The following is a 114,950-nucleotide window of genomic DNA, read 5'->3' as shown; positions in this document are numbered from 1 at the left end:
CGGAACCAGCGGCGAGCAGACTTCGCTGTTCCTGGCGCCGCCGCTTGTCATCTCCGCGCGCGAGGCCGAACTGCTGCTCGACGCGCTCGACCACGGCCTCGATATTGCCGACAAGGAGCACGGGTGAGCGCGGATCACGCGAGGCACGCACTGCCGCCCCGAAGGGGGCGACTGGCAATGCCCGGCGGGGCTGCGCTAAGCTGCCGGCGCCGGACAATCACTGAAGCCGTGGCTTCCCCCAAGAAATCACCAAGAGATCACCAGGAATTCGCTGATGCGCATCGTTAATGTTGCCGCCGCCCAGATGGGCCCGATCCAGAAGGCCGACAGCCGCGAGGCCGTGGTCAAGCGCATGATTGCGTTGATGGACGAAGCCAAGGCGAAGGGCGCCGACCTGATCGTCTATCCGGAGCTTGCGCTCACGACTTTCTTCCCGCGCTGGTATGCGGAGGACCGGGCTGAATTCGACATCTGGTTCGAGCGCGAGATGCCGAGCGCTGCGACGAAGCCGTTGTTCGAACGAGCCGCGCGCCACCAGATGGCGATGAATTTCGGCTATGCGGAGCTGACGCCGGACGGCCATCATTTCAACACCGCGATCCTGACCGACAAGTCGGGCAATATCGTCGGCAAATATCGCAAGGTCCATCTGCCGGGTCATGTGGGGTACGACACCAAGCGCTCGCACCAGCATCTGGAGAAGCGTTATTTCGAGCCGGGCGACCTCGGCTTCAAAGTCTGGCGCGAACTCGGCGGCATCATCGGCATGGCCATCTGCAACGACCGGCGCTGGCCCGAGACCTACCGTGTGATGGGCCTGCAGGGCGTCGAGATGGTGCTGATCGGTTACAACACGCCGTCCGTCAACGCGGAGAAGAGCGAAGAGGGCGTCGAGAAGCGCCTGTTTCACAACCGCCTGTCGGTACAGGCCGGTGCTTACCAGAACGCGACCTGGGTCGTCGCGGTGGGTAAGGCCGGTGTCGAGGATGGGCACCCGCTGTTCGGCGGCAGTCTGATTGTCGATCCCAACGGCGAGATCGTCGCGGAGGCCAAGACCGAGGGCGACGAGGTTCTGGTTCACGCTTGCGACCTCGACGCCACCGCCTTCGGCAAGACCACGATCTTCGATTTCGCCCGGCATCGCCGCATCGAGCATTACGGCCTGATCACCAGCCAGACCGGCGCAGTGCCGCCGCCGGAGAAGTGACACTGATGGCTGGCCATACCGCACCGGGCATATCCTTGCACGAGCTCGATCCGCGCGACCGCTACAAGCTGCTTTGCGGCGTGGTGGTGCCGCGGCCGATCGCGCTGGTGACGACGCTGGACGAGAACGGGGCGGTCAACGCCGCGCCGTTCAGCTTCTTCAATGTCTTCTCGGAGAGCCCGGCGCTGATCGTGCTCGGGCTCCAGCACAAGCCGGATCACAGCCCGAAGGACACGACCCGCAACATCCATCGCGACGGCGAGTTCGTGGTGCACATGGTGGACGAGGCGCTGTCAGCGTCGATGAACGACTGCGCGATCGATTTTCCCTCCGGCGACAGCGAGGTCGTAGCGACGGGGCTGGCCACGCTTCCCTCCGTCGACGTGAAAGTGCCGCGTCTGGCCGCAGCACCGTTCGCGCTGGAATGCCGGCGGCATGTCGTGCTGAATTTTTCGCCCGACCGCGAGCTGCTGGTCGGTGAGGTGCTCAGGGTTCACGCCCGCGAGGGCCTCGTCGATGAAGCCAACATGTATGTCGATCTAGACGCCTACCGGCCGATCGGCCGCATGTTCGGCAATCTCTACACGACGCAGCGGGACACGTTTGCGCTTGTCCGCGAGAGCCATGCGCAATGGCTCGCGCGGCAGGACGCCAAAGAGCTGAAGGACGCCTAGTGAGCCGAGAACTGCACCGTACCCAGCGCCATGGTAACGGCCGCCTGTGTCGGGTCGATCACGGGAATGCCAAGGGCGTCTTCCAGCGGCCGGCGATGGCGTGCCATGCCGGCGCAGCCCATCACGATGGCGCGGGCGCCGTCCTCGTCGCGCAGCGCACGGCCGATGTCGATCATCCTGGCGAGTGTACCTTCGCCCGAGGCGCTTTCCGCAACGCTCATGTTGAGCGGCCGTTCGCCGGCGAGGCGGTCGGTCAGCCCCATCTGCCTGAGGTAGCGCATGTGACGCGGGATCGAGCGCTGCGCAATCGCGATGACGCCAAATGTCTCGGCGCGGGCGAGCGCCGTCAGCACGCCGCACTCGGCGATCCCGAACACGGGCCTATCGGTGCCTTCGCGGCAGACCTGCAGCCCGGGATCGCTGTAGCAGGCGATGACGAAGGCGGCCGAGCTGTTGTCGCCTTCGACCAGCCGGCGCAGCGGCATCGCGACGCCGTCGACATCCGCCTGGCTTTCAATGCCGAACGGACCCTCGGCCAGCGTCTGGCAGACCAGTTCCGGACCGCCCTCAAAACCGAGCGGCTTCAGCGCGTCCTCCAGCCCTTGGGTCACGGCAGGGTTGGAGTTCGGATTGATGACGAGAATGCGCGGCCGGGGCATGACGGTCTTCCTGCAAAATTTCGATTACTTGCCTCGAGCCTATCATGGAGTGCCTCATGACTAAACCCGCTTACGACCTGATCATTCGCGGTGGGCGCGTCGCGACGACGACCGACGTGTTCGAAGCCGACGTCGCCATCTCCGGCGAGACCATCGCGGCGATCGGCCGCGGGCTTCCAGAAGCCAAGCGTGAGATCGACGCCCGGGGCAAGCTGGTGCTGCCCGGCGGCGTCGACAGCCACGCCCATATCGAGCAATTGTCCGCGGCCGGCATCATGAATGCCGACACATTCGAGAGCGCGACCGTCTCTGCCGCTTTCGGCGGCACGACCACGGTGATCCCCTTCGCGGCCCAGCATGTCGGCATGAAGCTGCCGCAAGTGGTCGAGGATTATCACGCGCTGGCCAAGAAGGGCGCGGTGATCGACTACGCCTTACACATGATCATTGCTGATGCGACCAGGGAGACGGTCGAGGAGCACATTCCGGCGCTAGTGAAGCAGGGTCATGCGTCGATCAAGATTTTCATGACTTACGACCGGCTCAAGGTCGATGACGAGCCGCTGCTCGACATCCTGCTTGCCGCGCGGCAGTCCGGCGCGATGTTGTGCGCCCATGCCGAGAACCACGGCATCATCGCCTGGATGGTGAAACGCCTGCTCGCGCGCGGCTACACGATGCCGAAGTACCATGCCGTCAGCCACGCCCGCGTGTCGGAGGCGGAAGCCTTCACCCGGCTGATCGGCATGGCAGCGCTGATCGACCAGCCCATCATGATCTTCCACGTCTCGACCGCCGAAGGCGCCAAGGTGATCCGCGACTCGCGCGGGCAGGGATTGAAGGTCTTCGCCGAGACCTGTCCGCAATATCTGTTCCTCACCGCAAATGATCTCGACAAGCCCGGCGCGGAGGGCGCCAAGTGGATGTGCAGCCCGCCGCCGCGGACACATTCCGACCAGGAGGCGCTGTGGCAGGCGCTGTCGCTCGGCGATCTCCAGACCATCTCGTCGGATCACGCGCCGTATCGTTTCGACGAGACCGGCAAGCTGCGCGCCGGGCCAAACCCGAACTTCAAGCAGGTCGCCAACGGCCTGCCGGGACTGGAGTTGCGGCTGCCGCTGCTGTTCGATGCCATGGTGTCGAAGGGACGGCTCGGCCTCGAAAAGTTCGTCGAGCTGACGTCGACGGCGCCGGCCAAGATCTACAATCTGCATCCGCGCAAGGGTTCGATCGCGGTGGGCGCCGATGCCGATATCGCGATCTGGGATCCCAACCGCGAGGTCGTGATCGCCGACGAGATGATGCACGATCTCGCCGGCTACACGCCGTTCGCAGGCCGCAAGCTGAAGGGCTGGCCGGTGTCGGTACTCTCGCGCGGCCGGGTGATCATCGACGGCAACAAGTGCCTCGCGGATGCCGGCAGCGGCAAGTTCCTCGCGCGCAGCGGCGGCGAGGCGGCCAGGCCGACCGGACGGCTCGTCGCCGATATGGATCCCGAGCGGAATTTTGGAGCGAAACTGCTGTGACTGTGGATCGCTCGCGATGAAGATCGTCATCTTCGGCGGCACCGGGTTTGTCGGCCTCAATGTTGCGGAGGCGCTGCTCGCGCGCGGCCACGACGTGACGCTGCATGACCGCGCGGAGTTGCCGCCATCCGTGCGGCGATCTCTTGCCGACTACGGTGCGCGGCTTAAAGCCGTGCAAGGTGATATCACCGATGCGGCAACCATCGATGCTCTCATCGCCGAAGGCGTCGATGCGATCGTGCTCGGCGCGGCGATCACCGCCGGCGATGACCTGGAGAGAGCGTCGACCGCCCGCGTTCTCGAAATCAATGTGATGGCGCAGATCCCCATCCTGCTCTCCGCGATCCGCCATGGCGTGCGCCGCGTCGTCAATCTGTCGTCGGCATCGGCCTACGGCGCTGCGGGCGCACGGGTCGATGTTCTGTACGAGGAAACGCCCTGCGATCCGGTCTCGTTCTACGCCATCAGCAAGTTCACCTCGGAGCGATCCGTCGCGCGCCATGCCGAACTCTTTGGCGGCGATTTCCTGAGCGTGCGCTTAAGCGCCTTGTTCGGTCCGTGGGAGCGACCGAGCTCCGTACGGGACACGCCAAGCCTCCAGTTCCAGATTCTGGTCGCGTTCGCGCGTGGCGGGCCGGCGGTGATGCCTGAACCGGGCATGAGAGACTGGATCTACGCTCCGGATGCCGCGGAAGCCGTGGCGATGCTGATCGAAGCCGAACGGCCGCGCCATCGGCTCTATAACATCTCCAGTGGCGAACTATGGCCGGCCCTGCAATGGGGCGAGGCCTTTGCAGCGCTCCATCCCGGCCTGGAGTGCCGGCTCGCGGCGCCCGGAGAGAAGACGGTCATCAAGCCGCATGGACCATATCGCGCGCCGCTGTCGGTGAAGCGGATGGCGGATGAGTTCGGCTGGCGCTCGCGGTCCGGCTGCGCCGAGTCCGCGGCGGCGATGAGCGCCTGGCTGAAGCAGCATAAGGAGTGGATCTGACATGCGGCTGCAAGGGCGCACGGCCGTCATCACCGGAGCGGGCTCGGGCATCGGCCGCGCCAGCGCAAAGCTGTTCGCGGAGGAGGGCGCGCGTCTTGCCCTGGTCGATCGCGATGCCGAGGGCTTGCAGGACACGCTGCGCCTCGTCGGCGAGGCGACGACGCATGTCGGCGACGTCGGCGATGCCGGTTTCGCCGGGAGCGTTGTCGGCGATGTCGTGGCCCGGCATGCACGGCTCGATATCCTCATGACCGCGGCAGGCTTCTCCTGTGGCGGCACGGTGCTGACGACGAGCGTGGAGGACTGGGACGCGGTGTTTCGCACCAATGTCGGCGGCACCTGGCTGTGGGCGCGCGCCGCCGTGCCGCAGATGCAGCGGCAGAAGAGCGGCTCGATCATCACTCTGGCGTCGCAACTGGCCTTGGCCGGCGGCAAGGGCAACAGCGCCTACATCGCCGCCAAGGGCGCGATCGTCAGCCTCACGCGCACGATGGCGGTGGACTTCGCCACCGACGGCATCCGCGTCAATGCGATCGCACCCGGCGCGATCGATACGCCGATGCTTCGCCGCAGCTTTGCCCGTCACGCCGATCCGGACGCGGTGCGCGAGGCCTCGCGCACCCGCCACGCCATGAAGCGGTTTGGCGAGGCTGAAGAGATCGCGCAGACGGCGCTGCATCTCGCCAGCGATGCGTCCTCGTTCACGACCGGCACCGTGATGGTGGTCGACGGAGGCTGGCTCGCGGCATGAGTGACGGGCTGACAGATCTCGAGGCGGATGTTCGCGCCGATCTCGCCAGGATCGCGCATCCCGGTGCTGCCTGGCTCGAACCGAAGATAGGACCGGACGGCAAGCCGGCGCTGGACGTGCTCGTCGTCGGCGCCGGCCAGTCGGGTATCGCCATCGGCTTCGGCCTGATGCGCTCTCGCGTCAGCAACATCCTGCTGCTGGACAAGGCCGAGGAAGGGAAGGAGGGTCCGTGGCTCACCTATGCCCGCATGCCGACGCTGCGCAGCCCGAAGGATTACACCGGGCCGGACCTCGATATTCCGAGTCTCACCTACCAGTCCTGGCACGAGGCCCGCTTCGGCAAGGAGAGCTGGCAGGCGCTGAACCTGATCCTGAGGGAGCATTGGGCGGAGTATCTGCTATGGCTGCGGCGGACGATTGGCTTGCCCGTGCGCAATGGAAGCGAGCTTCTCGAGATTGCACCCGCATCCGACGGCCTGCTCGCCGCGCGCGTGAAACGTGGCGATGCCATCGAGACACTCTACGCCCGCAAGATCGTGCTGGCGACAGGGCAGGAGGGCATGGGCGACTGGATGATTCCGGATCCGCTCCGCCATCTGCCGGCCGGTTTGGTCGCAACCGTGGCAGACGACATCGATTTCGAAAACCTCCGCGGCAAGCGCGTTGCCGTCATCGGCGCCGGCGCATCGGCGTTCGACAATGCGGCGACTGCGCTCGAAGCCGGCGCTGCGGAAGTGCACCTGCTGTGCCGCCGCGCGCAGATCCAGGTGATCCAGCCCTATCGCTGGCTGACCTTTCGCGGCTTTCTGCGTCATCTCAGCGATCTCGATGATGCCTGGCGCTGGCGTTTCATGCGCACCATCCTCGAGATGCGCGAAGGCTTTCCGCAGCCGACATATGATCGCTGCGCCCGTCATGCCAATTTCACATTGCATGAAGGCGCGCCGCTGGAATCCGCGCGTCAGATGGCTGGCGGCATCGAATTGCAGACGCCGCGGAGCGCCATCACGGCGGATTTCGTCATCTGCGGCACCGGCATCGACATGAACTTTGCCGGGCGCGGCGAGCTACGTGCATTCGCAGCCAATATCGCGACCTGGGCCGATCGTTACCAGCCGCCGGAGCGCGAGCGCAACGCGCGGCTCGGCCGCTTTCCCTATCTCGCCGACGATTACGCCTTCACCGAGCGCGTGCCGGGCCAAACGCCGTGGATTGCCGACATCCATCTTTTCGCCATCGCCTCCACCATGAGCTTCGGCCCGTCGGGATCGTCGATCAACGCGATGACGACGGCTGTACCAAAGCTCGTCAATGGCCTGACGCGTGGCCTGTTCCGCGGCGATATCGCGCGTCACTGGGCCTCGCTCTGCGCCTATGACGTGCCGCAGGCCGTGGTCACGCGGCCGGCGCGAAAAATGGGGGAATCCACATGATTGTCCATGCTCCACCGCGACGAAGCGTCCTTTCGGGACTGGCGCGCAACTTGCTTGTTTCTAAACCTGCCTTGCGGGCGTTCTTGTCGAAATTCAGGGAAAAACCAATGCGTCTAGTGTCTTTCAGGCCGGCGGCCTGCCTTGCCGCCACCGCAGCACTGCTGCTCGTTGCTAACGCGCCAGCGCAGGCTCAAACCAGGGCGGAGACTTTGCGCTACGTCACCGGTGCATCGGTCAACACGCTCGATCCCAACATCCCCGGCTCGACCCGCGAGTCCTTTGCGCTGAGCATGAGCACCTACGACCGGCTGGTGGCGTTCGGCCGCAAGGAGCTCAACGGCAAATGGGTGTTCGATCTCGACAAGATCACCGGCGAGCTCGCCGAATCCTACGACGTCAGCCCCGACGGACTTAAGCTGACGTTCCGCCTGCGCAAGGACGCCAAGTTCCAGGATGGCTCGCCGGTCACGGCCGACGACGTGAAATGGTCGCTCGATCGCTGTGTCACCGCGCCTATTCTCGGCAAGGCGCAGCTCCTGACGGGTTCGCTGACGTCGGCCGACCAGTTCAAGGTGATCGATCCCCTCACCATCGAGGTGACGCTGCCCAAGCCGGACAAGCTCGCGCTGCCGAATCTGGCCACCGTCTATCCCATGATCATCAACTCGAAGCTGGCGAAGGAGCACGCGACCGCGGATGATCCCTGGGCGACCGCCTGGCTCAAGGAGCACACCGCAGGCAGCGGCGCCTATGTGATCGAGACCTTCAAGCCGGGCGAGCAGGTGATCGTCAAGCGCAACGAGGACTGGAATCGCGGCTCGCCCGGCAAGCCGGCGTTCTTCAAGCGCGTGATCATACAATCGGTGCCGGAGCCCGCGACCCGCGCCAATCTGGTCGAGCGCGGCGATGCCGACCTCGTCGTCGATCTCCAGGCCAGCGATGTGCAGTCGCTCGAGGCCAAGGGCAAGCTCAAGGTGATCTCGACGCCGCAATACAATTCGATCACCTTCGTCTCGATGAACAACCAGATGCCGCCCTTCGACAACGTCAATGTCCGCCGCGCAATCGCTTTCGCGCTGCCCTATGACGACATGTTCAAGGCCGCGCTGTTCGGCCGCGGCGCGCCGCTGTTCGGCGCGAGCTGGCCGGACGGCAAGCCGGCGAACGGCATCTATCCGTTCCAGGCGCCGCTGAAGACAGATCTCGACAAGGCCCGCGAATATCTCAAGGCCGCCGGTCTTCCCGAAGGTTTTTCGACCACCTTCAGCTTCAATGTCGGCCAGGCCTCGACCGCGGAGCCAATGGCTTCGCTGGTGAAGGAATCGCTCGCCAAGATCGGGATCAAGGTCGACATCCAGAAGCTGCCGGACGCGCAGATGTCGACGCAGATCAACGAGAAGAAGCTGCCCTTCTTTACCGAGGGCATCGTCGCCTGGCTGCCGTCGACCGACTATTTCTACCGCAACTTCTACACCGGCAATCAGCGCTGGAACTACAGCTCGATCAACAATCCCGAGCTGGCCGCGATCGCGCAGGAGGCCCGCTTCGAGCCGGACAAGGCCAAGTACGAGGAGGATGGCCGCAAGCTCAATGCCATCCACTTCAGCGAGATGCCGCAGATCCCGCTCTGGCAGCCCAACCAGGATGCGGTCATGGCTTCGTCGATCGAAGGCTACACCTACGAATTCCATCGTCAGGTCGACTACCGCGATGTCAGCCGCAAGTGACATCCGCAAAAAGGGACGCTGAAAGGTCATGACCGGTCTTGGCGCAACGATGGTGCGGGCGGGCAGGCGGCTTCTGTCGTCGCTGCCGGCGCTGTTCGGAGTGCTGGTCTTCACCTTTCTGTTGATGCGTGTCCTGCCCGGGGACCCCGCGGTGTTCTTCGCCTCGGGGCCCAACGCCGGCAAGGAAGAGATCGAGCAGATCCGCAAGCAGATGGGGCTCGACAAGTCGGTTCCGGAGCAGCTCGTGTTCTATCTCTCCGATATCGGCCACGGCAATCTCGGTCGCTCCATGATGACGGGGCAGCCGGTGCTGAAGGATCTGCGCGAGCGGCTGCCGGCCTCGCTCGAACTTACCTTCACAGCGCTCCTGATCGCGCTGATCGCAGCGGTGCCCCTCGGCGTGGTCGCGGCGCTGAAGCCGGGGTCGCCGGTCGATCACGGCGTGCGGCTGTTCTGCGCGCTCGGCGTCTGCGTACCGACCTTCGTCTCGGGTCTGCTGCTGATCTATGTCTTCTACTATCTGCTAGGGCTTGCGCCAGATCCGACCGGGCGGATCGACGTCTTCACCTCGCTGCCGCCGCAGCGCACCGGCTTCCTGTCGGTCGATTTCCTGCTTGCCGGAGATGTCGAGGGCTGGTGGGCGGCCTGCAAGCAGTTGATCCTGCCGGCGGTTAGCATGGCGCTGTTCGTGATCGCGCCGCTGGCGCGGATCACGCGCGCCTCGATGCTGGTCTCGCTGGGCAGCGATTTCGTCCGCACCGCGCGCTCGGTCGGATTGTCCTGGCGCAAGGTCGTCATCACCTATGCGCTGAGAAACGCCATCCTTCCCGTCATCACCATCGCCGGCATTGTGTTTTCGACCATGCTTGGCGCCAATGTGCTGGTGGAGAAGGTGTTCTCCTGGCCGGGCGTTGCCTCCTACGCGCTCGATGCGCTGCTCTCCTCCGACTATGCGCCGGTGCAGGGGTTTGTGTTGCTGATGGCCAGCCTGTTCGTGCTGGTCAATCTCGTGGTCGATATCTGCTACGGCATCGCCGATCCCAGGGTGTCGATTGGATGACCAGCGCAACGCTTCGCCATTCGGTCTGGATTCTGCGCGGCAACCCGCTCACCGCGGTCGCGGCGACCGGTGTTCTGCTGTTCGTCCTGGTTGCGATTTTCGGCCCCTGGATCGTGCCTTATGATCCTGTGGTCTCCAATGTTTCGGAAGCGCTGCAACCGCCGAGCGCGGCGCATCTCGCCGGCACCGATCAGCTCGGTCGCGACGTGTTCAGCCGCCTCGTCATTGCGGCGCGCCTCGATCTTGCCATCGCGGTCTCCGCGGTCGGCATCTCCTTCCTGATCGGAGCTGTCGTCGGTTCGTTCTGCGGCTATGCCGGCGGCAGGCTCGACCGCGCGGTCGGCCGCTTCGTGGACGTGATGATGGCTTTTCCGCTGTTCGTGCTGGCGATGGCGATGGTCGCCGCGCTGGGCAACCGGATCGAGAACATCGTGATCGCGACCGCGATCATCAATCTGCCTTTCTACATCCGCTTCGCGAGGGCGGAGGTCAACGTCCGGCGCAATGTCGGCTGGGTGGAGGCGGCGCGCGCCTGCGGCGAGAGTCATTTCTCGGTGGTGCTGCGCTTCCTGCTGCCGAACATCCTGCCGGCGATGGCCGTGCAGATCTCGCTCAACCTCGGCTGGGCCATCCTCAATGCCGCGGGCCTGTCGTTCATCGGCCTCGGCGTCAAGCCGCCGACGCCGGAATGGGGCATCATGGTCGCGGAAGGCGCGCGCTTCATCTCGACCGGACGGTGGTGGCTGGTGGCCTTTCCGGGCCTCGCGCTGATGATGGCCGTGCTGTGCTTCAATCTCCTCGGTGACGGTATGCGGGACATTCTCGACCCGCGGATGCGCACATGAGCGAAGAGCTGCTCAGGATCGAAGATCTCCACGTTTCGTTCTCGACGCGGCGCGGCATGGTCGAGGCCGTGCGCGGCGTGACGCTCGACGTCGAAGCCGGCGAGATGCTCGGCCTCGTCGGCGAGAGTGGATCGGGCAAGTCGGTGACCGGTTTTGCGACGACGCGGCTGCTCGATACGGCCGGCCGCGTCACCGCAGGCAAGATCCTGTTTCGCGGCCAGGACGTCACAAAACTCAGGGGCGACGACCTCCGGCATCTCCAGGGCGCTGCGATGTCGATGATCTTTCAGAACCCGCGAGCGGCGCTCAATCCGATCCGCGCGATCGGCTCGCAGATCGCGGACGCGATCCTGACCCACAAGCGGATATCGAAGGGCGCCGCCCGCGCCGAGGCGCTGGATTTGCTGCGCGCGGTTCAGATCCGCGAACCCGAGGCGCGGATGAACGCTTATCCGCACGAGCTTTCCGGGGGCATGTGCCAGCGCGTCATGATCGCGATCGCGATCTCCTGCAATCCCGCGCTCTTGATCGCCGACGAGCCGACCACCGGCCTCGATGTCACGACTCAGAAGGTGGTGATGGATCTGCTGGCGGACATCGCCGCCGCGCGCGGCATGGCGACGATCCTGATCACGCACGATCTCGGGCTCGCTGCGCGCTATTGCCGCCGTATCGCCGTGATGGAGCGGGGACGCATCGTCGAGGAGGCGAATCCTAAAACGCTCTTCTCCACGCCGCAGCACGCCTATACGAAGCGCCTCGTAGCTGCATCGCCGACCGCGACGTCCCGGATCGAGGATCTCGTGACGGAGGAGGAGCGGGAGCGCCAGGCGACTTTTGTCAGCAAGCCAAGACCCGAACTCGCGCATGGTACGCCGCCGCTCCTGGAAGTGCGCAAGCTTGCAAAGCGGTTCGACCAGGGCGCTGCGGCGGTCGCGGACTTCTCGATGACGATGGCTGGCGGCGAGAGCGTCGGTCTCGTCGGCGAATCCGGCTCCGGCAAGAGCACGACATCGCGGATGATCTGCCGGCTGATCGACCCGAGCGAAGGCGAGATCGTGTTCGACGGACAGTCGATCGGACATGTGGCGTCGCGTGACTTCCATCGCTCGCGTTTCCGCAAAGACATCCAGATGGTGTTCCAGGACCCGAACGAAAGTCTCAATCCGCGCTTCACGGCGTTCGATTGCATCGCCCATCCCCTGACGCGGCTCGATGGCATGCGTGGGGGCGATGCACTGCGCAAGCGAGTGGAGGAATGCGCGGAACGGGTGGGTTTGCCGCTGGATCTCTTGCCGCGCTTTCCACACCAGCTTTCCGGCGGGCAGAAGGCCCGCGTCGGCATCGCCCGGGCGATCGCCTGCAGGCCGCGGCTGCTGGTGCTGGACGAGCCGACTGCGGCGCTCGACGTCTCCGTGCAGGCGGTGGTGTTGCAACTGCTTGACCGGCTGCGGCGCGAGAACGACATCGCGCTGCTGTTCGTCAGCCACGATCTCAACGTGGTGCGCATGCTCTGCGACCGCACCATCGTGCTGCGCAATGGCGGCATCGTGGAGCAGGGGGAGAGCCGGGCGCTGTTCGATAATCCGAAGACCGACTACACCCGCAAGCTGGTCGAGGCGATCCCGCATATCGAGACCGGGCCGTTGCTGGCGGCCGCGCTTTGAGGTCTGGACCGGCCAAACTGATGACGAGATTCCACTGGCGAAGGCCCGTCAGTGGCACACCATTTGCACGCCAATGAGCTCTGGTTTCACCTGCTCTTGGCCAATGATGGCCGGCATAACGGCACTATTGGGAGGATTTCATGGATCGCAGGACCGTATTGAAGGGACTGGCCGGCGCGGGCAGTCTGGCGTTGACCGGCATCTCGGCCCCGGCGATCGCACAAGGCGCCGCCGCGCGCACGCTGCGCTTCGTTCCGCAAGCAAACCTTGCAAATTTTGACCCGATCTGGGGTACGCAATATGTCGTGCGCAATGCTGCGGCGCTGGTCTGGGACACGCTTTACGGCATCGATTCTTCGCTCCAGCCGCAGCGCCAGATGGTCGAGTCCGAGCAAGTCAGTGACGACGGCACCATCTGGACGTTCAAGCTGCGGCCGGGCCTCAAATTCCATGACGGCGAGCCGGTGCTGAGCAAGGACGTCGTCGCAAGCCTTGCGCGCTGGGCGGTGCGCGATCCGATGGGCCTGATGATCACGGCGCTCCAGCAGGAGCTCACCGCCGTCGACGACCGCACCTTCAAATGGGTGCTGAAGCAACCTTTTCCGAAAATGCTTTACGCACTCGGCAAGAACAACTCGCCGTGTGCGTTCATCATGCCCGAGCGCATTGCGCAGACGGACCCTTTCAAGCAGATCGGCGATTATGTCGGCTCCGGCCCGATGAAGTTCGCCAAGGCCGAGTGGGTTCCGGGCGCGAAAGCCGTGTTCGAGAAATTCGCCGACTACGCACCGCGGCAGGAGAAGTCGTCATGGCTCGCCGGCGGCAAGCAGATGCTGGTCGATCGCATCGAATGGATCGTGATGCCGGATGCGGCCACTGCGGCTGCGGCGTTGCAAAACGGCGAGATCGACTGGTGGGAGAACCCGATCGCAGACCTCGTCCCGGTCCTGAAGAAGAACAAGAACATCAGCGTCGACATTGGCGATCCCCTCGGCAATATCGGCTCGTTCCGCATGAACTTCCTGTATCCGCCCTTCAATGACGTGCGGGCGCGTCGTGCGGTGCTGATGGCGATGAGCCAGGAAGACTATATGCGCGCAATCGTCGGCGACGATAACTCGCTCTGGAAGCCGCTGCCCGGTTTCTTCACGCCGGACACGCCGCTCTATTCCGAGGCGGGCGGCGAGATACTGAAGGGCAAGCGCGATCTCGACGCGGCCAAGAAGCTGCTCGCCGAGAGCGGTTATTCCGGCCAGCCCGTGACGTGCCTCGTGGCGCAGGACCAGCCGATCACGAAGGCGATGGGCGATGTGACCGCGGACCTGCTGAAGAAGCTCGGCATGAATGTCGACTTCGTCGCGACCGATTGGGGCACGGTCGGCTCGCGCCGTGCGCTGAAGACCCCTCCGGGGCAGGGCGGCTGGAACATGTTCCACACCTGGCACGCGGGCGCGGACTGCACCAACCCCGCGCCCTACACCGCCATTCGCGCCAATGGCGACAAGGCGTGGTTCGGCTGGCCTACCAGCCCGGCCACGGAAAAGGAGGTCACGTCGTGGTTCGAGGCCAAGAGCCTCGACGAGGAAAAGGCCGCCATCGGTCGCCTCAACAAGGCGGCGATGGACGACGTCGTCTATGCGCCGACCGGCTTCTTCCTGAGCTACACGGCGTGGCGCAAGAACGTCTCCGGCATCGCCAAGGGGCCGTTGCCGTTCTTCTGGGGCGTGTCGAAATCCGCATGATGGTGCACTGAAGCCAGATGCTCTCCTACATCCTCCGTCGCATCGTCGCGACCTTGCCGGTGATGGCAATCGTCGCGCTGTTCGTGTTCAGCCTGCTTTACATCGCGCCGGGTGATCCGGCCGTGGTGATCGCGGGCGACCAGGCGAGCCCGGAGGATGTGGAGCGCATCCGCCAGAGCCTCGGCCTCGACCGGCCGTTCCTGATCCAGTTCGGAAGCTGGGTCTGGCGCATCCTGCACGGCGATCTCGGCACCTCGATCTTCACCAATCTGCCGGTCTCGACGATGATCGGGCAGCGTCTCGGACCGACGCTGTCGCTCATGGTCGTCACCCTGCTGCTCACGATCGTGATCGCGGTGCCGCTTGGGGTGCTGGCGGCGTGGAAAGCCGGGAGCCTGATCGACCGCGTCATCATGGGCTTCGCGGTGTTCGGCTTCTCGCTGCCCGTCTTCGTGGTCGGCTACATGCTCGCCTACGTCTTCGCGCTCCAGCTGGAATGGCTTCCGGTGCAGGGCTATACGCCGCTTGCGGCAGGCTTCTGGCCTTGGCTGGAGAATTTGATCCTGCCGGCTGTCGCGCTCGGCTGCGTCTATATTGCGCTGATCGCGCGCATCACCCGCGCCACCATGCTCGAAGTGCTGCAGCAGGATTATATCCGCACTGCGCGCGCCAAGGGCCTCGGGCAGGGCGGCATCCTGTTCATCCACGCGCTCAAGAACGCGGCGGTGCCGATTGTCACGGTGATTGGGATCGGCATCGCGCTTCTGATCGGCGGCGCGGTCGTCACGGAGAGCGTGTTCGCGATCCCTGGCCTCGGCCGGCTCACGATCGATGCGATCCTGCGCCGCGACTATCCCGTGATCCAGGGCATCGTGCTGCTGTTCAGCTTCGTCTACGTCCTCGTCAATCTGATGATCGACGTCACCTATACGATCGTTGACCCGAGGATCCGCTATTGACCGACACGACTTTCAATCCACAAGCGCTGCCGGCCGGCCTCGTCCTCGCGCCGCAACTGCCCGAAATCCTGCGGCCGGTCAAAATCCGGCGCGGCTTCATCGGGCTCTTGCGCGGCCATCCGACCGTTGCGATCGGCGGCGCGCTGCTGCTGACGCTGGTCCTGATCGCGATCTTCGCGCCAATTCTCGGAACGGTCGATCCGACCGCGCTCGCGCCCGCCAAACGCACCCGTGCGCCCAATGCCGATTTCTGGTTCGGCAGCGATGTGCTCGGCCGCGACATCTATTCGCGCGTGCTGTTCGGCGCGCGGGTGTCGCTCACGGTCGGGCTGTCAGTCGCGATATGTGCGTCCGCGGTGGGTCTTGCCATCGGCATCGTCTCCGGCTTCATCCGCTGGGCCGACGGCATCCTGATGCGCTTCATGGACGGCCTGATGTCGATCCCGCCGATCCTGCTGGCGATCGCGCTGATGGCGCTGACGCGCGGCAGCGTCGGCAACGTCATCCTGGCCATCACGATCGCCGAGATCCCGCGCGTCTCGCGCCTTGTCCGCAGCGTGGTCCTGTCGCTGCGCGAGCAGCCCTACGTGGATGCGGCGGTGGCGTGCGGCACGCGGACGCCGATGATCATCGTGCGCCACATCCTGCCCAACACGCTGGCGCCGATGCTGGTGCAGGCGACCTACATCTGCGCCAGCGCCATGATCACGGAGGCGATCCTGTCCTTCATCGGCGCGGGCACGCCGCCCACCATTCCGTCCTGGGGCAACATCATGGCCGAAGGCCGCGCGCTGTGGCAGGTCAAGCCCTACATCGTGTTTTTTCCGGCGGCGTTTCTCTCCGTCACCGTGCTTGCCGTGAACCTGCTTGGCGACGGCCTTCGCGATGCGCTCGATCCGCGCATGGCCAAGAGCCTCTGATGCACCGAGGCTGAACGCGATGGCTTTGCTAGAAGTCGAGGACCTCCAGACCCACTTCCGGACGCCGAGCGGCATCAACCGCGCGGTCGACGGTGTGTCCTTCCATGTCAACGAGGGTGAGACGCTCGCCATCGTCGGCGAGTCCGGCTGCGGCAAGTCGGTGACCTCGATGTCGCTGATGCGGCTGATTCCGGAGCCGCCCGGCAGGATCGCCGGCACCATCCGCTTCGCGGGCAGGGATCTTCTGCAGCTTTCCGACCGCGAGATGCGCGCCATCCGCGGCAACGACATCTCGATGATCTTTCAGGAGCCGATGACGAGCCTGAACCCGGTGTTGACCGTCGGCCGCCAGATCCGCGAGACGCTCATGATCCATCAGGGCCTCGACAAGGCGGCGGCCGAGGCGCACGCGATCGAGATGCTGACCCTCGTCGGCATTCCCGAACCGGCGCGGCGCGTGCGCGAATATCCGCACCAGCTCTCGGGCGGCATGCGCCAGCGCGTGATGATCGCGATCGCGCTCGCCTGCAATCCGAAGCTCTTGATCGCGGACGAGCCGACCACCGCGCTCGACGTGACCATCCAGGCGCAGATCCTGAAACTGATGCTGGACCTGAAGCACCGCGTCGGTGCGGCAATTATCCTGATCACTCACGATCTCGGCGTCGTCGCCGAGATCGCCGAGCGCGTCATGGTGATGTATGCCGGCCGCAAGGTCGAGGAGGCGCCGGTCGCCGAGCTGTTCCGCTCGCCGCGCCATCCCTATACGCAAGGCCTGCTCGGCGCGGTACCGCGGCTCGGCTCGTCGCTGACCGGCACCGCGCGACGGCTGGCCGAGATTCCCGGCCAGGTGCCTGACCTCCGCAAGCCCATCATCGGCTGCGTCTTTGCCGGCCGCTGTGCGCTTGCGACCGATCTCTGTCGCCAGTATGCGCCCGGGCTCGAGGAAAAGGGGCCGCGCCACGTCGCCGCCTGCCACTACGCTGCCAAGGGAGCCGTTGCGGCATGAGTCCCCCGCTGCTCCAGGTTAACGACCTCAAGAAGCACTTTCCGGTCAAGACCGGGCTGTTCGGGCGCAAGTCCGAATGGGTCTATGCGGTCGACGGCGTCTCGTTCGAGGTCGCGCGCGGCGAGACGCTGTCGCTGGTCGGCGAATCCGGCTGCGGCAAGTCGACGGTCGGCCGTGCCATCCTGCGGCTGTTCGACATCACCGCGGGCCAGGTCATTCTCGACGGCCAGCGTATCGACGACGCACATCCGAGCACGATGCGCCAGATGCGCCGCCGCGTGCAGGTGGTGTTCCAGGATCCGTTCTCGAGCCTCAATCCGCGGATGCGCGTGCGCGACATCCTGGCCGAGCCGATCCGCAATTTCGGCCTCGCCAAATCCGCAAGCGATCTCGAAACGCGCGTGACGGCGCTGATGGACACGGTGCGCCTGCCGCGCGAGGCGCTGAACCGCAGGCCGCACGAATTCTCCGGCGGCCAGCGCCAGCGCATCGGCATTGCGCGCGCACTCGCGGCCGAGCCCGAGCTGATCGTCTGCGACGAGGCGGTCTCGGCGCTCGACGTTTCGGTCAAGGCGCAGATCGTCAATCTGCTCCAGGATCTCCAGAACGAGTTCGGCCTGGCGCTGTTGTTCATCAGCCACGACCTCGCGATCGTCGAGCACATGACCCACCGCGTGGCGGTGATGTATCTTGGCAAGATCGTCGAAGTGGCGCCGCGCCGCGAGATATTTGCCGCGCCGAAGCATCCCTACACGAAGGCGCTGCTCTCGGCCGTGCCACTGCCCGAGCCGGGGGCTCAGCGCAATCCCATCATCCTCAAGGGCGACGTGCCGAGCCCGATCAACCCTCCGCGCGGATGCCGCTTCCACACCCGGTGTCCGCTGGTCTTCGACCGCTGCCGGACCGAGGAGCCGGTGCTTCGCGCAGCCGGAAGCGAGCAGTGGGTGGCGTGCCATCTCGACGCATTGCCGCAGGGTTAGACTGTCATCGCGAGCGGGTCCGGGCCGCGTGGTTCAGTCATGTTCCGCAACATATCTCAACATCTTCGCCAAATTTTGATCGGTTGATCGCGGCTAGGGTCGGTTCAAACCCAACGAATCGGAGCCGCCGCGGTGTCTTTGAAATCATCCCTTAAGCGAGGGAGTGCCGGCCTCGCCTGCCTCGCGCTGGTGGCCCTGAACGCGTCCTATGCGGAAGCGACCCTGGACGGTTTGGCCGGCACTTGGTCAGGGACGGGTTCGATGAAGCCTGCCGATGGTCCCCGCGAGAAGGTGCGCTGCAGGGTCGCCTACAACGTCACGAGGCTGGGCCGATCGCTCACTCTGGATTTGCGATGCGCGAGCGATGCCTACAAAATGGTCTTGTCCGCCAACATGGAGCAGAACGGCAAGGAGTTTTCGGGGAATTGGTTCGAGAGCGAATACCGCCAGGGTGGCAAGATCTACGGAACGAGTTCGGAGGACGGATTGATAGAGGCAAGAATTGAAGGCAACACCGTTGCGGCGTTGGTGACGATCCGGACCGCGGGCAATCACCAGTCGTTCGTCATGGATGCGCCTGGTGCCTGGGTCTCGCAGGTCGCCATAGAGCTGAACAAAGATCCGAAGTAACGGCCGCGCGAACGCCCTTGCCGGGTGCCAGGCGATGGCCCGTCGCAACTTTCAACCTTGTCGGCGCAGGAAGCCCGTGATCGTGACCTTGTCCCAGATGCCGGCCTCGGCAAAGGGATCGGCGTGGTTGAAGGCTTCGACTTCGCTGCGGCCGGGCGCCTCGATCAGGAACAGGCTGCCGATCATGGTCTGGCCATCATCGGAGACGAGCGGCCCCGACATCACGATCTTGACGCCGAAGCGCGAGGTGTCGCTCAGAAAGGCCTTGTGCGCGTCGTAATTGGCCAGCCGGGTCGGCAGTGCGCCGGCGCGGTCGAGGGCGTGAATAGCGAACAGCATGGTGTCTCCTTTTATGTCTCGTTTTCTTGGGACGGCCGCAAAGGCGGCCGTCCGTGCTTGTCTTGATCGGCTGGCCTATTTGGCGCCGAGCTTGCTGGCGTCCTCGAAGGTCGGGCAGGTCCGCTGCTCCAGCGGCACGTCGAACGGCTGGTAATTGTCCTTGGTGATGACGGTCGGCTTTAGCACGATCTCATTGATAACCGGCTGGTTGCGCAAGCTGCGGATCGCCATCATGGTGCCGAGGCATCCTTGAAAAAATCCGTTGTAGTCGCCGCTCGCCAGCAGCTTGCCGGACTTGATGGCATCGATCGCCTCCTTGGTGCCGTTGATGCCGATCACCTGGGCCTTGCGGTTGGCACCGTCGAGCGCCTCGATCGCGCCGACCGCCATGGCGTCGTTGGCGGCGAGCACGCCGTCGATCTGCGAGTTCGACTGCATCAAATTCTCCATCACCTGGAGCGCCTGCAGCCGCTGGTAGTTGCCGGGCTGCGAGGCCAGCAGCTTGGCACCCGCGTTTTCCTTCAGCGCGTCGTTGAAGCCGCGGACGCGGTCGACGTTGGTCAACGAGCCCTTGACGCCCTCGATGATGACGATGTTGCCTTTGCCGCCGAGCGTCTTGAGCAGGAAACGCGCAGTCTCCAGCCCAAGGCTGTAATCGTCGGCGCCGACGAAGGAGAGGAACTTGCCGCCCGCGGAGCGGTCGGTGATGTTGACGACCGGGATCTTTGCCTCGTTGATCTTCTCGACGCCCGGCACCATCGCCTTGTAGTCGACCGGCGTGAAGACGATCGCGCTCGGCTTCTTAACCACGACGTCCTCGATCTGGCTGAGCTGCTCGGGGATGGAGTCCGGCTTGGTCGGGATGTACTGGAGCGTCTTCGCGTTCAGCGCCTTCGCCATGCTGTCGGCGCCAACCCGCACCGTCTGGAAGAACGGGTTTGTCTGGTTCTTGGTGAAGACGGCGATCGTCTCGCCGTCGGCGCGCGCCTGCGTCGTGAACGCGGCCGCCATCAGCAGCGGCAACGCCAAATAGGACGTCAAGTAGCCCAGTTTCTGTTTCATGTTGTCTCCATCCCTCGTTTTGCTTGTTGGTAGTCCAGGAACTCATTGCGCGCGGCGGCGGGTCTTCATGTCGAGCCAGACCGCGAGAATGACGATGATGCCGGTGACCAGCGGCTGCCAGTTGGCGCTGACCGACAAGAGATTCATGCCGTTCAGCACCAGCGTCAGGATCAGCGCGCCGATGAAGGTGCCGAACACGGTGCCGACGCCGCCGAACAGCGAGGTGCCGCCGATCAGCACGGCCGCGATCGCGGGCAGCGTCAGGCTTTCGCCGATGTCGGCCTCGGCCGAATTGAGCCGCGACAGGAAGATGATCGAGGCGAGCCCCGCCATGGTGCCGGAGACGGCGTAGACCAGCAGCAGGCGGCGTGCGACGGGAATGCCGGACAGCCGGGCCGCGACCGGGTTGGCACCGATCGCATAGATCTCCTGGCCCCAGATCGTGCGCTGCGCAAACAGCGTCCCGATCCCGAGGAACACCAGCAGCAGATAGACCGGGATCGGCAGGCCGAACAGATAGCCGCTGCCGATCTGGCGGAAGCCCGCCGGAAAGCCGTGCAGGGTCTCGCCCGCCATGTACCAATAGGTCAGGCCGTTCAGCACCCAGAGCATGCCGTAGGTGGCGATGAAGGAGGGGATGCGCAGGGCAGTGACCATGACCCCGTTGAGAAGCCCGACGATGCCGCCGCAGGCGATTCCGGTCAGGATGCCGAGCGCCGGCGAGCCTGTCTTGTGGATCACGGTCCCGGCGATACAGGCGGACAGCGCGACGTTGGCGCCGACGGAGAGGTCGAGGCCGGCGGTGAGCACCACCAGCGTGAGACCGGAGGCGATGAAGAAGGTCAGGCTGGCCTGCCGGAGCACATTGAGGATGTTGCCGAGGCTCAGGAAGGAATCGCTGAGCACCGCGAGCACCGCACAGATCAGCAGCGCCGCGAGCAGGCGATAGAATACCTGGACCGCATCCTGCGACAGCAAGGAACGGGACGGCACGATGGCCTCCTTGGTGATGTCGGTCATGCGCGGCTCCTGAGACCATCGAGGAACAGCGCGACGATGACGAGGACACCGACGCTCGCGACCTGCACCGAGGATGGCATCGAGATCAGGTTCAGCCCGTTGCGCAGCACACCGACCGCGATCACGCCAAGCAACGTGCCGAGCAGCCAGCCATTGCCGCGCTCGAAGGAGGTGCCGCCGACCGCGACGGCCGCAATCGCATCGAATTCGAGGCCGAGGCCGGCGGTGGGGTGGCCGGAATTCATCCGCGCGGTCATCAGCAGGCCCGCGATGCCGGCCATGGCGCCGCCGATCGCATAGACCGCGATCAGAAGCCGGTTCGGCGAGAGGCCGGCATAGCGCAGCGCCTCACGGTTGCCGCCGAGCGCGAAGATGTAGGTGCCGAAGCGGGTGTGATAGAGCAAGCCGTGAAACGCGGCGTAAGTCACCAGCGCCATCACGATCGGCACGGGGATGCCCAGTAGCGTCGCCGAGTAGATGTCGCGCACGCTGTGGGGGATGCCGACCACGCTCTGGCCGTCGCTGACGATCAGCGACAGGCCTTGCGCCATGCCGAGCGTGCCGAGCGTCGCGACGAAAGGCGGGATGCCGAGGATCGCGACCAGCCAGCCGTTGACGGTGCCGAAGGCGGCTCCCACGAGCAGGCCGGCACCGAGGCCGAGCAGCATCGATTGGGTCGCGAGCGAGACGATGGCGACGCAGAGCGAGGTCAGCGTCAGCACCGCGCCCATCGACAGGTCCAGCCCCTCGGTCATGATGATCAGGGTTATCGGCAGCGCCAGCATGGTCAGGATGGTCGACTGCACCAGCACGTTGGAAAGGTTGGCGACCGACAGGAAGCCGGGCGCGATCGCGCTGAACAGCGCGATCAGCAGCACCAGCACGATGGCAACGCCGGGAATGCGTTGCAGCGGATGGGGCTCGGAAACGACCGCGGCCTCACGCATGATGCATCCCCAGTCGCACGATGTTCTCCTCGGTCAGTTCGTTGCGCGTCAAATGCCCGGCGATGCGGCCCTCGCGCATCACATAGGCGCGATCGCAGACATGGCAGATCTCGACCTGCTCGGACGAGATCATCAGCGCAGCGGCGCCTTCCGCGACCAGCCGGTCGATCAGCGCAAAGATCTCGGATTTGGCTCCGACGTCGATTCCCCGCGTCGGCTCGTCGAAGATGAAGAGTTTTGAACCGGCCGCCAGCCATTTTCCGATCACGACCTTCTGCTGGTTGCCGCCTGAAAGCAGGCCGACGGTCTGCCGCGCGCTTGGCGTCGCGATCCTCAACTGCCGGATCAGGTCGTCGGAGGTGCGCTGTGCGCTGCGCTGGTTGAACAGGCCGCTCGGGAACAGCTTGCGCAGCGCCGACACCACCAGATTGTCGCTCACCGACCGCAGCAGCGCGAGACCCTCGCTCTTGCGGCTCTCCGGGATCAGCGCGATGCCGCGGCGGGCGGCGAGATCAGGCTCGCCGGAAATGCTCTTGCCGTCGAACACGATCTCACCTGACGTCACGGGATCGGCGCCGAAGATCGCGCGCGCGACTTCGCTGCGGCCGGAACCGACCAGACCGCAGAGGCCCACGATCTCGCCCCGCCGGACCTCGATGTTGATGTCCGAAATCCCTGTCGAGGCGGTCAGTCCCCTGACCTCCAGCAGCAGCTCGCCGGGCTTGTCGGCAAAGTTGCGCGGGTAGGTCATGTCGACGTTGCGGCCGACCATCATGCGGACGAGCTGGTCCGGCGTTACGTCTTCGGGCCGGACGCCGTCGATGCGGCGGCCGTCGCGCAGCACGGTGATGCGGTCGCCGAGCGCGAACACTTCGGCCATGCGGTGGGAGATGTAGACGATGGAGACGCCATCGGCCTTCAGCCGCGCGATCAGCGCGAACAGAAGCTCCGTTTCGCGGTCGGACAGCGCCGCCGTCGGCTCGTCCATCACGAGGATGCGGGCGTTCTGGCTGATCGCTTTCGCGATCTCGACCATCTGCTGCTGCGCCACGCCCAATTTGTCGACGATGGTGGAGGGATCGATGTCGAAGCCGATCGTGCCGAGCACGCGCCTCGCGTCGGCCAGAATCCTGCGGCGGTCGATGGTGCAGGGGATACGGCCCTTCGGCTCGCGGCCGAGGAAGATGTTCTGGGCGATATCGAGATGGGGGACGAGCGAGAACTCCTGGAAGATCACCGCGATGCCGAGCTTCTGCGCATCGGCGGTCGAGGAGATCGCGACCTTCTCGCCCTTGTAATAGAACTCGCCGGCGTCGGCGCGGTAGGCGCCGCACAGCACCTTCATCAGGCTCGACTTGCCGGCGCCGTTCTCCCCGAGCAGCATGTGGACTTCGCCGGGGAAGACGGCAAAGGACACGTCATCCAGCGCCTTGACGCCGGGAAACTCCTTGCTGATGCCGCGCAGCTCCAGCAGCGGCGTGGGCGAGACAGGCTCGATGGCCAATGCGGCGGTGCTCATGCGCGCGCTCCGCTTGCAAAGATCTTTCCGGGGTTCATCAGTCCATCAGGGTCGAGCGCGGTCTTGATCTGTCGCATCACGTCGACGGCTTCGCCGAGCTCGTCGGTGAGATAGTCGATCTTGCCGAGGCCGATACCGTGCTCGCCGGTGCAGGTGCCGTCCATGGCGATGGCGCGGGCGACCATGCGGGCCTGGAGCGCCTTGGCGCCTTCGGCCTCTTCGGGCTTCGCGGGGTCGATCAGGATCAGCATGTGGAAATTGCCGTCGCCGACATGGCCGACGATCGGCGCAATAAAGCCGTGCTCATCCGCATCGCGCCGGGTCTCGGTCAGGCATTCCGCCAGCCGCGAGATCGGCACGCAGACATCGGTGATCACGGCGCGCGCGCCGGGCCGCAGGCCCAGGCCCGCATAAAGCGTGTTGTCGCGCGCGTGCCAGAGCCGGCTGCGGTCTTCCGCCGCCTTGGCCCAGGCAAAGCCATGGCCGCCATGATCGGCGGCGATGGCTTGCGCGGCCTCGGCCTGCTCGGCGACGGAGGTCTCGGAGCCATGGAATTCGAAGAACAGGGTGGGAGCCTCGCGATAGCCGAGCTTTGCGTAGGCGTTGATGCCGCGCATCATGACGTCGTCGAGCAGCTCGATGCGCGCGACGGGGATCGCGGACTGGATCACGGAGATCGCCGTGTCGACGGCATTGTGCAGCGTGTCGAAGCTGCAGACCGCTGCCGAGATCGCCTGTGGCACCGGGTGCACCTTCAACGTGATCTCTGTGATGATCCCGAGCGTGCCTTCGGCCCCGACGAACATGCGCGTCAAATCGTAACCGGCGGCCGATTTGCGCGCGCGCCTGGCGGTTCGGATGACCCGGCCGTCGGCGAGCACCACCTCGAGCGCCATGACGTTGTCCTTCATGGTGCCGTAGCGCACTGCCATGGTGCCGGACGCGCGCGTCGACGTCATGCCGCCGATGGAGGCGTCCGCGCCGGGATCGATCGGAAAGAAAAGTCCGGTCCCTCGAAGCTCGGCATTGAGCTGCTTTCGCGTGATGCCGGGCTGCACCACGACATCCATGTCGCTGTCGTGCACGGTCAGAACCCTGTTCATGCGCGAGAAGTCGAAGCACACGCCGCCCGCGACGGAAGCGGCATTGCCTTCCAGCGAGGTGCCGGCGCCGAACGGCACGATTGGCATATTCGCGGCCGCGCACAGCTTGACGATCTCCGCGACCTCCTGGGTGGTCTCGGGGAAAACGACGATGTCGGGGGGCAGGTTGCGATAATGCGACTCGCTCTGCCCATGCTGGTCGAGCACGGCGCGAGCGACGCTCGCGCGCGGACCGATCATCCCCGACAGGCGATCGGCCAATATGCCCGTGCTGACACGCGGCCCCATCCTCACTCCCCGTCTGCTCCCTGTTGCCGGACTCTTGTCGGTCCGTCGCCGTCCAGTCTAGGCGGCTCTTGCGTTGCTCGCGACCTGCTTCAGGCCGAAATCGTAATTGAGGTGAAAATAGTCGCCGTCCACCATGCGACCATCCGGCGCACGCCCCGCCGGATGACGGGTGAACTCGCGGATCAGGCTGTCCTTGACGCCGAACACGACGTCAGAGTCGAGATATTTGTCGCCGGCGACGAACACGTGGGTCACGAGCTGCTCGAAGCCGGGCGCCGAGATCATGAAGTGCACATGCGCCGGACGCCAGGGATGGCGGCCCTGCACCTCGAGCATCTCGCCGACCGGGCCGTCATGCGGGATCGGATAGGCGGCCGGCTTGATCGACCAGAAATGGAAGCGGCCGTTGGCGTCGGTGTGGAAGCGCGCGCGCATCGCGAGATTTCCGATCTCGTCGAGCTGCTGCACGTCGTAATAGCCGTCATCGTCGGAGTGCCAGACGTCCACGATGGCGCCCGCAAGCGGACGTCCGTCGACGGTCGAGACCGAGCCGGTGACCAGCATCGGGTCGCCTTCCATCGGGCCGGAGATATCGGCGCCGCTGTCCTTCTCCGGCGCTGCCTGGACGAAGAACGGTCCCAGCACCGTGGTCTCGGTCGCGCCTTCCGGCACCGGATGGTTGATCGCGTCGACCAGCATGGAGACGCCGAGCGTATCCGACAGCAGGATAAACTCCTGGCGCTTGTCGTCGCACATGTGCCCGGTGCGGGTCAGGAAGTCGATACCGTATTCCCATTCCTTCTGGGTCGGCCGCACCTCGCGGACGAAGGCATGAAGGTGGCGCACCAGAGCTTCGCTGACCTGCTTGATACGCGGATCGGTCGCGCCCGCGATCCGCTCAATCACCGCCTCGGTGATCGTGGTTTCGTTGAAGTTACGCATGTTTGCCTCCGTAGATCACAGCTTCGGCTCGCCGAGGCCGGACAACCGTTCCAGATGCTTGACGGTCGCGATGAAGTCGGTGTCGCCGTCGCCCTGTGCGATCAGCGATCCATAGGTCTCGCGCACCTGGGCGGCGAGCTGAAGCGGAACGCCGACGGCATGTCCGGCGCCGAGGATCAGGTCGAGATCCTTGGCCATCTGCTTGCATGAGAAGCTGGACTCGAAATCGCGGGTCCGCAGCGGCGCGGTCTTGTACTTCACCATGGGCGAGGTCACCGCGCTGTCGTCCAGCACCTTCAGAATATCCTGCCAGGCGATGCCGCCCTTGCGCGCCAGCGCCAGGCTCTCGGCCATCATCGCCGCCGATACCGCGATCATCAGATTGACCGCGAGCTTGGCGTAGCGAGCTTCCTCGGTCGGCCCGAGGTAGGTCTGGGCGCGGGTGAACGCCGCGAACAGCGGCTTTGCGTTTTCGAAGGCGTCTTTCGGCCCCGAGACGAAGCAGGTCAATGCGCCCGTGTGAACGATGCTGGCATTGCCGGAGACCGGCGCGCGCAGATAGAGGATGTCGCGTGCCTGCGCCGCGGCGCCGACATCAGCGGAGGCTTCGACGCTCACGGTGCTGGTCTCGATCAGGACGGCTCCGGGCGCCATTGCGGCGATGAGCCCGCTGGGGCCGAGCAGCGCGCCGCGCAAGGCTGAATCATCGGGCAGGGACGTGATGACCACCGCCTTGCCGCTCACGGCTTCAGCCGGCGAAGCAGCAATCGAAATTCCCTGCGTACGGGCCTCGCTGATCCGCGCTGCGCTCTGGTCGAACGCGGTGACGGCGTAACCGGCCTTGGCGACGAGCGCCGACATCGGCAGGCCCATCTTGCCGATCCCGATGAAAGCGACATTCCTTGAAGCGTCAGTCATTGATCTTGTCCATTGGCGCCTTCAGGCGGCGCGTCCCTGTCGTTCGATGTCCTGCACCAGCCGCCGGCCGGATTGCGCCAGCAACTCTTTCTTCGCTTCCAAGCCCGCAACCAGCAGTTGGCCGTTCCGTTTCTTCCAGGAGCCCCCGATCATGACGGCCTCGATATTGGCGAGGCTGGTCTGCATCACGACGGTCGCGATGGGATCGTGCACCGGAAAGAGGTTGAGATCCGAGGCGTTGATGATGACGAGGTCGGCAAGCTTGCCCGGCGTCAGAGAGCCGATCTGGTTGTCGCGGCCAAGCATGCGCGCACCCTCGATGGTGATCCAGCGCAGCGCTTCGCGGACCGGAATCGTAGTAGTCGCCGGAATCGTGCCGCTCACTTTGCGTGACTCGGCATTGTCGAGTGCCCGTTGCATCGACAGCGCGACGCGCGCGACGCCGAAGAGGTCGCCGGCCAGCACGGATTCGAGGTCGATGCCGATCGTCGGCCGCACGCCGCGCTTGAGCAGCCGCCCGGTGATCGGGAAGCCGTGGCCCTGGATCATCTCGTTCTCTGGCGTGACGGAGAAGGAAACACCGAGATCGACGAGACGATCGAGCAGATCGTCGGGCAGATCGTTGCCATGGACGATGTTGATGCCGGCGCCAACGAGGCCGGCCTCGATCAGCTTCTCCCAGCCATCAGGCGTCTTCGCGGGACCGCCGCCCTGATGCATCGATGCGATCAGCTTGAGTTCGCGCGCCAGGCGGAAATCGTGCATGGCGACGTCCAGCGTCGAGTAGTGCGGGCCGAGGATCGCAAGACCAAGCGTGACGAGGCCGTCGCGGTCGGCGAGGGGCCCTGCCAGCAGCCGCTCGACCTCGCGGCGCGGATGCGGCACTTCCGAGAAATGCGGTTCGCCCGGTTTCGGCTCAGGCTTCGGCGAGCCATGAAAGAAGGCGGCGCGGATCCTGCTCTCGATCAGGCCACGCACGGCGGCGTCGGTGTGAGCAGGCGTCGGATTGTTGTGGCACCAGTCGACCAGCGTAGTGGTGCCGCAATTGATCTGGTTCAGGGCTCCGACGACGGTCGCAATGTAGATGTCCTCGGGCCGGAATACGGTCGCGAGCCCGGCATGCATTCGGCGGAAATATTCCAGCAGCGTCCAGTTCGCGGCATAGCCGCGCAGGGCCGTCTGCCAGGTGTGCATGTGTGCGTTGATGAGGCCGGGGATGACGATGCGCCCCGTGCCGTCGACGATCTCGGTCTCGGCCGCACCGCTGCCGAGGTCGATCGATGGGCGTACGTCGACGATGCGGGTCCCGTCGACCAGCACGTCGCCGGCCGAAAAATCGCCGATCGAATCATCCATGCTGATGACCGTGGCGGATTTGATCAGCGTGCGCCGCATCGCTTTACGCCGCCGCTTCAATGGCAACAGGCCGCTCACCGGCCCAGGCGCGCGCGATCAGGTCGCGGATGGCGCCGCGCTCGAGCGGGCGCGGATTCCAGTAGGCGTTGGTGACCGCGAGATCGGCCGCCTTGTCGATGCCGCTCTCGGGCATGCCGACGTCGCGCAGCGCGACCTTCGCACCCAGCCGTCCTGCAAGGTCATAAAGTCCCTGCGATGCATCGGTCGCACCGATTGCGCGCGAGATGCGTGCCATCGCGTCCGGCACCGCCGGTGCGTTGTAGGCGAGCGCATGCGGCAGCACGATGGTGTGGGTCTCTGCATGCGGCAGATTAAATGTGCCGCCGAGCGTGTGACAGAGCTTGTGATGCAGTGCCATGCCGACAGTGCCGAGGCAGACGCCGCACAGCCACGCGCCATAAAGTGCTTCGGTGCGGGCCTCGCGGTCATCGCTCTTAATGGCGATGGCGGGCAGGGCGCGGGCCAGCGCGCGGATGCCTTCTTCCGCCATCAGCGAGGTGACGGGATTGGTATCGCGCGCGTAAAGCGCTTCCACCGCATGCGCGATCGCGTTGATGCCCGAGGTCGCGGCCAGGCTCGCCGGCAGCGTCAGGGTGAGATCGACGTCGTAGATCACGGTCTCCGGCAGCACCGCCGCGTCGCGCACCGTGGTCTTGAGGCCGTTCTCGGTCTGGCCGACGATCGGCGTCATCTCCGAGCCGGCATAGGTGGTGGGAATGCAGAGCTGGTTGACGCCGGTACGCAGCGCCAGCGCCTTGCCGAGACCCGTCGTCGATCCGCCGCCGAGCGAGACGACGCAGTCGGCGTCGCACGCCTTCATCGCCGCGAGCGCCCGCTCCGTGACATCGACCGGCGTATGCATGGTGGCGCCGGGAAAGATCCCGGCGTAGAGCGAGCCAAGCGCCGTCCCAAGGCTCTTGCCCTGCGCCTCCTGCTGCGGCGTCGTCAGCACCAGTGCGCGCTTGCCGCCGAGTCGCTCGACTTCGGCCTTGGCGCTAGCCAGCGTTCCGCTACCGAACACGACGCGGCAGGGCAGGTTTTCAAAGGTGAACGAACCGATCATGCGCCGGTCTCTTTGATGGGATAATCCACCTGGAAGCGGCCGATCCGCAAGTCGCCCAGCGCCTCGCGGACGCGCAAATGTTCGGGGTGGGTGGCGTAGGCGGCGAGAGCGGCGTGGTCGGTGAATTCGGAGAACAGCACCACGTCGCAGGCGTAATCGACATCGCTGACGTCGAGCCCTACTTCAATATGGGTGAGGCCCTCGATCCGGCCGCGCAGCCCCTCGAACAGGGTTTTGACCTTGGCCCGGGCGGCGGAACGCTCCGCTGGCGTCTCCCCGCGCAGCCGCCACATCACGATGTGCCTGATCGGGCCCGACATTTCCCAGTTTCCTCGCCTGCAATCTTGCTTCTGTTGCGGCCATTTTGGCTTGCGGGATACGGAAATAAAGGTCAATAATCGCAAGTCTCTTTTCCTAAATGTGGAAAAATGGATCGCCTGCTGCAATTGGAGGTATTTGCCAAGACGGCTGAACTCGGCAGCCTGTCCAAAGCTGCCGAAGCGCTGCGCATGTCCAATGCAGCCGCAAGCCGGCACCTCAGCGCGCTCGAGGAGCGCCTCGCCGTTCGGCTGATCGAGCGCAATACCCGCCGGCTGTGGTTGACGGAAGCGGGGCAGGAATTGCTGGAGAGGTCCAGCCGGGTTCTGAGCGAACTGGCGGAGGCCGAGGACATCGTCAGCGATCGCGCGCTGTCGCCGCAGGGCACGTTGCGAGTCACGAGCTCGCTGTCCTTTGCGGTAATCTATCTGGCGCCGATGCTGCCGGCTTTCCGCGCGCGCTATCCGAAGCTCAACATGCAGATCACCACCGCCAACCGCTACCCCGATTTCATCGAGGCCGGCATCGACGTCGCGATCCGGACGCGCGAGCAGGAGCCGGATTCGAACATCATCGTCCGCCGCATCGGCCAGATGCGGCGTGTGCTTGCGGCCGCGCCATCCTATCTCGCAAGCTGCGGCGAGCCGGAACAACCCGCCGATCTCGCGCGCCACAACATGCTGGTCTACAACCTCGCCAACGATCCCTATTCGCTGCGCCTGCGCAAAGCCCATGGCGCGCAAACCGTCCGCATCACGCCGACTCTCGACAGCAATGACGGCCAGGTCATCCGCGGCGCCGCCCTGGCAGGGCTCGGCATCCTCATCCAGCCGCTCTACATCGTGCAAAGCGACATCGCCGCGGGCCGTCTCGTCCCGGTGCTGATGGACTGGGAGTTGCCGCTGCTCACGATGAACATCGCCTATCAGAACCGTGCCGGGCTGCCCGCCAAGATCAGGGTGTTTTCCGACTTCCTGGTCACCCACATCCGCGAGCATTCGCAGCCGGGGATCTGGATCGACGCGGCGAAGTGAGCGGGGAGCATCCATGTATCTCGGCATCGATCTTGGCACTTCGGCGGTCAAGACCGTTCTCGTCGACGGTGCCCAGCGTGTGATTGCAAGCGAGAGCCGGCCGCTCCCGACCGCATCGCCGCAGCCCGGCTATTTCGAGCAGGATTCCGCACATTGGGTCGAGGCAACCTTTGCCACGCTGGATGCGCTGAAGGCGACGCATGCCGGCGCGTTGGCGGCCGTCGAAGGCATAGGGCTGTCCGGCCAGATGCATGGCGCCACGCTGCTCGATGCGAGCTCGAGACCGCTGCGGCCTTGCATCCTCTGGAACGACGGACGCTCGGCCGCGGAGTGTCGTGTCCTGGAACGACGCTGGCCCGCCTTGCGTGCGACGACGGGCAACAAGGCGATGCCGGGATTCACCGCGCCGAAGCTGCTCTGGATCGCGACGCACGAGCCTGAAATTTTCGCGGCGACGAAACTCGTTCTGCTTCCAAAGGCCTATTTGCGCCTGGTGCTGAGCGGCGAGGCAATCGAGGACGTCTCGGACGCGTCGGGATCGCTGTGGCTCGATGCCGCGCGCCGGGACTGGTCGGACGCGGCACTGGCAGCGACCGGACTGTCGCGCGATCAGATGCCGCGTCTGGTCGAGGGATGCGCGCCCGCAACGACACTGCGCGGCGAGCTGGCGCGGCGCTGGGGCATGAGCAAGCCGCCAGTGATCGCAGGCGGTGCCGGAGACAATCCGGCGGGCGCCATCGGCATCGGCGCGATCCAGCCGGGAACCGCCTTCCTGTCCCTGGGAACCTCGGGTGCCTTACTGGCCCCGACGAGCACAATCGCCGCCAATCCCGACCGCGCGGTGCATACGTTCTGCCACGCTATTCCCGCGATGTGGATTCAGGCCGGCGCGATCCTCTCGGCCGCCTCTTGCCTGGCCTGGATCGCGCGCCTGTTCGGCGCCACCGAGGCCGAGTTGCTGGCCCCGTTTGGAACGCGCCCGCAGGCGCCGTCGCCCGTGAGCTTCCTGCCTTATCTTGCGGGAGAGCGCACTCCGCACGACGATCCCGTCGTGCGCGGCTTGCTGGATGGCTTGAGCCATGGCACCGATCGCGGCCCGATCGTGCAGGCGGTGCTCGAGGGCGTTGCCTTCGCGCTTGCCGATTGCCGTGACGCGCTCGCGGATGCCGGCATTGCGATTGCGGAAGCCGACGCCATCGGCGGTGGTTCACGGTCCCGGTTCTGGCTTTCGGTGCTGGCAAATGTGCTGAATGTTCCAATCCATCGCTTCGCGGGAGGCGAAACCGGCGCGGCGTTCGGTGCGGCGAGATTGGGGCGACTTGCTGTCACCGGTGAGGCGATCGCCGCCGTGTGCACGCGGCCGCAGCGTGTCGAGACGTTCGAACCCGACGCAGGGCTGGTCGATGCTTACGCCGAGCGGCTTCCCGCGTGGCGTGTACTGTATCGTCCGCGCCACTAGCATCGCCTCGACGTTGCATTCCCGTGTGTTCGGTATTGCCCTGTGCGGCGGGCTTTTGTTTAATGCGTGAACCGCGCTGACAAGAAGATCGAGACGCGGGTAGGAAACGCATTGTGCGTCGGGAGGCACGATGAACGATCCGATCCTCGAGATGCGCGGGGTCTCAAAATCCTTCTTTGGCATCAAGGCGCTGCGTGCCGTCGATCTCACCGTCCATGCCGGCGAAATTCATGCCTTGATGGGCGAGAACGGCGCCGGAAAATCGACGCTGATGAAGATCCTGTCCGGCGCCTACAGGCCTGATCCCGGCGGCGAGATCCGCATCGAGGGAAGCCCGGTGCGGATCGAAGGTCCGCTCGGCGGCCGCGCGGCGGGCATCTCCATCATCTACCAGGAGCTGTCGTTGGCTCCCAATCTCAGCGTTGCCGAGAATATCTATCTCGGCCGGGAGATATCGCGATCAGGCTTGCTGGCGCGCGGCGCCATGCGCGAGGGCGTCGGCTCCATCCTGAAACGGCTGGGCGCGGATTTCCTGCCATCGACGCTGGTGGCGCATCTCTCCATGGGCCAGCGGCAACTGGTCGAGATCGCCCGTGCGCTGCACGCGAAATCGAAAATCCTGATCATGGACGAACCGACCACCGCCTTGTCGGCCGGCGAGAGCGCGCGGTTGTTCGCGCTGATCCGCCAGCTTCGGGCGGAGGGGCTTGCCATCATCTACATCTCGCATCGCATGGACGAGGTTTACGCGCTCGGCGACCGCGTCACCGTGCTTCGCGACGGCCGGCTGGTCGGGTCGCTCGACAAGCAGGACATCCGGGCCGACACCATCGTTCGGCTGATGGTCGGGCGTGACGTCTCCTCCTTTTACAAGAAGGATCACGATCCTGAGGCGGGGCGAGGGCATCCCGTGCTCGCAGCGACCGACATGGCCGACGGCCAGCGCGTCAAGGGCTGCTCGCTGACCGTGCATGCGGGCGAGGTTGTGGGCCTCGCCGGCCTGATCGGCGCCGGGCGCACCGAGCTTGCGCATCTCATCATCGGCGCGGCACCGCGAACGTCGGGCCGCCTCGAACTTGAGGGCCGCGCGGTCGACATCCGCAGCCCGGGCGCGGCACTCGAGGCCGGCATCGCCTATCTGACGGAGGACAGGAAGGCGCTCGGTCTGTTCCTCGACATGTCATGTCTGGACAACATCAATCTGGCTGTGCTCGCGCGCGATTCGAAGCTCGGCTGGTTTCTGGATCGCGACAAGGCGCGTGAGCGCGCCGACCGCGCCTTCGCGGGGCTCAGCATCCGTGCCGCCGATGTCGGCGTCCCCGCCGGTGGCCTGTCCGGCGGCAACCAGCAGAAGGTGCTCCTGTCGCGGCTTCTTGCCATTGCGCCGAAGGTCCTGATCCTGGACGAGCCGACGCGTGGCGTTGACGTCGGCGCCAAGTCCGAGATCTATTCGATCATCGACAATCTGGCCAAGGCCGGCACCGCGGTCCTCGTCATCTCGTCCGATCTGCCCGAGATCATCGGCATCTGCGACCGCGTCATCGTGATGCGATCGGGGCTTGTTGCTGGCGAGGTCAGGCGAACCGAATCGACGCAGTTGAGCCAGGAAGACATCATGGCGCTCGCCACGGGGATGGAGCAACTCGATGCATGACAGCCCTCCGAAAGCGGACACTGCCACCGCCGCGGGCCTCGCGGCAGCGCAGGAGACGAAGCGTCAGCGCATCAGGCTCGTGATCCGCGCGGCCGGCATGCTGCCGGTGTTGTTGATCCTGTGCGGCGGCTTCCACTTCCTGTCGGAGGGCCGCTTCTTCACCGGACAGAATCTCGGCATCGTGTTGCAGCAGGCCGCAGTGAACACCGTGCTCGCCGCAGGCATGACCTTCGTCATCCTCACCGGGGGCATCGACCTGTCGGTCGGGTCGATCCTGGCGGCCGCCGCCATGGCCGGGTTGACGCTCTCCAAGCTGCCGGAACTCGGGATGCTGTGGCTGCCGGCTGCGCTGGTCACGGGCCTTGGCTTCGGCGTCGTCAACGGCGCGCTGATCGCGCTCCTCCGCCTGCCGCCCTTCATCGTCACGCTCGGCTCTCTCACCGCCGTACGCGGTCTGGCGCGACTGCTCGGCGGCGACACCACGGTCTTCAACCCCTCCATTCCCTATGCGTTCATCGGCAACGGATCGCTGACTCTCGTTCCCGGCATCGCGTCGATCCCTTGGCTCTCGGTGATCGCCTTGCTCGTCATCCTCGTCTCCTGGCTGGTGCTGCGCCGGACCGTGCTCGGCGTGCACATCTATGCGGTGGGCGGCAATGAAAGCGCGGCGCGGCTTGCGGGCATCAAGGTCTGGGCCGTGCTGATATTCGTCTACGGCGTCTCGGGACTGTTCGCCGGTCTAGGCGGCGCCATGCAGGCGGCGCGGCTCTATGCGGCCAACGGCCTTCAGCTCGGTCAGTCCTATGAGCTCGATGCGATCACCGCCGTGATCCTGGGCGGCACCTCCTTCGTCGGCGGCATCGGCTCGATCTGGGGCACGCTGGTCGGTGCCTTGATCATCGCCGTGCTGTCGAACGGCCTGATCCTCGTCGGCGTCTCGGACATCTGGCAATATGTGATCAAGGGCCTTGTGATCATTGGCGCCGTGGCGCTGGACCGCTACCGGCTGCAAGGCTCGGCCAGAACTTGAGGGGCTCCGCCAGACGAGATTCCGTTACGGCAACTGGTCTGCCGTGGCGGGAATGAAGACAGACCAGGGAGGAAGCCAATGTTGAAGACGATCACGCTCGCCGGCGCCGTGACGGCGCTTGCCCTAAGCAGCGCACCATCTTTCGCCAAGGAGCTCAAATCGATCGGCGTCTCGCTCGGTTCGATGGGTAATCCGTTCTTCGTCGCGCTGTCGAAGGGCGCCGAGTTCGAGGCCAAAAAGACCAACCCCAATGTGAAGATCACGACGGTCGGCTTCGAATACGACCTCGGCAAGCAGGTGACCCAGATCGACAATTTCATCGCCGCCGGCGTCGACCTGATCCTGTTGAACCCCGGCGATCCCAAGGCGATCGGGCCGGCGATCAAGAAGGCGCAGGCGGCAGGCATCGTCGTCGTTGCGGTCGACACCGCGGCCGATGGCGCCGATGCTACCGTGACCACGAACAACGTGCAGGCCGGCGAGATCTCCTGCCAGTACATCGTCGACAAATTGGGCGGCAAGGGCGATGTCATCATCGAGAACGGGCCGCAGGTCTCCGCCGTGATCGACCGTGTCGTCGGCTGCAAGAACGTCTTGTCGAAGAACGCCGGCATCAAGGTGTTGTCGAGCGACCAGGACGGCAAGGGCTCGCGCGAAGGTGGCCTCACCGTCGCGCAGGGCTATCTGACCCGCTTCCCCAAGATCGACGCCATCTTCGCCATCAACGATCCGCAGGCGATCGGTACCGACCTTGCGGCGCGCCAGCAAAACCGCACCGGCATCGTCATCACCGCGGTCGACGGCGCGCCCGATATCGAGGCCGCGCTCAAGGACCCCGCGGCGCTGCAGATCCAGGCTTCCGCCTCGCAGGATCCGTTCTTCATGGCACGGCGGGCCGTGCAGGTCGGTGTCGGCATTCTCAACGGCCAGAAGCCGGCTTCGACGGTCGAGCTGCTGCCGTCCAAGCTCGTGACCAGGGACAATGTCGCCCAGTACAAGGGCTGGACCTCGGACCGTTCTCAGTAGAACGCGATCCCTGCGAGGAGCGCTCGACATACGCGATGCCGGACGGCGTTGATCCACGCCGTCCGTCATGGCGAATTTCGCGCAGCGCCGTGAAGACGAGAAATGCCGTCCGCGCGTAGCGCGCCGGTTGATTCAGCAGGCGGTATTTGGACTCGTGCGCGGCGACAAGACGGCCGATGGAAGTCTGCTCGCGAAGGCGCGGGTCTTGGGTTGGACACGCGATCCGTCGATCACCTCGAGCTGGCCGCAGCGATTCAACGTGTGCAGCTTCCGGCCGGGCCATGCCGGTCCGGGCCTCAGCGAGTGGCGGACGACCTGCTTGAACGTCGTCGGCGAGAGTTCGACGATTTCCGCCAGGGCGAGCGCCGCGCCGTATCCGTCGCTGCAATCCTGGACCGGTCGCCACAATCGGTCGTTGATCGTGACGAAATTCCCCGCCGGCCGCGCGCTCGCGCGGTCGATCAGGACCGGATTGCTGGCATGCGGCAACCAGGGACCCATGAGGTGCTCGGCGCAATAGATCGCCAGCGAATCCGAATACCCGCCCGTGCCGTCGCGCCAGGCGCCAAACAGGTAATTCAGGCCGTTGTGCCGCATGATCGTCGCGTCGGCCAGTTCGAATCCCGAAAGCAGCGTCGCGTGCCGCTCCCATTTGTCCGGAAACCGAACGCATTTGTAGAGGGCGACGTCGCCGTTGAGCGAGCTCTCCGGGATCATCCACAATGCACCGTCGTCCTCGATCAGGAACGGATAGGAGAGGTGCCAGGGCTCCTCCAGCACGGGTACGGCGGCTCCGACCGGGCCGGCCTCGTCGAACTCTATCGCGGAAATGATGCCCTTGCCGACCCGGTGGTCGAGATCTTCAAAGAAGACGAATGTTCGTCCCTGCCACGTGATGGGGAAAGGATCGGCGTAGAAGTGATTTCCGGGATCGGCAAGCACGTTCCAGCCTGGTCCTGACAGATCTCCGGTCTGCCAGACGCCTGCGCCCTTGTTGAAGCGCCATCCGACATGCCAATGCGGGGCATAGCAGCAGAGGCGGTAGATCTCCTTGGCGATCGATATCGCGAGGCCGCGCGCGACATAGGCCGCCGGACGCCGTCCAATTCTCCCTGCGGCGGGGCGCGCCAGCTGCGGCACAATTCGCGGCCGTCCCGACAGGATTGCCGCCACCATGGTCAGGGTTCGCGCCATGACCGTTTCGAGCGCACCGCTCAAGCCGGCTGCGATCTCTCCGGAGGGATGGCCGCGGTCGAGGACTGCACCGTCGACCTCGTTGACGATGTCGATCACCGGCAGGTCGCCGGCGAGAATGGCGGCGAGCGCGGCGTTTTCGCCGGCGGTGCCGTTGAACAGCGGGCGGAGATACAGCCGGGCCGAGTTGCCGGGATCCCGCGCGGCGCCGGTGAAATCGACGATCACGTCGGCCGCGCCGGTTCGCGCCTGCATCCGTTCCGGATCGATCTTCAGCCTGTCGGCGCCGCCAGGCTTGCCCTTCTGCAACACCAGACGTTCGAGCGCGAACAGCGCGTCGAGACCTGTGGGCCGTGGCTCTGCCGTGGCCGTCCATGCGATCTGAACCGGCACATCCCGGCCGTCGATCGACAGCGTATCGCGGTCCATCCACCGCCGCGCCTGCTCAATTTCGCAACGAAACTCGATAATCATGTCGAGCCGATCCGTTTCAATGCGTCCGGTCAAATGACCTGGCCGAGAATTCGAACGTATTCCTCCACCATGGCGTCCACCGAATAGCGCAGCTTCAGGCCTTTGGCGTTTCGTCGCAGTTCATCGCTCAGCTGCTGGTCCGACAGGAGCATGGAGACGGCGGCCGACAGCTTGGTATGATCGGAAGCATCGACGAACAGCGCCGTCGGTTTTCCTTCGTAGGACAGCACCTCGCGCAAGACGGGCAGATCGGTGACGACCGAAGGAACGCCCGCGTTCGCGGCCTCGACAGCGGCCAGACCAAAGGTTTCGGCCTGTGTCGGAAAGACGAACACGTCGAGACAGGCGAGAAACTCCGCCATCTGGTGCGGGGTGATCTCGCCGAGCAGATGCAGCCGGTCCGCGACTTTCAAGTCATCCGCCAACTGCCGCAGCCGGGATTCGTCGGCGCCCTGGCCCGCCAGCGCGAGGTGCCAGGACGGTTGATCCGGCAACAGGCGTATCGCCGCATCGAGCCGCTTGTGCGGGTGCAGTCTTGCGGCGCAGCCGAGCAGGACGCGATCCGGCGGCAGGTTGAATTTCCGGCGCGCAGCTTCCTTCGGCAGGGTGAGGGCCTTGTCGTCGAAGCCGTGCGGGACATGCACCATGCGCGACCGATAGGCCTTCGGATAGTGCGAATACTCGCGCTGCATGTCCAGCGAGTTGAGCGTGATGAGGTCGAAGAAGCCGAGGCTGCCCATGAAGATGTCGGCCGTGCGGACCGGCCAGCTCATCGCCAGCGCGGATGACACCTGGTTGGCGATGACGGGCGCGCGGCAGACGAGGCGCGCGACGCCGGCGCCGATGACGTTGCCGAAATGCTGAAACGTCAGGACGGCGTCGGGCCTGGTTGTCCTGATATGGCGGCCGAGCGTCCACAGCATCCGGAGCAGGGCCAGCGGACTTCCCGGCCGGCTCGAGGCGCAGTAGATCGTATCGGGCGGCTCGTCGAACGAGTCCGACTTGCGGAAGAAGAACAGATTGGTGACCCGGTGGCCGCGGGCGGTCAGGCCGGCGCCGAGCAGCCGGGAGATCTCCTGCGCGCCGGCGTTCTCGGCCTGGGTCTGCACGAGAAGGACGTGCAGCTTTCGGCCGCTGCCGCCCGGTGGCGGGAGGGCTGTCGCAGTCGTCTCGCTCAACGCCTTGTTTGGCTGGTAATGGAGCACGGATCCCGACCCGCTGAAGAAACGAAATGTTCACCTTCTTGGCCCCGTACCTACCATGCGGACACCGCGTGAACACCGACTAGCAACAAACGGAGTTAATGCGCGGTCTGACGGACGGCAGCGTTCACGACGGAATTCCGCTGGTTCCACACGAAGGGAAGCGAGCGCGTCAACCATTCGATCCTGGTCGCGCAAGCAGCGGATCACCGCCAATTTAACCATGGATATTTAAGTATTGCCGAGCCGGGCAATTGCCCGATTGACTCGATGTCTATTCGCCGGAGTCCGCGCCGCGGACCGCGTAGGCGCCGCGCTTGGATGCCGACAAGCGCAAAAGTCCCAGAATTGAAGGATCGACCCCGGTTCGCTGCCGGCAGAGGATGTTGAGGGCGATGGTTGCGAGCGCCAGCGACACGGTGGCCGAGATTGCTGCGCCGAGCACGCCGAGCCAGGGAATGAGGACGAGGAATCCGACCAGCCTCAGCGCCACGTTGGCGGCGACGACGGGGACGTACTCGCGCTCATAGCCGGTCAGCTGCAATATCGCCGCAGATGGGCCGCCCGCCGCCTGGAAGGCCGTTCCGATCGCGAGCACGATCAGAACCCAGTGCTGCGCGGCGAAATGAGGCCCGAACAGGTTGAGGAGATGGGGGCCGCCGATCCAGATCAGCAGCAGCCCGCTGACCACGCACAACGCGGTCACTTCCGCCATGAGCCGCAACGTTCGCTCGAATTCCTGGTGGTTCTTGCTGAAATACAGCGAGGGCAGCCGCCGTGCGCCGAAACTGTACAGCGCGGCCGACAGCATGGCGAAGATGTTGGCCAGGCGCGAAGCGGCGAAGTAAATTCCGGCGGTTGCCGGATCCAGCATCCAGTAGACGAGGATCACGTCGAAATACTGGTTCGCGGCTTCGAGGATGGACGCGACCCAGAAATGAAGCGCGCTCGATCTCCAGCGGGACGTCTCGGAACGCACCGCCGTGCCGCGGAAATCCGGCAGAGCTCGCGTGATCGCGATGAGCTGTGCGACCAGGCCGACTGACATGGCAATCGTCATCACGGCGATCAATTCGGCGGGATCGAGCTGCCGATGGCCGAACATGATCGCGAACAGAAACATCACGACGCTGACCCGCCAGAAGAACTCCCTGTTTCCTTCTCCCATGAGAATGCTGACCAGCGAGCGCGCGATCTGGCTGCCAAGCATCAGTCCCGCATTCACGGCGGTATAGGCCGATACCGCGAGTACCAGCAGCCACCCGTCGCCTCTCATGCTCGCCACGATCGCGATCGCGCCGATCGCGATCAGCATCGCGACGAAGGAAATCCTGAGGCTCGATAGCAGCACGCCTTTGGTAAGATCGGGCTGATTTCCTACCCGATACTCGTTCAGAAATCGCACCAGCAGCGATTCCTGTCCGACCAGTCCCACGACCGCTGCCATCTGGGCCACCGAAAGCCAGGTCGCGAAGATGCCGAACCCGTCGGGCGACATCGTTCGTGCCGCCAGCGAGAACAACGCAAACGCGAGCGCGCCGCTACCAACCTTGAGCAGGATGGTTCCGGCAACACCGCGCGTCACGTCGCGCCGCATGAACTGGACGATGGATTCAATCATGGAAGTTTAAGGGGTAACTCCCCCGAAGAGACATTTTCCGATACGGCCGTCAGCCTAGCATGCCGAAAAACCGCGAGTGTTAATGGGCGTCCTCCAGGACCTTGCTGATCGCGAAGACGTCGGGGCCGCGCCGGTTGCTTCACTATGGAACATCGCTGCCCCCATTGTGCCAGATCGAGCAAAGCCCGGCCGGATCGTTTGGCGGCATAGCGTCGCATCGACGGCCGATAAAGCGGAGAACAGCCGTTCGAGCGCGGATTGTCTCACCGGGAATCGCCGCCGACTTGCGGAACCGAAATTTACCGACACATCCCGGGCAAGTCGCGTGCCGGACGTCGCCGAGATGGCCGGGCCTCCGCTTCATTAACCGAGATATCGAGAAATGATCGCGTTTGGTCCTGCGATGCGAGATCAGGCGAGGGAATTGCACGGCAACCATCGTTGACCGTGGGAGCTGAACCATGACGGCGGATAGAAACGTGACCGAGCCCATTGCCGCAGCGAGCGCTTCGACGATCGTTGCCGACATCGCGATCGTCGGAGGCGGCCTTGCGGGCTCGCTCGCGGCGGCCGTGCTCGCGCGGGCGGGGAATCGCGTTGCCCTGATCGACAAGCGCGCGGTCTATCCGGACGAGTTTCGGGTCGAGAAAATCGGCGGTCATCAGCTTGAGCTGTTCCGCAGGCTGGGCTTCATCCAGGGCCTCGCGAGCGCCGGCTGCTCGTACGGGCGTGTGCTCAATATCAGGGAAGGCAAGGTGGTCGATGTCAGCATCGGCCAGGCCTACGGGCTTCCTTATGCCGATCTCGTGGCCATGGCGCGCGGCCAGCTGCCTGATCCTGCCAGCCTGATCGTCGACGAGGTCACTGCGGTCGCCTGTAGCGACGATTTGCAGCATCTCGAGCTCGCTTCGGGACGGTATGTCACGGCACGCCTCGTCGTTCTGGCCACCGGTATGGCCGGCGTTCTCGGCTACAAGCTCGGCATCAAGCGGCGCGTGCTGGCCGAGCGCCATTCGGTCTCGTTCGGATTCACGATTGCCCACAGGGACGGCGCGCCGTTCGATTTCGAGGCGCTGACCTGTTACGGCCAGCGCACGGCGGACGGCGTCGATTATCTCAGCCTGTTTCCCGTGCGTGCTGGCATGCGCGCAAATCTCTTCATGTTCCGCGACCCGACCGATCCGATCATGCGCGAGCTGCGTCGTGATACGGAAGCGACGGTGCTGCGCCTGCTGCCGGGATTGCAGCCCTATCTCGGCGATTTCCGCGTGACCGACCAGGTTCGGAATTGGGTGATGGACCTGTCCGTCGTCGAAGGACATCTCCAGCCCGGCGTCGTGCTGATCGGCGATGCGTTCCAGACCAACTGCCCGGCCGCCGGCACGGGTGTCGCCCGCCTGCTGGTCGACGTCGAACGCCTCTGCAACGAACATGCGCCGCGTTGGCTCATGACCGAGGGCATGAGCCGTCAGAAGATTTCGGAATTCTATTCCGATCCCGACAAGATCGCGGCAGACCAGCAGTCACTGAAGATGGCTCGCTTCCGCCAGGCTCTGACGTCCCGCAACGATATCGGCTGGGACGTGCGGCGGCGGCTCCACTTCCTGCGGCGCAGTATCACCCACCGGGTCGATCAAATGCGGCCGGGCTGGCTCGCGCAGGTTCGAAGCGCGCTACGCGCCTGAGTACTGCAAGCCTGAGCGCCGCACGTGTCGGCGCCTCGCGCCGGTCAGCGCGTGGGCGTTGAGGTGCGGGTCGACAGGAGCCTGAACTCCGACACTCGCTTGGCGGCCAGCTTGAGCCACGGGGCCTGTTTCAGGGCGAACAGGGATAGGGCGCCTGCCGTGCTGCCGGCCTGCGTGACCGCCCACATCGGCGACGGCTGCGCGCCGAACAGTTTCTTGTACGGCTCGTCTCCAATGGTGAAATCGAGCATCCGATCACCGCGTTCGATGCAATCCTTCGCCACATGTTCGAACATCTGCGCGCCGAGGGACTGGCTCTTGTATCCGGCAATGTCGAAGGCGCTCATGATGACGAGGAAGCTGCCTTGATGGCAGAGTCCGAGCACGGCGGCGATCACGTCGCCGTCCATCTTCATGGCGTAGAGCCGGACGAAGGAGCCGAGACCGCGGAGCGCCATCTCGGAGTAGAATGCGTAATATTCAGGGCGCTGGAGCAGATCTCCATCGCCGTGTGCCTGAAAGCGCGGACCGCGAAATTTCCTCATCACGTCCAACGCCTCGAGCACGGACGTGCTGTCGTTGCAGCATGAAAAGCTCAGTGCGCCCTTCTTCTGGAGCTGCCGGGATTTCTTTGCGAGCTCCTTCTGATAGGAGCGATCCAGCGCGCTGGCGCGCCAGGTCTCGAACGGCGCGACGAGAACGGTCGCGTAGGCATTGGAGTCCATCGCGACGCGGCGGGGCGCGGCCAGGAGATTCTCGATCGGGAGCCGTCCGTCGGGCAGCTTGGTCATCCGCAGCAGGTCGAACGGGCGGACGAGGTACCGAATCTCCGCGCACGCATTCTCATCCCTGAGAAGCTCGGAAAATACCTGTGGGCTGCACACCGGCGCCAGGTAGTCGGAGACGCGGAGGTCGGCGAATTCGACGGTCCGTATCGGACCGCGCCGGACCCGCAGCAACGGCAGCACCATCGCAAGGGCGCCGGTCGGGCGGCGGCGGACGACGACAACCAGAGGGGTTGCCCCGGCATGAGACGCAAGTCTGGTGTAGAGGCTATCCAGCCAGAGCGGATGCTGGAACGCTGTGGCGGCCGAGTTGTCGAACAGCTCCGCGTAGTCCGGCGACAGAAAGTCGAACCTCTCCTCGATGGTGATGTCGAACGTGCTGCTGGGTCTGTTCATGTGCAACCAGGGAAAATTAAACAAGCCGCGGGAAGGTCGATCGTGCCGCATCTGCGCTTTATAGCAGGGTCGTTACGGGCGAGACACCGGCAGCGTGCGATTTGCATTAATGCACCGAACCAGCTTCGTATCGTTACCAAACCGTTAAACTTCGCGCGCGAGCGGGCTCGCGCCGGAAAGACCGGCCGCGCTGGCAGGTTATTAACCGCGGCGCTCGTCTTCGAGGTGTTGAACGAGCCTGGATTGGGGCCGTCCGGAGACGAGGCCAACTGCCGCCGATTTCAGGAAGATGGGAGTCTGGGCGAAGAAAGAGCAGTGCTCCATTTATCTCGGCGAGTTCGGAGTGTACGAGCGTGCGCCATCCGACAGTCGCCGGCGGCATTTGTCTTTGGCGGCGAGAAGCGCCGACAGGCCCGGCCGGTTATGGGCGGAATATCCCTGCTTTGGTCGGGCGGACACCGCATAGGGACGGCCGGCGCGTCTGATCGATCTGCCTGCGGCCCAAGATTCCTGTTGTTCATCGACTCCGGCGCCTCTAGCATCCGGCCAAAAATACGCGTCGAGAAGCGTTGCACCGGGAGGACATGATGCGCTGCATTCGTGCATTGCTGGTCGTTGCGTGCGCGTTCGGCTCTGTGCCGGCCCTGTTGGGTACGCCGGCAGTTGCGCAAGGCCTTCCGCAGAACATTCCGCGGAAGGAGCTGCTGATCCTGGAAAACCCCGAAGGAACCGTCAAGAACGCGGGCTGGTTCAACATCTGGACGATCAATGCCGGATCGCAGTCCAACGGGCTGCAACAGGCCGCGCTCGACACGCTATGGTACATCGATCCCGAGAGCGGCCTTGACGGGGTCTGGGACAATTCGCTGGCGTCCGACAAGCCGCAATACAACGCCGACTTCACCGAAATGACGGTCAAGCTCCGCAGCGGTATCTTCTGGAGCGACGGTGTCGAATTCACCGCCGACGACGTCGTTTCGACGGTGACGACGCAGATCAAAAATCCCGCCATGCGCTTCAGCGCGGTGCTGGCGAGCAACGTGGCGTCCGTTGACGCGCCTGACGCTCATACGGTCGTTTTCAAGCTCAAGAAACCCAATTCGCGTTTTCACGCCAACTTCACCGTGCGCTGGGGCGCGGTGTGGATCCTGCCCAAGCACGTGTTCGACAAGGTGGACGATCCGGTCAAATTCGACTTCAACAAGCCGATCTCTCTCGGCGCCTATGTCCTGCACAGCTATGATCCCGACGGCAAATGGTACATCTGGCAGCTTCGTGAGGATTGGCAGCGCACCACGCTTGCGCGCTTTGGCAAGCCGGGTCCGAAGTATCTCGCCTATGTCGACCCCGGACCGCCCGAGAAGCGGGTGATCGCGCAGCTCAATCACGAGCTCGACGTGATCCACGATATTGCGCCGGAAGGCATGTTTGCGCTGGCCAAGCAAAGCAGGACGACGCGGGCCTGGTTCAAGGGCTTTCCCTATGGCCACCCCGATCCGACGCTTCCCGCCGTGATCTTCAACACCCAGAACGAGAATTTCAAGAACCCGGACGTGCGATGGGCGCTGGCGCTGCTGATCGACATCAAGGCCGTGGCGATGGCCGCATATCGCGGGGCCGCCACCATATCGGCGATCGGCGTACCGCCGACCGGAACACATCCGGCGACCTATCACGGGCCGATGGGAGAATGGCTCGGGGCTTTCGAGATCGACACCGGCAAGCGCAGGATCAAGCCCTATGACCCGACGATTGGCAAGCAGATTGCCGATATGCTGCGGCCTGCTATGGGCGACCAGATTCCATCGGGGCCTGCGGAAATCGCCAGGGCGTTCGGCATGGGCTGGTGGAAGACCGATCCACAGGCGGCGCAGGAGCTTCTCGAGAAGGCGGGCTTCAGCAAGCGGGGTGGCGCGTGGCTCACGCCGGACGGCAAGCCCTTCAGCGTCCGTGTCATGGTCGAAGGCGATTTGCGTCCGGTGATGACCCGCGCCGGGACGATGATCGTTCAGCTCTGGAAGCAGGCGGGCATCGACGCCAGGATCGACGTCGCGCAGGGGACGCTGCCCACGCGACGCGCGGCCGGCGATTTCGACACCTTCATCGGCTGGAGCGTCGAAACCTGGGGCGGTCATCAGGACCTGTCCTACTTCCTCGACAGCTGGCATTCGCAGTTCGTCGCCGAGCCGGGCAAGCCGCAGCCGCTGCGCAACTGGCAGCGCTGGTCCAGTCCCGCGCTCGATGGGATCATCGAGCAGATCCGAACCGTCGGATTCGACGATCCGAAATCGATCGAGCTTGGCAAGGAATACGTCAAGCTCGCCGTGAAGGAGATGCCGACCATCCCGCTGATGGCCTACAACGTCTTCACCGCAATGGATCAGACCTACTGGACCGGCTTTCCGACCTCGGAAAACCCCTACACCAACCCGGTGCCGAACTGGGGCAATTCGCGCTACATGTTCGTCAAGCTGAAGCCGGCAAATTAGGACGCGATGACACCAGAGCGCCCGCATCTTTCGCGTCCGTCCGAACGATGTCGGGCATCACCGGTGCCGCCATGAGCGGATACCTCGCCTATGTCGGCCGGCGGCTTGGCCAGTTTCTGCTCGTGGTTTTCATCGGCATCAACATCGCCTATGTCGTCACCCACGCTTCGCCGGTCGATCCCGTCGAGCAGTCGATCTCGGCCGTGACCTCCTACGGCAGCACCGCGCCGGAGGCGATCGAGCAGATGCGCAATTCCCTGCGCGAGCTCTACGGTCTCGGCGGCAACCCCGTCGAGCAATACTTCCAGTTCTGGAAGCGGATCCTGCGCGCCGATTTCGGTCCTTCGCTGTCGGCATTTCCGACCCCCGTCGGAACCCTGATCGGGCGCGCGCTGCCCTGGACCGTGGGACTGCTTGCAGTATCGACCATCGTGGCCTGGGGGCTCGGAAACCTGCTGGGCGGACTTGCCGGCTACTACCGCCAGAGCCGCGGCCTCAAGCTGATGGGGGTGATCGCGATGGGCCTGCATCCGATCCCTTATTACATTCTGGCGATGCTGCTGCTGATCGTGTTCGGCTTCCTTTGGCCGGTGCTGCCGATCTCCGGCGGATCGGCGATGAACCTGCCGCAGACATTGACGCCCGAATTCGTCCTGAGCGTGCTGCGGCACGCCATCCTGCCCGCGCTCTCCCTGATCCTGATCGGCGTGGGAAGCTGGTTTCTCGGCATGCGCGCCTTGGTGTCGAATGTGCTGGCCGAGGACTTCGTCGTCTATGCCGAGCTCGCCGGCGTCAGGCCCTGGCGCATCCTGACATCCTACGTGATGCGAAACGCGCTGGTGCCGCAGGTGACGGGGCTCGCGATGTCGCTGGGCGGAATCTTCAACGGCGCCGTGATCACCGAAAAAGTGTTCGGCTATCCCGGTCTCGGCTCGCTCCTGGTCGATGCCGTCTATGCCGGAGATTACGGGCTCGTCCTCGGCGTCACCACCATCTCGATTCTCGGCGTGTCGATCGGCGTGCTCGCCATCGATCTTCTCTATCCACTGCTCGATCCGAGGGTGAAGATCAGCTGATGAGCGTCCTGCTGCGCGACCTGCTGCGCCACAGCCCCGAATTCCGGATCGGGGCGGTGCTGGTCGGATTCGTTCTGCTGCTCTCCGCGCTGGCGAGCTTCTCGCCTTATCCACCGGAGAGCGTGTATGTGGTTCCGCCCGATCTGCCGCCATCGCTGGTCTACTGGTTCGGCACCACGTCGCGTGGCCAGGACGTGTTCTGGCAATTGAGCTTCGCGATCCGAAATACGCTGATGTTCGGATGCACGGTCGCGCTGGTCAGCCGCCTGATCGCGCTCGTGGTCGGGCTCGTCAGCGGCTACAAGGGAGGCTGGATCGACCGTGCCCTGATGTCGGTGAACGACAGCTTCATCGTCATTCCGCTGCTGCCGATCCTGGTGCTGTTCTATTTCATGATGCGCGACCGCATCTCCTGGCTGATGCTGGCCCTGATCATGGCCTGTTTCGGCTGGGCCTACGACGCGCGGCTGATCCGTTCCGTGGTCATGAGCCTGAAGGCGCGCGAATTCACCCAGACCTGCCTGTTCTCCGGAATGAGCACGCGGGAAATCCTGACCCGGGAGCATCTGCCTTATGTCATGCCGATCGTGTTCTCCACGACCATGAACAACATGGTCTGGTCGATCGGGCTCGAGGTGACGCTCGCGGTGCTCGGCTTTACCGACATCAACACGCCGACGATCGGCGGCATGATCTACTGGGCCAACCAGCATACGGCGATGGTAGCCGGAATCTGGTGGTGGATCGCTTTTCCCACCGTCACGGTGATCATGGCGTTCATCGGGCTGTTCCTGCTCGCGGTATCGGCGAACGCCTATATCGATCCACGGAGCCGCCTCTGGGGTACCGGAGGGGCCCCGTGATGCAAGCCGACGCCCTGCCACCGCTCGCCCAACAGCAACAGCCGATCCTCCGGGTTCGCGACCTGCATGCCCATTACAGGACCAGCCATATCGGCGTCGGACGCGGCGTCAAAGCGGTCGACGGCGTCAGCTTCGCGGTTCGCCGCGGTGAGGTCTACGGGCTCGCCGGCGAGTCCAGCTCCGGAAAGACCACACTGATCAAGAGCATCGCAGGCGCGATCAGGCCGCCGCTCGAGATCGTGGCCGGCAGCGTGGAGTTCGCGTTCCTGCCCGGCTATGGCGGACTGCATCGCGCGCCGCGCGCGGAGCTGGCGCGGATCCGCTGGCGGCATCTGTCCTATATCATGCAGGGCTCGATGAGCGTGCTCAACCCGGTTCGCCGTGTCGAAACCGCGTTCGTCGATTTCGCATATCCGCATATCGGCGGCAGCCGGAAGCAGTTCGGGCGGCAGGTGATCGCTCATCTGGCGCGCGTGAAGCTGGATCCTTCGGTGCTGGCCGCGTTTCCGCACGAGCTGTCCGGGGGCATGCGCCAACGCGCAACGCTTGCCCTTGCAACGATCTGCCGCCCCGATTTCATCATTGCCGACGAGCCCACGACCGCGCTGGATGTGGTGGTGCAGAAGGAGGTGCTCGGCATGATGCGTGGCATCCAGCGCGAGACCGGCTCCTCGGTCCTGCTCGTCACGCATGATATGGGCGTGCACGCGCACGTCACCGACCGCCTCGCCATCATGTATGCCGGGCGCCTCGTGGAGGAGGCCGCAACCGCGAGGATTTTCCGCAAGCCTCTGCACCCTTATACCAGGCATCTCATTTCCAGCCTGCCGCGGATCGGGGACGAGGCAGCTCGCGAGGGACTTGGCGGCTCCCCGCCCAATCTCGCCGATCCTCCGTCCGGATGCCGCTTCCATGCCCGCTGCCCCATCGCGACCGAAATCTGCAGACGCGAGGTCCCCGCCATGCTGGAGGTCGACACCGGGCATCGCGTTGCCTGCTTTGCCGTCGCCCGGGGTGGCCAGGCATGAGCGATCTGCTCCTCGACGTCTGCGAGGTCAGCAAGACCTTCGTCCGGGGCGGGCTGTTGTCGCGGCAGAGGATTGCGGCGGTGAACGAGGTGAGCTTCCAGCTCGTCGCCAGGCGGCCGGAGATCCTTGCGATCATCGGTGAATCCGGCAGCGGCAAGACGACGCTTGCGCGGATGATCCTGAACGTGGAGGCGCCGACCAGCGGTAAGCTGATGCTCGACGGCATCGACCTTGCCGCCATCAGCGGCAGCGCCGGTCGCATGGCCTTCATGCGCAAGGTGCAGCCGATCTTTCAGAATCCCTTTGAATCCTTCAACCCGCTCAAGCGGCTCGACCGCTATCTGTTCATGACGCTGCGGCGGTTTTCGGGTGGGGCCGGCGGACCGGCAGCCGAAACGGTCGTCGATGACGCGTTGCACAAAGTCGGCCTCTCGCTCGCGGAGGTGCGCCACCGATACCCGCACGAGCTGTCCGGCGGACAGCTGCAAAGGGTTGCAATCGCCCGCGCCATGCTGGCCGAGCCGAAACTGATCGTCGCGGACGAGCCGGTATCCATGATCGATGCGTCGCTGCGCATATCCATCGTCAATCTCTTCAAGAGGCTGCGGGACGATCTTGGGATATCCATCGTCTACGTCACGCACGATCTGGCGACGGCCTATTACATCAGCGATCGAATCCTGATCATGGAGAAAGGCAGGGTCGTCGAAAGTGGCGATGCGAGAACGGTGCTGAATGCGCCGCAGCATCCCTATACGCGCCAATTGCGCGAAGCCGTGCTATTACCTGAGGTCGCCGACGCCGCTCCAGACCTGCCTCCCAGCATGAACGATCTCACCAGCACCGGGGCACCCGAGAGAAGACCATGAGGAAAGCCAGCGTCCTGATCGACTGTGATTTCGCCATCGGTCACACCGATCCTCGCCTGTTCGGTGCGTTCGTCGAACATCTGGGCCGATGCGTCTATGGCGGCATCTACGAGCCCGGCCATCCGACCGCGGACGAGAAGGGGTTTCGAAAGGACGTGCTCGCGCTGGTGAAGGAGCTCGGCCCGACGCTCATCCGATACCCCGGCGGCAATTTCGTCTCGGGATACAATTGGGAGGACGGCGTCGGTCCGCCGAAGACGCGACCGGTGCGGCTGGACCTTGCATGGTTCAGCACCGAGCCGAACAGCTTCGGCACCAATGAATTCATGGATTGGTGCAGGGCGGCCGCCGTCGAGCCGATGATGGCGGTCAATCTAGGCACGCGCGGCGGCGATGCTGCGCGCAACCTGGTCGAATATTGCAATCATCCGGGCGGAACGGCCTGGTCGGATCTGCGCCGTGCGCACGGCTGGGACAAGCCGCATGACGTCAAGCTGTGGTGCCTCGGCAACGAAATGGACGGGCCCTGGCAGATGGAGCACAAGAGCGCCGCGGCTTACGGCGCGGTCGCCCGCGAAGCGGCGAAGATGATGCGCTGGGTGGATCCGACCATCGCGCTTGCGGCTTGCGGTTCGTCGGGGCGCAACATGCCGACATTCGGCCAGTGGGAGGATACGGTCCTCGAGCACACCTTCGACCACGTCGACTACATTTCGCTCCATACCTATCTCAACAACTACAAGCAGGACACGGCATCCTTTCTCGCAAGCGCCGACCTGATGGACAGCTTCATCGACGAGGTCGTCGCTCTGGCCGATGCGGTCGCGGCCAAGCGGCGCTCCGGCAAGCGTCTCATGTTGAGCTTCGACGAATGGAACGTCTGGTATCGAACGCGCCGCAACCGCGCCGACCGGGTGAAGGAGGGCTGGCCGGTGGCACCGCCGATCCTCGAGGAAATCTACACGATGGAGGACGCACTTGCGTTCGGCGGCGCCTGCATTTCCCTGCTTAATCATGCCGATCGGGTCAAGGTCGCCTGCCTCGCGCAACTCGTCAACGTCATCGCACCGATCATGACCGAGACGGGCGGAGGCGCGTGGCGCCAGACCATCTTCTTTCCTTTCGCGCATATGAGCCGGTTCGGCCGCGGCCGCGTTTTGCGCACGCAGGTCGAGTCGGAGACCTACGATTCATCCTACTACGATCCCCGCGGCACCCAGGACCAGGTCTTTGCGATACCGAACGTGCCATATCTCAAGATCGCGGCGGTCGCGCAGGACGGCGGCGGCCTGTCGCTGTTTCTGCTCAATCGGGATCTGAAGCAGGAGATCGAGGTCAGTGTCACGGCCAGAGGTTTCGCCCTGCTCTCGGTGGGCGAGCGTCTTGAACTCCGGCACGATGATCTCAAGGCAACGAATACCAGGAATGCGCCGGGCAGGATCAAGCCGGCGCCGTTGCAGAGCGTGGCCCTCGATGGCGAACGGTTGCAGGCAACCCTCAAGCCGGCGTCGTGGAACGTCATCCACCTGACGGCAAGCTGAGCGATACGCTACGAAGCCTCCGGAGGGGGCGCCAATCGCCGGGCTCTCAGTCCGGGCCGTCGCGTCGTGCACGCAAGTCGAGAACCTGACGGATCGAACGCGCCAGATCTGCCGGCCGGTAGGGCTTGCTCAGCAGGGTGATGCCGGGGTCCAGCCGACCGTCATGCACCATGGCGGCTTCCGCATACCCGGACATGTAGAGCACCGGCACGCCGGGCCGCTCGCGGGTCACCATCTCGGCGAGTTCGCGCCCGTTCATCCCGCCGGGCATCACGACGTCGGTGAAGAGCAGGTCGAACGCGGTGCCCTGGTTCACCAGAGCCAGTGCATCGGGACCATTGGCCGCGGCGATCGTGCGATAGCCAAAGCTCTTGAGCTGTGCCACGACGTAGTTGCGCACCAGCTCGTCATCCTCGACCACGAGGATGGTTTCGCTGCCGCGCTGCAGTTCGCTCTTCGGCACAGCGTCCGAAACGGCAGCGGTCAAAGCCGAGCGCGGCAGATACAGGCTGATCGTCGTTCCGCGCCCTTCCTCGCTGTCGATCCTGATGTGACCGCCGGATTGCTTGATGAAGCCGTAGACCATGCTCAGTCCAAGGCCCGTGCCCTTGCCGAGCTCCTTGGTGGTGAAGAAGGGCTCGAAGATCTTGTCCCGGATCGCGAGTGGAATGCCGGCGCCGGTGTCGCTGACGGTAACCAGGATGAAGTCGCCGCGAATTCCCTCCGGGCCGGAATCGTCCGCATCGAAGCTCACATTCGCGGTGCCGAAGTGAATCTTGCCTCCGCCGGCCATCGCGTCGCGGGCGTTCACCGCCAGATTGATCAAGGCGGTCGAAAGCTGACTTGGGTCGATCAGGGCGTGCCAGCCGTCGGCTTGCAGCGTCGAGCCGATCTGGACATGCTCGCCGAGCGTCGGCCGCAGCAGCTTGGCGGTATCGACGATGAGGTTGTTGACGTCGACGTCGCGTGGTTGCAGAGGCTGCTTGCGGGCGAACGCCAGCAGCTGCATCGTCAGATCAGCACCGCGCGTGGCGGCCTGGTCGATCATGTGGGCGATGGTGACGAGATCGGGCTGGTCCGCGAGGCCGTCGATCAGGATCTGTATGGTGCCCGTGATGACGGTCAGGATGTTGTTGAAATCATGGGCCACGCCGCCGGTGAGCTGGCCGACCGCATCCATCTTCTGCGATTGGCGAAGCTGCTGCTCGAGGCGGAGGCGGTGGGTGATGTCGCGCCCGATGACGATGATCAGCTCCTGGCCGCCGGTCGAGACGTGAGCGGCGGACAGTTCGGCGTCGAGACCTTTTGCGTCGGGGCCATCAAGGCGCAGTTGCAGCAGGCCGGCCGAACCCGGCACGAGCAGCCGGTCGACCCCGATCGCACCCGCCGGATTCAGGACGGATCGGAGCGGGATGCCGATAATCTGCTCCCGGGGCCGTCCGAGCATGAGCTCGGCGGTGCGGTTTGCCTCGATCACCAGCCCGATCTGATCGAGCACCAGGATCGCGTCACGCGCCTGCTCCATCAGCAGGCGGTACTTCTCTTCCGCCTGCTTGCGCGCGGTAAGGTCGAGCACGAACGAGATGCATTGATCGGAAGACCCGGCGATCGAGGCGGAGCCGATCAGGACAGGAACGCGGCTGCCGTCTTTTCTGATGAATTCCTTCTCTCGAGGCGCGGTCTGGCCCGACATCCGCAGCTGTTCGATGCGCTGCGTGTCTCCGTGCCGGTATTCGGCCGGGGTCATGTCCCTCCAGCGGACCACACCCGTAACCAGCTCCTGGCTCGAGTATCCGGTCATGCCGAGGAACGCATCGTTGGCGTAGCTGATGTCGCCGCTGCCGTCCCAGAACAATATTCCGATGATGTTGGAATCGACGAGCCGCCGGATCCGCGCCTCGCGATCCTGGAGATCGCGGTAGAGCAGGGTGTTCTCGAGCGAAATGGCAGCCTGCGCCGCCAGCAGGTCGAGCACTGCGACGCGGTCGGGTGTGAACGCGTGCGTCGTCAGCGTGTTCTCGAGATAGAGCAACCCGGTGAGCTTGGCCTGCTTCATGAGCGGCAGGCAGAGGATTGATCTCGGATGCCGGCGATGGAGATAGTCGGCGCCGTAGAGCGGATCAGGCCTGGTCGCGTCGTCGATGATGAGAGGCTTTTGCGACCGAATGACATAGCGCACCAACGCCTCCGGGCACTCGGGCGCGGAGAGCGCAGTCCGCTCCATGACGACGGCAAACTCGTCGCCCTTCGACTGTCCCTCCGCCTCGATCCAGAAGTCATCATGCCGCGCCAGGATCAGCAGGCCGCGATCCGCGCCAGCGTTCTGCAGCGCGATTTTCATCAGGGTCTCGATCAGCTTCGGCAGCTCGATCTCACTCGAGACCGCCTGGGACGCCTTCACCACGGTGGTGACGTCCATCTGCTGGACGGTCGGCCTGCCGGCGGAACTGCTGTCCTCTGCGACGTGGAGACGAGGATAGAGGCGTTCGAGCTGTCTGACCTTGGCCTCGGCTCCCCAGCGAAGAAATCCGTAGTGAGCATCGCGCAGATATGCATAGGCGATCTTTTCGAACCCGCGTGTCGAATAGAAGCGCCCGGCAAGTTCGTTCGCGATCGCCTCGTTCTGGGGAAAGCCGTTCGCGTGGGCCGAGGCGATAGCCTGGTCGTAGCAGCGCATCGCGTCGAGCTCGCGACCTTCGATCCGTGCGATCTCCGCGGCGATGAGAGCTGCGCGGTCGGCAAAATCTTCGGGACAGATCTCCGCCCAGCGCTGAAGCTGGCGATGGTGAACGGTCAGGGCTTCAAGCCGCGGGGCTCGGCCGACATCGGATGCGGTTTCGCTCGACGCGGCCTGCGCCAGCGCGGCATAGAAGTGAAACTCGACCCGATCGAACAGCGCCTTCGAGGTCCACAGCAGTTGCTCGGCCTTCACCGCCGCGTCGATCGCGCCGGGGTCATCGGCAAGGACGCGTGCCTGCAGCTTGCGGCCCCAATACCAGAAGCCGGCCTGTTCCAGGCGCGGGTCTGCCTCGAGACGATGTTCGAACTGCGCTTCGCTGAACCCGGCTTCATCGAAACAGCCGAACTTCGCGGTGAGACCGCGCAGCGTCCGGACCAGCTGAAGCTGCCCCGCAATTCGATCGGCCGCCAGATCGATGCGCGCCCGGCGTGCGAAATCGAGGCCGGCCTCGGCCTCCAGCTGCACGCCCGGCAGTGCATCGCCGCAGGCGAGCAGATGCGTGAGGAGGTGATGACGGGTAAAGCTGGCGTAGTTGATGTCGCCGACCTGCTGCGCGGCGTCGAAGGCCCGTCGCAGCCACGGGCGGCCTGTGCTCACATGACGTGTCCAGCTCCCGTAGCCGAGATAGACGCGAGCCTTGAACCGGTCCAGCCTTTGCAGTTCGACGAGGTCGAGGCCGAGCTGGGCGAAGCGGTAGCCGGCAGCATAGTCGTCAAAGTCGGGGCCGAGCACGGTCCCAAGCACGATGTAAGCGAGGCACGAGGCGTCGGAGTTGCCGTACTCCATGCTCAGATTGGCCATGCGACCGATGATGAGACGGCGCAGATTCTCGTCGATGTACCAGGCCGGGGAGACGAGCACCGTGAGGACGTCCATGGTCCCGCGCGCGACCGGGTCGGCCATCTGGGGCAGGTCGAGCAGGGCCTCGATCGGGCGCTCACCGATCTGCCGCCACATCCGTTCATATTCCTGCCGGACTTCCTCCGGTGTCGGATGCGCCGACCAGGCGATGCCGACGCGGTGCAAATAGCCGAGGGCAATCTCGACGTCGCGGTCGCTTGGCTCCATCCGGAGCCGGGTGACGGCGGCGAGATCGGGCAGGTTGGCCGCCCGGCTTGCCAGTTCGGCAAGGCGCGTTTTCGCCGTCGCCTGCTCACCGACGAGGAACTCGCATTCGGCCCGCTGCAGCGCCAGGGCGAAGCTGAGCGCGTAGTGCTGCTGCCAGCGATCCTCCGGCAGCACGGTTTCACCGAGGGCGAAGTGGGCAAACGCCATGCCGAAAGCCGTCGCCGCCTTGGCGCGGCGGCCGGCCAACAGGTTCAGCTCCGCCAGCTTGACGCGCTCCTCTGCCGCCGTGATCAGGGCCACGCCGCGGTTGAGTTGGCTCACGATCTCGAAAACGTTTTCCTCGACCGCTTCCGGCGAGGTTCGCGCAGCGAACAGTCGGCCAATACGCAAATGGGCCGAGGCGCGTTCTTGCTCCGGTATCAGCGCGTAGGCCGCCTCCTGGAATCGGTCATGGACGAATCGATAGGCATCGCCCTGGGGCTCGACGAATTCCTGGCGGACGGCGGGCCACAAATCTGCCTGGACCTGCTCATCCGACGCGCCAAGGACGATCGAAAGCACGGCGGCCTCGGCGACGTTTCCGAGACAGGCCATCTGCTGCAGGGCTGTGCGCGTTGCAACGGGCAGCCGGGTGAGCTTTCCGAGCATGAGGTCGATGACGTTGTCGGTGTATCGCTTGGCGTGGATGCGATCGAGAGACCAGGTCCAGTGCGACGCATCATGGTCGAACGCGATCAGTCCTTCCTCGACCAGCGAAAACATGAACTGGATGGCAAAGAACGGATTGCCGCCGGTTTTCTCGTGCACGAGCTGGACCAGCGGAGCGGCGCGCTTCGGATCGCAACGAAGCGCATCTGCAAGCAACTGGCCGAGATGCCTGCGGCCGAGCGGGGCGAGCCTGATCTCAACGACCCGTTGGCCCCGTGTCCTGATGGCCTCGCGCATGCGCACCACCGGATGAGCGGGGTCAACTTCATTCTCACGGTATGCGCCGATCAGCATCAGGTGCTTCAGGTTCGACCTGGTCAACAGGTCCTCGAGCAGCTCGAACGTCGCCATGTCGAGCCATTGCAGATCATCGAGGAACAGCACCAGCGGATGTTCGGGTCTGGCAAACAGGCCGATGAATTGCTCGAAGACGCGGTGAAAGCGGCTTTGCGCGTGCTGGAGCGGCAGCTCATGGACAGGCGGTTTCTCGCCGATGATCGCCTTGAGGTCGGGGATCAGGTCCACGACGAGCTGCCCGTTTGGACCGAGCGCGCTCAGCAGATCATGGCGCCACTGGTTCAGCTCGGTCTCGCTCTTGCCCAGAAGCGGCCGAACGAGGCTCTGGAATGCCCTGGCGAGTGTCGCGTAGGGGATGTCGCGCTTGTGCTGGTCGAATTTGCCCGATGCAAACAGCCCTCGTGACGGCACCAGCACTTTATGGAGCTCGTTGACGACAGATGATTTTCCGATCCCGGAATATCCCGAGACCAGCGCCAATTCCGGTGCGCCGCTCTTGACGATGCGCTCGAACGAGGAGAGCAGCATCTCGCGTTCGTGCGTTCGTCCATACAGCTTCTCGGGTACGAGCAGCCGGTCGGGGGTGTCGTGCCGGCCCAGCGGGAAGTCGTCGATGCTGTGCCGAAGCTGCCACTCCGCAAGACAGTGCTGCAGATCCCTCTCGGCACCGGCTGCAGTCTGGTAACGCTCCTCGGCCATCTTGGAGAGCAGCTTCATGATCAGTCCGGAAACCGCGGAGGGAACGTTGCCGGATCGCTTGCTCGGCGGCTCCGCTTCTCTTGCGACGTGGCAGTGCACCCATTCCATCGGATCGGATGCGGCAAACGGAAGCGAGCCGGTGACCATCTGATAGAGTGTGACGCCGAGCGAATACAGGTCGCTCCGGGAATCGATCGAGCGGTTCATCCGGCCGGTCTGCTCGGGTGACATGTAAGCGAATGTGCCGGCGATCGACTCGGGCGGTGCCAGGGATTGCCGTTCGCGCGGACGGCGCGAGGCAAAGCCGAAGCCGGTGAGGTGCACGCTGCCGTTGCTGCGGTTCACCAGGATATTTGCCGGCTTGATATCCTTGTGGACCAGACCGCGCTGGTGGACCTTGCTCACGGCCGCGGCGATCTGGGTCGCGAGACGCAGGAAGCTCCCCATCTCCATGGGCGTGTGCACCAGCCATGTGAGCGGCTCGCCACCGAGATCTTCAAGAACGAGGATGGTGCGGCCGTGATCCTGCACAAGCTCAAGCGGCTTGGCGGCCCAGGCGCTGTCCAGTTCGTCCTTCAGCGCGAATTCGTGCGCGAGCCGATCAAGACTTTGCGGGGTCGGATGTTCCGCCGCCGGGACGACGGCCAGCACGACCTGCCGCTCGCCGTCGATGCGTTCGCGGGAGGTTCGACACAGCAGAATGCCTTCCTCGTCGCAGAGAACCTGCGGACCGTGGGCCCAGCCAGCGCCCATGAACGATGAAAGGTTCATCTCGGTAGACCATGCCGCCGCCGAGACCAGGTCCGAGCCAGGCCGGCTCGCCCGGTACTTCGGTCATCCCCCTTAGAGCTGCCCTGATGCGGTATGGCGCTCGCCGTTACCGATTCTCTGTTTCCGCGTGCGGGACGCATGAAGGGCAGGACGCACGTGCGACGCTCGATACGATGGGGCGAGCCCCTCTCGCCTTCATTCCGTCGCCTGGTTCGATTGGCTCGGCCGGGCGCCTCGAAAGCGTATCATTTGCCGAGGTCTCGTCAATGTACCGCCTTCGTGCGGCAAGGCGACACACATCCAGTGCGGGCGAGCGGTCCGCGTCTCGTGTTGACTTCATCTCCAATCTATTGAAATCGCGGCGCTATCCATTCACCACGACCGCGATGATGGATTGCAGCGAGAGCGTGAGTCTTTCCGTCGCTTGGACGGCAGCGTGTGCACGACGTGTGCATCTGAAGTTCAAGCAAGTCTGTTGAAGGCGAGCAGGGGCCGCCGTTCTGCAGCGTTCCGACTCCCATCGCCGCCTGTCCAAGGTCGGAGAGCGCCTCGGCGCCAACCTTCCTGCGCCACGACCGGGCGCGTCTCGGGCCGCAATCCGGGTCCCGTCCCCCGCGCGGGCGATTGACAGCGAATTATTACATGTCTAAAAATATGCAAATTCATATAATTCACGAGATGCCTGAATGGACGTGCATCCGCTCAAGCTCAAGGTCAGATCGTATGCCGCGGAGACGCCGTTCATACGGAGCCTTGTGTTTGGCGTGGAGGACGGCGTCGCGCCGCGCTGGCAGGCAGGCGCACATATCCGCGTGGCGCTCCCGAATGGCGGAGACCGGCCGTACTCGCTGATGGCTCTGCCGGGCCTTGCCGAGGGGACGCTCGCGCTCGGCGTGCTGCGCGAGGAGGCCTCGACCGGAGGCTCGCAGTTCATGCACGCGCTGAAGATCGGCGATGTCGTGAAGGCGAGCGCGCCGGCGAACAATTTTCCCCTGCATGAGGGAGCAGCGCCCGCGTTGCTGTTTGCCGGCGGTATCGGCGTCACGCCGATCCTGTCGATGGCGGCGGAGCTCAGGCATCGCGCAAGTCCGTTTCGGCTGCATTACGCGGGCCGCACGCAAGGGCTGCTGTCATTCCTGCCTCATCTCCGGGAGATCTGCGCCGAGGAACTGTCGGTTCACTACGACAGCGACGAATCCCGTCTGGACATTGCGGCGGCGCTCCGCGAGGCGGCGGCAGATTCCCATGTCTACGTCTGCGGTCCGGCGGGATTGATCGATGCGGTGAGGGCCGCCGCGCTTGACGCGGGTCTCCCGGCCGATCGCATCCGCTACGAGCTCTTCAAGGCCGAGCAGCCGTCCTCGTCCGATGTGCCGTTCGAGGTGGAGATCGGATCGACCGGACAGGTCGTCACCGTGGCGGCCGATCAGAGCATCATCCAGGCGCTGGAGGCCGCGGGGCTCGACGTGCTCTACGACTGCCGGCGCGGCGATTGCGGCATCTGCCAGTGCGCCGTGATCTCGGGCACGCCCGATCATCGCGACGTCATTCTCAGCGACGACGAGAAGGCGTCGAACAAGATCATGCAGATCTGCGTATCGCGCGCGAAGTCGGAACGTCTGGTGCTGGATCTATGAGGGAGGCGAAGCTCGCCATGACGAGATACGGAAGCAATGCGCAAGCGATTGCGGCGCTGGTGCGCGAGGCCGAGGTGCACCGTGACGTCTACATCGACCCCGAGATATTCGAGCTCGAGATGGAGCATCTGTTTCCGAACAGCTGGATCTATGTCGGGCATGCGAGCCAGCTGACGAAGCCCGGCGATTTCATCACCGCCAATATCGGCCGGCAGCCGGTGCTGGCGAGCCGCCATACCGACGGCTCCGTCCACGTCTTCTACAACCGCTGCCCGCACAAGGGCGTGAAGATCGCATCGGAGCCTTGCGGCAACACCGGCAAGTTCTTCCGCTGTCCCTATCACGCCTGGTCGTTCAAGACCGACGGTTCGCTGCTCGCGATCCCGCTGAAGAAGGGCTACGAGGGCACGGGCTTCGCCGGCACCCAGGCGAATGGCGGGCTGTCCAAGATCAAGAACGTCGTGGTCTATCGCGACTTCATCTTCGCCCGGCTCTCCGACAGCGGCGTGTCCTTCGAGGACTATTTCGGCGAGAGCCTCTCGACGATCGACAACATGGTCGATCGCTCGCCGGAGGGAAAGCTCGCCGTCGTCGCCACGCCGATCCGCTATATGCACACCTGCAACTGGAAGATGCTGGTCGAGAACCAGACCGACACCTGCCATCCGATGGTCGCGCATGAGAGCTCGGCCGGCACGGCGGTCAAGGTCTGGAAGCGCGAGCAGGGCGATTCCACGGAAACGCCGATGGCGGTGCAGCTCTACGGCCCCTTCATGAGCCCGTACGAGTTCTACGAGCAGAGCGGCATCAGGATCTGGCCGAACGGCCATGGCCACACCGGCGTCGCCAACTCGATCCACTCGAACTACTCCGACGTCGACGGCTATGTCGGCCAGATGGTCGCGGCCTACGGCGAGACGCGGGCACACGAGATCCTCGGCGAGGTCAGGCACAACACGGTCTATTTCCCGAACATCATGGTCAAGGGTGCCGTGCAGATCCTGCGCAACTTCATCCCGATTGCGGTCGACAGGACGCTGGTCGAAAGCTGGGTGTATCGTCTCGTCGGCGCGCCGGACAAGCTCTATGAGCGCGCCTTGATGTACAACCGCTTCATCAACGCGCCGACCTCGATCGTCGGACACGACGATCTGGAAATGTACGAGCGGGCCCAGGAGGGCCTCAAGTCGAACGGCAATCAATGGGTCAATCTCCGCCGGCTCTATGAGAGCAGCGAAGAGCAGGACGTCACCACCGTCATCAACGGAACGTCCGAGCGCCAGATGCGGAACCAGTTTCATGCCTGGGCCAAGTTCATGACCATGGACATGGACAACCGCGTCGAGGCCGCGGAATGATCAGCGAAAAGACGATCACCGACTTCATCTATCGCGAGGCCGATCTGCTCGATACGATGCAGTGGCAGGCCTGGCTCGATCTGTTTCACCCCGAAGGACGCTACTGGATGCCGCTGGAATGGCAGCAGGAGGACCCGGTGCTGCAGCCGTCGCTGATGTACGAGGACCTGTTGCTGCTCAAGGTGCGGGTCGAGCGGCTGTCGGGCGAGCGCACTTTCAGCCAGAAGCCGAAGAGCCGCTGCCACCACCTGCTCCAGGCCCCGCAGATCGTCGCCTGCGATGCTGCGGCCGGCGTGTTCAAGGCGCGGACGTCCTATATCTACACGGAGACGCGCGGCGATATGCTGGAGCGCTATTCGGGATGGGCGTCGCACGACTTCGTCCAGGTCGGCGACGTCCTGAAGATCAAGCTCAAGCGCGTCGATCTCGTCAATTTCGACGCGCCGTTCGGCAACATCCAGCTCTTCATGTGAGGTTGCCTTGACCGCAGCGACCACAGTCTACGCTCGTTTTCACGACACCGCGCTGCGCCGGGGCGAGGCGGGCTTCCTCAACGTGCTGGCGGAGACCGCCGGCATCTACGGCATCACCGCCGGCGAGATATCCTATCGCACCATGCTAGACCGGGTGGAGCGCCGGCGGACGGCGTTCGCGAGCAAGGGCTATGGCGAAGGCCACAGGGTCGGGCTGCTGCTCCAGAACCGGCCGGTGTTCGTCGAGCTGTGGTTTGCGCTCAACGCGCTTGGCGTGTCCGTCGTGCCGATCAATCCGGACCTGCGGATGAGCGAGCTCGAATACATCATCGCGCATTCCGAGATGAACGCGGCATTCGTTCTTGCCGAGCGGCGGGACGAGGTCGAGACCGCGGCCCGCCAGGCCGTTCGGCCAATTCCGGTCGTGACCGACAGCGACGACGTTCCTGCTGCCTTCGGCGGCGCGCAGGCAGCGACCACTGGCGACGGCGCGACCGAATGTGCGCTGCTTTATACGTCCGGGACGACCGGGCAGCCCAAGGGCTGCGTGCTCACCAACGAATACTTCCTGCATTCCGGCAACTGGTATCGCGATGTCGGCGGGCTGATCGACCTCAAGCTGGAGGGCGAGCGCATGATCACGCCGCTGCCGCTGTTTCACATGAACGCCATGGCGGTGTCGCTGATGGCGATGCTGTCGGTCGGCGGCAGCCTGACCATGCTCGATCGCTTCCATCCACGCAGCTGGTGGCAGTCGGTCCTGGACAGCCGCGCCACGTGCCTGCATTATCTCGGCGTCATGCCCTCGATGCTGATGAGCGCGCCGGCATCGGAACAGGACAAGGTCCACACAGTGCGGTTCGGGTTCGGCGCCGGCGTCGACAAGCTCTTGCACGCGCCGTTCGAGCAGCGCTTCGGCTTTCCGCTGATCGAGGCCTGGGCGATGACGGAGACGGGAAGCGGCGGCGTCATCGCCGCCAATGTCGAGCCGCGCAAGATCGGCACCAGCTGTTTCGGCCGCCCCGCCGCGGAGGTCGACATCCGTATCGTCGACGAGACCGGCAACGATACAGCAACGGGAACGCCGGGCGAGCTGCTGGTGCGGCGCGCGGGCGCGGACCCGCGCTACGGGTTCTTCAAGGAATATCTGAAGAACCCGCAGGCGACCGCCGAGGCCTGGGACGGCGGCTGGCTCCATACCGGCGATATCGTGTCGCGCGATGCGGACGGCGACCTTCATTTCGTCGATCGCAAGAAGAACGTGATCCGCCGCTCCGGCGAGAACATCGCCGCGGTCGAGGTCGAATCCGTCCTCAACCGCCATCCGGCGATCCGGCAGGCCGCGGTCGCGGCCACCCCCGATCAGGTGCGCGGCGACGAGGTCGCGGCGGTCATCATTGCCGAGGAGGCCGGCGCCGACCGGCGGCTTGCCGAAGACATCGTGCGCTGGAGCCTGGAGCAGATGGCCTATTACAAGGCGCCGGGCTGGATCTGCTTCGTCGACAGCCTGCCGCTGACCGCAACCGAGAAGATCCAGCGCGGCGGGCTGAAGGATTTTGTCGCCAGGCTGATGCACGATGGCGCCTTCTTCGACCTCCGCGACCTCAAGAAGCGACAGGTTTGATCATGACCCAGATCCGCACCACGCTCATCACCGGCGGCAATTCCGGGATCGGCGAAGCGCTGGCGAAGCAGCTCGTCGAAAAAGGACAGCGTGTCGTCTCGGTCGGGCTGCAGAGGCCTGCCTGGACCCACGATCTGCTCGCCGCCTATCGCGCCGACCTCACCAGCATCGCGGAGACGCGCGCGATCGCGCAGGAGATCTGCCGGGAGCACGCCATCGATTGCCTCGTGCACAATGCCGGCGTCATCCTGCCGAACCTGCTGCCCGACGCGAGGCCGGAAGACATCCTGACGCTGGCGCAGCTGCATCTGGGCGCGCCGATGCTGCTGACCCAGGCTGCGCTGGAGGGGATGCGGTCGCGCCGGTTCGGGCGTGTCGTGTTCGTCAGCTCGCGCGCGGCGATGGGGGCGGCGACCCGCTCGGCCTATTCGGCGACCAAGGCCGGCGTGCACGGCATGGCGCGGACCTGGGCGCTGGAGCTGGCCGCGAGCGGCATCACCGTGAACGTCGTCGCACCGGGGCCGATCCTCACCGACAATTTCTGGGGTGTCATTCCCAAAGGCTCGGAGCAGCAGGAGCGGATGGCGCGCAACGTGCCGGTGGGCCGGCTCGGCTCACGCGAGGACGTCGCCCATGCGATCGAATTCTTTCTCGACGAGCGATCCGATTTCGTCACCGGCCAGGTGCTCTATGTCTGCGGCGGCACCAGCCTGGTCGGCCTCGGGCCCTAATTCGCTCCGCGCTAGATCTGGTTCAGGCGGATGTTCTCGACCATCTTCGCCAGCACGCGGGCGCAGACCTCGATGTCGTCGGGCTCGATGCCCGCGATCAGCTTGTCGTAGTTGTTCGCCATGATCGGCCAGATCTTGCGCAGCAGCGCTTCGCCGTCCGGCGTCAATCCCACGACGCGGCGGCGCTGGTCCTCCTCCGCGATCTCGCGCTTGACGAGGCCCGACGACACCATGGACTCGACCATGCGGCTCGCGGTCGATTGCTCGGTGACGGCGAGAACGGCGATCTCGTTGACGGTGAGGGTCTTGTGGATGAACAGGACCGACAGCGTCCGGAATACGACGTTGTTGACGCCGTGCTCGCTCAAATCGCGGTTCTGGTCGAGGTTCCAGCGATTGGCCAGGCGATTGAACAGATAGGGGATGTAGTTTTGCAGCTGGTCCCTGGTCCTCGGCGGACCCGACTTCCATCTGCTCTTGGATTCCTTGGCCATTACTTCTTGCGACTTTGCTTCTTGCTCTCGGTGCGAAGTTTCGAGGAGAGCGACCGCAACACGGACAGCGCGGTGTCGAGCTCCTGGGTCGGGACGTTTTCGAGCCGTTTGCCGAGATGCCGCTTGTGGATGTCGGCGGCCTTCCGAAACAGCGCTTCGCCCTTGGGGGTGAGACGCACGATGAAGGACCGGCGGTCCTCGCTCGACATTTCCCTGCTGATGAGATCGTCGGCCAAAAGGCGCTGGACCAGCCCCGAGACGTTGCCGCCGGACACTTTCAGGTTCTGCGACAATTGCCCCAGCGCCAGTCCGTCGCTGTAGCGATCGAGCTGCGCCAGCACGTCGAACTTCGCCAGCGACAGCCCGAACTCGGCGTTCAGCATCGCATTCAGCGATGCGAACAGCTCGCCATGCAAGGACAGCAATTGCAGCCAAAGCCGGGTTTCGACCTGCCCGGGGACGGGAACAATGTTCTCTTTGAGTGCTGCCGGCATTGCATGACCATCGAGTACAAATTGTCGCGTCGATTGGAGGAATTATCGCGGGTCTTTCGCTCCGATTAGCAACCTGAGAATCGTAGTCAAGATGTTCGATCCTGACGTCCTGAGGGACGAACGGCAATCCAATCCTGCGCCCGCTCCGATGGAATCATGCAAAAGTCTTGATGGTCTGGATCACGCCGTCGAGCTCCTTGCCGGCGCTGTCCTTCAGTGCCGCTTCCCGCAGGCGGCGCGCCCAGTCGGCGGCGTCGTCGCGCCGCTCGACCAGCTTGATCGCGGCCAGGGTCTTGTCGAATTTCGACAGTCCGCGGCTGTGGGTATCCGAATAGCCCTTCACGAGGCGGCGGCATTGCAGGATCTCGACGCCCAGCTGGTAGTTGGTGGCAACCGCTGCGGCCGCGGCCTTGAGCCATTGGTCCCGATGAGCGGTCTCGACGGCGTGACGCAGCGAGCGGCGGCGCAGGCCGCGAAGCCCGCCGACGACATAAAGCGCCAGGAACCAGGGCAGCGAGTAGGTCCGCACCCGGCGTCCCCGGTTGACGCGGCGGTCGAGCCAGCCGAGCAGGCGCGGCCTCGTGCCCAACCAGCGGCCGAGGCCCGCCGGCAGCATGCCCATCACCTCCTCCATGCGGGGGTGCATGAATTCCGTGGTCTGGAGCACCTGGCCTTGCGACATCTCGAGCTCGCTCTCGATCCGCGCGCGGCGTCCGGCCCGCGTCTTGAGGTCGGCGACGCGGATGACGTCGTCATAGGTCATGGCGTTGGCGACGTATTTGGCTGCGGCTTCCGTGAAGGCATAGCCCTTGGCGGCGCCGCCTGAATTCCGGTCGGCGGTGTGCAGCGATTTGAGGATGTCGAGATATTCGGCGCCATAGGCGATGTCCTGGAAGTCGACCACCTTCTTCAGGCCGGCGCGGCCCATGGCCAGTGCGGGCTCGGGCAGTTCCTGCGCCAATCTTGCGACAAGCCCGGCGAGTTGCGGATCCGGCGTCGCGAGGGAGGGGATATCCTTGGCCGGCTTCGATGGCGGTGGCGCCGCAATTTCGGAGGCCCCGTTTTTGACCCGGTCAAAGGCGGCTTCAAAAGTCTGAACGCTGGCCTTGGCACCTTTCTCGCCGGCGCGGATGACGTCGAGATAGCTGTTGCGGTCGAACGGCAGCACGGCTGCGGCCGCGAGCGCGCCGAACATCGCCGCCGAGATGACGCTGCCATGCGCGATCGCCAGCGCGTTCAGGTCGAAGATGATCTCGGTCTTGGCGGCAACGTCGATCGCACCCGTCACGGCGCCCTGGTCGGCGATGCCGTTGCCCGGCGCGATCTTCTCGCCGATCGCAAGCGAGCGGTGGTTGGAAGCGATCAGCGTGGTGCGATCCGGCGTCACCAGGCCGCGCAGGATCGACCGGCCGGCCTCCATGAACTCCGCCGCCATCACCACGTCGACGTCGCCGGGCGTCGGCATCAGTGACAGGATCGGCTTGCGGCCCTCCAGCGGCGGCATGGTTTCGATGTAATAGATCGTGGCGCCGGTCCGCTGCGCGACGCCGGGCACCGAGGTCGACTGCGCGACCCAGCCATGGTTCTCGGCGAGCTGGACGATCCAGTCGGTCAGGACACCGCCGCCCTGGCCACCCATGGCCACGATCGCCATCGAGATCGGCCGCTCGGTCGCGTCACCTGCGGCGGGGAGGGCCAGCCGGACCGTCTCGTCTCTCATGCCAGCGCCTCGAGCGCGGGGCGCCGGCGATCGCGCCGGCGCTGCAGCCAGCCGATCACGCTCATGGCGATCTTCGATTTGAAAATGTCCCAGCGGGTCGGATTGTGGATGACGTCGGCGCGGTAGAACGAGGGGCAGAGCACCGCGGCTTCGGCGACCTCGCCGCAATTGCCGCAGCCGACGCAGGAATTGTCGATCGCGGCGACCGGATCGTCGCGCAAGGGATCGTCGAGCTGCTTCACGGAGAGCGAGGGGCAGCCGGAGAGGCGGATGCAGGCGTGATCGCCGGTGCAGACGTCCTCGTCGACGCCGAAGCGTTCCTTGACGATGCGCAGCCCGTCCCTGATCGCCTTGTTGATCTGCGGCTTCACGCGGCGCTGCTTGTTCAGCATGCATTCGGACGAGGCGACGATGACCTTGGGACCCTCGTCCTTGGTCGTCAGCGCTTCCTTCAGCGTGTCGCGCATCTTGCCGACGTCGTAGGTGCGGTCGACCTGGCGGACCCATTGGCCGCCGATGCCCTTCACGGCCTTGGTGATCGAATTGTTGGTGTCGCGTCGCTCGTTGGTCGCGCGCGACGACAGGATGTCCTGACCGCCGGTCGCCGAGGTGTAGTAGTTGTCGACGATGAGGAAGACGCCGTCATGCTTGTTGAAGACGGCATTGCCGATGCCGCTGGTCAGCCCGTTGTGCCAGAAGCCGCCGTCGCCCATCACCGCGATCGAGCGCTTGTCGGCCTTGACGTTGAAGGCCGAGGTCGAGGCCGGGCCGAGGCCGAAGCCCATGGTGGTCGCGCCGATATTGAACGGCGGCAGGATCGAGAACAGATGGCAGCCGATGTCGGCCGAGACGTGGTGCTGGCCGAGTTCTTCCTCGACCAGCTTCATGGCGGCGAAGATCGGCCGCTCCGGGCAGCCGGTGCAAAGCCCGGGCGGGCGTGCCGGCACGACCTGCCTGAGCTTCTCGACCGCGGGGTGATTGAGCACGGGCGCCGCATCCGGCGCCGGCGGCCGGTTGCCGAGCAGCCGCGGCTCGGTCTTCTCCAGAAACTCCCTGACGCCGCCGAGCAGGATCTGCGCCGTGTAGTCGCCGCCCATCGGCAGCACGTCCTTGCCGTAGACGCGCGCCTGGATGTCCTTGCGCCGCAGCACCGTGTTGATCGCCTGCTCCAGATATTCCGGCTGGCCTTCCTCGACGATCAGAACGGCTTCCTTGTCGAGGCAGAATTCGGCAACCTCGGTGTCGATCACGGGGTAGGTGACGTTCATGACGTAGAGCGCGACCTGGGTGTTGCCATAGGCATCCGACAGGCCGAGATATTGCAGCGCGCGGATGACGTTGTTGTACATTCCGCCCTGCATGATGATGCCGACCTTGCCCTGCTTCGGTCCCATCCATTCATTGAGCTTGTTGTCCCGGATGAATCCGACGGCCGCGGGCATCCGCGTCTTGATCTTCTCCTGCTCGTGCTCGTAGGCCGCCGGTGGCAGCACGATGCGGTTGACGTCGCGCCTGGGATTGTTGAGCGCGTCCTTGATGGTGTGCGCGGGCTTGACGTTGTCCTTGCAGGCAAAGCTTCCATGCATGTGGCAGGCGCGCACGCGGACCTCGAGCATGACCGGCGTGTTCGAGCATTCCGAGAGCTCAAAACCCTTCTCGATCAGATTGACGATGCATTCGTGATCGGGCCGCGGGTCGAGCAGCCACATCTGCGATTTCATCGCGAAGGCGTGCGTGCGCTCCTGCATGATGGAGGAGCCCTCGCCATAATCCTCGCCGACGATGATCATGGTGCCGCCGGTGACGCCGCCCGAGGCCAGGTTGGCGAGCGCGTCCGAGGCGACGTTGGTGCCGACCGTCGACTTCCACGCAACTGCGCCGCGGAGGGGATACATCACCGAGGCCGACAGCATCGCCGCGGCAGCCGCTTCATTGGCGGAGCTCTGGAACACGACGCCGAGATCGTCGAGCACGTCCTTGGCGTCGGCGAGCACGTCCATCAGATGCGAGATCGGCGAGCCCTGGTAGCCGCCGACATAGGCGACGCCGGATTGCAGCAGCGCCTTGGTGATGGCGAGGATGCCTTCGCCGCGGAACGTGTCGCCGTCGCCGAGCCGGAGATCCTCGACCTCGCGAGCAAAAGACCGTTCAGCCATTGCAGCCTCCAGAAATATGCGATAGCATACGTTTACATGTGAAGTAAGTCAACGCCGCGCCGTGCCGTCACTCTAGCGGATTCATTCGCGGGCGCGATCATGAGCTAGCGACAGGGTAGGGCCAATGCTGAAGCTGCCTCGCTTTAGAGCCGCCGCCGTCCAGGCTTCACCTGTCTATCTCAACCCGAGCGCGACGGCCGACAAGGCGGCTTCACTGGTCCGTGAAGCCGCGGCGAACGGCGCGAGGCTCGTGGCTTTCCCGGAAGTCTTCGTTCCCGGATACCCCTATTGGAACTGGATCACCGATCCGGTCACGGGCAGCGCGTGGTTCGAGAAGCTCGCCAGGGCGTCGGTGCTCGTTCCGGGTCCGGAGGTCGAGATCGTCCGCAAGGCCGCGCGTGATACCGGCTGCTACGTCGTGCTCGGCGTCAACGAGCGCAGCCCGGTCTCGCTGGGCACGATCTACAACACCATGGTCTTCATCGGGCCGGACGGGGCGCTGCTCGGCAAGCACCGCAAGCTGGTGCCGACCTGGGCAGAGAAGCTGACCTGGACCGGCGGTGACGGATCGAGCCTGCGCGTCTATGATACCGAGATCGGACGTCTCGGCGGGCTGGCGTGCGGCGAGAACACCAACACGCTCGCGCGCTTCGCGCTGCTCGGCCAGGGTGAGCTCGTGCATGTCGCCAGCTACATCTCGCTTCCCGTCGCGCCCCCCGACTACGACATGGCGGAGGCGATCAAGTTGCGCGCGATTGCCCACTCGTTCGAAGGAAAGATCTTCACGGTCGTCGCCTGCTCGACGGTGTCGGAGGAGATCATCACCGCGATGGAGACCGTGGTTCCGGACGCGCGCGCACGCCTGCAGCGGAAGTCGAGCGCCTTTTCCGGCATCATCGGACCTGACGGACGCGTGGTCGGCGATCCCCTGATCGACGACGAGGGCATCGTCTACGCCGATATCGACCTCGAGCGCTGCATCCAGCCGAAGCAGATGCACGACATCGTCGGGCACTACAACCGGTTCGACATCTTTGATCTGCGGGTCAACCGTCGTCCGCTGGCGCCGCTCGGTCTGATGGAGGGTGAGCCTGTTGCAGCAGATGCCGGGGAGCCGGCGGGCTTCTCGTCGATCCCGGCTAAATCGGAATGAGAATTCGGGAGGCGTCGAACGACTGGCGCCAACGGACAAGACTTAAAGCGACAGGACTTAAAGCGACACGACTTGGAGGACAGGATGCGCGAGAACATCATCGGCCGGGCCAATGTCGAGGACACCCCCGAGCTCAAGGCCTACTACAAGGATCTCGAAAAGTACGAAGCCGGAGCGCTGTGGACGGTCGCCAACAAGATCGAGCCGTGGGAGCCGCAATCGGCGTCCGTCCCCGTACTCTGGCGCTATGATGATCTGCGCGAGCACGTGCTGCGCTCGGTCGAGCTGGTCTCGCCCGAGAAGGCGGGACGGCGGGTGATCTATCTCAACAATCCCGGCCGCCGCGACGTCTCGGCCGCGGTCGGCTGGCTCTATTCGGGGTTGCAGGTGATGCATCCCGGCGAGGTCGCAACTGCGCACGCGCATTCGGCATCCGCCTTGCGCTTCATCATGGAAGGGGCGGGGGCCTATACCGTCGTCGACGGTCACAAGATGACGCTCGGAGCGCGGGATTTCGTGCTGACGCCGAACGGGACCTGGCACGAGCATGGTGTCGACGGCAACGGCTCGGTCTGCATCTGGCAGGATGGCCTCGACATCCCGCTGGTCAATGCGCTGGAGGCGAACTTCTTCGCGGTTCATCCGAAGGTCCAGCAGGAAGACTCCGGCTACCCCGTGGACGGCACGACCAAGACCTGGGGCAATCCCGGCCTTCGCCCGGCCGGCTCGAAATGGTCGAAGGGCTATTCCCCGATGTTCAAATACGAGTGGGAGCCGACCTACGAGTCCTTGCGGAAGTATGCCGCCGCGACAGATGGATCGCCTTACGACGGCATTCTCATGAACTACGTCAATCCGGTCACCGGCGGGCACGTGATGCAGACCATCGGCGCCAGCATGCAATTGCTGCGACCGGGCGAGCGCACCAAGTCGCACCGGCACACCGGCAGCTTCATCTACCAGGTGGCCAAGGGCCGTGGTTATTCGGTGATCGGCGGCAGGCGCTTCGAATGGCAGGAGCGCGACATCTTCTGCGTTCCCTCCTGGGCCTGGCACGAGCACGGCAATGCGTCGGAGAGCGAGGACGCCTGCCTGTTCTGCTTCAACGATCTGCCCGTCATCGAAGGTCTCGGATTCTATCGGGAAGAGGCCTATGGCGACAATGCCGGCCACCAGCCGGTTGCGGCCTGACGGTCCCACGCAGAATTGAATCGAAACAGCCGGATCAAGCTTCATGCGCCTTGTCACCTATACCTTGGGCTCCAGCGGTGCCCGCCTCGGGGTCCTCGTCGATGGACTCGTCGTGGACGTCGAGCACCTCGGTGCGTCGCATGGCTTTGCATGGCCGAGCGACATGCTGTCGTTGATCGACAACAGCGTGACATTGCTGCCTGCGCTCAGGGATTGCCTGGACAATGCCAATGGACGTTTGCCGGCCGGCTCCGCCGTTCCGGTCGAGGACGTGAAGCTGCAGGCGCCGATCCCGCGCCCGCGCAAGAACATCTTCGGCATCGGGCTGAACTACCGCGCGCATGTCGCCGAATCCGCCAAGAGCCTGGATACTGAAAAGGATCTGCCGAAGCAGCCGGTTGTGTTCTCCAAGCCGCCGACCTCCGTGATCGGTCCGGGTGGTGCGATCCAGCACAATGCGAAGATGACGCAGCAGCTCGACTGGGAGGTCGAGCTTGCCGTCATCATCGGCAAGACCGCGACGCGCATCGCGACCGAGAAAGCGATGGAGCACGTGTTCGGCTATTCGGTGATGATCGACATCTCCGCGCGCGACAATCGCCGCGCCGGCCAGTGGATCTTCTCCAAGGGCATGGACACCTATGCGCCGTTCGGCCCGTGCATCGTCACCGCCGACGAGATTCCCGACCCGCATGATCTGCGGCTCTGGCTGACCAAGAACGGCGTCACGAAGCAGGACTCCAATACCAAATACATGATCTTCGACATTCCGGTCCTGATATCGGACATTTCGTCCGGCATGACGCTCGAGCCCGGCGACATCATCGCGACCGGAACGCCGGAGGGCGTCGGTGCCGGCATGAGCCCGCAGGAATGGCTGTGGCCGGGCGACGTGGTCGAGGCCGGGGTCGACGGCGTCGGTGTCATCCGGCATCCCGTTGTCGCGATCTGATGACGAATTTCTCGTTCGACCGCGAGCTGAGGTTCGGAGACTGCGATCCCTCCGGCATCGCGTACTTCCCGTCCTACCTGAACATCCTCAACGGCGTCGTCGAGGACTTCTGGGCAGGAATCGGTTTTCCATGGCCGGAACTGATCACGGTCCGGAAGATCGGGACGCCCACGGTGCACCTGGCTTGCGACTTTTCCAGGCCGTCGATGTTCGGCGATCTCCTGACGTTCAGCTTGCGCATCGCCAGGGTCGGCGGATCGTCTCTCCATCTGGAGCATGTCGTCTCGGGCGCGAATGGCGTGCGCTGGCGCGCCCGCCAGATCCTTGCCGCGACCTCGCTGGTCGATCATCATGCGATTCCCTGGCCCGATGACATTCGCACCGCACTCATGGCGCATGTGAGCGCGGGCGAGGGCGCTGAGGCAACGCCGGCATGATCTCGCTCTTCATGACATTCTCCGCTTCCGCAGGCGAAAGGCGGATTGAGTCCGACGATGTTGCTGCCGTAGCCGAGCAGGTCGGATCGATCCCTGACGTGACCGAAGGCCTGCTGTTCACGCCGCTCGAACAGTCGGTCGATCATCCCTACAAGGCCGATGGCTCCGGTCCCGTGTTTGCGCTCCAACTGCGGTTTGCCGACCTGTTCGCGTGCGAGGCGGCGATGGACCGCAGCGGCATCCTTGCCCGCCTTTCGACGGGCGCGGGACTATCCGGCCTCACCGGACTGGACGTCACGCACCAGGTCATGCTGACGCGCGCGTTTCCTGTCGATGTCGCCGCGCATCCGGCAGGCACGGCCACGCCGTGCAGCTACCTCGTGCACTATCCCGGCCCGGCCGAGGACATGAATGCCTGGAACCTGCATTATCTGGAGCATCATCCCTCGATCATGCGGATGTTCCCCAACGTCCGCCAGATCGAGATCTACACCCGCATCGATTGGGTCGACCGGCTGCCGTCGCGGCGGGTCGAGCACATGCAGCGCAACAAGCTCGTGTTCGACAGTCCGGCTGCTCTTGCGCACGCGCTCGGCTCCGACGTGATCAGGCGCATGCGTGCGGATTTCGTCCAGTTCCCGGCGTTCTCGGGCGGCAACAAGCATTTTCCGATGCTGACGCGGACGGTGAGGCCTAGGTCTTAGAGAACCGAGAGCGCGAAAAAATATTTGCCGCGAGATGCTTACGACCCCTTCGGGCTCTTATCCATGGCGTGAATGGCCACGGTGTCGCTGCCGTCATGCCCAGGCTTCGCTGCACACTTGGAGGTTTTAGCCGCAGAGACCGTGAAACAACCCGCCGAGCTAACATCCCAATGAGCTGCCGGGCTTAACATCTGGCGCTCTGAAGCGGTTTGCGCTTCCGGGAGATGAGCCTCGGACAGATAAAGGTGAGTCTTCGGCAGCAGAAGAATAATTCCAAGAGCGATGAGCTTCAATCCCAGTCGCATGCTCGCCTCCACTCCTTGATAACCGATAGCAGGAGATGAAGCGTCAGAAAATTCAGGTCAGTAACCTAAGGGGATTTACGCAGGAGGCGGCGATGGGCCATTAGCCGCTGTGAGCAATCGCAGCACAGCGGCCTCCCGAGCCGCCGCCGCTGGCCGCTGGCCGCACTGAACCAGGGTCAAGAACAGGCCGCACGCATCGCTGGCCCGCGAGTTCTGACTCGCGGTATCGGCCTGCACCCGGTGCGCTTACTGCCCGGTCAACTGCTGTAAAATCTGTTGAAACATTTGGGCCGGGTCATTTTGACCAGACGTTACTTCGGCTTTCCTGCACACTCCCTCAACTGCGCCCTTGATGCCGCCGCTCACGCAGTCGAGTTCGCGCTCACCCAGAACTTCGCTCTTCGCATTGATTGCATCAGTCATCACATGTCTCCTTTAATCGTCGCGATCATCCCGACGCCGATGCGACCACATTTGACATCACCGCTCTCGTCGGTATGTGACGGCCGTCACAAAATCTCTGATTTAACCGGGGCGCGTCCATAAGCTTGTGTGAGGCAGCGAATCTTCCCGCTTATGTCGGCCTGGGGGTCACTTGCGGTCATCTTGCGATCCGGCGCTCGTGTCCGATAAGCGTCCTTGTCGGACCCCAGGCCATCATCGTGCTGCGGCCCGGCGCAGCCAGGGTGGTATTGGCCGAAACAGGCTGCTCGCAGATTCAAAGCAGGCCACACCGAGGCGGCACCCATTCAATCGGCCGCGCAGCTTTTTGATAATCTCGCGTAGGCGGACTTGGGAAAGGCCCTTGTTTCTTGCGCTTCAGGTAGACATTACGCCCACTACGGCAATTGCGTCCATCAGCTCGGACATGGTGCACCCGATCTTCTCACACCAGTATCTGACTTCGTCGTTCTCGCGGATATTGATACGGGTGTGGTCGGTACGGCTGCCCTTGCCGCGATCGGTTGTCATGGCCCCTCCAGTCGACGTCTGCAACCAAAGGTGGAACATCATGCTTGTTCCATGCCGTGACCTTGTCGGTCGGGTCTTGATAAAGGCCGTCCTCGCTCCAGGAGAGATGCAAGAGGCGGCGGCGCTCTGCTTCGTCGGCCTGCAGCCAGGCCTGCCCGTAAGCGCGGATAATCGGGTCTACATCGGTCATGCAGTCACCAGACCAGCTGTCACAACAGCGGAAATGAGCACGACCATTATTTCTGCTTTCGGGGATCATCCTCAGCGTTCAGGTAGTCGATACCTGTCGGTCCAATTCCGGTGATCTCGAATACCACCTCTTCGTCCCTAGTTTCCGCAAACTGCCATACCTTAGGTGGCACGTGCGAAAACGTCCCGGGTGGAAAGCTGAGAAGTTTCGACGCATCGACCTTGTCGCCGAGTGCCGAATAATATGTCCCCGAAATGATCACGCGAACGCGTTCATCGGGGTGCGAATGCACGGGCATTTTGGAGTTCGCCGGTACTTTGACCCGAACGGTATAGAGGCCAGGCTTGCCCGGATTACCGTGCAGCACCGTCGATTGCGTCCCCTTGGACATAGAGGGCAGCGGGCTCCACTTCAGGTCGCTCGAGGTCACGCGTTTATATTCGAGTGAACTATCTTCCGCCAGCGCCGCACAGAATCCGCTCGTCGCAAGTACGGCCAACAAACCAACCCCAATTTTGAAAAAGGACATCTCGGCCTCCGTTCAAATGCCCGGCGCCGGTACTCTACCCCAAGTAGTCTTTGTCTGCCATGGGTCAATCGCGCCGGTTCCGCGCTTGGCTGCAAACTTCCGCTCTGCCCCTGTGAGACGGCGGGTATCTGCACCGCGTCAACGGGAGCGATGGGCCAGAAGCGGGAGCGGACATCATCGACAAGGCATGCCGGTGCGGATTGCCCCATGCGCAAGAAAGGCCCGGTTTCTCCGGGGCCTTTCACATCATGAAAACTTGAGTTGTTGCGCTCGTCAGTCGAACTGATAGCTCAGGCGCGCACGCACGGTTTGAACGTCGAAGCCGCGGTAGGTGAATTTGCCGCAATTCTGGCCGGCCACGGTGCACTCATAGAACGGAGCCGGCGCACCTGTCGCGACGGTCGTGTAGCCTCCGGTCGAGGTGGCATCGCCTTCAAAACGATAGAAGAGATATTCCGCACCGAGCACCCAGTTCTTCGCCGGCTTGAATTCAGCGCCGGCGCCCACGACAAAGCCCACGCGCGTCTCGCTTGCGCTGCTGCGCAGAACCTGTCCGGCACCTGGGCAAAGCGTAGCCGGTACACCGGTGCAATTTATGGTGCCGGCGTAGCCGACATCGGCGAAAGCGGCGCCGCCGGTGCCGTAGAGCAGCCACTGACTCGTCGCATAACCTACGCGGCCACGCACACTCGCGAGCCAGTTGACCTGGGTCTGGAGGAATGCGTTGTCCGTGAGGTTGGAGACGCCGCCACATTGCGCGCGCATGCCAAAGAGGTTCGAGCAGATAATTCCCGGCGCGGCGCTGGACTTCAGGTTCGTCCAGTCCCAGTCGCCTTCGATGCCCACCAACCAGTTGCTCGGCATCTGGTAATTGTAGCCCGCGTGACCGCCAGCGACAGCGTTCGCGTTGCTGGAGCCGGTGACGGTAATTGGGGTAATGGCGTTTATGGCGCCATCGACATAGGACATCGACGGATCCGACATGAAGGCGCCGCCACCGTTGATGCCGACATAGAAGCCGGTCCAAGACGGTGATGCGGCGACGGCAGCTGGACGCGCCTTGACGGCGAGGTCGGCCGCCGAAGCGCCGACGGTGCCGAGTGCCAGAGCTGCGATCGCAAGAGCAATTGTCTTCATTCAAGCTTCCCCAATCTCAAATCCGATGGTGGCCCTGCTGAGTCTCCGCTGGCCGTGCACAGTGGCAAGGTGGCCGAAACCCATGCAGGCCACATCAACCGGAGGGTTGAGGCGTGCTCCTTGCCGATGCTTGTGCTAATTCCGCCACAACGTCACCCACCCGATAAACGGACAGCAGCCGAGCGAGGGGCTGCCTGTCGGGCCAACCAGCGGACAAGCCGCAGGTTGGTCCGGACCACGCAATGTGTTGGCGATGATGGCATCATGCCACTGTTTTGCCCGACGGATCAAGTCGATTTCGTAAAATCCGCAAGCGTCGGTGATCAAGCCATTGATATCGCTGGCACCGGCTACTGTGCATGGGGTTGTTTTCGAATATTTGTGTTGCGCGGCCCGCCGGGCCTTGTCGCAGCCGGTTCTAGTGTCCGCCGAGATAGGCCGTGATCAGCCTGGGATCGTGGATGAGATCCTTGGCGGGGCCTGACTGAACGACCTCGCCGGTCTCGAGCACATAACCGTAATCGGCCGTCTCGAGCGCGGCGCGGGCGTTCTGCTCGACCAGCAGAATCGACACGCCGAGATCGCGCAGCGAGGCGATGGTACGGAAGATCTCGCGGACGATCAGCGGCGCAAGCCCGAGGCTCGGCTCGTCCAGCATGAGAAGTTTCGGCTTGGCCATCAGCGCGCGGCCGAGCGCGAGCATCTGGCGCTCGCCGCCGGAGAGCGTGCCTGCGGCCTGGCGCTGCCGTTCCTTCAGGCGGGGGAAGCGGTCATAGACCTCCTCCAGCGTCTTCTGCACGCCGGAGCGATCGCGCAGGCTGTAGGAGCCGAGCAGGAGGTTGTCGGCGACCGACATGTCGGAGAACAGCTCGCGCTTCTCCGGAACCAGGCACAGCCTGCGCTCGACGCGGTCTTCGACGGAGATCTTCCCGATGTCGTTGCCCTGAAACACCATGCGGCCTCGCGCCGCGAGCAGCCCGATGGCGGCCATCAGCAGCGTGGTCTTGCCGGCGCCGTTCGGGCCGATGACGGTGACGATCTGCCCTTCCTCGACCGACAGCGACACGTTGCGGACGGCCTCGACATTGTCGTAGCAGACCGTCACGTCCGTCATGGAAAACATCGAGGTCACGCGACGCCTCCAAGGTAAGCCTCTTGAACCCGCTCGTCGCTGCGGATCGCCGCCGGTGCGCCCTCGCAGAGCTTGGATCCGAAATCGAGCACCACGATGCGGTCGACCAGCGACATCACGAACTCCATGTCGTGCTCGACGATCAGGATGGTCAAATTGTCGGCGCGCAGCGTGCGCAGCAGTTCCGCAAGCCGCAGCTTCTCCTGGCGGCGAAGGCCTGCCGCCGGCTCGTCGAGCACGAGCAGGGTCGGGTCCGCGGCCAGCGCACGCGCGATCTCGAGGATACGCTGATTGCCGAGCGGCAGATTGCCGGCGAGCTCGAACGGCTTGTCACCGAGCCCGACGCGCTCGAGCTGCATCAGCGCCTCGTGCCGGGTGCTGGCTTCCTCGTGCCGGTTGAGCCGGAAGGCGCCGGCGAGCAGGCCCGTGCGGGTGCGCGCATAGGTTCCGAGCATCACGTTTTCCAGCAGGCTCATGCGCGGCCTGAGCTTGACGTGCTGGAAGGTTCTGGCGATCCCGGCCCTGGCGATCCGCGACTGCGCGTCGCGCGTGATCGGCCGTCCCGCGAAGACGACCTCGCCCTTGTTGACCCGGAGTGCGCCGGTCAGGCAGTTGAACATCGTGCTCTTGCCGGCGCCGTTCGGGCCGATCACGGCAAGGATCTCGCCGGACCGCACCTCGAAGCTGACATTGTTGACGGCGACCAGGCCGCCGAACCGGCGCTCGGCGCCTTCGACCTTCAGAAGCAGTTCGCCCGGCGCCGGTTGCGCGCGGCGGGGCAGGGGCGGCGCCGGTTGCGGACGCTCACGTCGTATCTTCGGCAGATAGCGCGCGACGAACGGCACGATGCCTTGCCGCGCCCATTGCAGGAACAGGATGAACAGCGCCGAGAAGGCCACGATCTCGAGCTGCCCGGACGCGCCCTTGGCGATCAGCGGCAGATAGTCCTGCACGCTGTTCTTGAGCAGCGTGACCACCGCGGCGCCCACCACGCCGCCGAGCAGGCTGCCGGCGCCGCCAACCATCGACATCATCAGATATTCGATGCCCATGCCGGCATCGAACGGGCCCGGGCTGATGAAGCGGCTCATATGCGCGTAGAGCCAGCCCGACAGCGAGGCGAGGGCGGCTGCGATCACGAAGGTCACGAGCTTGATCCGGAAGGCGTTGATGCCGAGGCTCTCGACCAGCGTATTGCCGCCGCGCAGCGCGCGCATGGCGCGGCCGAGCCTGGAGTCCAGCAGGTTGTAACCGAGCAGGAGCACGGCGGCGACGATGCCCCAGATCAGGAAATAGATCTGCGCGCTGGAGACCAGCGCGAACGAGCCGATGCTGATCGGCGGGATCGACGAGATGCCGTTGAACCGGCCGAGCCCCTCGACATTGCCGAACAGGAAGCCGATCGCGAGGCCCCAGGCGACGGTCGAGAGCGACAGGAAATGGCCCTGAAGCCGCAAGGTGACGACGCCGAGGATCGCTGCGACGGCGCAGGTCAGCACGACGCCGAACACCAGGCCGAGCCAGGGCGAATACCCGTTCAGCGCCGAGACCCACGCTGTCGCATAGGCCGCGACGCCGACGAAGGCCGCCTGTCCGAACGAGACGATGCCGCCGACGCCGGTGAGCAGCGCCAGCCCGATGGCGACCAGCGAATAGATGCCGATGTAGTTCATCAGCGTGATGCTGAAGGGGCTCAGGACGAAGGGTGCGAGCGCGAGGCACACCACCGCCGCGATCGCGACGAGCTGAACATGGAAGCGCGTCATTCCTCGATCTCCTCCTCGGAATGCAGCGAGGCGAGGGACCGCCAGATCAGGATCGGGATCAGGAGCGAGAACACGATGACGTCCTTCAGCGCACTGCTCTCGAAGGATGCGAAGCTTTCGAGGATGCCGACGCCGACGGCGCCGATCGCAGCACCGGGATAGCTGGTCATGCCGCCCACGATGGCGCCGACGAAGGCCTTGAGGCCGATCAGGAAGCCGGAATCGTAGAACACGGTGTTGACCGGCGCGATCAGGATCCCCGATACGCCGGCCATCAGCGACCCCAAAAGATAGGCGATCGTGCCGGCGCGCGCCGGCCTTATCCCCATCAGCCGCGATCCGGTGCGATTGACTGCGGTGGCGCGCAGCGATTTGCCGACCAGCGTGAAGTCGAAGAAGAGATAGAGCAAGCCGCTGAAGAGAAGGGCCGCGATCACGATCAGCATGGTCTGGCCCGAGACCAGGACGCCGGCGAACTCCGTCGAGAACGATGTCAGCGGCTCGGTTCGGACGCCTTCGGGACCGAAGAACAGGAGGCCGAGGCCGACAAGCGCGTAATGCAGTGCGACGGAGACCGTCAGGAGCAGCAGCACCGATCCGTCCGCAATCGGGCGGAAGACGATCCGATCCAGCAGCGGCGCAATGGGCGTGATCAGCATCAGCGCCAGCACGAGCCTGACCACAAGCGGCGGCTCGATGCGCATCGTCAGCCAGGCGGCGCCGACCACCGCCAAGGGCAGCACGAGATAGAACAGCAGCGCACGCGGCAGCAGCCGCAGCTCGCCGGCGCGCAGGAGCGAGAGGATCTCGATCAGCGTGGCAAGGCAGGCCAGCACCACGACCAGCGAGCCGGTCCCGGGAAACCGCTTCGCATCGAGCGCTGCAAGTGTCAGCGCGGTGAACGCGGCGATGTCGCCAAAGGGAATGAAGATGACCCGCGTCACCGTGAAGATGAGGACGGTCCCGATCGCCACCAGCGCATAGACTGCGCCGGTGGCTATCCCGTCGATCCCAAGGATGGCTGCGATGTCGCTCGTCATTGAGACGCCGTCCCCCGTTATGACTGCCCGCGCGTCGCTTTCCGGCTACGGCGCGTACTTCCAGGCGCCGCCGGTCAGGCGCACGACGACGAGCGAGCGCTCGTCGACGCCGGTCACCGCACCGGGCTTGAAGTTGTAGACCGCATGCACGCCCGGCAGCTCCTTGGTGCTGAGGATGGCGTCCCGCAGCGCCGTGCGGAATTCGGCCGTTCCGGGTTTTGCGGTCTTCACCGCGCGCTCGGCGGCGTTGGCGAAAATCAGCCAGGCGTCGAAGGAGTAGGCGGAGAAGCCGTCGGTAGTCGGAATGTTGTGGGTCTTCTGGTAGACGCTGCGAAAGTCCAGCGCGATCTTCTTGGCAAAGTGTCCGTCGGGAAGCTGCTCGGCGACGATCACGGGGCCGGCGGAGACCTGAATGCCGTCCGCCGCCTTGCCGCCGACGTTGACGAAGTCCGGGTTGACCAGCGCCACCGTTCCGTAGGTGTTGCCCTTGAAGCCGCGCTCGGAGAGGCTGAGAAGAGGCAGCGCGCCTTGCGTCCCCGAGCCGCCGTCCAGCACGGCGTCGGGACGCGTGGCCATCACCTTGAGGATCTGGGCCGTCACCGACGTGTCGGTGCGCGCATAGCGCTCGTTGCTCTGGATCTTGATCTCGCCGGCGGCCTCGGCCGCCTTGGCACCGTTGTAGACGAGGTCGCCCCAGGCGTCGGAGAAGCCGATGTAACCGATGTTCTTCATGCCGTCGCGCTTCATGCGGTCGGCGATGATCTTGACGAGGAGGGAGGCCGGCTGCGGCACCGACACCACCCACTGCTCCGGCGATTCCGGAAGCTTGCCGATCGGCGAGACCGCGATCATCGGCACCTTGAGCTCGCTCGCGACCGCGGCCATGGCGATGGTCGAGGGCGCCGTCGCGGTGCCGATCAGGAGGTCGACCTTCTCCTCTTCCACCAGCTTGCGCGCGTTGCGGGTGGCTGCCGACGGGTCGGAGCCGTCGTCGAGCTGGATCAGGCGGATGGTCTCGCCGTTGATGGTCTTCTTGTATTCATAGGCGGCGTTGATGCCCCGCCCATAGGGGATGCCGATCGACGAGCCGTTGCCGCTGAGCGACGTCACGAAGCCGATGGTGATGTCGGCTCGCGCCGCGGGTGCCGCCAGGATGCCGGCGGCAAGGGCGAATAAGCTCAAGGTCTTGCGCATTTGCATTCTCCTCCATGGGTGCAGGACATCAATGCCGGGAAGCCGAAGCTCCCGGTTGCGGACGAACCGATCGAAAGGGGACATGCGGCGCCCGAGCGGGCCGCGATGGAAGAGCGTTGGCGCGATCGCGTGGCGCTGCAGGCAATGCTGCTGCCGGCTGTTCAAGCCCGACGAGTGTCCGCACGATCGAGTTTTCCAAAATCGATGCCCTGCAACTCATTGTCCAGGCCGCCGGCAACGCACCGGTCGGAAGAATTATTTAAAGCCTAAAGTATTGTTGGTGGGGCCGTCAACTCGTGTCATGGCCCCGTCAGAAAAAAATGTTGCTGCATACAATTTCTCCAGGCTCTGCCAATTCAGTCGCATCTTTGCTGCCTAATTCAGCCTGCTCGATGCCCCCTGCGGGCGCCCGCGCCGGATGCTGCCGCGCACATTTGACGGGCCAATTAGTTTATGGTTGAAATATATTGGTCGGCCGCCGACGACCGATCCTCCCATGCCCGTTCGAGGAGTAGGACGATGCGCATCTACTGGCAGAGCTTCGTCGATGCGAGCGTGAACGCGCCCTACATGGCGCGGCTGTCCGAGTACCTCAACACGATCGCGGCGCCCGGCACGACCGTCGATGTCGAGGGCATTTCGCCGCCGGACCGCGAGTTCGGCCGGCTCGCCGAATTGCGCTGCGCGGTGCAGGCCATCGACAACGGGATCGCGGCCGAGGAGAGCGGGTACGACGCCTTCGTGATGGGGCACTTCCAGGACCCCGGTCTCTACGAGCTTCGCTCGGCGCTCGACATTCCCGTGATCGGGACCGGCGAGGCAACCTTGCTTGCTGCATCGCAGCTTGGCCGTCGTCTCGGTCTCGTGACGCTCGACCCGGTTTTCGAGGTCTGGCACTACGAGCAGGCCGAGCGGTACGGTCTCGGCGATCGCATCGTTCACGTGACCGGTCTCGGCTGCAAGCCCGAGGATTTCGCCGGCGCATTCGCGGGCGATCAGGCCGCGCAGGCCCGCATGATCAAGGATTTTGTCGCCTGCGCCCTTCCGCTCGTGGAACACGGCGCCGATGTCGTGATCCCTGCCGGTGTGCTGCCCGGTCTTCTGATCGGACGGGAGCACGGCCTGAAGGTCGGGCACGCCCCCGTGGTCAATTGCGCAGCGGTCGCTTTGAAGAATGCCGAGATGTGGGTTCAGCTCAGGCAGCTCAACGGCACCGAGCCCAGCCGCGGGCCGAGCTTCAAGCGCGCCAGCGACCTGGCGCGCAACGATTTCCGCGCCCTGCTTGCCCGCAACAAGGGTTAGGCCGGGCGCGATGACCAGTCTGGAGAGCGAGACATGATGACCCCTGAGAAGATCCTCTATGAGACCGAAGTGACCGCGACGGGAGGCCGGGACGGCAAGGCCGCAAGCGCCGACGGCCTGCTGTCGGTGTCGCTGTGCCTGCCGAAATCGATGGGCGGCCCTGGCGGCGAGGGGACCAATCCGGAGCAGCTGTTTGCGGCGGGCTACGCTGCGTGCTTCCTTGGTGCGGTCAAGCTGGTGGCGCGGACCCGGAAGGTCGTTCCTTCCGCCGAGCCCTCGGTGACCGCGAAGGTCGCGATGGGGCCGGTTCCGGTCGGATATGCGCTTGCGGTCGAATTGAAGGTCAGCCTGCCCGGAATCGAGAAATCGGTTGCGGAGGAGGTGGTTGCCGGTGCGCATGAGCGTTGTCCCTATTCGAACGCGACGCGTGGAAATATCGAAGTCAAGCTGACGGTGATCTGAGGTGGCCGACCGGTGAAGAATTCCCAGCGCACACCGTACGACGGCGTCGTGATGGCAGCTCCCGTCACGATTCCCTATGTGCGCTACTCCGTCGAGAGCGCGCAGTGGTGGATCGGCCGCGCGCTCAGTGCGCTGGTCGCGCAGGCGGGCATCAAGGCCGCCGACATCGACGGTCTCTGCGTCTCCAGCTTCACCATGGGGACCGACAGCGGCATCGGACTGACGCAGCATTTCGGGCTCTGCGTCCGATGGCTCGACACCATCCCGCTCGGCGGCGCCAGCGCGATTGCGGCTTTGCGCAAGGCGGCGCGCGCAGTTCAGGCCCATGACGCCGACATCGTTGCCTGCGTGGCCGGCGATACCAACCACGTCGATTCCTTCCGGCTGACGCTCGAGAACTTTTCACGCTTCAACCAGGACGCCGTCTACCCCTACGGTGCGGGCGGAGCCAATTCGAGCTTCGCGCTGATCGCCCGCAACTATATGCGGACCTACGGCATCACGCGTGAGGATGTCGGCAGGATCGCGATCGCCCAGCGCGCCAACGCGCTGCGCAATCCGAACGCACTGATGAAGGCACCGCTGACGCTGGAGCAGTATCTCGGGGCCCGGCCGATTTCCGACCCGATCCACTTGTTCGACTGCGTGATGCCTTGCGCCGGCGCGGAAGCCTTCCTGGTGATGCGCGAGGAGACCGCGGCGTCGCTGGGCTTGCCGGCGGCCAGGCTGCTGTCCACGATCGAGCGGCACAACGCCTTTGCCGACGACCCGATGCAGGTGCGCGGCGGGTGGGCGATGGATGTCGGCGAGCTCTATGCGATGGCCGGCGTGAAGCCCGACGATCTCGATGTCGTGCAGACCTACGACGACTATCCCGTCATCACCATGATGCAGTTCGAGGACCTCGGCTTCTGCAAGAAGGGCGAGGGGGCAGAATTCGTGCGCGAGCATGATCTCACGATCGAAGGTGACTTTCCGCACAACACGTCGGGCGGGCAGCTCTCGGTCGGACAGGCCGGCGCCGCCGGTGCCTATCTCGGTCTCGTCGAAGGGCTACGGCAAGTCCTGGGAACCGCGGGCTCGACCCAGGTGAAGAATGCGAGCCTCGGTTTGGCCTCGGGGTTCGGTATGATCAATTATGATCGCGGTCTCGCCTCGGGCGCCGTGATCTTTGCAGGGCCTTCGCGATGATCGAGCCGATCAACCCACCCGGGCGCAAGAACCCGCTGCTGCGGACGCGGCTTCCCGCGTCGCCGCCGCGGCCGCGCAGCCGCACGTCGCACGGGTTCACGCGGGCGGCCGCCGAAGGCCGCTTCGTGCTGCAGCGCTGCGAAGCCTGCGGCGTCTTCGCTTATCCGGCGCGGGAGGCTTGTCCGTCCTGCCTGTCGCCCGACCTCGTCTTCGTCGACGCGCCGCGCCGGGGCACGCTTCTCGCCGAGACGACGGCGCGGGTGCCGAGCGATGTCTATTTTCGCGAACGGGCGCCGTGGCGGATCGGTCTCGTCAAGATGGATTGCGGTCCGACGATCGTGACGCATCTGCACGCCGATTGCGTCGAGGGCGCAGCGGTCCGCATGTCGTTTCAGCTCGACAAGAGCGGTCAGGCTGTGGCCTTTGCCCGACCCGAGGGGGAGACTCCCAATATGGCAGACGACAGGCAATGGCGGGAAATGACGGCCGATCCGAAGTTCAGGCGGGCGCTCGTGACCAACGGTCGTAGCGTGGTCGGACAGGAAGCCGTCGCCGCGTTGAAGGCCGCCGGTGCGAAAACCGTATTCGTCGGCGTGTCCGAACCTTGGCGGCCGTTTGCCGGCGAAGAGCTGCTGCGCGGGCAGCAGGGTATCGAAGTCGTGCCCCTGGACGCCGCCGATGAGAAATCCGCCGTCGATCTCGCCGCCGACATCGGCGGCAAGGTGGATATCCTGGTGAACACCACCGAATATGTACGGCCAGGCGGCCTGCTCGACCGCAGGGGCACGAGCATCGCCCGGGACGAGGTCGATCAGGCCTATCTCGGCTTCATCAATCTCGCGCAGGCCTTTGGGCCCGCCATGCGGATGCGCGGCGCCGACGGCATCAACAACAGCGTGGCATGGGTGAACGTCCTGTCGGTCTATGCGCTCGCCAACTGGCCCGCCTTCGGCGCTTACTCGGCCTCGCAAGCCGCGTGCCTGTCGCTCTCGCACTGTCTTCGTGCGGAGCTGCGGCCGGGCGGCATCAAGCTGATGAACCTGTTCACGGGGCCGGTTGACACCGAGTGGTTTCAGACCGTGCCGCCGCCGAAGGTGGCCCCGCGCGCGATTGCGCAGGCGATCGTGTCGGGGCTGAGGGGCGGGCTCGAAGAGATCTATGTCGGAGATGTCGCCGAGGAAATCCGGCAACGTCTCGCGGCCAATCCGAAAGCGCTCGAGCGCGAGCTCGACAGGTGAAACGCGGATTTCAACCAAGCCGGAGGACGTGACGATGCAAAGCAAGAATCTCCTGGAGCTGGCGGGTGCGATTTCTTCCGGCGTGGTGCGCGTCGTCGATCTGACCTTCACGCTCAGTCCGGATTTTCCCGTCATCGTGCTGCCGCCGGAATTCGGCCAGGCGGCGCCAGTCCGCATCCAGGAGATCTCGCGCTATGACGGTCGCGGCCCGGCCTGGTACTGGAACAATGTCACGTTCGGCGAACATACCGGCACGCATTTCGATGCGCCGATTCACTGGTTCACCGGCAAGAACCTGCCCAACAATGCCGTCGACACCATGCCGACCAAGGACATGATCGCGCCGGCCTGCGTGATCGACTGCTCCGCGCAGGCGGCGCAGGATCCCGACTTCGTGCTGACGGTTCCGATCGTCGAAGCCTGGGAAGCGCAGCACGGCCGGATTCCCGAGCGCAACTGGGTGCTGCTGCGGACCGACTGGTCGAAGAAGGGCTGGCGGGACTATTCCAATCTCAGGGACGATGGCGCGCATACGCCGGGTCCGAATCCGGCCGTCATGAAATGGCTGGTCGAGGAGCGCGGCGTCATCGGGTTCGGCACCGAGACCATCGGCACCGATGCGGGGCAGGCCGGGCATTTCGAGCCGCCTTATCCGGCGCATCACTTCCTGCACGGCGCGGGCCGCTACGGCCTGCAATGTCTCTGCAATCTGGATCAGCTTCCCGCCACCGGGGCCGTCATCGTGGCCTCGCCACTGAAGATCCAGAACGGCTCCGGCAGTCCGCTTCGCGTCATCGCGCTGGTCTCGTCAACCTGAAGCGAACACATTGCACTTGCCCATCAGAACAAGAAACCCTCACGAAAGACAGGTGCCATGAACGTGATCAAGAGCCTGCTGGTCACCACTGCTTTGCTCGTTGCCGTCTCGAATAATGCGCAAGCGGAAATTCTGATTGGATTCGTCACCGGACTCAGCGGCCCGGTGTCCTCGATCGGAATTCCGAACGCGAAGGGGATCGCTGCGGGGCAGGCCTACGTCGGAGAGATCGGCGGCGAGAAGCTGCGGGTCATCCAGCTTGACGACGGCTCCGATCCGACCGCCTCGGCGCGCAACGCCCGCAAGCTGGTCGAGCAGGAGAAGGTCGATGTTCTCATCGGCACCTCCGGTGCGCCACAGACACTGGCGATGGCGACGGCGGCGATCGAGATGAAGATCCCGATGATCGCGGTGTCCCCGATCGCACCGGTGCCGGCCGGAGACGGCGGGCCATGGGTGGTGCAAACGCCGCAGCCGACGCCGCTTCTCGTGCAGGGCATCGTCGACCACATGAAGGCGCGGGGACTCAAGACGGTAGCGTTCATCGGCTTCTCCGATGCGTTCGGCGACCTCATGTACAATTCGCTCGAGCAAAGTGCGAAGACGGCCGACATCAAGGTCATCGCCAATGAACGCTACGCGCGATCCGACTCGTCGGTGACGGCCCAGGTGTTGCGCGCGCTTGCCGCACGTCCCGACGCCATCATGCTGGGCGGCACCGGAACGCCTGGGGCGTTGCCGGTCATCGCCTTGTCCGAGCGCGGATACAAGGGACCGCTGTACGGCAATCACGGGCTCATCAGCGCCGATTTCCTCCGTCTGGCCGGCAAGGCCGCCAACGGCATCATCTGCCCGACCGGGCCGGTGACCGCGGCTGAGCAGCTTCCAGCCGGCAACCCGATCCAGAAGGTTGCCCTGGATTTCCGGACGGCCTTTGAAAAGGCGAACGGCGAGGCGCCGACGGATTCGTTCTCGTCCTATTCGTTCGACGGCTGGCTGGTTTTCGTCGATGCGGCCAAGCGCGCGATGGCAACCGGTGCCAAGCCCGGTTCGCCGGAATTCCGCACCGCGCTGCGTGAGGCGCTGTTCACGACCAAAGAGGTCGTTGGGACGCAAGGCGTCTATAACTACACGCCGGCGGATCGGCACGGCGTCGATGGTCGTTCGCGCATCATGGTCCAGATCGAAGACGGCAAATACAAGCTGCTGCCCTGAGCGAGGCGGATGTGACGGAGAGCAACATACAGGCAATGGCTGGCCCCGTCGTCGGGGAGGGCGGCGTGGCGCCGGCCTGGGCGCGCGCAGTCGAGCTGTTTCCGCCGCAGGACCGGATTCTCTCGACCATCCTCGCGCGGCAGGCTGCGCGCCATGGCGACCACGTCCTGCTCGTGTCGGGCGAGACGCGCTGGACCTACGCGCAAACCGCGGCGATTGCGGCGGCGTCTGCACAGACGCTTGCCGACGCCGGGATCAGGGCCGGCGACCGGGTCGCGCTGATGTGCTCCAACCGGCCGGAATTTCTTCAGGTCTATCTCGGCTGCGCCTGGCTCGGCGCGATCGCGGTGCCGATCAACACGGCGCTGCGTGGTTTCCAGCTGTCCCACATCTTCCGCAATTCGCGTCCCGCGCTCCTCGTCATCGAAGCCGCGCTTCTCGCGGCGATCGGGACGGTCGACGGGGACGTCGAGCTTCCGTCCCGGACGTGGACCGTCGGGCCCGTCGCCGAAACGAGCGAGACGACCTCTTCGGTGCCGTTGCCGGCCCTCGCAGCCGAAGCCCCGGCCGGGGCCGTGCGTCCCGGCGACACCGTCGCCATCCTTTACACGTCAGGCACCACCGGACCGGCCAAGGGCGTATGCTGCCCACAGGCGCAATTGTTCTGGTGGGGCGTCTACTCGGCGCGGGCGCTTGGCATCCGCGATGGCGACGTGCTGTTCACCACGCTGCCGCTGTTTCACACCAACGCGCTGAATGGGTTCTATCAGGCCGTCCTGAACGGCTGCACCTATGTGCTGGAGCCGAAATTTTCGGCGTCGGGCTTCTGGGCGGCGGCGCGTCGACACAATGCGACCGTCGGCTATCTGCTCGGCGCCATGGCATCGATGCTTTTGGCGCAGCCCGTGAGCGCGGACGAGTCGGCGCATCGACTTCGCGTCGCGCTCGGCGGCGGCGTGCCGCCTCAGATCCACGGGCCGTTCCTCGAGCGGTTCGGCGTGCCGCTGGTCGACGGCTACGGGTCGACGGAGACCAATTTCGTGTTCGCCGGTCCGATTCCTTCGGATCGTCCGGGGACGATGGGATATCTGGCTGACGGCGTCGAGGCCCGCATCGTCGATGCGGATGATTCCGCCCTGCCTGACGGGCAGGCGGGTGAGCTGGTGCTGCGCGCCCTGGAGCCTTTCGCGTTCGCGACCGGCTATTTTGGCATGCCGGAGAAAACGGTCGAGGCGTGGCGAAACCTCTGGTTCCATTCGGGCGACCGCGTCGTCCGGGACGCCGACGGGCATTACCGCTTCATCGATCGTATGAAGGATTCGATCCGCAGGCGCGGCGAGAACGTATCCTCGTGGGAGGTCGAGCAGACCATCCAGTCCCATTCGGCGGTTGCGGCCTGCGCGGTCTATCCTTTGCCGTCGGAATTGGGAGAGGACGAGGTCGCAGTCGCAATCTTGCCGGAGCCCGGCCAATCACTGCAGCCCGTCGACATCATCCGCTACTGTGAAGGGCAGATGGCCTATTTCGCCATTCCGCGCTATGTGCGGATCGTGAGCCAGATGCCGCTGACGGAGAATGGCAAGATCAAGAAGGGCGTGCTGCGCGACGCCGGCGTGACGACGGATACGTGGGACCGCGACGCGGCCGGCATCCGGGTGCGACGCTAGAGCATGATCCGGAAAAGTGCGAAGCGGTTTTCCGAAAAGATCATGCTCAAACAACAACCTAAAGCGCGATGACGATACGTCCCAATCTCATCGCGCTTTAGTCCCCGGGGGCGGCTCACGATTTTTGCAGCGCGTCCCTGAGGGCCCCCTTGAGGTGGTCGAGCTCGCCGGTCAATCCGTCGAGCCTGCCGGCCGGGAAATCCGCCAGCAGCTCGGCAAGCCACGTGCCATGGCTCTTTGCCATGCGCCGGAAGGCTTTCCGTCCCTCCACGGTCATGCAGACGATCTGCACGCGCCGGTCCAGGCTCGAAGGGGTGCGGGTGATGTAGCCGTCCTCGACCAGGCGCTCCACAATCGGCGTGAGGTTCCCGGCGGAGACCATCAGGCGCTTCGGCAGTTCGCCCAGCACCAATCCGCTCGGCTCGCGGTCGAGCTGGGCCAGAACGTCGAAGCGGGGCATCGTGAAATCGAATTCTTCGCGAAACCGGCGCCGCAGCTCGCCCTCGATCATCGTCGTGCAGGCCAGCAGCCGGAGCCAAAGCCGCGTTTGAGCCCTGTACTCGGCCTCCTGATCGGCCCCGTTCCTGGTCGAAACAGGCGGGGTCTCCTTCGCGAGTGCCAAATCAAATCTCCTGGGGCCTCTGGGCCGATCGAAAGCTGACGGCTTTCGTCAACGTCTTGCAAGATAGTTCGTGCCAAAAGTAAATTCAAGGCTGGTCCTGAGCGATGCCGATTCGGCCCTGTTGCGCACCGGAATTGCAGTTTACCAACAGATGGATGCCTCGGCGGACCGGCATCTCCGGGGCCTGCTGAGAAGCGCCTTGACAATCCTTGCTCCGGCGAAATATTTTATGCTTAAAATAATTTGACGGCCAGCTCGGCTAACGGCGCGGTGCGCGGAAGCGAGGGATCATGCGCATAGTCTGTATCGGCGGCGGCCCGGCCGGACTCTATCTGGGCCTCCTGATGAAGCGCCGGCACCCGGAGCATGTCGTCTCCGTCGTCGAGCGCAACAAGCCCTACGATACGTTCGGCTGGGGCGTGGTGTTCTCGGACGCCATGATGCAGGCCATGCGGATTGCCGATCCCGAGAGCGCCACGGAGATCGAGGACGCCTTCAACCATTGGGACGACATCGAGCTCGTCTTCAAGGGAACACGGCAGCGCACGACCGGTCATGGCTTCATCGGCATCGGGCGCAAGCATCTGCTCAACATCCTGCAACGACGCTGCGAGGCGCTTGGCGTCGAGCTCGTCTTCGAGCGTGACGTCGAATCCGATCTCGAATTTCCCGACGCCGACCTGATCGTCGCCTGCGACGGCGTCAATTCCAGGATCCGCGCCCGCTATGCCGAGCAATTCCAGCCCGACATGGTGATCCGGCCGAACCGCTACATCTGGCTCGGCACCAGGAAGGCCTTCGACGCCTTCACGTTCGACTTCCAGAAGACCGAGCACGGCTGGTTCCAGGCGCACATCTACAAGTTCGACGCCGAGACCTCGACCTTCATCGTCGAGACCACGGAAGAAGCCTATGACGCCCACGGCCTCGGCGAGCTCGACCAGCAAGGGTCGATCGACTTCTGCGAGAAGATCTTTGCCGAAACGCTGGATGGAGCAAAGCTCCTGACCAATGCGCGCCATCTGCGCGGCTCGGCCTGGCTCAATTTCAGCCGCCTGATCTGCGGCAAATGGAGCGTGTCCAACGGCCGATCCCATGTCGTGCTGATGGGCGACGCCGCGCACACCGCGCATTTCGCGATCGGCTCGGGCACCAAGCTCGCGCTCGACGACGCGATCGAGCTCGCCAACCAGTTCGACCGCCATGGCCATGGGCGCGACAGCATTGCGACCGTGCTGGAGGCCTACGAGGAGGTCCGCCGCGTCGACGTGGCGCGCATCCAGAACGCTGCGCGCAACGCCATGGAATGGTTCGAGGTGGTGGGCCACCGCTATGCCGACACGCTCGAGCCGCCGCAGTTCTTCTATTCGATGCTGACGCGCTCGCAGCGCATCAGTCACGAAAACCTTCGGCTGCGCGATCGCACCTGGTTGGAGGGTTTTGAGCGCTGGTTCGCCGCGCGCGCGGGGATCGCCGTCAAGGACGGCGAGCGGGTGCCGCCGCCGATGTTGACGCCGCACCGGGTGCGGGGGCTGACGCTTGCGAACCGGATCATGGTCTCGCCGATGGCGATGTATTCGGCGCAGGACGGCCTCATCGACGACTTCCACATCGCCCATCTCGGCGCGCGCGCCATGGGCGGCGCCGGGCTGATCTTTGCCGAGATGACCTGCGTGTCGCCGGATGCGCGGATCACGCCGGGTTGCCTCGGCCTCTGGAACGACGCGCAGCAGGCGCAGTGGCGCCGCCTCGTCGATCTGATTCACGGTCTGGGGCACGCCAAGGTCGGTATCCAGCTCGGTCATGCCGGCCGAAAGGGATCGACCAGACTGGCCTGGGAAGGCATCGACCAGCCGCTCGAATCCGGCAATTGGCCGCTGATCTCCGCGTCCGAGCTGCCATATCTGCCCAACAGCCAGTCGCCGCGGGCGATGGATCGCAACGACATGGACCGCGTGCGCGACGATTTCGTCGCGGCGACCCGTCGCGCCGCCGCTGCAGGTGTCGAGTGGCTCGAGCTGCATTGCGCGCACGGCTATCTGCTGTCGAGCTTCCTTTCGCCGCTGACCAACCGGCGCACCGACGACCATGGCGGCAGCCACGAGAACCGTGCGCGCTTTCCTCTGGAGGTGTTCAAGGCCGTTCGCGCCGAATGGCCGTCGGACCGGCCGATGTCGGTGCGCCTGTCCTGCCATGACTGGACCGAGGGCGGCAACACGCCGGCCGATGCCGCGATCTTCGCCGCGATGTTCAAGGAAGCGGGCGCAGACGTGATCGACTGCTCTTCGGGCCAGGTCTGGAAGGAGGAGCGGCCGATCTATGGACGCCTGTTCCAGACGCCGTTCGCCGATCTGATCCGCAACGAAGTCGGTATCGAAACCATCGCGGTCGGCGCGATCTCCGAAGCCGACCACGCCAATTCGATCCTCGCCGCGGGGCGTGCCGATCTCTGTGCGATTGCGCGGCCGCATCTCGCCGATCCGGCCTGGACGCTGCACGAGGCGGCGCGCATCGGCATCACCGCGGTCAATTGGCCGAAGCAATATCAGTCCGCCAAGGGACAGTACGAAGCCAATCTGGCGCGCGCGGCCGCGGCCGCCGCCGCCCAATGAACGGAGGAGGCACCCTATGAGCTCCGTCGCCAAAGTGATCCGGCGCGAGTGGCTGGACTGGCCGTTCTTCGAGGCGCGTCACCGCACCATCGGCGAGGCGCTCGACCGCTTCGTGCAGTCGGGGGTGATCGATACGATCGACCATGATGACGTCGACGGCGCCTGCCGCAAGCTCGTGCGCGCGATGGGCGCGGCGGGACTGCTCGATTGCGCCGTTGCGGCGCCCGATGGGGATGCGGCCACGATCGATTCCCGCTCGATCTGCCTGTCGCGCGAGACGCTCGCCTATGCCGACGGCCTCGCCGATTTCGCCTTCGCCATGCAGGGGCTCGGCTCCGGCGCCATCGCGCTCGGCGGCTCCGCGGAGCTGCGCAAGTCCGTGCTGCCGAAGGTTCGCTCCGGCGAATGGCTCGCAGCGTTCGCGCTGTCGGAGAAGGAGGCGGGGTCCGACGTCGCGGCGATGTCCTGCACCGCGCGGGCCGACGGCAACGACTACGTCATCGATGGCGAGAAGACCTGGATCTCCAACGGCGGGATCGCCGACGTCTACACGCTGTTTGCGCGGACCGGGGAGGCGCCCGGCGCGCGCGGCATCTCGGCCTTCGTCGTATTCCCGGATGATCCCGGATTCGGCATCGCCGAACGCATCGACGTCATCGCGCCGCATCCGCTGGCGACATTGCGCTTCACGAACTGCCGCATTCCCGCAAGCCGGCGTCTCGGTGCGCCGGGCGGTGGCTTCAAGCTCGCGATGCAGACGCTCGACATCTTCCGCGCATCGGTCGCCGCCGCCGCGCTCGGCTTTGCGCGGCGAGCGCTCGACGAGGCGCTGGCACATGCGCGCAGCCGGCACATGTTCGGTGCGACGCTCGGCGATCTCCAGCTGACCCAGGCTGCGCTCGGCGACATGGCGACCGATACCGACGCCGCCGCGCTCCTGACCTGGCGCGCGGCCTGGCGCCGCGACGTCCAGAAGTTGCCCACCACGCGCGAAGCGGCGATGGCAAAGCTGACGGCCACCGAGACCGCGCAGCGCGTCATCGATCGCGCCGTGCAGATGTTCGGCGGCCGCGGCGTGCGCAAGGGCGAGGTGGTCGAAAGCCTCTACCGCGAGATCCGCGCCCTGCGGATCTACGAGGGTGCGACCGAGGTCCAGAAATTGATCGTTGCGCGCGACATCCTCAAGCCGCGCTGAGATTCGGAAAGTTGCTCATGACCATGACGAAACAACCATCTGCCGCGGACGCTGTCACAACCGGCGGGCCGCGAGTGCTCCAGCCCAGCGGCTGGCCACAGCCGAAGGGATACGCGAACGGCATGATGGCCGACGGACGCCTCGTCGTCACCGGTGGGGTCGTCGGCTGGGATGTTGCAGGTCGATTTGCCGACGGGTTCATTGCACAGGTCCGGCAGACCCTCGAGAACATTGTGGCGATCCTGGCTGAGGGCGGCGCGGGACCGGAACATCTCGTGCGTCTGACCTGGTACGTGGTCGACATGGACGAGTACGTTTCCAACCTCAGGGCGCTCGGCAAGGCCTACCGCGAGGTCATCGGCGTTCACTATCCCAGCATGGCACTCGTCCAGGTCGTGCGTCTTGTCGAGGCGTCGGCGCGAGTCGAGATCGAAGCGACTGCCGTCGTCCCGCGTTGACGCGCGGCGGGAACGGAGCGCGGGATCAATCGATCAACTGCTCTGCCCGCGCCATGCGGCATCGTTCGACTTGCGTGACGGACAGATCTCTGCGGGCTGGCCAAGTCCGCCCTTGCAGCTCCATCAGGTGCAGGTCAGGGAGAGCAGGTCTGGATCGAAGCGCAGGAGCAACGACAACGGCGATGATGACATCATGCGCCTGTGTTGCCCGACGTGTCAAAGGCGCCGCGTGCAGTCGCCTTCAGAAAGCCGATGAGCCTTCGAAAAATCGCCTTTGGAACAAGGGCACTCTACTGTGCATGGGGTTGTTTTCGCAGTTTTCAGTCCGATGCCCGGCGTGCAGCCTCGACCAGAATGCCGTCCGGCCGGCGCAGCGCCTCGAGGATGGTGAAATGGTCAGTGCCTGCGACCGGAACGAGTCTGGGCCAATCGATCAAAACCGCGCCGCGATCTCCCCGAGTCGCCGATACGCCGTCTCGCGCGCAGCGCGGATGGGCTCGGCCGGCCCCGTCGTCGGCCCGATCGGCACGAAGCGCACGTCGCTGACGCCGATGAAGCGGAGCGCCTCGCGCAAATAGGGCGTCGCCATGTCGATGCGGCCGCGATTCATGCCGGTGGCAAAATCGCTTCCGGAGGCGAGGATGACGATGGTTGGGCGGTCCTTGAGCAGGGGAAGATAGCCCCGCGCCGGATCGAACCGGAATGTCAGGCCGGGCTGGATGACGATGTCGAACCATTGCTTCAGCCTGTAGGGGATGCCGAAATTCCACATCGGCGTCGAGATCAGCACGCGATCTGCCAGCGAAAAGCGCAACGCGATCCGCTCCGCCTCGGCAAAGCTGTCGCGCTGCGCGTCGTCGAACGCCTGGGCCTTCATGCGCGCATACTTTGCCTCGACGATGGGACCGATGAATTCCGGCAGCCGCTCGCGCCAGAGATCCATTGCGTCGATGTCCCAGTCGGGCCGCGCTCGGCGAAACCCGTCGAGGAAGACGCGCGCGCCCGCGCTCGACTCGGAGTCGGCGCGGGGTGAGCAGGACAGATGCAGGAGCTTCGCCACCACTCATCCCAGCGCTTTGATCACGGCGTCCGCGCGCGTGACGACGGCGACGTTCTGCATGGCAAAGTTGATCGAGGCGTTGTGCCAGTCGGCATTCATGGTCGAGCAGCAGTCTTCCGGCACGATCATGAAATAGCCCTTGTCGGCACCGGTGCGCGCGGTGTGCTCGACCGACATGTTGGTCCAGGCGCCCGTGTTGATGATCATGTCGCGGCCGGTCGCCTTGAGTATCGTCTCGAGCCGCGTGCCTTCCCAGGCGCTCATCCGCATCTTCTCGACCACGAAATCGCCGGGCCTTGGCTCGAGACCCGACACGGGCGCCGCGCCCCAGCTTCCGCGCACCATCGCCTTGCTGTCGACCAGGCCTTCGAACAGCGGCGCGTTCAGCGTCACGCCGGGCGCGCCGGGCTCGACGATGAACCAGACGTGGATGACGGTGACGCCCCGTGCGCGCGCGGTCTCGGCAAGACGGCGGACGTTCTCGACGACGTGCTGCTGCCGCGCATGCTCCGGCGCTCCGGAGTCGGCAAACGCGCCGCCGTCCATGATGACGTCGTTCTGAAGGTCCTGGATGATCATGGCGCAGCGCTGCGGATCGAGACGCATCTCGCCATCAGCCAGGATGGGGGCAGCAGGTGCGGAGCCGGCAGTCGCGGTGCCGCCGGGACGCCTGGCGTTCATATACGGCTCATGGCGCGGGCCGACCTTGGTCGGGATAGCGTAGACGGAGTGCGTCGAGGTCAGATACAGCGTGCGGAAATCCGGGCCGCCCCAGGCAAGGTTGGCGACGAGCTCGGGGAGGCGGACCTTGCCGAGCAATTCGCCGCGCGGCGAATAAACCCAGACGCCGCCGGGCGCGGTGACCCAGACATTGCCGTGCTGGTCGCACTTCATGCCGTCGGGCAGCCCGGGCTCGAGCTCGGAGCGGATGCCGCTGGCGAACACGCGCGCGTTCGACAGCGAGCCGTCGCCGCCGACTTCGAACACGCGGATCAGGGCCTGCACGGTGTCGTTGACATAGAGCAGCTTCTCGTCAGGTGCGAAGCACAATCCGTTCGGCTGGTCGAACAGGGTACGGTCCACCACGAGCTTCGGCTCGCCGCCGGGCACGACGCGATAGACGCCCTGGAAACCGAGTTGTCGCGGTCGTTCGACGCCATAGACCGGCATGCGGCCATACCAGGGGTCCGAGAAATAGATCGCACCGGAGGAGTGCACGCAGACGTCGTTCGGGCTGTTCAGCTCCTGACCCTGGAAATGCGAGGCGAGCACCTCGCGCCGGCCGTCCGGCCGCTCGCGGACCAGCGACGAGGTCGCGTGCTCGCAGACGATCAGGTTCAGCTCGGCGTCGTAGGTCATGCCGTTGCATTTGTTCGACGGGCGCTTGACCTCGGCGACGCCGCGCCGCGCGTCCCAGCGGCGCCGCACGTCGCCGGGCATGTCCGAGAACAGCAGATAGTGATCGACCGGATGCCAGACGGGTCCTTCCGTGAAGTCGAAGCCGGTGCCGACCTGCGCGACCGGCGCGTAGGGGTCGATCAGGGTCTCGAATTCGGAGCGCAGGGTGACGTGCGTCATCGGTCGATCCTTGGAAGCATGATCCGGAAAAATGTGGCGCGATTTTCCGACAAGATCATGCGCAGACAAAAAGCCTCAGGCCGGGAACCAATTGCGTGCTGGCAGCGACTGCACGACCGGGCCGGGGACCTGGTCATGCAACCGTCCCACGACAGTGCCGCCTTCGATTTTGGCCGGACGGTCGTGCACCGGAAGCAGGTAGCGCGAATTGCTGAGCAGCTTTTTGATCGAGGCCTTTTCGGCGCGCTTGCTGGTGCCGTGGTTGCCGGTGGTACGCGGCTCCCAGTCGTGGATTTCGTTGAAGGGCGTGACGATCTGGTCGTTGAAATCGTAGATCACATCGCCGCAGATGGTCGCGATTCCGTCGGCGGTCTCGACGATGACGTTCATCGATCCCTCGGTGTGGGCGTTGGCGGCGTCGCAATAAACGCCGGGCATCAGTTCGATCGGGCCTGTGATCTCGAGATCGAGGAAGCGTAGCGCGCTCTTGGTGTGGAGGCGGTCGATCAGGTGCTTGATGTCGGGCGCCGGATATTGCGGGTGCATCAGGCCGGAGACGGAATATTCCAGCTCCTTGCGGTTGAGGACGACGGTCGTGTTCATTGGGAACAGGTCGTCCTTGCCGGCATGGTCGATGTGCAGATGGGTGTGGCAGACGAAGCGCACGTCTCCCATGCGCACGCCGTGGCGTGCCAGCTGGTTCTCGATCATGTGCTCGTGGTACTGCAGACCGCGCATGCCGAGCGTCTCCATGATCTGGTTGGAGCGGTAGCCGGTGTCGACCACGACCGGGTATTTGCCACCGAGAATCAGGAAGCCAAGCGTGAGGACGCGGCGGGTGCGGCCGCAGTCACGGCCGAGCACCAGAAAGCTCGATTCCAGCTCGATGTCGCCATAGTCCAGGATCTTGATCTCCAGCGCCATTCGTTGCCCTCCCTATCCTGTTTATTGTCCGTCAAAGTCGATAGACGCGCGCGGCGGTGCCTCGGAAGATCGCGTCCCGTTGCTCGGCGCTCAGCGACGCGGTGGCTCCGTGAAACGCGTCGACGAGCTCGCGATAGCTGGTCCACAATTTCTCGATCGGAAAATTGGAGCCGAACAGGCAGCGCTCGGCGCCGAAGATCGCGACCGTGTCGGTCACGACGGCGGCGATATGCGCGGGGTCGTTGCGATGGATGAAGGTGCCGAGCCCCGACAGCTTTGAGACCACGTTCGGACAGGCCGCCAGCCGCGCCATGCCGGCACGCCAGGCTGCGCGGCCGGCGGGCGAGAGGTCCTCGAGCATGCCAGCGTGCTGGAGGATGAAGGTCACCTTGGGACAGGCTTCGGCGAGCTGCGCCGCATCCGGCATCTGTGGCGTGAAGACCTGCAGATCAAAGCTCCAGCCATAGTCTGCGAGGTGCGCAACATTGCCGCGCACCGTAGGGTCGACGCAGAGATTGGGCTTTGCCGCGAAGCGATAGAGCGGGTTCTCGTGCCAGTGCAGCTGCATGCGCGTGCCGCGCACGAGCCGATAGCGCTTGAGGCGGTCGAGCTGCGGGCGGACGTCATCGGCGGCGAAATTGGCGTAGGCGACGATGGCGTGCGGCCAGCCGTGCACGTCGGCGGTCTGCTGCACCCAGGCGGCCTCGTCCTCGAAACGGTCGTTGGCCCAATTGGTCTGGACGTAGACCGAGCGGGTGACGCCGGTGCCTTTGAGATCGTCGAGATATTCCTGGATGGGATAATCGCGCCGGATCGGCTCGTAGGGTCCGAAGATGCGCGGCTGCATGGGACCGCTCAGCCAGGGCAGATCGGCCTGTCGCCAGATGTGGTGATGTCCGTCGACAATATCAGTCACGCAACTCTCCTTCGTCCCAACGCCAGTACGTGCGCGACGATCGACGCGCTCGATCCGCCGTCGACGAGGTCGTCGACATAGCGTTCGATCGCAGCCAGCGCTTCCGTCTGCGGGCGAAAGCCCGGGCCCGTGGCGAGCGGCGTCAGCCAGCTCAGGCGCCAGGCACGGCGCGACAGTTTCGCCACTGCGTCCCGCAACGCATCGGGCTCGCCGCGTTCCAGACCGTCCGAGACGACGACCACGGCCGCCCCGCGCGCATAACCGCCGAAGCGGGGCACCGCGAGGAAGGCTTGCAAGGCGTCGCCGATCCGGGTCCCGCCGTCCCAGTCGCTGACGAGATGGGCCGCCGCATTCAACGCTTGCTCACGACGCTTCAGCCGCAGCGCGCGTGTGACCCGGGTGAGCCGTGTGCCGAAGGTGAAGACCTCGACGTTGGGCGCGGCCTGAACCAGTGCATGCGCGAGCCTGATGTTCTCCTCGGTCCGGCTCTTCATCGAGCCGGACACGTCGATCAGGAGCAGGATCTTTCGGGGGCGCTGCCTGCGCTTCAGGTGGCCGAGCCGCAGGATCTCGCCGTCGCTGCGGACGCTCTCGCGCAAGGTGCGGCGCAGGTCCGCAAATGGACCGCGGCGGGCGCGCATGCGCCGGTGGCCGCGCCGCCGCGGCAGGCGCCTCGGAGCCTCGCGGGCCAAACGGCGGAGCGCGTCGGTGGTTGAGAGCTGGGCGAAGCGACGCTCGACCAGCGCCTCGGTGCGGGTCGCGGTCAGGCCGGAGTCATTGGCGTCGTCGGAAAACAGCGGTTCCTCGTCGCCGCGACCTTCCTCCTGGAGACGGACGGTCTCGTCGTCCTCGCCGTCCTCGGCATGCTCGACGGCCTCGCTGCCGCGGAAGTGCAGATCGAACAGGCGGTCGAAGGTGGCGCGTCGCTCGGGGGACGGGGCGAGGGTGGCGAGCGCCGCCTGCCTGATATCGCCGAGGTCGCGCGGGCCGAGCAGCTCGATGGCAGCGAGAAACGCAGTGGTCTGTTCCGGCGCCACGGCGAAGCCGTTTGCCCGGAGCAGCGTAACGAAGGAGATGAAGATGCGGGCGGCGCGCGGGAGCTGGTTCTCGGTGCTCATGCAGTCGCCTCCGCCAGCAACGCGTCGAGCCGGGGCGACATGAAGTGCAAATCTTCCTCGTCCTTCAGCGCCACGCCGATCGAGCGTTTGAACGCGTCGGGCCAGCGCGCGCCGCCGTTGTGCAGCAGCGTCGCCGCCTCGGCCCAGTCGACGGCCTCCGCGATCCCCGGCGCCTTGCTCAGCGGCTCGCGTCGCAGCTTTTCCACCGCGGCGACGACGGCGCGCGCGGTGGCTTCGGCGACGCTGGAGGCCCGCATCATCACGATACGCGCCTCGCGCTCGGCGGTGGGATAGTCGATCCAGTGATAGACGCAGCGCCGCCGCAGCGCTTCGTGCAGGTCTCGGGTGCGGTTGGACGTCAGCACGACGACCGGGCGCTCGGTTGCGCGCACCGTGCCGCGTTCGGGAATTGAGATCTGGAAGTCCGACAGGAATTCGAGCAGGAAGGCTTCGAATTCCTGGTCGGCGCGGTCGATTTCGTCGATCAGCAGAACGGTGGAGTCGGGTGCACGAAGCGTGGCCAGCATCGGCCGCTCGATCAAAAAGGTCTCGCCGTAGATGTCGATGCTCTCGTCGCCGGCCTGGCGGATCGCGAGCATCTGACGCGGGTAGTTCCATTCGTAGAGCGCGGCGGAGGCATCGATGCCCTCATAGCATTGCAGCCGGATCAGCCGGCGGCCGAGCACCGCGGCGATAGCCTTTGCGGCTTCCGTCTTGCCGACACCCGGCGCGCCCTCGAGCAACAACGGCTTGCCGAGCGCAAGACCGAGATAGGCGGCGGTCGCAAGACCTTCGTCGGCGAGGTAATAGGCCGCGCGCAGCGCCTTCTCCAGCGCCTCCGGACTGTCGATGCCCACGATGTTGCTGCGGACCGCCATGGACCAGACCTCAGCGCCGCGCCTGCGGCCGCGGGCCGCCCTGGGACTTGATCGCGCGCAGCACTTTCTCCGGAGTGATCGGCAGATCGTCGATGCGTACGCCGACGGCGTTGAAGATCGCGTTGGCAACGGCCGGCAGCACGGGATTGGCGCACATCTCGCCGGGGCCCTTGGCGCCGAACGGCCCATCGGGAGCAGGGCGCTCTAGTACGGCGATGTCGTGCGGACAGATGTCGCCCGGTCCGGGCATCAGATATTCGACGAAGTCGCGGGGGCCGTGAGAGGGATCGGGATAATACGGCTCCGGCGTCTCGTAGAGCGCGTGGCTGACACCCATCCAGGCGCCGCCGACGAGTTGCTGCTCGACCAGCCGCGGGTTGAGCGCGCGGCCGAGCTCATAGGCGGAGTCCATCCGCACCATTTCGACTTCGCCGGTCTCGTCGTCGACCTCGACCTCGGCGACCAGGCAGGCATGCGCATAGCAGGTTGCCGGCGACATCTCGCCGGTCTCCGGATCGACGTCGGACAGAGGCACGAGGAAGATGCCGCGACCCGAGATCGTCTTGCCCTGCTTGAACTGGGCGGCAATGGCGACGTCCTTGGTCGAGATCGAGCGGTGCGGCGCCCCCTTGACGTGGATGTTGCCGCGTCCGTCGGTTTCCAGGTCCGCGGCGTTGACCTCGAGTTCCTCGGCGGCAGCCTCCATCATCACGCCGCGCGCCTCGCGTGCCGCCGCCATCACCGCATTGCCGACGCGGTGCGTGCCGCGCGAGGCGAACGAGCCCATGCAATGCGGCCCGGTGTCGGAGTCCGCCGTGTCGACATAGACGTCCTCGACGGGCACGCCCAGCGTCTCCGCGCAGATCTGGCGCGTCACCGATTTCATGCCCTGACCGAGGTCGATCGAGGACAGTGCCACAGTGAACTTGCCGCTGGGGTTGGAATGCACCAGCGCCTGGCTGGGGTCGCCTCCGAGGTTCATGCCGATGGGATAGTTGATCGACGCGATGCCGCGTCCGCGATGCCGGGTCATCTAGCGCCTCCTCGTGCCGAAGACAGAGGAAAAACGGGTCGCGGCATGCGACGGTGCGGCCGGTCGCGGCGAGGGCGGCGGAGCCGGGGGAGGCGGATCGCGCGGTGGTTCGCGGGTGACGGTAGGTGGGAGCCGGTCGAAGCTCGTACGCTGCTGTGCGGGCGCCGGTGGCCGCGCGTGCGAGTCTGTCGGCGTCGGCGGGATCACGGCGCGGCTGCCGCCGCCGTCCTTGCGCGAGGATGCCCGCCTGAATTCATCGCGGATCGGCCATTTGGCCTTCTCGGCAGCAACCTGGACGCACTCGATCAGCGCGGTGTTCTTGGCCTCGCGCCGGTGCGCCTTCATGTCGCCGTCGCGATAGGCGTTGAGGATGCGGAACTCCATCGGGTCCATGCCGACGAGGTTCGCGAGCTTGTCCATCTGGCACTCGATCGCAAAATCCATCGCGGTGACGCCGAAGCCGCGCATGGCGGTGGCCGGCGTGCGGTTGGTGAAGACGCAGTAGACGTCGCCATAGACGTTCGGGATCGTGTAGGGGCCCGGCAGGTGTGCGGCGCATTTCACGGCGGCGTAGCTGGAGAGCCGCGTATAGGCGCCGCTGTCGAAATAGGCCCGGATCTTTCGCGCGACGACGCGGCCGTCGCGCATCACGCCGTCCTTGACGTAGATGCGCTCGGCGCCGCGCGGCGGACCGTATTGCATCTCCTCCTCGCGCCCGAACACGTAGCGTACCGGCCGCCCGGTCAGCATCGCGCCGAGAATGGCGAGCGGCTCGGTCAGCGTGTCGACCTTGCCGCCGAATCCGCCGCCGACCGTGCCGCCGATGAAGTGGAAGGTGTTGGAGGGGACGTCCAGGATCTTGGCGCAGGTGTCGACCGAGAAGAACAGCGCTTGCGTCGAGGTGTAGACCACATAGCGGCCGTTGGTGTCGGGCGCGGCGATCGCACCGTTGGTTTCGGTCGGCGCGTGCTCGATCGGCGACATCTGGTAGCGCTGCTCCAGCACGTGATCGGCGGTCGCGAGCGCCGCGTCGGCGTCGCCGAAGCGCAGCTTCTGGTGGTCATAGGTCTCGTGATAGGTGAAGGTGTTCCTGGGATAGGTCTCGTTGACCACGGGCGCGCCTGGCTTCAGCGCATCCTCGACGTCGAACACGGCCGGCAGCGGCTCATAGTCGACCTTGACCTTTGCAATCGCCTCGAATGCTTCGCGTTCGCTGTCGGCAACGATGGCGACGATCGGCTCGCCCTTGTAGCGGACCTTGTCGACCGCGAGCGACGGCTCGTCGTCCTTGCCGAAATTGATCAGGCTGAGAAGCGTGTTGAGGTTGCGCGGAACGTCGCTGCCGCGGATGATCCGGCGCACGCCGGCCGAACGCTCGGCTTCCGTGGTGTCGATGAGGCGCAGCCGCGCATGGGCCTCGGTCGAGCGCACGACCTTCAAATGCAGCATGCCCTGAAGTTGATGGTCGTTGAAATAGCTCGACGTGCCCGTGACGTGGCCGAGCATGTCCTGACGCTGCGTGCCCTTGCCGATTTCCTTCAGATTATCGTCGCGTTCGTCGGCAAAAATGTCCTTGCGCAGTTCCAGCATGGTGGACGTCCCCTTACGCGCTGGCCCGGCCGCCCGCGGCGGCAAGGATCGCATTGATGATCGGCTCGTAGCCGGTGCAGCGGCAGATGTTGCCGGAGATCGCCTCGACGATTTCGGCGCGGCTCGGAGCGGGGTTCCGGTCGAGCAGGGCCTTCGCGGCCATCAGCATGCCCGGGGTGCAATAGCCGCATTGGGCTGCGAAGTGGTCGGCGAAAGCGCGCTGGAGCGGATGCAGGTTCGGACCCTGCTTCATACCGTCGAGTGTTTCTATGGAACGGCCCGCGACCGTCTCCGCCAGCGTCAGACAGGACAAATGCAGCTCGCCGTCGATCAGCACGCTGCAGGTGCCGCAGCCGCCCTGGCCGCAGCCGAACTTGGGCGTCATGTCGCCGATCAGCTCGCGCAGCGCGACCAGGAGATTGGTGCCGCCATCGACGAAGATCGCGACGTCGCGGCCGTTGTGGCGAAATTGCACGGGTATTTTGGGCATGGCGATCTACTCCTGGCCGGACAAGAGGCGACGCAGGTGCACGCCGACGATCTCGCGGCGATACCAGGCGCTGCCGAGCGCATTGTCCGCTGGGGATGTTCCTTCGCCGGCGGCGGAAGCCGCGGCTGCGATCGTGCCGACATCCAGTGAACGCCCTTCCAGGGCACGCTCTGCCGCGCGAGCGCGGATCTGCGTCGGCGCCATCGAGCCGAGTGCGATGCGTGCGCCGGCGATGCGGCCGCCCGAGATCGGCAGATGCGCCGCGATCGTGATGACGGAGCCGCCCTTCGGCTTGATCCGGGCGATCTTGCGATAGCGGAACGCCTCGCTGCTCGCCGGCCGGGTGCAGGACACCGACAGGACCAGAGTGCCGGCCTGCCGGTCGCGCGCCTGAAGAAAATCCTCGATCGGAATGTCGCGCGAGCCGAAGCCACCTTGCACGGCCACGGTGGCGTCGAGTGCCAGCAGTGCCACGGTGAAATCGCCGTAAGGGGTTGGCGCGAACAGGTTGCCGCCGACCGTACCCATGTTCCGCACGGCGGGCCCGCCGATCGAGCGGGCAGGGGCGTGCAGGAAGGCGAGATCGCGCTCGGCGAGGATCCGCGCGAAGGTGACGCCGGCACCCAACAGGACCCGAGGGCCCGATGCATCGATCCGGGTCAGCGCCTGATCACTGGCGCGGACGACCGTCGAGACCGAGACGTCGCCCTCGTTCAGCGCCCGCATCACCAGGGTGCCGCCACCGAGATAGCGTGCGCCGCGGTCCGAGGAGAGCGCTCCGGCCGCTTCACTGGCGCTGGCGAAAGTCTTCACGATCACGGCCATGCTAGGCGGCCTCCTTCAGATGGCGGCGGATCGCCTCGAATCCGGCCTGGTAAATGTCTTCCGCGACCATGTGGGTGATGCGGTCCTTGTCTTCCGGCTTCGTCGTGAAGCGCGACTCCCAGTGCCAGAAGGTGCGGTCGCCGTCGGTCACCGGCAGCAGGCGGACATGAGCGACGTAATTGAACATCGGGATCGGGGTATCGAGCAGGCAATAGCTGAAGGTCTGTTCGAGATCGGACAGCGCCAGCAGTTGTTCGCGCAGCTCAGAGCCGTCCTTGAGCTTGAAGCGCCTGACGCAGCCGATCCTGTCGGGAGACTGCGCCCGTTCGATGGAGGACGTCGCCACCGCCGGGTGCCAGCGGTCATGCCCGTTGAAATCGCGCAGCACCGACCAGGCCGCGTCGGTCGGCGCGTCCAGGATGGTGCTCTTGACGATATGCGGCACCGCTCAGCCTCCAAACACGCGCTTGAGGGCGTCGAAGCCGCCCTGGAACACGCCGCCGCCGATGTTGCTGACGAGCTCGGTCTCCCGCCCGGGCGGGCAATCGAACTCGGCGGTCCATTCCATGAAGGTCTGGTCGCCGTCGGTGACCGGCGTGAGGCGCAAGGTCGCGACGTAGTTCTCGACGCCCATCGGGGATTCGAGGATCGAGTAGGTGCAGAACATGTCGTAGTCGGACAGGCCCAAAAGCTTCTCGCGGATGCGGTCGCCGTTACGCAGGCGAAAATCCCTGACGCAGCCGATCTTGTCCGCAGGCTCGCCCCCCTCGATGCGGCTTTCCGCGATCGCCGGGTGCCAGTTCGGTAAGCCGTTGAAGTCGCGGACCCGCGCCCAGACGCGGTCGTTGCGCGCATTGACGACGGTGGAGACGTAGACGCGGGGCATAGCCTGACCTCAGCTCTTTTTCCGCGGACCGCGCTCGGCCGGCGGTTCGCCGCCGCCCTCGGCTGCAGGCGGGGAGCTGGCCGGCTTGTCGCCGCCACCGCCGCCTTTGCGCGCGGACTCCTTGATGCCCTGCATGTCGCGGGCCTCCCGGATCAGGCCCGGCATCTTCGCGAGGCTGCCGCCCTCGACGCCGATGTCCGCCAGGAGCGAGTCGATCAGCGGCGCCTGCACGCGGTAGCGCAGGGCGGAATCGATTACCTCGTCGGTGGCGCTGCGGCCGCCGTTGCCGCCATGGCCGTTGCCGTTGAGGCCGTCGACCTGGAGGATACGGATGCCTTCGATCTTCTCCATCGGCTTGACGCTCTCGCGGACGATGCCCTCGATGCGGTCGAGCAGCTTGCGGCGGAACAGCGAGTAGCGCGCCTGGTCGGTAAGGACGTTCTCGGCTTCGTTCAGCATGCGCTGCGCTTCGGCCTCGACGGCGGCCCGGACGCGCTCGGCTTCCGCGGCGATGCGCGTTTCCTCGGCCTGCTTCTCGGCGAGCATCACCTCGACGGTCCTGCGCCGCTTGGCGATCTCGCTCTCGCGCGCGGTGATGACGCGCTCGGTCGCCTCCGTCGCCCGCATCCGTGCCTCCTCGGCCATCGCCTTGGCTGCGGATTCTTCCAGCGACTTCTGGTGGATGGCGATCGCCTTCTCCATCAGGACCGTCTCGACCTCCTTCTCGCGGTTGACCTCGAGCTTGCGCAGTTCGCGCTCGCGGCCGACGCGGGCTTCGTCGAGGCCGCGATCCGACGCAATGCGCGCGCGCTCGACCTCCTCGCGGGAGGCGATCTCGGCCTCCTGGAGCGATTGCACGCGGGCGACCTCGAGCTGCTCGATGGCGCGGCGGCGTTCGATCCGGGCGGCTTCGAGCGCCTGCTCGCGGGAGACGTCGGTGGTCTCGACCTCCTTGCGGGCGACGATCTCGGCCTGCTTGACCTGGCGATCGGCATCGATGCGCTCGGAACGCTTGGCCGAGAGGGCGATGACGCGCTCCTCGTCGGCGATCTCGATTGCCCGCTTCTGCTCGATGTTGAGCACTTCACGCTTCTTGGACGAGGTGATCCGTTCGGCTTCGAGGGCGAGATCGACGGTGATGCGCTGGCGCTCGATGGCGTCGCGCCGCTTCAGCTCGGCCGCCTCCAGCACGCCGGTGCGCTCGATCTCGAGCGAACGCGTGTCGCGCTCGGCCTGGATCCGCTCGGCCGCAACCGCCTTCTCCTGCGCAATGCGGGCGGCCTCGATCGCCTCGCGGGAGGCGATGTCGGCTTCCTCGACGGCACGGTTGCGAGCGATCTCCAGCGAGCGGACGCGCTCTTCCTGGGCAATGCGCGAAGCCTCGGTGGCCTCGCGCGCGGCGATGCCTGCCACCTCCAGCGACTGGTTGCGCTCGATCTCCAGCTGTCGCGTGCTCTGCTCGGCGGCGATGCGCTCCGCGGCAAGCATTCGCTCGCGGGCGATGCGGGCGGCCTCGACGGCGCGCTGCGCCTCGATCTCGGCCTCCTGGATGGTTCGGACCTGCTGGATCTCCAGGGCGCGGGTACGCTCGTCGGAAGAGATGCGCTCGACGTTGACGATCATGGTCTGGGCGATCCGTGCCTTTTCGGTGGCCTCGCGCGCGGCGATCTCGGCCTCGTCGACGGCGCGGGTGCGCTCGATCTCGCGACGGCGCGTCTCCTCCTCATTGGCGATACGCGCATCGGTGACGACGCGGTCCTGCTGGATGCGGGCCTTCTCGATCGCCTCGCGGGCCGCGATCTCGGCTTCCTCGACGGTGCGCATCCGCTCGATCTCGCGCTGGCGGACCTCGCGCTCCGACGCAATCCGCGTCGTGTCGATCGAACGCTGATTGGCGATCCTGGTCTTCTCGATCTCCTCACGCGCCAGCAGCTCCTTCTCCTCGATGGTACGCGTGCGCTCGATCTCCTTCTGGCGGGTTTCCCGCTCGGAGGCGATGCGGGCTTCGGCGATCGCCTGCTCGTTGGCGATCCGCGAGCGTTCGATGGCTTCGCGCGCCGATATCTGGGCCTGCTCGGCCTCGGTCTCCCGCAGCGCGCGTTCGCGGGCCACTTCCGTGCGCTGCAGCGCACGGCGCATCTCGATGTCGCGTTCCTGCTCCAACCTCGCGGTCTCGCTCTCGCGCTCGATGTCGAGCGCCTGCCGCTCGGCTTCGAGATTTCGGGTGCGGATCCTGATCATCGAATCCTGCTCGATATCGTTGCGCAGCTTCCGCTTGGCCTCGATGTCCTCCATCAGCCGCGTCAGACCTTCGGCGTCGAAGCGGTTCGACGGGTTGAAGAATTCGAGATCGGTCTGATCGAGGTCGGTGATCGCGACCGACTCGAGCTCAAGTCCATTCTGGGCGAGCGCCTCCGCCGCATTGGTCTTGACGCGCGCGACATAGTCGCCGCGCCGCTCGTGCATCTCCTCCAGCGTCATTTCCGATGCGACAGAGCGGATCGCGGAAATGAACTTGCCGGCCAGCAGCGCGTGCAGCTGCTCCGGCTCCATGGTGCGGCGACCGAGCGTCGCGGCCGCGATCGAGACGGCTTCGCGGGTTGCCTGGACGCGGACGTAGAAGTCGGCCTCGATGTCGACGCGCATGCGGTCGCGGGTGATGACCGCATCCTGCCTGGAACGCACGATGCCCATCGGCAGCACGTTCATGTTGACGGGCGTGTAGTCGTGGATGAAGGGCAGCACGAAGGCACCGCCGTTGATCACCACGCGCTCGCCGAGGAAGCCGGTCCGGACGAACGATACCTCCTTGGAGGAGCGGTGGTAGAGCCAGTTGACGATGTAGACGCCAACCACGATGACGATGATCGCGACGATCAGCCAGAGGATGAGCTCGCCGACCAGGATCCCTGACATGTTTCTCTCCCTCAACCGTTCCGGCGTTATCGCGCGCCGATCGCCTTGAATTTGCGTACCTGGTCCGTCAGAGCCCGCTCGACCGGCAGCCGCTCCATGGAGGAGGCGCCGTAGAAGCCGTGGCAGTAGCGGGTGTTCTTCATGATGAAGTCGGCATCCTCGGGATCCGCGATCGGCCCGCCATGGGCGAGCACCAGAATATCGGGATTGACGCTGAGCGCGGCCGAAGCCCAGGTGTCGATGCGCGCCGGACAGTCCTTCAGCTTTGGTGCGGTCTGCGCGCCGATCGTGCCGCCGGTCGTGAGCCCGAGGTGGCAGACGATGATATCGGCGCCGGCGATCGCCATCGCGGCGGCTTCCTTCTCGCTGAAAACGTAGGGCGTCGTCAGCAGATCCTTCTCGCGCGCCTTGGCGATCATGTCGATCTCAAGCGCGTAGGACATGCCGGTCTCTTCGAGATTGGCGCGGAAGACGCCGTCGATCAGCCCGACGGTCGGAAAATTCTGCACGCCCGCAAAGCCGAGCGTCTTCAACTGGTCAAGGAAGACGTCCATGTCGCGGAACGGGTCGGTGCCATTGACGCCGGCGAGCACCGGTGTCTTGCTGACCACGGGCAGAACTTCGCCGGCCATCTCCAGCACGATGGCGTTGGCGTCGCCATAGGGCATCAGTCCCGCAAGCGAGCCGCGACCCGCCATGCGGTAGCGGCCGGAATTGTAGATGACGATGAGATCGACGCCGCCGGCCTCTTCGCATTTGGCTGACAGGCCGGTGCCGGCGCCGCCGCCGACGATGGGCTCGCCGCGCTTCGCCATCTCGCGAAACCGCCTCAGGAGTGCTGCGCGTTCAAACCGGGCCATCGGTCACCTCGCTAGTCTCCGGCGCACCCCGGAGCGGCCGAACAGCGTTCGGAAAGCGCTCACGACGATCGAGGCGAACTCGGGATCGTTGATGTTTTGCTTGACGCGGATGAGCTGGCGGTTGCCGGTCTGCCGCACCGTGCGCTCCAGCGCGCGGAAGAGCGCGGCGTCGGCCTCTGGATCCCAGAACGGCTGGCCGCGGGCATCGAGTGCAGAGACGCCGCCCTCGGGCAGGAAGAAGCGCACCGGCCCGTCCATCTGGTTGAGCCGCTCGCCGATCCAGCGGCCCATGCGCTCGTTCTCCTCTGCGGTGGTGCGCATCAGCGTCACCTGCGGATTGTGGACGTGGAACTTTCGCGTGCGGTAATGTTCGGGAATGGTGTCCGGCGCGCCGAAATTGACCATGTCGAGCGCGCCGACCGAGCCGACATAGGGCACGCGGGTGCGGATGATCGCACTGAGGCGATCGTCCGTCGCCGGAAACACGCCGCCCATCAGGAGGTCGCAGATCTCGGTTGTCGTAACATCGACGACGCCTGCGAGTTGGCCGGACTCGACGAGCTTCTCCATCGCGCGGCCGCCGACGCCGGTGGCGTGAAACACGAGGCATTCGAAGTCCCCGCCTAAATCGCCCGCGATCTTCTGGACGGCCGGCGTCGTCACGCCGAACATGGTGATGCCGACGGCAGGCAGTCCGGTGCTGGCCGCCCGCTCCCTGGCCTCGCGCTGATCGAGGCGCGCCCTGACCATGCCCGCGATCGCGTTGGCACCGTTCGACAGCACTGCGCGCGAAATCGAGTTGAGCCCCTGAACGTCGGTGACCGAGTGCATCATGGTGATGTCGGCAGGACCGACATAGGGCCCGACATCGCCGGAGGCGACGGATGAAATGATCAGCTTGGGCACGCCGACGGGCAGGGTACGCATGCCCGGTGCAACCAGTGATGCTGCGCCAGATCCGCCCGCCGAAATCACGCCTGCGATGCTACCCTGGCGCCGCAGCCAGTTGGCGAACGCTTCCGCCATTGCCGTGACCGCGACGCCCCGATCTGGCACGAACACGGCCGATCCGCCGCGGCCGTGGTTGAGCGCGATTTCCTGCGCGGAGACGTCGCAGCTTGCCTGCTTGCCGCTGGTGGAGACGTCGACCAGCCGCGTGCGCAGCCCGGTGGCGGCGATGATGTCGCGGACGAAGCGCAGCTCGGTGCCCTTGGTGTCGAGCGTGCCGACGACCAGGACGACCGGCGGCCCTGACGACGGGGACGTCGTCGGCTCGAGCCTGCGCCGCGCCGTCTCGTCGAAGCGCGCAACCTGCGTCGAAAGCGTGCGTGCGGCCGCTTCGATCCGTGCGATCGGTGCGGGTTGGGACCAGCGTGTCGGCGGCGTCGGGTTGGAGATGTAGATCCGGATCGGGCCGCTCGGTCGGGTGGCCTGCGGCGTCGGATTCGCCTCGGCGCCTGCCGCCGGCACGTCGAGATCTGGCGTAAGCTCGGCATGCAAGCCGACGCCGAGCAGACGCTGCTGCAGCTCGCGGTCGGCGGCCAGCCGCGCCGACTCGATGATGCGATTGATGCGGCCGTTGACCATGATTGCGACGTTGCGCGAGACCGCGGTGGCGACACCGATGTTCTGCTCGATCACGAGCACGGCCATGTCGCCGTCCTCGCCGAGCCGCAGCAGCATCTCCTCGACCTGGGCGACGATGACGGGCGCGAGCCCTTCGGTCGGTTCGTCCATGATCAGGAGTTGCGGATTTGTCAGCAGGGCGCGCGAGATCGCGAGCATCTGCTGCTCGCCGCCGGAGAGCTGACCGCCGCCATGGCTCTTGCGTTCGGCCAGCCGCGGAAATGTGTCGTAGATGCGCTCGACGGTCCAGGCGCCGGATCGCATTCCGCCGGCGAGCCGCAGGTGCTCGTCGACGGTGAGCGAGCGCCAGAGTCGGCGGCCCTGCGGCACATAGCCGACGCCAAGCCGGGCGATATGCGCCGGTGGCCGCCGCGTGATGTCCTCGCCGCGAACGCGGATCGAGCCACCGCTCACGGGCACAAGGCCCATGATGGCCTTGCATAGCGTGGTCTTGCCCATGCCATTTCGGCCGACGACGGAGAACACGCCGGCATCGAGCGAGAGGTCGACGCCCTGCAGCGCGTGCGAGTGGCCGTAATAGACGTCGAGGCCCCGGACCTCGAGGGCTGCGGCGCTGCGGCGAGCCTCATTCATGGCCGCCTCCGAGATAGAGTTCCTGCACCTCGGGATCGGACTGGATCTCCTGCGGCAGGCCTTCCTTGAAGATGCGGCCGTTGTGCATCATCGTGACGCTCTCGACGACGCGCAACGCCACGTCCATGTCGTGCTCGATGATGATGTAGCCGATATGTGCCGGCAGCGAGGTCAGGATCTCGACCAGCTCGGCGCGCTCGGTCGGCGAGAGCCCGGCGGCCGGCTCGTCGAACAGCACGAAGCGTGGCGCGCCGGCGAGGGCCAGCGCGATCTCGAGCTGACGCTGCTGGCCGTGCGCGAGCTCGGCGACGCGCTGGTCCTTGACCGCAGCCAGATGCACGGCGTGCACCAGACTGTCGGCGGTGTGCATCAGTGCGTCGTTCTGGCCGGGACGCAGGAACGAGAACCGTCCGCGCGAGACGCCGCGGCAGGCGAGGTAGACGTTGTCCTGCACGGTGAGGCCGGGAAACAGGGCGGAGATCTGATAGGTGCGCCGCAGCCCGCGCCGGATGCGCTCATAGGGCGGGAAGTGCGTGACGTCCTCCCCGAAGAATCGGATGGTGCCGGACGAGGGCGGGAAATCGCCGGTGATGCAATTGAACAGCGTGGTCTTGCCCGCGCCATTGGAGCCGAGCACGGCCCGGCGCTCACCGGGGCGCACCGTGATGGTGACATCGGTCAACGCCGCAAGCGCGCCGAACAGCCGCGTCACGCCGCGAAGTTCCAGCGCTGCACCGGCACCGACGGCGGAGAGGCGTTGCGCGACGCTATCCATGACCGTGTCCTCCGGCCGGCCGGTTTGCGGTCGGACGCCGGCCCTGGCGCCAGCGCTGCCAGAGGCCGATGACGCCGTCCGACGACCAGAACACGATGGCGAGGAAGCCAAGCCCGATCAGCAGGCGGAAACGGTTGCCGTCGAGCCCGATCTTGACCAGAAAGTCGAGCGCGAAGGTGCGCAGCAGGACGAAGACCAGCGCGCCGATATAGGGACCGATCGGCCGCGTGATGCCGCCGACGACGGCGATGATGAGGACGTCGATGCACGCGCCGACACTGACCGAGCCAGGCGAGATCTGGCGGTAGTTCCAGACCTGGAGCACGCCGGCGAGGCCCGCGATGAAGGATGCCACCGCATAGGCCGCGACGCGGTGCGCATTGACGTTGAAGCCAAGCGCGGCCATGCGGCGCGGATTGTCGCGCACGCCCTGAAGCGCCAGGCCGAACGGGGCCCGCGAGATGTAGTCGACGGCGAAGTAGCACAGCGCGGCGACCGCGAGCACGATATAGTAGAACGGGATATCCGAGCGCCAGTTGACGCCCCAGAAGTGCGGCGTGGCGACGGTGTTGATGCCGGTGTGGCCGTTGAAGATCGCCCAGTTCTGGTTGGTGAAGTAATAGAACGCCGCGCCGATCGCGAGCGTGATCATGATGGTGTAGATGCCCTCGGTGCGCACCGCGAGCGCGCCGCCGAGCGTGCCGAAGATGGTCGCGAGCGCGAGTGCCATCGGGACGGCGAGCCACCACGGCCAGCCCAGGCTGATATTGGCGTTGCCGCTGACGCCGAACACCGCGACCATGTAGGCGGCAAAGCCCGCGATGGTGAGCTGCATCAGGCTGACCATGCCGCCATAGCCGGCCAGGAACATGAGGCTGAGCGCGATGGTGCCGAGGATCAGCGTCGTCGCAAAGATCTCGATCAGGAAGAAGCCGTTGGCGATCAGCGGCATGATCAGGAGGATGACCGCCACGATCCAGGCCGCGGGATTGTTGATGTCGGGCCACCCTCGCACGGCGGGCCGCTGGCCCGTGGAGGCGGGCTTGTGAATCTGGACGCGGGCGTCATGGGTGACGGACATGTCAGCGCCTCGCAAGCAGGCCCTGCGGCCGAAGCGCCAGCACCAGCACCATGATCAGGAAGGTCACGACGATGGCGTAGGTCGGGATGTAGACCGAGCCGAGCTGCTCGGCGAGGCCGATGATTAGCGCGCCGAGCGCGGCGCCGGGAATCGAGCCCATGCCGCCCACAATCACGACCACGAGCGAGGCGAGCAGGAAGCGGATGTCCTCGCCGGGCGAGAGGGACTGGAAGGTGCCGCCGACGACGCCGGCGATGCCGGCAAGCCCTGCGCCGAGCGCGAACACGAGCACGAAGACGATCTGGATGCGTACGCCGGTTGCGGCGAGGATGTCGCGGTCGTCGACGCCGGCGCGGATGATCATCCCGATCCGGGTGCGGTTGAGCGCGAGCCACATCGCGATGCCGATAATGACGGAAGCCAGGAAGATCACGAGCCGCACCAGCGGATAGCGCAGGTACACTGGCTCGCCCGAGGATTTCACCGCGGTGATCAGCGGCAGCTCGATCGGGCCGATCAGCCAGTTCGGGGTCTGGATCTGGTAGAAGTCGCCGCCGCAGGCCCACAGCATCAGATCGGCGAACACGATCGAGAGCCCGATGGTCACCATGGTCTGGCGCAGATCCTGGCCCTCCATGCGGCGGAAGACGAGAACCTGGAGCAGGACGCCAACCAGTGCAGTCATGATGAAGGCGACGATGAACGAAAGGATCCAGGAGCCGGTCGAGGCGCTGATGGCATAGCCGACATAGCCGCCGAACAGATAGAGCGAGCCGTGCGCGAGGTTGACGTTGCGCATCAGGCCGAAGATCAGCGTAAAGCCGCTGGCCACGAGAAAATACAGACCGCCAAGCGTGATGCCGTTGAAGAGCGCATTGAGGAAGACCCGCTTGCGGCCGATTGTCTCTTCCAGTGCCGGCGGCCACACCGCGAAGATGAGCCAAAGCGCCACGGCGACAGCGATGATGACGATCAGCGCCCAGGCGGGATGACGCTCGACAAAGCGGGTCATGATTGCCGCTCCGTCTTAACGTCACTCCAACTCTCGCCCCAAAAGCAGGGCGAGGGAGCACGCAGACCGTCACCGGCCGCAAGCCCTGCCATGAACGTGCGCTCCCTATCGAGCGCGATCCTCTTTTCGGGACCGCGTTCCGCACATCCTAATGAGACTGCAAGGGAGGTGCTTGATCGACAGTATCTTTTCGCGCGCCCCTCAGGCTCGCAAAACCTTGGCGGCGCGGCGATAATCGGTCGGGGCCATCCCGACATTGGCGGCGAAAAAGCGCGTGAAACCGCTTTGCGAGGAGAAGCCGAGATCGAAGCCGATATCGGCGATCGGCGCCTCGCTCGCCACCAGCGCCTCCAGCGCCTGCTCCATCATCAGCGTGTTGAGATAGAGGTGCGGAGTGACGCCGGTCTGGGTACGGAACAGGCGGTAGAAATGCGGTCGCGACAGGCCGGATTCGCGGGCGATGGTGTCGAGCTCGATCTCGGCGCCGGGGCTTTCCGACATCATCTTGATGCACTTGCGCACGCGAAAATCGGTGACGGAGCCGTTTGCGCGCGGATCGCGCGCGGCCTCCGCCTGTTGCCAGCTCTCGTCGTAGCAGATGTCGATCAGCCTTCTCAGCTCGCCATCGAGGCTATTGAGCGAGGGTGCGCCGCACACGAGGGCGGCTGCGTGCCTGATATGCTTGTCCAGTGCGATAGACCGCGTGAACTGGGTCCGGCCGAAGCGCAGGCGGTCGGTACCCGGTGCATCGGGCGCAAACCACTCCGCATTGACATAGAGCACGAAGAAAACGGCGCCGCCTTCGAGATCGGACGGCAGGAAATTATGCGGCTCCCATGGATTGACCGCGACGACGGAACCTTCGGTGAGCTCGTAACGTCCATCGCTGACATCGATGCATGCGGGACGCCCCCCGACATGGAAGATCAAATGACCCTCACGATGCGCGTGGATGTTGAAAGGGCGGTTCAACTGATAGACCGTCGCCCGGCCGAAGCGGCCGTGGAAGACGGCGAGCGCCCGGCTCATGCCTTCCCTCCCAGAAGCTCTTGTTTTTTTATAGCGTTCAACAACCGGGGAGAGAATGCAAGGGCGCAGGAGTCGCGCTCTTTGCAAATCTCTCCCCGGTCAGTCATCGCTCGCGAACGAGACTACGTCAGTACTTCTTACATTCCGGTATTGTACGGCTTGGCAAA

At 65.0% G+C, this 114,950-nt stretch carries 101 protein-coding genes (2 of these 101 only partly in view); 49 read left to right on the top strand and 52 right to left on the bottom strand.

Annotated elements, in window-relative coordinates; genetic code table 11:
• From OC450_RS08535 to OC450_RS08525, 3 genes are all read left to right on the top strand, one after another.
• Window positions 1–127, top strand: partial view of an aminotransferase class III-fold pyridoxal phosphate-dependent enzyme gene (locus OC450_RS08535; RefSeq protein WP_211383094.1) — the 3' end only. Its footprint begins 1,169 nt before the window's first position; only the last 127 of its 1,296 coding nucleotides appear in the window; the start codon falls outside the window, past its left edge; its stop codon occupies window positions 125–127.
• Between the two features lie 147 nt (window positions 128–274).
• Window positions 275–1,207: an N-carbamoyl-D-amino-acid hydrolase gene (locus tag OC450_RS08530; protein WP_262047665.1), complete on the top strand. Its 933-nt coding sequence runs from the start codon at window positions 275–277 to the stop codon at window positions 1,205–1,207.
• 5 nt (window positions 1,208–1,212) lie between these two features.
• The gene (locus tag OC450_RS08525; RefSeq protein ID WP_211383096.1) at window positions 1,213–1,881 is read left to right on the top strand and encodes a flavin reductase family protein; all 669 of its coding nucleotides are present in this window, start codon (window positions 1,213–1,215) and stop codon (window positions 1,879–1,881) included.
• On the opposite strand, the gene OC450_RS08520 is transcribed toward OC450_RS08525, so the two are convergent.
• Window positions 1,878–2,540, bottom strand: coding sequence for an aspartate/glutamate racemase family protein (locus OC450_RS08520; protein ID WP_211383097.1), 663 nt, complete (start codon window positions 2,538–2,540; stop codon window positions 1,878–1,880). The two genes, OC450_RS08525 and OC450_RS08520, sit on opposite strands and share 4 nt — an antisense overlap.
• Before the next feature lie 56 nt (window positions 2,541–2,596).
• Here OC450_RS08520 and hydA point away from each other — a divergent pair, with 56 nt between their 5' ends.
• The 14 genes from hydA (at window position 2,597) to OC450_RS08450 (ending at window position 18,780) form a co-directional block, all read left to right on the top strand.
• Window positions 2,597–4,066, top strand: coding sequence for a dihydropyrimidinase (gene hydA, locus OC450_RS08515; RefSeq protein WP_262047664.1), 1,470 nt, complete (start codon window positions 2,597–2,599; stop codon window positions 4,064–4,066).
• A gap of 16 nt (window positions 4,067–4,082) precedes the next feature.
• A complete protein-coding gene (locus OC450_RS08510; protein ID WP_262047663.1) occupies window positions 4,083–5,057 on the top strand; it encodes an NAD-dependent epimerase/dehydratase family protein in 975 nt (324 codons plus the stop codon).
• A 1-nt stretch (window position 5,058) separates the two neighbouring features.
• Window positions 5,059–5,808: an SDR family oxidoreductase gene (locus tag OC450_RS08505; RefSeq protein ID WP_262047662.1), complete on the top strand. Its 750-nt coding sequence runs from the start codon at window positions 5,059–5,061 to the stop codon at window positions 5,806–5,808.
• Window positions 5,805–7,241: an NAD(P)-binding domain-containing protein gene (locus OC450_RS08500; protein ID WP_211383101.1), complete on the top strand. Its 1,437-nt coding sequence runs from the start codon at window positions 5,805–5,807 to the stop codon at window positions 7,239–7,241. The genes OC450_RS08505 and OC450_RS08500 overlap by 4 nt, the downstream gene beginning before the upstream one ends.
• Before the next feature lie 107 nt (window positions 7,242–7,348).
• Entirely contained in the window at window positions 7,349–8,968 is a 1,620-nt protein-coding gene (locus OC450_RS08495; RefSeq protein ID WP_256806262.1) for an ABC transporter substrate-binding protein, read from the top strand.
• Window positions 8,969–8,996: 28 nt separating this feature from the next.
• On the top strand, window positions 8,997–10,028 hold the full coding sequence (locus tag OC450_RS08490) for an ABC transporter permease (protein ID WP_256806261.1): 1,032 nt from the start codon (window positions 8,997–8,999) through the stop codon (window positions 10,026–10,028).
• Window positions 10,025–10,873, top strand: coding sequence for an ABC transporter permease (locus OC450_RS08485; protein ID WP_256806260.1), 849 nt, complete (start codon window positions 10,025–10,027; stop codon window positions 10,871–10,873). Before OC450_RS08490 ends, OC450_RS08485 begins: the two co-directional genes overlap by 4 nt.
• Window positions 10,870–12,540, top strand: a complete 1,671-nt coding sequence (nikE, locus tag OC450_RS08480; RefSeq protein WP_211383105.1) for a nickel ABC transporter ATP-binding protein NikE — start codon at window positions 10,870–10,872, stop codon at window positions 12,538–12,540. Before OC450_RS08485 ends, nikE begins: the two co-directional genes overlap by 4 nt.
• A 140-nt stretch (window positions 12,541–12,680) precedes the next feature.
• On the top strand, window positions 12,681–14,282 hold the full coding sequence (locus OC450_RS08475) for an ABC transporter substrate-binding protein (protein WP_256806259.1): 1,602 nt from the start codon (window positions 12,681–12,683) through the stop codon (window positions 14,280–14,282).
• A 17-nt stretch (window positions 14,283–14,299) separates the two neighbouring features.
• Complete coding sequence (locus tag OC450_RS08470; protein ID WP_211383107.1) at window positions 14,300–15,241, top strand: ABC transporter permease; 942 nt, start codon at window positions 14,300–14,302, stop codon at window positions 15,239–15,241.
• The gene (locus OC450_RS08465; RefSeq protein WP_211383108.1) at window positions 15,238–16,161 is read left to right on the top strand and encodes an ABC transporter permease; all 924 of its coding nucleotides are present in this window, start codon (window positions 15,238–15,240) and stop codon (window positions 16,159–16,161) included. Before OC450_RS08470 ends, OC450_RS08465 begins: the two co-directional genes overlap by 4 nt.
• 19 nt (window positions 16,162–16,180) lie before the next feature.
• A complete protein-coding gene (locus tag OC450_RS08460; protein WP_211383109.1) occupies window positions 16,181–17,170 on the top strand; it encodes an ABC transporter ATP-binding protein in 990 nt (329 codons plus the stop codon).
• Window positions 17,167–18,150 (top strand): ABC transporter ATP-binding protein, encoded by a 984-nt coding sequence (locus OC450_RS08455; RefSeq protein WP_211383110.1) that lies wholly within the window; start codon window positions 17,167–17,169, stop codon window positions 18,148–18,150. The genes OC450_RS08460 and OC450_RS08455 overlap by 4 nt, the downstream gene beginning before the upstream one ends.
• Window positions 18,151–18,282: 132 nt before the next feature.
• On the top strand, window positions 18,283–18,780 hold the full coding sequence (locus OC450_RS08450) for a hypothetical protein (protein WP_211383111.1): 498 nt from the start codon (window positions 18,283–18,285) through the stop codon (window positions 18,778–18,780).
• A gap of 51 nt (window positions 18,781–18,831) precedes the next feature.
• Here OC450_RS08450 and OC450_RS08445 read toward each other — a convergent pair whose 3' ends face one another.
• The 11 genes from OC450_RS08445 to OC450_RS08395 form a co-directional block, all read right to left on the bottom strand.
• On the bottom strand, window positions 18,832–19,119 hold the full coding sequence (locus tag OC450_RS08445) for a YciI family protein (protein WP_262047661.1): 288 nt from the start codon (window positions 19,117–19,119) through the stop codon (window positions 18,832–18,834).
• Between the two features lie 75 nt (window positions 19,120–19,194).
• Window positions 19,195–20,181, bottom strand: coding sequence for a sugar ABC transporter substrate-binding protein (locus OC450_RS08440; RefSeq protein WP_211383113.1), 987 nt, complete (start codon window positions 20,179–20,181; stop codon window positions 19,195–19,197).
• Window positions 20,182–20,223: 42 nt separating this feature from the next.
• Window positions 20,224–21,201 carry an ABC transporter permease gene (locus OC450_RS08435; RefSeq protein ID WP_211383114.1) on the bottom strand — a complete coding sequence of 326 codons (978 nt, stop codon included), beginning with the start codon at window positions 21,199–21,201 and terminating at the stop codon, window positions 20,224–20,226.
• Window positions 21,198–22,148, bottom strand: a complete 951-nt coding sequence (locus OC450_RS08430; protein WP_262047660.1) for an ABC transporter permease — start codon at window positions 22,146–22,148, stop codon at window positions 21,198–21,200. Before OC450_RS08430 ends, OC450_RS08435 begins: the two co-directional genes overlap by 4 nt.
• On the bottom strand, window positions 22,141–23,667 hold the full coding sequence (locus tag OC450_RS08425; protein ID WP_262047659.1) for a sugar ABC transporter ATP-binding protein: 1,527 nt from the start codon (window positions 23,665–23,667) through the stop codon (window positions 22,141–22,143). Before OC450_RS08425 ends, OC450_RS08430 begins: the two co-directional genes overlap by 8 nt.
• Window positions 23,664–25,058 carry an FAD-linked oxidase C-terminal domain-containing protein gene (locus tag OC450_RS08420; RefSeq protein WP_211383117.1) on the bottom strand — a complete coding sequence of 465 codons (1,395 nt, stop codon included), beginning with the start codon at window positions 25,056–25,058 and terminating at the stop codon, window positions 23,664–23,666. The genes OC450_RS08425 and OC450_RS08420 overlap by 4 nt, the downstream gene beginning before the upstream one ends.
• Before the next feature lie 57 nt (window positions 25,059–25,115).
• Entirely contained in the window at window positions 25,116–26,000 is an 885-nt protein-coding gene (locus OC450_RS08415; protein ID WP_211383118.1) for an intradiol ring-cleavage dioxygenase, read from the bottom strand.
• 15 nt (window positions 26,001–26,015) lie between these two features.
• Window positions 26,016–26,918, bottom strand: coding sequence for an NAD(P)-dependent oxidoreductase (locus OC450_RS08410; protein WP_262047658.1), 903 nt, complete (start codon window positions 26,916–26,918; stop codon window positions 26,016–26,018).
• A gap of 21 nt (window positions 26,919–26,939) precedes the next feature.
• On the bottom strand, window positions 26,940–28,313 hold the full coding sequence (locus OC450_RS08405) for an amidohydrolase family protein (protein ID WP_262047657.1): 1,374 nt from the start codon (window positions 28,311–28,313) through the stop codon (window positions 26,940–26,942).
• A gap of 4 nt (window positions 28,314–28,317) precedes the next feature.
• Window positions 28,318–29,397: a maleylacetate reductase gene (locus OC450_RS08400; protein WP_262047656.1), complete on the bottom strand. Its 1,080-nt coding sequence runs from the start codon at window positions 29,395–29,397 to the stop codon at window positions 28,318–28,320.
• On the bottom strand, window positions 29,394–29,717 hold the full coding sequence (locus OC450_RS08395; RefSeq protein ID WP_211383122.1) for a Dabb family protein: 324 nt from the start codon (window positions 29,715–29,717) through the stop codon (window positions 29,394–29,396). Before OC450_RS08395 ends, OC450_RS08400 begins: the two co-directional genes overlap by 4 nt.
• Before the next feature lie 108 nt (window positions 29,718–29,825).
• Here OC450_RS08395 and OC450_RS08390 point away from each other — a divergent pair, with 108 nt between their 5' ends.
• The 5 genes from OC450_RS08390 to OC450_RS08370 all read left to right on the top strand — a co-directional run bounded on the left by OC450_RS08390 (window position 29,826) and on the right by OC450_RS08370 (window position 35,918).
• Window positions 29,826–30,749 carry a LysR family transcriptional regulator gene (locus tag OC450_RS08390; protein WP_262047655.1) on the top strand — a complete coding sequence of 308 codons (924 nt, stop codon included), beginning with the start codon at window positions 29,826–29,828 and terminating at the stop codon, window positions 30,747–30,749.
• 13 nt (window positions 30,750–30,762) lie between these two features.
• Complete coding sequence (gene xylB / locus OC450_RS08385; RefSeq protein ID WP_262047654.1) at window positions 30,763–32,208, top strand: xylulokinase; 1,446 nt, start codon at window positions 30,763–30,765, stop codon at window positions 32,206–32,208.
• A gap of 130 nt (window positions 32,209–32,338) precedes the next feature.
• A complete protein-coding gene (locus OC450_RS08380) occupies window positions 32,339–33,862 on the top strand; it encodes a sugar ABC transporter ATP-binding protein (protein ID WP_262047653.1) in 1,524 nt (507 codons plus the stop codon).
• Window positions 33,855–34,892 (top strand): ABC transporter permease subunit, encoded by a 1,038-nt coding sequence (locus OC450_RS08375; protein WP_211383126.1) that lies wholly within the window; start codon window positions 33,855–33,857, stop codon window positions 34,890–34,892. The genes OC450_RS08380 and OC450_RS08375 overlap by 8 nt, the downstream gene beginning before the upstream one ends.
• A gap of 78 nt (window positions 34,893–34,970) precedes the next feature.
• On the top strand, window positions 34,971–35,918 hold the full coding sequence (locus OC450_RS08370; RefSeq protein ID WP_211383127.1) for an ABC transporter substrate-binding protein: 948 nt from the start codon (window positions 34,971–34,973) through the stop codon (window positions 35,916–35,918).
• A 132-nt stretch (window positions 35,919–36,050) separates the two neighbouring features.
• Here OC450_RS08370 and OC450_RS08365 read toward each other — a convergent pair whose 3' ends face one another.
• The 3 genes from OC450_RS08365 to OC450_RS08355 all read right to left on the bottom strand — a co-directional run bounded on the left by OC450_RS08365 (window position 36,051) and on the right by OC450_RS08355 (window position 40,409).
• Window positions 36,051–37,586 carry a hypothetical protein gene (locus OC450_RS08365; protein ID WP_262047652.1) on the bottom strand — a complete coding sequence of 512 codons (1,536 nt, stop codon included), beginning with the start codon at window positions 37,584–37,586 and terminating at the stop codon, window positions 36,051–36,053.
• 29 nt (window positions 37,587–37,615) lie between these two features.
• The gene (locus OC450_RS08360) at window positions 37,616–38,791 is read right to left on the bottom strand and encodes a glycosyltransferase family 4 protein (protein ID WP_262047651.1); all 1,176 of its coding nucleotides are present in this window, start codon (window positions 38,789–38,791) and stop codon (window positions 37,616–37,618) included.
• 271 nt (window positions 38,792–39,062) lie between these two features.
• On the bottom strand, window positions 39,063–40,409 hold the full coding sequence (locus OC450_RS08355; protein WP_211383130.1) for a lipopolysaccharide biosynthesis protein: 1,347 nt from the start codon (window positions 40,407–40,409) through the stop codon (window positions 39,063–39,065).
• Window positions 40,410–40,870: 461 nt separating this feature from the next.
• Here OC450_RS08355 and OC450_RS08350 point away from each other — a divergent pair, with 461 nt between their 5' ends.
• Window positions 40,871–42,094: an FAD-dependent oxidoreductase gene (locus tag OC450_RS08350; protein WP_211383131.1), complete on the top strand. Its 1,224-nt coding sequence runs from the start codon at window positions 40,871–40,873 to the stop codon at window positions 42,092–42,094.
• 44 nt (window positions 42,095–42,138) lie between these two features.
• On the opposite strand, the gene OC450_RS08345 is transcribed toward OC450_RS08350, so the two are convergent.
• Window positions 42,139–43,275 (bottom strand): GNAT family N-acetyltransferase, encoded by a 1,137-nt coding sequence (locus OC450_RS08345; RefSeq protein WP_211383132.1) that lies wholly within the window; start codon window positions 43,273–43,275, stop codon window positions 42,139–42,141.
• A gap of 587 nt (window positions 43,276–43,862) precedes the next feature.
• Here OC450_RS08345 and OC450_RS08340 point away from each other — a divergent pair.
• From OC450_RS08340 to OC450_RS08315, 6 genes are all read left to right on the top strand, one after another.
• Complete coding sequence (locus OC450_RS08340) at window positions 43,863–45,764, top strand: ABC transporter substrate-binding protein (protein WP_262047650.1); 1,902 nt, start codon at window positions 43,863–43,865, stop codon at window positions 45,762–45,764.
• 71 nt (window positions 45,765–45,835) lie between these two features.
• Window positions 45,836–46,840 carry an ABC transporter permease gene (locus OC450_RS08335; RefSeq protein WP_262047649.1) on the top strand — a complete coding sequence of 335 codons (1,005 nt, stop codon included), beginning with the start codon at window positions 45,836–45,838 and terminating at the stop codon, window positions 46,838–46,840.
• A complete protein-coding gene (locus OC450_RS08330) occupies window positions 46,840–47,703 on the top strand; it encodes an ABC transporter permease (RefSeq protein WP_262047648.1) in 864 nt (287 codons plus the stop codon). The genes OC450_RS08335 and OC450_RS08330 overlap by 1 nt, the downstream gene beginning before the upstream one ends.
• Window positions 47,703–48,731 carry an ABC transporter ATP-binding protein gene (locus OC450_RS08325; RefSeq protein WP_262047825.1) on the top strand — a complete coding sequence of 343 codons (1,029 nt, stop codon included), beginning with the start codon at window positions 47,703–47,705 and terminating at the stop codon, window positions 48,729–48,731. Before OC450_RS08330 ends, OC450_RS08325 begins: the two co-directional genes overlap by 1 nt.
• A gap of 89 nt (window positions 48,732–48,820) precedes the next feature.
• Window positions 48,821–49,600 (top strand): ABC transporter ATP-binding protein, encoded by a 780-nt coding sequence (locus OC450_RS08320; protein ID WP_315986384.1) that lies wholly within the window; start codon window positions 48,821–48,823, stop codon window positions 49,598–49,600.
• Complete coding sequence (locus OC450_RS08315) at window positions 49,597–51,141, top strand: alpha-N-arabinofuranosidase (protein WP_262047646.1); 1,545 nt, start codon at window positions 49,597–49,599, stop codon at window positions 51,139–51,141. Before OC450_RS08320 ends, OC450_RS08315 begins: the two co-directional genes overlap by 4 nt.
• Before the next feature lie 46 nt (window positions 51,142–51,187).
• Here the strand turns inward: OC450_RS08315 and OC450_RS08310 are convergent, their stop codons facing one another.
• Complete coding sequence (locus tag OC450_RS08310; RefSeq protein ID WP_262047645.1) at window positions 51,188–57,424, bottom strand: AAA family ATPase; 6,237 nt, start codon at window positions 57,422–57,424, stop codon at window positions 51,188–51,190.
• Window positions 57,425–58,110: 686 nt separating this feature from the next.
• Here OC450_RS08310 and OC450_RS08305 point away from each other — a divergent pair.
• Genes OC450_RS08305 through OC450_RS08285 form a run of 5 tightly spaced genes read left to right on the top strand, consistent with a single transcriptional unit; the run spans window position 58,111 to window position 63,247 of the window.
• The gene (locus tag OC450_RS08305) at window positions 58,111–59,061 is read left to right on the top strand and encodes a PDR/VanB family oxidoreductase (RefSeq protein ID WP_211383139.1); all 951 of its coding nucleotides are present in this window, start codon (window positions 58,111–58,113) and stop codon (window positions 59,059–59,061) included.
• A gap of 17 nt (window positions 59,062–59,078) precedes the next feature.
• The gene (locus OC450_RS08300) at window positions 59,079–60,419 is read left to right on the top strand and encodes a Rieske 2Fe-2S domain-containing protein (protein ID WP_262047644.1); all 1,341 of its coding nucleotides are present in this window, start codon (window positions 59,079–59,081) and stop codon (window positions 60,417–60,419) included.
• Entirely contained in the window at window positions 60,416–60,892 is a 477-nt protein-coding gene (locus OC450_RS08295; RefSeq protein WP_211383141.1) for an aromatic-ring-hydroxylating dioxygenase subunit beta, read from the top strand. The genes OC450_RS08300 and OC450_RS08295 overlap by 4 nt, the downstream gene beginning before the upstream one ends.
• Window positions 60,893–60,899: 7 nt before the next feature.
• Entirely contained in the window at window positions 60,900–62,516 is a 1,617-nt protein-coding gene (locus OC450_RS08290; protein ID WP_262047643.1) for an ATP-dependent acyl-CoA ligase, read from the top strand.
• Window positions 62,517–62,518: 2 nt separating this feature from the next.
• Complete coding sequence (locus tag OC450_RS08285; protein WP_262047642.1) at window positions 62,519–63,247, top strand: SDR family NAD(P)-dependent oxidoreductase; 729 nt, start codon at window positions 62,519–62,521, stop codon at window positions 63,245–63,247.
• Window positions 63,248–63,258: 11 nt separating this feature from the next.
• Here OC450_RS08285 and OC450_RS08280 read toward each other — a convergent pair whose 3' ends face one another.
• From OC450_RS08280 to OC450_RS08265, 4 genes are all read right to left on the bottom strand, one after another.
• Window positions 63,259–63,741, bottom strand: coding sequence for a MarR family winged helix-turn-helix transcriptional regulator (locus tag OC450_RS08280; RefSeq protein WP_211383144.1), 483 nt, complete (start codon window positions 63,739–63,741; stop codon window positions 63,259–63,261).
• Window positions 63,741–64,235, bottom strand: a complete 495-nt coding sequence (locus OC450_RS08275; protein ID WP_211383145.1) for a MarR family winged helix-turn-helix transcriptional regulator — start codon at window positions 64,233–64,235, stop codon at window positions 63,741–63,743. The genes OC450_RS08280 and OC450_RS08275 overlap by 1 nt, the downstream gene beginning before the upstream one ends.
• A gap of 154 nt (window positions 64,236–64,389) precedes the next feature.
• Window positions 64,390–65,955 carry an indolepyruvate oxidoreductase subunit beta family protein gene (locus OC450_RS08270; RefSeq protein WP_262047641.1) on the bottom strand — a complete coding sequence of 522 codons (1,566 nt, stop codon included), beginning with the start codon at window positions 65,953–65,955 and terminating at the stop codon, window positions 64,390–64,392.
• On the bottom strand, window positions 65,952–68,111 hold the full coding sequence (locus tag OC450_RS08265) for an indolepyruvate ferredoxin oxidoreductase subunit alpha (protein WP_262047640.1): 2,160 nt from the start codon (window positions 68,109–68,111) through the stop codon (window positions 65,952–65,954). The genes OC450_RS08270 and OC450_RS08265 overlap by 4 nt, the downstream gene beginning before the upstream one ends.
• A gap of 124 nt (window positions 68,112–68,235) precedes the next feature.
• On the opposite strand from OC450_RS08265, the gene OC450_RS08260 reads away from it, so the two are divergent.
• The 5 genes from OC450_RS08260 to OC450_RS08240 all read left to right on the top strand — a co-directional run bounded on the left by OC450_RS08260 (window position 68,236) and on the right by OC450_RS08240 (window position 72,548).
• Window positions 68,236–69,264 carry a carbon-nitrogen hydrolase family protein gene (locus tag OC450_RS08260; protein ID WP_256806253.1) on the top strand — a complete coding sequence of 343 codons (1,029 nt, stop codon included), beginning with the start codon at window positions 68,236–68,238 and terminating at the stop codon, window positions 69,262–69,264.
• Between the two features lie 84 nt (window positions 69,265–69,348).
• A complete protein-coding gene (locus OC450_RS08255; protein WP_211383149.1) occupies window positions 69,349–70,455 on the top strand; it encodes a cupin domain-containing protein in 1,107 nt (368 codons plus the stop codon).
• 43 nt (window positions 70,456–70,498) lie between these two features.
• Complete coding sequence (locus OC450_RS08250) at window positions 70,499–71,407, top strand: fumarylacetoacetate hydrolase family protein (RefSeq protein WP_262047639.1); 909 nt, start codon at window positions 70,499–70,501, stop codon at window positions 71,405–71,407.
• Complete coding sequence (locus tag OC450_RS08245) at window positions 71,407–71,844, top strand: acyl-CoA thioesterase (RefSeq protein ID WP_211383150.1); 438 nt, start codon at window positions 71,407–71,409, stop codon at window positions 71,842–71,844. Before OC450_RS08250 ends, OC450_RS08245 begins: the two co-directional genes overlap by 1 nt.
• Complete coding sequence (locus OC450_RS08240) at window positions 71,841–72,548, top strand: hypothetical protein (RefSeq protein WP_211383151.1); 708 nt, start codon at window positions 71,841–71,843, stop codon at window positions 72,546–72,548. Before OC450_RS08245 ends, OC450_RS08240 begins: the two co-directional genes overlap by 4 nt.
• Before the next feature lie 38 nt (window positions 72,549–72,586).
• Here OC450_RS08240 and OC450_RS08235 read toward each other — a convergent pair whose 3' ends face one another.
• From OC450_RS08235 to OC450_RS08195, 10 genes are all read right to left on the bottom strand, one after another.
• Complete coding sequence (locus OC450_RS08235) at window positions 72,587–72,853, bottom strand: hypothetical protein (RefSeq protein WP_211383152.1); 267 nt, start codon at window positions 72,851–72,853, stop codon at window positions 72,587–72,589.
• Between the two features lie 246 nt (window positions 72,854–73,099).
• Complete coding sequence (locus OC450_RS08230) at window positions 73,100–73,276, bottom strand: hypothetical protein (RefSeq protein ID WP_211383153.1); 177 nt, start codon at window positions 73,274–73,276, stop codon at window positions 73,100–73,102.
• 396 nt (window positions 73,277–73,672) lie between these two features.
• Window positions 73,673–73,774: a DUF3606 domain-containing protein gene (locus OC450_RS34410; protein ID WP_372703053.1), complete on the bottom strand. Its 102-nt coding sequence runs from the start codon at window positions 73,772–73,774 to the stop codon at window positions 73,673–73,675.
• Window positions 73,740–74,015: a hypothetical protein gene (locus OC450_RS08225; protein WP_249128957.1), complete on the bottom strand. Its 276-nt coding sequence runs from the start codon at window positions 74,013–74,015 to the stop codon at window positions 73,740–73,742. Before OC450_RS08225 ends, OC450_RS34410 begins: the two co-directional genes overlap by 35 nt.
• A 46-nt stretch (window positions 74,016–74,061) precedes the next feature.
• A complete protein-coding gene (locus OC450_RS08220; protein ID WP_211383155.1) occupies window positions 74,062–74,544 on the bottom strand; it encodes a cupin domain-containing protein in 483 nt (160 codons plus the stop codon).
• 273 nt (window positions 74,545–74,817) lie between these two features.
• Window positions 74,818–75,681 carry an outer membrane protein gene (locus OC450_RS08215; RefSeq protein WP_262047638.1) on the bottom strand — a complete coding sequence of 288 codons (864 nt, stop codon included), beginning with the start codon at window positions 75,679–75,681 and terminating at the stop codon, window positions 74,818–74,820.
• A gap of 418 nt (window positions 75,682–76,099) precedes the next feature.
• The gene (locus OC450_RS08210) at window positions 76,100–76,813 is read right to left on the bottom strand and encodes an ABC transporter ATP-binding protein (RefSeq protein WP_211383157.1); all 714 of its coding nucleotides are present in this window, start codon (window positions 76,811–76,813) and stop codon (window positions 76,100–76,102) included.
• A complete protein-coding gene (locus OC450_RS08205) occupies window positions 76,810–78,579 on the bottom strand; it encodes a branched-chain amino acid ABC transporter ATP-binding protein/permease (RefSeq protein ID WP_262047637.1) in 1,770 nt (589 codons plus the stop codon). Before OC450_RS08205 ends, OC450_RS08210 begins: the two co-directional genes overlap by 4 nt.
• Window positions 78,576–79,619 carry a branched-chain amino acid ABC transporter permease gene (locus OC450_RS08200; RefSeq protein ID WP_211383159.1) on the bottom strand — a complete coding sequence of 348 codons (1,044 nt, stop codon included), beginning with the start codon at window positions 79,617–79,619 and terminating at the stop codon, window positions 78,576–78,578. Before OC450_RS08200 ends, OC450_RS08205 begins: the two co-directional genes overlap by 4 nt.
• A 45-nt stretch (window positions 79,620–79,664) precedes the next feature.
• Window positions 79,665–80,813, bottom strand: coding sequence for an ABC transporter substrate-binding protein (locus OC450_RS08195; protein ID WP_262047636.1), 1,149 nt, complete (start codon window positions 80,811–80,813; stop codon window positions 79,665–79,667).
• 519 nt (window positions 80,814–81,332) lie between these two features.
• On the opposite strand from OC450_RS08195, the gene OC450_RS08190 reads away from it, so the two are divergent.
• The 7 genes from OC450_RS08190 to OC450_RS08160 are packed head-to-tail and all read left to right on the top strand — an operon-like array spanning window position 81,333 to window position 88,705.
• Window positions 81,333–82,115 (top strand): aspartate/glutamate racemase family protein, encoded by a 783-nt coding sequence (locus OC450_RS08190; protein WP_256806248.1) that lies wholly within the window; start codon window positions 81,333–81,335, stop codon window positions 82,113–82,115.
• Between the two features lie 33 nt (window positions 82,116–82,148).
• Window positions 82,149–82,577: an organic hydroperoxide resistance protein gene (locus OC450_RS08185; protein ID WP_315986383.1), complete on the top strand. Its 429-nt coding sequence runs from the start codon at window positions 82,149–82,151 to the stop codon at window positions 82,575–82,577.
• Between the two features lie 12 nt (window positions 82,578–82,589).
• The gene (locus tag OC450_RS08180; protein ID WP_262047635.1) at window positions 82,590–83,768 is read left to right on the top strand and encodes a thiolase family protein; all 1,179 of its coding nucleotides are present in this window, start codon (window positions 82,590–82,592) and stop codon (window positions 83,766–83,768) included.
• Entirely contained in the window at window positions 83,765–85,006 is a 1,242-nt protein-coding gene (locus OC450_RS08175; RefSeq protein WP_262047634.1) for an SDR family NAD(P)-dependent oxidoreductase, read from the top strand. The genes OC450_RS08180 and OC450_RS08175 overlap by 4 nt, the downstream gene beginning before the upstream one ends.
• Before the next feature lie 34 nt (window positions 85,007–85,040).
• A complete protein-coding gene (locus OC450_RS08170; protein ID WP_211383164.1) occupies window positions 85,041–85,823 on the top strand; it encodes a cyclase family protein in 783 nt (260 codons plus the stop codon).
• A gap of 57 nt (window positions 85,824–85,880) precedes the next feature.
• Complete coding sequence (locus OC450_RS08165; RefSeq protein ID WP_262047633.1) at window positions 85,881–87,038, top strand: ABC transporter substrate-binding protein; 1,158 nt, start codon at window positions 85,881–85,883, stop codon at window positions 87,036–87,038.
• Window positions 87,039–87,073: 35 nt separating this feature from the next.
• Window positions 87,074–88,705: an ATP-dependent acyl-CoA ligase gene (locus OC450_RS08160; protein WP_262047632.1), complete on the top strand. Its 1,632-nt coding sequence runs from the start codon at window positions 87,074–87,076 to the stop codon at window positions 88,703–88,705.
• A 115-nt stretch (window positions 88,706–88,820) separates the two neighbouring features.
• On the opposite strand, the gene OC450_RS08155 is transcribed toward OC450_RS08160, so the two are convergent.
• A complete protein-coding gene (locus OC450_RS08155) occupies window positions 88,821–89,327 on the bottom strand; it encodes a MarR family winged helix-turn-helix transcriptional regulator (RefSeq protein ID WP_211383167.1) in 507 nt (168 codons plus the stop codon).
• 290 nt (window positions 89,328–89,617) lie between these two features.
• Here OC450_RS08155 and OC450_RS08150 point away from each other — a divergent pair, with 290 nt between their 5' ends.
• From OC450_RS08150 to OC450_RS08140, 3 genes are read left to right on the top strand one after another with little or no spacing between them, the layout of a single operon-like run.
• Window positions 89,618–91,939 (top strand): bifunctional salicylyl-CoA 5-hydroxylase/oxidoreductase, encoded by a 2,322-nt coding sequence (locus OC450_RS08150; RefSeq protein ID WP_262047631.1) that lies wholly within the window; start codon window positions 89,618–89,620, stop codon window positions 91,937–91,939.
• A 16-nt stretch (window positions 91,940–91,955) separates the two neighbouring features.
• A complete protein-coding gene (locus tag OC450_RS08145; protein WP_211383169.1) occupies window positions 91,956–93,134 on the top strand; it encodes an acyl-CoA dehydrogenase family protein in 1,179 nt (392 codons plus the stop codon).
• Between the two features lie 17 nt (window positions 93,135–93,151).
• Window positions 93,152–93,592 (top strand): RidA family protein, encoded by a 441-nt coding sequence (locus OC450_RS08140; protein ID WP_211383170.1) that lies wholly within the window; start codon window positions 93,152–93,154, stop codon window positions 93,590–93,592.
• Window positions 93,593–94,025: 433 nt separating this feature from the next.
• Here the strand turns inward: OC450_RS08140 and OC450_RS08135 are convergent, their stop codons facing one another.
• From OC450_RS08135 to OC450_RS08040, 20 genes are all read right to left on the bottom strand, one after another.
• Window positions 94,026–94,652 carry an FMN-dependent NADH-azoreductase gene (locus OC450_RS08135; RefSeq protein ID WP_262047630.1) on the bottom strand — a complete coding sequence of 209 codons (627 nt, stop codon included), beginning with the start codon at window positions 94,650–94,652 and terminating at the stop codon, window positions 94,026–94,028.
• A gap of 3 nt (window positions 94,653–94,655) precedes the next feature.
• Window positions 94,656–96,230, bottom strand: a complete 1,575-nt coding sequence (locus OC450_RS08130; RefSeq protein WP_262047629.1) for an isochorismatase family protein — start codon at window positions 96,228–96,230, stop codon at window positions 94,656–94,658.
• 75 nt (window positions 96,231–96,305) lie between these two features.
• Window positions 96,306–97,154: an N-acyl homoserine lactonase family protein gene (locus OC450_RS08125; protein ID WP_211383173.1), complete on the bottom strand. Its 849-nt coding sequence runs from the start codon at window positions 97,152–97,154 to the stop codon at window positions 96,306–96,308.
• Between the two features lie 31 nt (window positions 97,155–97,185).
• Entirely contained in the window at window positions 97,186–98,070 is an 885-nt protein-coding gene (locus tag OC450_RS08120) for an amidohydrolase family protein (protein ID WP_262047628.1), read from the bottom strand.
• A complete protein-coding gene (locus OC450_RS08115; protein WP_262047627.1) occupies window positions 98,067–99,188 on the bottom strand; it encodes a vWA domain-containing protein in 1,122 nt (373 codons plus the stop codon). The genes OC450_RS08120 and OC450_RS08115 overlap by 4 nt, the downstream gene beginning before the upstream one ends.
• Window positions 99,185–100,066: an AAA family ATPase gene (locus tag OC450_RS08110; RefSeq protein WP_211383176.1), complete on the bottom strand. Its 882-nt coding sequence runs from the start codon at window positions 100,064–100,066 to the stop codon at window positions 99,185–99,187. The genes OC450_RS08115 and OC450_RS08110 overlap by 4 nt, the downstream gene beginning before the upstream one ends.
• 10 nt (window positions 100,067–100,076) lie before the next feature.
• Window positions 100,077–101,099 carry a xanthine dehydrogenase family protein molybdopterin-binding subunit gene (locus tag OC450_RS08105; RefSeq protein WP_211383177.1) on the bottom strand — a complete coding sequence of 341 codons (1,023 nt, stop codon included), beginning with the start codon at window positions 101,097–101,099 and terminating at the stop codon, window positions 100,077–100,079.
• Window positions 101,100–102,689 (bottom strand): xanthine dehydrogenase family protein molybdopterin-binding subunit, encoded by a 1,590-nt coding sequence (locus OC450_RS08100; RefSeq protein ID WP_262047626.1) that lies wholly within the window; start codon window positions 102,687–102,689, stop codon window positions 101,100–101,102.
• 13 nt (window positions 102,690–102,702) lie between these two features.
• On the bottom strand, window positions 102,703–103,179 hold the full coding sequence (locus tag OC450_RS08095; protein ID WP_211383179.1) for a (2Fe-2S)-binding protein: 477 nt from the start codon (window positions 103,177–103,179) through the stop codon (window positions 102,703–102,705).
• A 6-nt stretch (window positions 103,180–103,185) separates the two neighbouring features.
• Window positions 103,186–104,004 (bottom strand): FAD binding domain-containing protein, encoded by an 819-nt coding sequence (locus tag OC450_RS08090; RefSeq protein WP_262047625.1) that lies wholly within the window; start codon window positions 104,002–104,004, stop codon window positions 103,186–103,188.
• Between the two features lies 1 nt (window position 104,005).
• On the bottom strand, window positions 104,006–104,449 hold the full coding sequence (locus OC450_RS08085; protein ID WP_211383181.1) for an SRPBCC family protein: 444 nt from the start codon (window positions 104,447–104,449) through the stop codon (window positions 104,006–104,008).
• Window positions 104,450–104,452: 3 nt separating this feature from the next.
• A complete protein-coding gene (locus OC450_RS08080; RefSeq protein WP_211383182.1) occupies window positions 104,453–104,890 on the bottom strand; it encodes an SRPBCC family protein in 438 nt (145 codons plus the stop codon).
• 9 nt (window positions 104,891–104,899) lie between these two features.
• Window positions 104,900–107,806: a flotillin family protein gene (locus OC450_RS08075; protein WP_211383183.1), complete on the bottom strand. Its 2,907-nt coding sequence runs from the start codon at window positions 107,804–107,806 to the stop codon at window positions 104,900–104,902.
• Window positions 107,807–107,832: 26 nt separating this feature from the next.
• Window positions 107,833–108,666 (bottom strand): phosphoenolpyruvate hydrolase family protein, encoded by an 834-nt coding sequence (locus OC450_RS08070; RefSeq protein ID WP_211383184.1) that lies wholly within the window; start codon window positions 108,664–108,666, stop codon window positions 107,833–107,835.
• Between the two features lie 3 nt (window positions 108,667–108,669).
• On the bottom strand, window positions 108,670–110,886 hold the full coding sequence (locus tag OC450_RS08065) for an ABC transporter permease (RefSeq protein ID WP_262047624.1): 2,217 nt from the start codon (window positions 110,884–110,886) through the stop codon (window positions 108,670–108,672).
• Window positions 110,879–111,661 (bottom strand): ABC transporter ATP-binding protein, encoded by a 783-nt coding sequence (locus tag OC450_RS08060; protein WP_262047623.1) that lies wholly within the window; start codon window positions 111,659–111,661, stop codon window positions 110,879–110,881. Before OC450_RS08060 ends, OC450_RS08065 begins: the two co-directional genes overlap by 8 nt.
• Complete coding sequence (locus tag OC450_RS08055; RefSeq protein WP_256806240.1) at window positions 111,654–112,742, bottom strand: branched-chain amino acid ABC transporter permease; 1,089 nt, start codon at window positions 112,740–112,742, stop codon at window positions 111,654–111,656. Before OC450_RS08055 ends, OC450_RS08060 begins: the two co-directional genes overlap by 8 nt.
• Window position 112,743: 1 nt before the next feature.
• Window positions 112,744–113,754, bottom strand: a complete 1,011-nt coding sequence (locus tag OC450_RS08050) for a branched-chain amino acid ABC transporter permease (RefSeq protein ID WP_262047622.1) — start codon at window positions 113,752–113,754, stop codon at window positions 112,744–112,746.
• A 201-nt stretch (window positions 113,755–113,955) separates the two neighbouring features.
• Complete coding sequence (locus tag OC450_RS08045) at window positions 113,956–114,783, bottom strand: helix-turn-helix transcriptional regulator (RefSeq protein ID WP_211383189.1); 828 nt, start codon at window positions 114,781–114,783, stop codon at window positions 113,956–113,958.
• 127 nt (window positions 114,784–114,910) lie between these two features.
• Window positions 114,911–114,950, bottom strand: partial view of an ABC transporter substrate-binding protein gene (locus OC450_RS08040; RefSeq protein WP_262047621.1) — the 3' portion only. Its footprint extends 1,211 nt past the window's final position; the window shows 40 of its 1,251 coding nt (coding positions 1,212–1,251); the start codon falls outside the window, past its right edge — the gene reads right to left on this strand; the stop codon is at window positions 114,911–114,913.

It is taken from the genome of Bradyrhizobium sp. Bra78, assembly GCF_024519855.1.
Taxonomy (GTDB): Bacteria; Pseudomonadota; Alphaproteobacteria; order Rhizobiales; family Xanthobacteraceae; genus Bradyrhizobium; species Bradyrhizobium japonicum_G.
This window is presented reverse-complemented; position numbering and strand designations above follow the sequence as displayed.

Excerpts from the sequence above, each read along its gene's own strand:
- OC450_RS08115 (WP_262047627.1), bottom strand. The coding sequence starts at position 99,188 with ATGAGCACCGAGAACCAGCTCCCGCGCGCCGCCCGCATCTTCATCTCC.
- OC450_RS08460 (WP_211383109.1), top strand. The coding sequence starts at position 16,181 with ATGGCTTTGCTAGAAGTCGAGGACCTCCAGACCCACTTCCGGACGCCG.
- OC450_RS08455 (WP_211383110.1), top strand. The coding sequence starts at position 17,167 with ATGAGTCCCCCGCTGCTCCAGGTTAACGACCTCAAGAAGCACTTTCCG.
- OC450_RS08370 (WP_211383127.1), top strand. The coding sequence starts at position 34,971 with ATGTTGAAGACGATCACGCTCGCCGGCGCCGTGACGGCGCTTGCCCTA.
- OC450_RS08175 (WP_262047634.1), top strand. The coding sequence starts at position 83,765 with ATGATCGAGCCGATCAACCCACCCGGGCGCAAGAACCCGCTGCTGCGG.
- OC450_RS08300 (WP_262047644.1), top strand. The coding sequence starts at position 59,079 with ATGACGAGATACGGAAGCAATGCGCAAGCGATTGCGGCGCTGGTGCGC.
- OC450_RS08430 (WP_262047660.1), bottom strand. The coding sequence starts at position 22,148 with ATGCGTGAGGCCGCGGTCGTTTCCGAGCCCCATCCGCTGCAACGCATT.
- OC450_RS08110 (WP_211383176.1), bottom strand. The coding sequence starts at position 100,066 with ATGGCGGTCCGCAGCAACATCGTGGGCATCGACAGTCCGGAGGCGCTG.
- OC450_RS08495 (WP_256806262.1), top strand. The coding sequence starts at position 7,349 with ATGCGTCTAGTGTCTTTCAGGCCGGCGGCCTGCCTTGCCGCCACCGCA.
- OC450_RS08350 (WP_211383131.1), top strand. The coding sequence starts at position 40,871 with ATGACGGCGGATAGAAACGTGACCGAGCCCATTGCCGCAGCGAGCGCT.
- OC450_RS08310 (WP_262047645.1), bottom strand. The coding sequence starts at position 57,424 with ATGAACCTTTCATCGTTCATGGGCGCTGGCTGGGCCCACGGTCCGCAG.
- OC450_RS08260 (WP_256806253.1), top strand. The coding sequence starts at position 68,236 with ATGCTGAAGCTGCCTCGCTTTAGAGCCGCCGCCGTCCAGGCTTCACCT.
- hydA (WP_262047664.1), top strand. The coding sequence starts at position 2,597 with ATGACTAAACCCGCTTACGACCTGATCATTCGCGGTGGGCGCGTCGCG.
- OC450_RS08235 (WP_211383152.1), bottom strand. The coding sequence starts at position 72,853 with ATGCGACTGGGATTGAAGCTCATCGCTCTTGGAATTATTCTTCTGCTG.
- OC450_RS08245 (WP_211383150.1), top strand. The coding sequence starts at position 71,407 with ATGACGAATTTCTCGTTCGACCGCGAGCTGAGGTTCGGAGACTGCGAT.
- OC450_RS08490 (WP_256806261.1), top strand. The coding sequence starts at position 8,997 with ATGACCGGTCTTGGCGCAACGATGGTGCGGGCGGGCAGGCGGCTTCTG.
- OC450_RS08220 (WP_211383155.1), bottom strand. The coding sequence starts at position 74,544 with ATGTCCTTTTTCAAAATTGGGGTTGGTTTGTTGGCCGTACTTGCGACG.
- OC450_RS08265 (WP_262047640.1), bottom strand. The coding sequence starts at position 68,111 with ATGGCTGAACGGTCTTTTGCTCGCGAGGTCGAGGATCTCCGGCTCGGC.
- OC450_RS08405 (WP_262047657.1), bottom strand. The coding sequence starts at position 28,313 with ATGCGGCGCACGCTGATCAAATCCGCCACGGTCATCAGCATGGATGAT.
- OC450_RS08435 (WP_211383114.1), bottom strand. The coding sequence starts at position 21,201 with ATGACCGACATCACCAAGGAGGCCATCGTGCCGTCCCGTTCCTTGCTG.
- OC450_RS08060 (WP_262047623.1), bottom strand. The coding sequence starts at position 111,661 with ATGGATAGCGTCGCGCAACGCCTCTCCGCCGTCGGTGCCGGTGCAGCG.
- OC450_RS08475 (WP_256806259.1), top strand. The coding sequence starts at position 12,681 with ATGGATCGCAGGACCGTATTGAAGGGACTGGCCGGCGCGGGCAGTCTG.
- OC450_RS08395 (WP_211383122.1), bottom strand. The coding sequence starts at position 29,717 with ATGTCGGGCCCGATCAGGCACATCGTGATGTGGCGGCTGCGCGGGGAG.
- OC450_RS08470 (WP_211383107.1), top strand. The coding sequence starts at position 14,300 with ATGCTCTCCTACATCCTCCGTCGCATCGTCGCGACCTTGCCGGTGATG.
- OC450_RS08160 (WP_262047632.1), top strand. The coding sequence starts at position 87,074 with ATGGCTGGCCCCGTCGTCGGGGAGGGCGGCGTGGCGCCGGCCTGGGCG.
- OC450_RS08270 (WP_262047641.1), bottom strand. The coding sequence starts at position 65,955 with ATGAGAGACGAGACGGTCCGGCTGGCCCTCCCCGCCGCAGGTGACGCG.
- OC450_RS08335 (WP_262047649.1), top strand. The coding sequence starts at position 45,836 with ATGAGCGGATACCTCGCCTATGTCGGCCGGCGGCTTGGCCAGTTTCTG.
- OC450_RS08095 (WP_211383179.1), bottom strand. The coding sequence starts at position 103,179 with ATGCCCAAAATACCCGTGCAATTTCGCCACAACGGCCGCGACGTCGCG.
- OC450_RS08280 (WP_211383144.1), bottom strand. The coding sequence starts at position 63,741 with ATGGCCAAGGAATCCAAGAGCAGATGGAAGTCGGGTCCGCCGAGGACC.
- OC450_RS08105 (WP_211383177.1), bottom strand. The coding sequence starts at position 101,099 with ATGACCCGGCATCGCGGACGCGGCATCGCGTCGATCAACTATCCCATC.
- OC450_RS08525 (WP_211383096.1), top strand. The coding sequence starts at position 1,213 with ATGGCTGGCCATACCGCACCGGGCATATCCTTGCACGAGCTCGATCCG.
- OC450_RS08330 (WP_262047648.1), top strand. The coding sequence starts at position 46,840 with ATGAGCGTCCTGCTGCGCGACCTGCTGCGCCACAGCCCCGAATTCCGG.
- OC450_RS08530 (WP_262047665.1), top strand. The coding sequence starts at position 275 with ATGCGCATCGTTAATGTTGCCGCCGCCCAGATGGGCCCGATCCAGAAG.
- nikE (WP_211383105.1), top strand. The coding sequence starts at position 10,870 with ATGAGCGAAGAGCTGCTCAGGATCGAAGATCTCCACGTTTCGTTCTCG.
- OC450_RS08050 (WP_262047622.1), bottom strand. The coding sequence starts at position 113,754 with ATGACCCGCTTTGTCGAGCGTCATCCCGCCTGGGCGCTGATCGTCATC.
- OC450_RS08400 (WP_262047656.1), bottom strand. The coding sequence starts at position 29,397 with ATGATCGGTTCGTTCACCTTTGAAAACCTGCCCTGCCGCGTCGTGTTC.
- OC450_RS08275 (WP_211383145.1), bottom strand. The coding sequence starts at position 64,235 with ATGCCGGCAGCACTCAAAGAGAACATTGTTCCCGTCCCCGGGCAGGTC.
- OC450_RS08305 (WP_211383139.1), top strand. The coding sequence starts at position 58,111 with ATGGACGTGCATCCGCTCAAGCTCAAGGTCAGATCGTATGCCGCGGAG.
- OC450_RS08390 (WP_262047655.1), top strand. The coding sequence starts at position 29,826 with ATGGATCGCCTGCTGCAATTGGAGGTATTTGCCAAGACGGCTGAACTC.
- OC450_RS08440 (WP_211383113.1), bottom strand. The coding sequence starts at position 20,181 with ATGAAACAGAAACTGGGCTACTTGACGTCCTATTTGGCGTTGCCGCTG.
- OC450_RS08215 (WP_262047638.1), bottom strand. The coding sequence starts at position 75,681 with ATGAAGACAATTGCTCTTGCGATCGCAGCTCTGGCACTCGGCACCGTC.
- OC450_RS08520 (WP_211383097.1), bottom strand. The coding sequence starts at position 2,540 with ATGCCCCGGCCGCGCATTCTCGTCATCAATCCGAACTCCAACCCTGCC.
- OC450_RS08205 (WP_262047637.1), bottom strand. The coding sequence starts at position 78,579 with ATGACGCGCTTCCATGTTCAGCTCGTCGCGATCGCGGCGGTGGTGTGC.
- OC450_RS08295 (WP_211383141.1), top strand. The coding sequence starts at position 60,416 with ATGATCAGCGAAAAGACGATCACCGACTTCATCTATCGCGAGGCCGAT.
- OC450_RS08090 (WP_262047625.1), bottom strand. The coding sequence starts at position 104,004 with ATGGCCGTGATCGTGAAGACTTTCGCCAGCGCCAGTGAAGCGGCCGGA.
- OC450_RS08355 (WP_211383130.1), bottom strand. The coding sequence starts at position 40,409 with ATGATTGAATCCATCGTCCAGTTCATGCGGCGCGACGTGACGCGCGGT.
- OC450_RS08380 (WP_262047653.1), top strand. The coding sequence starts at position 32,339 with ATGAACGATCCGATCCTCGAGATGCGCGGGGTCTCAAAATCCTTCTTT.
- OC450_RS08230 (WP_211383153.1), bottom strand. The coding sequence starts at position 73,276 with ATGACTGATGCAATCAATGCGAAGAGCGAAGTTCTGGGTGAGCGCGAA.
- OC450_RS08200 (WP_211383159.1), bottom strand. The coding sequence starts at position 79,619 with ATGACGAGCGACATCGCAGCCATCCTTGGGATCGACGGGATAGCCACC.
- OC450_RS08145 (WP_211383169.1), top strand. The coding sequence starts at position 91,956 with ATGAGCTCCGTCGCCAAAGTGATCCGGCGCGAGTGGCTGGACTGGCCG.
- OC450_RS08505 (WP_262047662.1), top strand. The coding sequence starts at position 5,059 with ATGCGGCTGCAAGGGCGCACGGCCGTCATCACCGGAGCGGGCTCGGGC.
- OC450_RS08125 (WP_211383173.1), bottom strand. The coding sequence starts at position 97,154 with ATGGCGCTGGAGATCAAGATCCTGGACTATGGCGACATCGAGCTGGAA.
- OC450_RS08325 (WP_262047825.1), top strand. The coding sequence starts at position 47,703 with ATGCAAGCCGACGCCCTGCCACCGCTCGCCCAACAGCAACAGCCGATC.
- OC450_RS08150 (WP_262047631.1), top strand. The coding sequence starts at position 89,618 with ATGCGCATAGTCTGTATCGGCGGCGGCCCGGCCGGACTCTATCTGGGC.
- OC450_RS08255 (WP_211383149.1), top strand. The coding sequence starts at position 69,349 with ATGCGCGAGAACATCATCGGCCGGGCCAATGTCGAGGACACCCCCGAG.
- OC450_RS08250 (WP_262047639.1), top strand. The coding sequence starts at position 70,499 with ATGCGCCTTGTCACCTATACCTTGGGCTCCAGCGGTGCCCGCCTCGGG.
- OC450_RS08190 (WP_256806248.1), top strand. The coding sequence starts at position 81,333 with ATGCGCATCTACTGGCAGAGCTTCGTCGATGCGAGCGTGAACGCGCCC.
- OC450_RS08425 (WP_262047659.1), bottom strand. The coding sequence starts at position 23,667 with ATGAGCACCGCCGCATTGGCCATCGAGCCTGTCTCGCCCACGCCGCTG.
- OC450_RS08285 (WP_262047642.1), top strand. The coding sequence starts at position 62,519 with ATGACCCAGATCCGCACCACGCTCATCACCGGCGGCAATTCCGGGATC.
- OC450_RS08240 (WP_211383151.1), top strand. The coding sequence starts at position 71,841 with ATGATCTCGCTCTTCATGACATTCTCCGCTTCCGCAGGCGAAAGGCGG.
- OC450_RS08100 (WP_262047626.1), bottom strand. The coding sequence starts at position 102,689 with ATGCTGGAACTGCGCAAGGACATTTTTGCCGACGAACGCGACGATAAT.
- OC450_RS08485 (WP_256806260.1), top strand. The coding sequence starts at position 10,025 with ATGACCAGCGCAACGCTTCGCCATTCGGTCTGGATTCTGCGCGGCAAC.
- OC450_RS08140 (WP_211383170.1), top strand. The coding sequence starts at position 93,152 with ATGACCATGACGAAACAACCATCTGCCGCGGACGCTGTCACAACCGGC.
- OC450_RS08170 (WP_211383164.1), top strand. The coding sequence starts at position 85,041 with ATGCAAAGCAAGAATCTCCTGGAGCTGGCGGGTGCGATTTCTTCCGGC.
- OC450_RS08225 (WP_249128957.1), bottom strand. The coding sequence starts at position 74,015 with ATGACCGATGTAGACCCGATTATCCGCGCTTACGGGCAGGCCTGGCTG.
- OC450_RS08365 (WP_262047652.1), bottom strand. The coding sequence starts at position 37,586 with ATGATTATCGAGTTTCGTTGCGAAATTGAGCAGGCGCGGCGGTGGATG.
- OC450_RS08065 (WP_262047624.1), bottom strand. The coding sequence starts at position 110,886 with ATGAATGAGGCTCGCCGCAGCGCCGCAGCCCTCGAGGTCCGGGGCCTC.
- OC450_RS08410 (WP_262047658.1), bottom strand. The coding sequence starts at position 26,918 with ATGACTGACGCTTCAAGGAATGTCGCTTTCATCGGGATCGGCAAGATG.
- xylB (WP_262047654.1), top strand. The coding sequence starts at position 30,763 with ATGTATCTCGGCATCGATCTTGGCACTTCGGCGGTCAAGACCGTTCTC.
- OC450_RS08375 (WP_211383126.1), top strand. The coding sequence starts at position 33,855 with ATGCATGACAGCCCTCCGAAAGCGGACACTGCCACCGCCGCGGGCCTC.
- OC450_RS08195 (WP_262047636.1), bottom strand. The coding sequence starts at position 80,813 with ATGCGCAAGACCTTGAGCTTATTCGCCCTTGCCGCCGGCATCCTGGCG.
- OC450_RS08075 (WP_211383183.1), bottom strand. The coding sequence starts at position 107,806 with ATGTCAGGGATCCTGGTCGGCGAGCTCATCCTCTGGCTGATCGTCGCG.
- OC450_RS08130 (WP_262047629.1), bottom strand. The coding sequence starts at position 96,230 with ATGACGCACGTCACCCTGCGCTCCGAATTCGAGACCCTGATCGACCCC.
- OC450_RS08415 (WP_211383118.1), bottom strand. The coding sequence starts at position 26,000 with ATGCGTAACTTCAACGAAACCACGATCACCGAGGCGGTGATTGAGCGG.
- OC450_RS08500 (WP_211383101.1), top strand. The coding sequence starts at position 5,805 with ATGAGTGACGGGCTGACAGATCTCGAGGCGGATGTTCGCGCCGATCTC.
- OC450_RS08315 (WP_262047646.1), top strand. The coding sequence starts at position 49,597 with ATGAGGAAAGCCAGCGTCCTGATCGACTGTGATTTCGCCATCGGTCAC.
- OC450_RS08510 (WP_262047663.1), top strand. The coding sequence starts at position 4,083 with ATGAAGATCGTCATCTTCGGCGGCACCGGGTTTGTCGGCCTCAATGTT.
- OC450_RS08045 (WP_211383189.1), bottom strand. The coding sequence starts at position 114,783 with ATGAGCCGGGCGCTCGCCGTCTTCCACGGCCGCTTCGGCCGGGCGACG.
- OC450_RS08420 (WP_211383117.1), bottom strand. The coding sequence starts at position 25,058 with ATGGGGCCGCGTGTCAGCACGGGCATATTGGCCGATCGCCTGTCGGGG.
- OC450_RS08165 (WP_262047633.1), top strand. The coding sequence starts at position 85,881 with ATGAACGTGATCAAGAGCCTGCTGGTCACCACTGCTTTGCTCGTTGCC.
- OC450_RS08055 (WP_256806240.1), bottom strand. The coding sequence starts at position 112,742 with ATGTCCGTCACCCATGACGCCCGCGTCCAGATTCACAAGCCCGCCTCC.
- OC450_RS08345 (WP_211383132.1), bottom strand. The coding sequence starts at position 43,275 with ATGAACAGACCCAGCAGCACGTTCGACATCACCATCGAGGAGAGGTTC.
- OC450_RS08070 (WP_211383184.1), bottom strand. The coding sequence starts at position 108,666 with ATGGCCCGGTTTGAACGCGCAGCACTCCTGAGGCGGTTTCGCGAGATG.
- OC450_RS08080 (WP_211383182.1), bottom strand. The coding sequence starts at position 104,890 with ATGCCCCGCGTCTACGTCTCCACCGTCGTCAATGCGCGCAACGACCGC.
- OC450_RS08340 (WP_262047650.1), top strand. The coding sequence starts at position 43,863 with ATGCGCTGCATTCGTGCATTGCTGGTCGTTGCGTGCGCGTTCGGCTCT.
- OC450_RS08185 (WP_315986383.1), top strand. The coding sequence starts at position 82,149 with ATGATGACCCCTGAGAAGATCCTCTATGAGACCGAAGTGACCGCGACG.
- OC450_RS08445 (WP_262047661.1), bottom strand. The coding sequence starts at position 19,119 with ATGCTGTTCGCTATTCACGCCCTCGACCGCGCCGGCGCACTGCCGACC.